77 protein-coding genes and 1 tRNA gene (1 of these 78 only partly in view) are annotated in these 87,538 nt (G+C 66.9%); 44 read left to right on the top strand and 34 right to left on the bottom strand.

The window, feature by feature from the left end:
- Positions 1-417 precede the first annotated feature (417 nt).
- Positions 418-630 (bottom strand): hypothetical protein, encoded by a 213-nt coding sequence (locus M2421_RS19145; protein ID WP_259209837.1) that lies wholly within the window; start codon positions 628-630, stop codon positions 418-420.
- Positions 631-803: 173 nt separating this feature from the next.
- Here M2421_RS19145 and M2421_RS19140 point away from each other — a divergent pair, with 173 nt between their 5' ends.
- Positions 804-1,580 carry an SDR family oxidoreductase gene (locus M2421_RS19140; protein ID WP_259209835.1) on the top strand — a complete coding sequence of 259 codons (777 nt, stop codon included), beginning with the start codon at positions 804-806 and terminating at the stop codon, positions 1,578-1,580.
- Positions 1,581-1,587: 7 nt separating this feature from the next.
- On the opposite strand, the gene M2421_RS19135 is transcribed toward M2421_RS19140, so the two are convergent.
- The 9 genes from M2421_RS19135 to M2421_RS19095 all read right to left on the bottom strand — a co-directional run bounded on the left by M2421_RS19135 (position 1,588) and on the right by M2421_RS19095 (position 11,406).
- Positions 1,588-2,433 (bottom strand): hypothetical protein, encoded by an 846-nt coding sequence (locus M2421_RS19135; protein ID WP_310440349.1) that lies wholly within the window; start codon positions 2,431-2,433, stop codon positions 1,588-1,590.
- 62 nt (positions 2,434-2,495) lie between these two features.
- Positions 2,496-3,314: a DUF4124 domain-containing protein gene (locus M2421_RS19130; protein WP_259209834.1), complete on the bottom strand. Its 819-nt coding sequence runs from the start codon at positions 3,312-3,314 to the stop codon at positions 2,496-2,498.
- Between the two features lie 44 nt (positions 3,315-3,358).
- On the bottom strand, positions 3,359-3,919 hold the full coding sequence (locus M2421_RS19125; protein WP_259209832.1) for a Sua5/YciO/YrdC/YwlC family protein: 561 nt from the start codon (positions 3,917-3,919) through the stop codon (positions 3,359-3,361).
- A gap of 106 nt (positions 3,920-4,025) precedes the next feature.
- Complete coding sequence (locus tag M2421_RS19120) at positions 4,026-6,524, bottom strand: DNA topoisomerase I (RefSeq protein WP_259209830.1); 2,499 nt, start codon at positions 6,522-6,524, stop codon at positions 4,026-4,028.
- A gap of 221 nt (positions 6,525-6,745) precedes the next feature.
- Positions 6,746-7,702, bottom strand: coding sequence for an RDD family protein (locus M2421_RS19115; RefSeq protein WP_259209828.1), 957 nt, complete (start codon positions 7,700-7,702; stop codon positions 6,746-6,748).
- 45 nt (positions 7,703-7,747) lie between these two features.
- Positions 7,748-8,509, bottom strand: a complete 762-nt coding sequence (locus M2421_RS19110) for a pilin (protein WP_259209827.1) — start codon at positions 8,507-8,509, stop codon at positions 7,748-7,750.
- 37 nt (positions 8,510-8,546) lie between these two features.
- Positions 8,547-9,020, bottom strand: coding sequence for a DUF494 family protein (locus tag M2421_RS19105; RefSeq protein WP_259209824.1), 474 nt, complete (start codon positions 9,018-9,020; stop codon positions 8,547-8,549).
- 42 nt (positions 9,021-9,062) lie between these two features.
- Complete coding sequence (gene dprA, locus M2421_RS19100) at positions 9,063-10,202, bottom strand: DNA-processing protein DprA (protein ID WP_259209821.1); 1,140 nt, start codon at positions 10,200-10,202, stop codon at positions 9,063-9,065.
- Between the two features lie 73 nt (positions 10,203-10,275).
- Positions 10,276-11,406, bottom strand: coding sequence for a LysM peptidoglycan-binding domain-containing protein (locus tag M2421_RS19095; RefSeq protein ID WP_259209819.1), 1,131 nt, complete (start codon positions 11,404-11,406; stop codon positions 10,276-10,278).
- Between the two features lie 126 nt (positions 11,407-11,532).
- Between M2421_RS19095 and def the strand changes: the two genes are divergently transcribed.
- The 5 genes from def (at position 11,533) to M2421_RS19070 (ending at position 17,567) form a co-directional block, all read left to right on the top strand.
- Positions 11,533-12,045 carry a peptide deformylase gene (gene def / locus M2421_RS19090; RefSeq protein WP_259209815.1) on the top strand — a complete coding sequence of 171 codons (513 nt, stop codon included), beginning with the start codon at positions 11,533-11,535 and terminating at the stop codon, positions 12,043-12,045.
- Positions 12,046-12,144: 99 nt separating this feature from the next.
- On the top strand, positions 12,145-13,068 hold the full coding sequence (gene fmt, locus M2421_RS19085; RefSeq protein WP_259209814.1) for a methionyl-tRNA formyltransferase: 924 nt from the start codon (positions 12,145-12,147) through the stop codon (positions 13,066-13,068).
- A gap of 1 nt (position 13,069) precedes the next feature.
- Complete coding sequence (gene rsmB, locus M2421_RS19080) at positions 13,070-14,410, top strand: 16S rRNA (cytosine(967)-C(5))-methyltransferase RsmB (protein WP_259209813.1); 1,341 nt, start codon at positions 13,070-13,072, stop codon at positions 14,408-14,410.
- 25 nt (positions 14,411-14,435) lie between these two features.
- The gene (locus M2421_RS19075; protein WP_259209811.1) at positions 14,436-16,160 is read left to right on the top strand and encodes a glycosyltransferase family 39 protein; all 1,725 of its coding nucleotides are present in this window, start codon (positions 14,436-14,438) and stop codon (positions 16,158-16,160) included.
- A 141-nt stretch (positions 16,161-16,301) separates the two neighbouring features.
- Entirely contained in the window at positions 16,302-17,567 is a 1,266-nt protein-coding gene (locus tag M2421_RS19070; RefSeq protein ID WP_259209853.1) for an O-antigen ligase, read from the top strand.
- On the opposite strand, the gene M2421_RS19065 is transcribed toward M2421_RS19070, so the two are convergent.
- On the bottom strand, positions 17,552-18,370 hold the full coding sequence (locus M2421_RS19065) for a glycosyltransferase family 2 protein (RefSeq protein ID WP_259209808.1): 819 nt from the start codon (positions 18,368-18,370) through the stop codon (positions 17,552-17,554). The genes M2421_RS19070 and M2421_RS19065 overlap by 16 nt on opposite strands.
- On the opposite strand from M2421_RS19065, the gene M2421_RS19060 reads away from it, so the two are divergent.
- On the top strand, positions 18,369-19,427 hold the full coding sequence (locus tag M2421_RS19060; protein WP_259209850.1) for a CDP-glycerol glycerophosphotransferase family protein: 1,059 nt from the start codon (positions 18,369-18,371) through the stop codon (positions 19,425-19,427). The two genes, M2421_RS19065 and M2421_RS19060, sit on opposite strands and share 2 nt — an antisense overlap.
- Positions 19,428-19,666: 239 nt before the next feature.
- On the opposite strand, the gene M2421_RS19055 is transcribed toward M2421_RS19060, so the two are convergent.
- From M2421_RS19055 to M2421_RS19040, 4 genes are all read right to left on the bottom strand, one after another.
- On the bottom strand, positions 19,667-21,214 hold the full coding sequence (locus tag M2421_RS19055; RefSeq protein ID WP_259209806.1) for a PH domain-containing protein: 1,548 nt from the start codon (positions 21,212-21,214) through the stop codon (positions 19,667-19,669).
- Positions 21,211-21,702: a PH domain-containing protein gene (locus M2421_RS19050; RefSeq protein ID WP_259209848.1), complete on the bottom strand. Its 492-nt coding sequence runs from the start codon at positions 21,700-21,702 to the stop codon at positions 21,211-21,213. The genes M2421_RS19055 and M2421_RS19050 overlap by 4 nt, the downstream gene beginning before the upstream one ends.
- Positions 21,703-21,834: 132 nt before the next feature.
- Entirely contained in the window at positions 21,835-22,971 is a 1,137-nt protein-coding gene (gene ribA / locus M2421_RS19045) for a GTP cyclohydrolase II RibA (RefSeq protein WP_259209802.1), read from the bottom strand.
- 68 nt (positions 22,972-23,039) lie between these two features.
- Complete coding sequence (locus M2421_RS19040; protein ID WP_259209800.1) at positions 23,040-23,957, bottom strand: lauroyl acyltransferase; 918 nt, start codon at positions 23,955-23,957, stop codon at positions 23,040-23,042.
- Between the two features lie 85 nt (positions 23,958-24,042).
- On the opposite strand from M2421_RS19040, the gene dtd reads away from it, so the two are divergent.
- The 17 genes from dtd to M2421_RS18955 all read left to right on the top strand — a co-directional run bounded on the left by dtd (position 24,043) and on the right by M2421_RS18955 (position 45,498).
- Positions 24,043-24,483, top strand: a complete 441-nt coding sequence (gene dtd, locus M2421_RS19035; RefSeq protein WP_259209799.1) for a D-aminoacyl-tRNA deacylase — start codon at positions 24,043-24,045, stop codon at positions 24,481-24,483.
- Between the two features lie 88 nt (positions 24,484-24,571).
- Positions 24,572-26,419, top strand: coding sequence for an RNA polymerase sigma factor RpoD (gene rpoD / locus M2421_RS19030; protein WP_259209798.1), 1,848 nt, complete (start codon positions 24,572-24,574; stop codon positions 26,417-26,419).
- A 490-nt stretch (positions 26,420-26,909) separates the two neighbouring features.
- A complete protein-coding gene (yjjJ, locus tag M2421_RS19025; protein ID WP_259209797.1) occupies positions 26,910-28,310 on the top strand; it encodes a type II toxin-antitoxin system HipA family toxin YjjJ in 1,401 nt (466 codons plus the stop codon).
- Between the two features lie 78 nt (positions 28,311-28,388).
- Positions 28,389-28,464, top strand: a tRNA-Ile gene (locus M2421_RS19020).
- 177 nt (positions 28,465-28,641) lie between these two features.
- Positions 28,642-29,856, top strand: a complete 1,215-nt coding sequence (locus M2421_RS19015) for an integrase arm-type DNA-binding domain-containing protein (RefSeq protein ID WP_259209796.1) — start codon at positions 28,642-28,644, stop codon at positions 29,854-29,856.
- Positions 29,857-30,935: 1,079 nt separating this feature from the next.
- Entirely contained in the window at positions 30,936-31,646 is a 711-nt protein-coding gene (locus M2421_RS19010) for a hypothetical protein (protein ID WP_259209795.1), read from the top strand.
- Between the two features lie 347 nt (positions 31,647-31,993).
- Positions 31,994-32,272, top strand: a complete 279-nt coding sequence (locus M2421_RS19005) for a hypothetical protein (protein ID WP_259209793.1) — start codon at positions 31,994-31,996, stop codon at positions 32,270-32,272.
- Between the two features lie 1,475 nt (positions 32,273-33,747).
- On the top strand, positions 33,748-34,461 hold the full coding sequence (locus M2421_RS19000; RefSeq protein WP_259209791.1) for a hypothetical protein: 714 nt from the start codon (positions 33,748-33,750) through the stop codon (positions 34,459-34,461).
- A gap of 229 nt (positions 34,462-34,690) precedes the next feature.
- Positions 34,691-36,385: a lytic transglycosylase domain-containing protein gene (locus tag M2421_RS18995; protein WP_259209790.1), complete on the top strand. Its 1,695-nt coding sequence runs from the start codon at positions 34,691-34,693 to the stop codon at positions 36,383-36,385.
- Positions 36,385-38,805, top strand: coding sequence for a hypothetical protein (locus tag M2421_RS18990; RefSeq protein ID WP_259209788.1), 2,421 nt, complete (start codon positions 36,385-36,387; stop codon positions 38,803-38,805). The genes M2421_RS18995 and M2421_RS18990 overlap by 1 nt, the downstream gene beginning before the upstream one ends.
- A gap of 954 nt (positions 38,806-39,759) precedes the next feature.
- Positions 39,760-40,002: a hypothetical protein gene (locus M2421_RS18985; protein ID WP_259209786.1), complete on the top strand. Its 243-nt coding sequence runs from the start codon at positions 39,760-39,762 to the stop codon at positions 40,000-40,002.
- 5 nt (positions 40,003-40,007) lie between these two features.
- Positions 40,008-40,301 carry a DUF5681 domain-containing protein gene (locus tag M2421_RS18980; protein WP_259209784.1) on the top strand — a complete coding sequence of 98 codons (294 nt, stop codon included), beginning with the start codon at positions 40,008-40,010 and terminating at the stop codon, positions 40,299-40,301.
- Positions 40,302-40,695: 394 nt separating this feature from the next.
- On the top strand, positions 40,696-41,127 hold the full coding sequence (locus M2421_RS18975) for a hypothetical protein (protein WP_259209783.1): 432 nt from the start codon (positions 40,696-40,698) through the stop codon (positions 41,125-41,127).
- The gene (locus M2421_RS18970) at positions 41,124-42,173 is read left to right on the top strand and encodes a hypothetical protein (protein WP_259209781.1); all 1,050 of its coding nucleotides are present in this window, start codon (positions 41,124-41,126) and stop codon (positions 42,171-42,173) included. Before M2421_RS18975 ends, M2421_RS18970 begins: the two co-directional genes overlap by 4 nt.
- A 69-nt stretch (positions 42,174-42,242) precedes the next feature.
- Positions 42,243-42,809, top strand: a complete 567-nt coding sequence (locus tag M2421_RS18965; protein ID WP_259209779.1) for a DUF3251 domain-containing protein — start codon at positions 42,243-42,245, stop codon at positions 42,807-42,809.
- A 1,229-nt stretch (positions 42,810-44,038) separates the two neighbouring features.
- On the top strand, positions 44,039-44,404 hold the full coding sequence (locus M2421_RS18960; RefSeq protein ID WP_259209777.1) for a hypothetical protein: 366 nt from the start codon (positions 44,039-44,041) through the stop codon (positions 44,402-44,404).
- A gap of 479 nt (positions 44,405-44,883) precedes the next feature.
- Positions 44,884-45,498, top strand: coding sequence for a hypothetical protein (locus M2421_RS18955; RefSeq protein WP_259209775.1), 615 nt, complete (start codon positions 44,884-44,886; stop codon positions 45,496-45,498).
- A 39-nt stretch (positions 45,499-45,537) separates the two neighbouring features.
- Here the strand turns inward: M2421_RS18955 and M2421_RS18950 are convergent, their stop codons facing one another.
- From M2421_RS18950 to M2421_RS18930, 5 genes are all read right to left on the bottom strand, one after another.
- Positions 45,538-45,954, bottom strand: a complete 417-nt coding sequence (locus M2421_RS18950; protein WP_259209773.1) for a site-specific integrase — start codon at positions 45,952-45,954, stop codon at positions 45,538-45,540.
- A 712-nt stretch (positions 45,955-46,666) separates the two neighbouring features.
- A complete protein-coding gene (locus M2421_RS18945) occupies positions 46,667-47,038 on the bottom strand; it encodes a hypothetical protein (RefSeq protein WP_259209771.1) in 372 nt (123 codons plus the stop codon).
- Between the two features lie 604 nt (positions 47,039-47,642).
- Positions 47,643-50,990: an autotransporter outer membrane beta-barrel domain-containing protein gene (locus tag M2421_RS18940; protein ID WP_259209769.1), complete on the bottom strand. Its 3,348-nt coding sequence runs from the start codon at positions 50,988-50,990 to the stop codon at positions 47,643-47,645.
- Between the two features lie 677 nt (positions 50,991-51,667).
- Positions 51,668-52,645, bottom strand: a complete 978-nt coding sequence (locus M2421_RS18935; RefSeq protein WP_259209767.1) for a DUF2268 domain-containing protein — start codon at positions 52,643-52,645, stop codon at positions 51,668-51,670.
- 55 nt (positions 52,646-52,700) lie between these two features.
- Complete coding sequence (locus tag M2421_RS18930; protein ID WP_259209766.1) at positions 52,701-53,045, bottom strand: winged helix-turn-helix transcriptional regulator; 345 nt, start codon at positions 53,043-53,045, stop codon at positions 52,701-52,703.
- An 88-nt stretch (positions 53,046-53,133) separates the two neighbouring features.
- On the opposite strand from M2421_RS18930, the gene M2421_RS18925 reads away from it, so the two are divergent.
- The 3 genes from M2421_RS18925 (at position 53,134) to M2421_RS18915 (ending at position 55,727) form a co-directional block, all read left to right on the top strand.
- Positions 53,134-53,460, top strand: a complete 327-nt coding sequence (locus M2421_RS18925) for a nuclear transport factor 2 family protein (protein ID WP_259209763.1) — start codon at positions 53,134-53,136, stop codon at positions 53,458-53,460.
- A gap of 145 nt (positions 53,461-53,605) precedes the next feature.
- Positions 53,606-54,679: a hypothetical protein gene (locus M2421_RS18920; RefSeq protein WP_259209761.1), complete on the top strand. Its 1,074-nt coding sequence runs from the start codon at positions 53,606-53,608 to the stop codon at positions 54,677-54,679.
- A 397-nt stretch (positions 54,680-55,076) separates the two neighbouring features.
- Positions 55,077-55,727, top strand: coding sequence for a hypothetical protein (locus tag M2421_RS18915; protein WP_259209760.1), 651 nt, complete (start codon positions 55,077-55,079; stop codon positions 55,725-55,727).
- Between the two features lie 6 nt (positions 55,728-55,733).
- On the opposite strand, the gene M2421_RS18910 is transcribed toward M2421_RS18915, so the two are convergent.
- The 3 genes from M2421_RS18910 to M2421_RS18900 form a co-directional block, all read right to left on the bottom strand.
- A complete protein-coding gene (locus tag M2421_RS18910) occupies positions 55,734-56,087 on the bottom strand; it encodes a hypothetical protein (RefSeq protein WP_259209758.1) in 354 nt (117 codons plus the stop codon).
- Positions 56,088-56,188: 101 nt separating this feature from the next.
- Positions 56,189-57,976 (bottom strand): sensor domain-containing phosphodiesterase, encoded by a 1,788-nt coding sequence (locus M2421_RS18905; protein ID WP_259209757.1) that lies wholly within the window; start codon positions 57,974-57,976, stop codon positions 56,189-56,191.
- Between the two features lie 142 nt (positions 57,977-58,118).
- Positions 58,119-59,507, bottom strand: a complete 1,389-nt coding sequence (locus M2421_RS18900) for a PLP-dependent aminotransferase family protein (protein WP_259209754.1) — start codon at positions 59,505-59,507, stop codon at positions 58,119-58,121.
- Between the two features lie 116 nt (positions 59,508-59,623).
- Here M2421_RS18900 and M2421_RS18895 point away from each other — a divergent pair, with 116 nt between their 5' ends.
- On the top strand, positions 59,624-60,487 hold the full coding sequence (locus M2421_RS18895) for a DMT family transporter (RefSeq protein WP_259209752.1): 864 nt from the start codon (positions 59,624-59,626) through the stop codon (positions 60,485-60,487).
- A gap of 10 nt (positions 60,488-60,497) precedes the next feature.
- Here the strand turns inward: M2421_RS18895 and M2421_RS18890 are convergent, their stop codons facing one another.
- Positions 60,498-60,788, bottom strand: coding sequence for a putative quinol monooxygenase (locus M2421_RS18890; protein ID WP_259209750.1), 291 nt, complete (start codon positions 60,786-60,788; stop codon positions 60,498-60,500).
- A 248-nt stretch (positions 60,789-61,036) separates the two neighbouring features.
- On the opposite strand from M2421_RS18890, the gene M2421_RS18885 reads away from it, so the two are divergent.
- Both M2421_RS18885 and M2421_RS21005 read left to right on the top strand, forming a co-directional pair.
- Positions 61,037-62,515 carry a SulP family inorganic anion transporter gene (locus M2421_RS18885; RefSeq protein WP_259209748.1) on the top strand — a complete coding sequence of 493 codons (1,479 nt, stop codon included), beginning with the start codon at positions 61,037-61,039 and terminating at the stop codon, positions 62,513-62,515.
- A gap of 264 nt (positions 62,516-62,779) precedes the next feature.
- Positions 62,780-65,386, top strand: coding sequence for a methyl-accepting chemotaxis protein (locus M2421_RS21005; protein WP_310440331.1), 2,607 nt, complete (start codon positions 62,780-62,782; stop codon positions 65,384-65,386).
- Positions 65,387-65,466: 80 nt separating this feature from the next.
- Here the strand turns inward: M2421_RS21005 and M2421_RS18870 are convergent, their stop codons facing one another.
- The 4 genes from M2421_RS18870 to M2421_RS18855 form a co-directional block, all read right to left on the bottom strand.
- Positions 65,467-66,585 carry an acyltransferase gene (locus M2421_RS18870; protein WP_259209745.1) on the bottom strand — a complete coding sequence of 373 codons (1,119 nt, stop codon included), beginning with the start codon at positions 66,583-66,585 and terminating at the stop codon, positions 65,467-65,469.
- A 214-nt stretch (positions 66,586-66,799) separates the two neighbouring features.
- Positions 66,800-67,360: a DUF1003 domain-containing protein gene (locus tag M2421_RS18865; RefSeq protein WP_259209743.1), complete on the bottom strand. Its 561-nt coding sequence runs from the start codon at positions 67,358-67,360 to the stop codon at positions 66,800-66,802.
- A 62-nt stretch (positions 67,361-67,422) separates the two neighbouring features.
- Positions 67,423-68,514, bottom strand: a complete 1,092-nt coding sequence (gene arsB / locus M2421_RS18860) for an ACR3 family arsenite efflux transporter (protein WP_259209742.1) — start codon at positions 68,512-68,514, stop codon at positions 67,423-67,425.
- On the bottom strand, positions 68,511-68,837 hold the full coding sequence (locus M2421_RS18855) for a metalloregulator ArsR/SmtB family transcription factor (protein ID WP_259209842.1): 327 nt from the start codon (positions 68,835-68,837) through the stop codon (positions 68,511-68,513). The genes arsB and M2421_RS18855 overlap by 4 nt, the downstream gene beginning before the upstream one ends.
- A gap of 39 nt (positions 68,838-68,876) precedes the next feature.
- Here M2421_RS18855 and M2421_RS18850 point away from each other — a divergent pair, with 39 nt between their 5' ends.
- Both M2421_RS18850 and arsC read left to right on the top strand, forming a co-directional pair.
- The gene (locus tag M2421_RS18850) at positions 68,877-69,293 is read left to right on the top strand and encodes an NAD(P)H-dependent oxidoreductase (RefSeq protein ID WP_310440328.1); all 417 of its coding nucleotides are present in this window, start codon (positions 68,877-68,879) and stop codon (positions 69,291-69,293) included.
- Positions 69,290-69,700 carry an arsenate reductase (glutaredoxin) gene (gene arsC / locus M2421_RS18845; RefSeq protein ID WP_259209740.1) on the top strand — a complete coding sequence of 137 codons (411 nt, stop codon included), beginning with the start codon at positions 69,290-69,292 and terminating at the stop codon, positions 69,698-69,700. Before M2421_RS18850 ends, arsC begins: the two co-directional genes overlap by 4 nt.
- Before the next feature lie 72 nt (positions 69,701-69,772).
- On the opposite strand, the gene M2421_RS18840 is transcribed toward arsC, so the two are convergent.
- Positions 69,773-70,162, bottom strand: coding sequence for a DUF2628 domain-containing protein (locus M2421_RS18840; RefSeq protein WP_259209737.1), 390 nt, complete (start codon positions 70,160-70,162; stop codon positions 69,773-69,775).
- Between the two features lie 197 nt (positions 70,163-70,359).
- Between M2421_RS18840 and M2421_RS18835 the strand changes: the two genes are divergently transcribed.
- The 6 genes from M2421_RS18835 to hemC all read left to right on the top strand — a co-directional run bounded on the left by M2421_RS18835 (position 70,360) and on the right by hemC (position 76,441).
- On the top strand, positions 70,360-70,539 hold the full coding sequence (locus M2421_RS18835; RefSeq protein ID WP_259209734.1) for a hypothetical protein: 180 nt from the start codon (positions 70,360-70,362) through the stop codon (positions 70,537-70,539).
- A 565-nt stretch (positions 70,540-71,104) separates the two neighbouring features.
- Positions 71,105-73,012, top strand: a complete 1,908-nt coding sequence (gene mdoH, locus M2421_RS18830) for a glucans biosynthesis glucosyltransferase MdoH (RefSeq protein WP_259209732.1) — start codon at positions 71,105-71,107, stop codon at positions 73,010-73,012.
- Between the two features lie 53 nt (positions 73,013-73,065).
- The gene (locus tag M2421_RS18825; RefSeq protein WP_259209730.1) at positions 73,066-73,731 is read left to right on the top strand and encodes an alpha/beta hydrolase; all 666 of its coding nucleotides are present in this window, start codon (positions 73,066-73,068) and stop codon (positions 73,729-73,731) included.
- Positions 73,732-73,734: 3 nt separating this feature from the next.
- On the top strand, positions 73,735-74,781 hold the full coding sequence (locus M2421_RS18820; RefSeq protein ID WP_259209728.1) for a sensor histidine kinase: 1,047 nt from the start codon (positions 73,735-73,737) through the stop codon (positions 74,779-74,781).
- 10 nt (positions 74,782-74,791) lie between these two features.
- Positions 74,792-75,520, top strand: a complete 729-nt coding sequence (locus M2421_RS18815) for a LytTR family DNA-binding domain-containing protein (RefSeq protein ID WP_259209727.1) — start codon at positions 74,792-74,794, stop codon at positions 75,518-75,520.
- 9 nt (positions 75,521-75,529) lie between these two features.
- The gene (hemC, locus tag M2421_RS18810; RefSeq protein ID WP_259209722.1) at positions 75,530-76,441 is read left to right on the top strand and encodes a hydroxymethylbilane synthase; all 912 of its coding nucleotides are present in this window, start codon (positions 75,530-75,532) and stop codon (positions 76,439-76,441) included.
- A gap of 230 nt (positions 76,442-76,671) precedes the next feature.
- On the opposite strand, the gene M2421_RS18805 is transcribed toward hemC, so the two are convergent.
- Both M2421_RS18805 and M2421_RS18800 read right to left on the bottom strand, forming a co-directional pair.
- On the bottom strand, positions 76,672-77,448 hold the full coding sequence (locus M2421_RS18805) for a DUF481 domain-containing protein (protein ID WP_259209720.1): 777 nt from the start codon (positions 77,446-77,448) through the stop codon (positions 76,672-76,674).
- A 118-nt stretch (positions 77,449-77,566) separates the two neighbouring features.
- Complete coding sequence (locus M2421_RS18800) at positions 77,567-78,184, bottom strand: hypothetical protein (RefSeq protein WP_259209718.1); 618 nt, start codon at positions 78,182-78,184, stop codon at positions 77,567-77,569.
- 92 nt (positions 78,185-78,276) lie between these two features.
- On the opposite strand from M2421_RS18800, the gene M2421_RS18795 reads away from it, so the two are divergent.
- Both M2421_RS18795 and M2421_RS18790 read left to right on the top strand, forming a co-directional pair.
- Positions 78,277-79,242, top strand: coding sequence for a YafY family protein (locus M2421_RS18795; protein ID WP_259209716.1), 966 nt, complete (start codon positions 78,277-78,279; stop codon positions 79,240-79,242).
- Between the two features lie 122 nt (positions 79,243-79,364).
- Positions 79,365-80,159, top strand: coding sequence for a MetQ/NlpA family ABC transporter substrate-binding protein (locus tag M2421_RS18790; RefSeq protein ID WP_259209711.1), 795 nt, complete (start codon positions 79,365-79,367; stop codon positions 80,157-80,159).
- A 430-nt stretch (positions 80,160-80,589) separates the two neighbouring features.
- Here the strand turns inward: M2421_RS18790 and glpK are convergent, their stop codons facing one another.
- The 3 genes from glpK to M2421_RS18775 all read right to left on the bottom strand — a co-directional run bounded on the left by glpK (position 80,590) and on the right by M2421_RS18775 (position 84,412).
- Entirely contained in the window at positions 80,590-82,089 is a 1,500-nt protein-coding gene (glpK, locus tag M2421_RS18785) for a glycerol kinase GlpK (RefSeq protein ID WP_259209708.1), read from the bottom strand.
- Positions 82,090-82,127: 38 nt separating this feature from the next.
- Positions 82,128-83,639, bottom strand: a complete 1,512-nt coding sequence (glpD, locus tag M2421_RS18780) for a glycerol-3-phosphate dehydrogenase (RefSeq protein ID WP_259209705.1) — start codon at positions 83,637-83,639, stop codon at positions 82,128-82,130.
- A gap of 140 nt (positions 83,640-83,779) precedes the next feature.
- Positions 83,780-84,412 carry an OmpW family outer membrane protein gene (locus tag M2421_RS18775; RefSeq protein WP_259209702.1) on the bottom strand — a complete coding sequence of 211 codons (633 nt, stop codon included), beginning with the start codon at positions 84,410-84,412 and terminating at the stop codon, positions 83,780-83,782.
- A 194-nt stretch (positions 84,413-84,606) separates the two neighbouring features.
- On the opposite strand from M2421_RS18775, the gene M2421_RS18770 reads away from it, so the two are divergent.
- From M2421_RS18770 to lpdA, 4 genes are all read left to right on the top strand, one after another.
- Positions 84,607-85,125 (top strand): DNA-deoxyinosine glycosylase, encoded by a 519-nt coding sequence (locus M2421_RS18770; protein WP_259209700.1) that lies wholly within the window; start codon positions 84,607-84,609, stop codon positions 85,123-85,125.
- Between the two features lie 207 nt (positions 85,126-85,332).
- Entirely contained in the window at positions 85,333-86,736 is a 1,404-nt protein-coding gene (aceF, locus tag M2421_RS18765) for a dihydrolipoyllysine-residue acetyltransferase (RefSeq protein WP_259209698.1), read from the top strand.
- A 23-nt stretch (positions 86,737-86,759) separates the two neighbouring features.
- The gene (locus M2421_RS18760; RefSeq protein WP_259209840.1) at positions 86,760-87,380 is read left to right on the top strand and encodes a hypothetical protein; all 621 of its coding nucleotides are present in this window, start codon (positions 86,760-86,762) and stop codon (positions 87,378-87,380) included.
- A gap of 17 nt (positions 87,381-87,397) precedes the next feature.
- Positions 87,398-87,538: the start of a dihydrolipoyl dehydrogenase gene (lpdA, locus tag M2421_RS18755; protein ID WP_259209696.1), read on the top strand. Its footprint extends 1,713 nt past the window's final position; only the first 141 of its 1,854 coding nucleotides appear in the window; it begins with the start codon at positions 87,398-87,400; the stop codon falls past the right edge of the window.

Genomic DNA, 87,538 nt, shown 5'->3' with positions numbered 1-87,538 from the left:
ATGACCCGTAGAGCCACGCCATGCGTGGCTGCGCCTGGATCCGGCACCGCGCGCAGCCACCCATGGGGTGGCTCTACGTGATCACGCGGCGCGTTTTTGCCGATGGGCCGGCATTGGGATCATGCGGTGCGCTGGCGCCGATGCGATGGGATGACCCGTAGAGCCACGCCATGCGTGGCTGCGCCTGGATCCGGCACCGCGCGCAGCCACCCATGGGGTGGCTCTACGTGATCACGCGGCGCGTTGTTGCCGATGGATGGGCATTGGGATCATGCGGTGCGTTGTCGCCGATGCGATGGGATAACTCGTAGAGCCACGCCATGCGTGGCTGCGCCTGTATCCGGCACTGCGCGCAGCCACCCATGGGGTGGCTCTACGTTTGATCCGGCATTGCGCGCAGCCACCCATGGGGTGGCTCTACCTGCCTTCGGCTTCGTCGGCGGCGCGGGTGTCGGGGGCTTTTTCGAGCGACTCGCGCGCGGCGTTGGCCTTGTCCAGCGGCTGCTGCATTGCATCGCGGAGCGCGCTTGCCTGCGGCTCCGGTGGCTTGTCCGGGGCCGGGGGCACCGGGCGATTGCAGCCGGCCAGGGCCAGCAGCGCGGTGAGTGGCAGGACGGCACGGATGTTCATGGCGGGCTCCTCGCGATGGGCCGGGGAGCGCAGTGTCGCACCGCTGCGCCAGCGCGTGTGTGATGGCAGGGGGTGGCGGACCGCGTGCGGGGGCTGCGCTATCCTGAGCACAGCGCACGGCACGGTGCCGCGCGCACGCAACACGGGGCCCGGCCCCGACGCAGGAGATGCATGTGAGCGCGCAACGTTGGCGACTGGACGGACAGACCGCATTGATCACCGGCGCCAGTGCCGGTATCGGCCTGGCCATTGCGCGGGAACTGCTCGGCTTCGGCGCCGATGTGCTGATCGTCGGCCGCGATGCCGACGCGTTGGAAATGGCGCGCGATGAACTGCTCGATGCCTTCCCCGACCGCGAGATCCACGGCCTGGCCGCCGACGTCTCCGACGACGAAGACCGTCGCGAGATCCTGGACTGGGTCGAAGACCACAGCGATGGCCTGCACCTGCTGATCAACAACGCCGGGGGCAACATCACCAAGCCGGCCACCGAGTACACCGAGGACGAGTGGCGCGGCATCTTCGAGACCAACCTGTTCTCGGCCTTCGAACTGTCGCGCTACGCCCACCCGCTGCTGGCCCGCCACGCGGCATCGGCGATCGTCAATGTCGGCAGCGTGTCCGGGCTCACCCACGTGCGCAGCGGCGCGGTGTATGGCATGACCAAGGCGGCGATGCACCAGATGACCCGCAACCTGGCGGTGGAATGGGCCGAGGACGGCATCCGCGTCAACGCCGTGGCGCCGTGGTACATCCGTACCCGCCGCACGTCCGGCCCGTTGTCCGACCCGGACTACTACGAAGAAGTGATCGATCGCACCCCGATGCGCCGCATCGGCGAGCCGGAGGAAGTGGCCGCCGCCGTGGGCTTCCTGTGCCTGCCGGCCGCCAGCTACGTCACCGGCGAATGCATCGCCGTGGACGGTGGCTTCCTGCGGTACGGCTTCTGACCGCGCCTCAGTCGGGAATGGGGCAATCGCTGCCCGCCAGCACCGCCTGCAGCCGTTCGCGCTCGGCGCTGGCGCCGGCCTGGTTTTCCGGCGTGGCAAAGCGTTCGCTGCCACGGGCATCGCGGAACCGCTGTTGCCAGGCGTTGCAGCGCTGCTCGCTGGGGACGGCCACGCAGGCATCGCGGATCACTTCGCAGCCGGCGGCGTTGACCGGCGTCGTGCCGCCCAGCCCGGTAACGGTCATCAGCACGCAATGCGGCGGCGCCGGTTCGCGCTCGTGCAGGTAGCCGTTGCCATCGCTGCCCAGGCAGCGGTAGATCTCCGGCAGCGGCGCCTTGGCCACGTCGGCGTCGACCGCGGCGGCGGCCTTTTCGCGCGCCTCGCGGCGTAGCACGTCGCTGTCGAGGATCTCGGTGCCTTCGGCCTCCACCGAGGTCTGCACGCCGCCCTGCAGCACCGGCAGCGGGGCGTGCTGCAACATCGCGCTGCTGGCGGGTGCCACGCCGGCAGCGGGAGACGCAGCAGGTGCGGCAGCAGGTGGCGCTGCAGGTGCCGTTGCCGGCGGCAGTGCCTGCGCCGACGGCGTACCGCTCGTGGACGCCGCCACGGAGGGCGCCGGCGACCCGGCAGCGGGCGTGGCGAAACGCTGGATGCGCTGCGTGCTGCCGGCCGGGCAGGGCGCGTTCTGGACGGTCAGTGCGCCCTCGGCGTCGGTGCAGCGGAACAGCACCACCTCGCCGGCGTGCGCGGCGTGGGGCAGCCCGGCCGGCCATGCGGCGACGGCCAGCGCCGCGGCAAGCAGCATGCGGCGCAAGGGCTGCAGCGGTGAGGAGGGGAGGCAGGCGGGCGGCATCAAGGCGGTTCGACAAAAATCAGGCGAGGGCGCATTGAAGCACGCGCCGGTCGGTGCTGCCGCTAGCGGCAATCACGCTGCAACCGTGCATCGACGCTGCGTTGTTCGCGGTTGAGCGCATCGCGTTCGCCCTGCAGGGCGCTGTTGTACTGGCGCACCAGCTCCCAGCGACGGTCCTGCAGGCGCGCGCATACCTCCTGCTGCGGCAGCACGCTGCACTGGTCGCGCACCATCACGTTGCCGGCCGGCACCACCGTGTCGGTGTAGGTGCCCGGGTAGGCCTGGCGACTGCCTTCCCACTGCGTGGTGCTGCTGCCGATACTGACGCTGGCGCCACCACGCCGGCCACCGCCGGAGACGGCAAGCCCGCCGCCGCTGGAGGTGATCGAACCGGCGCCCATCGGCGCGATCGGGGGTAGCGGCTGCGGGGTGGGGTAGTGCCCGCCCCCGCCCCCGCCGCCCGGCGGGCGATGCCCGCGGCCATAGGGCAGGTAAACGCTGGTCCATACGGGCACCCAGCGCGGATTGCCGTCGCCGTTGTCGCTGGTGTAGCGGGTGCCGTCATCGCGCACGCACTCGAACAGCGGTTGCGGCGGCTGCACGTAGACGTGGCGTACCTCGCGCTGTGGCGGTGCGTTCGGCGTGGCGGTGGGGTCGACGTCGCTGCGCACCACGCGCGGCGCGGGATCGCGCGGGCGCTGCATGTCGCGCACTTCCTGGCGTCCATCGCGACACGGGGCATCCTGCAGCGACACCGCGCCATTGCTGCCGACGCAGCGATACACGCGCAGGTTGTTGCCGGTGCCGCCAGCGTCCTGCGCGGCGAGCGGCAGGCTGACGGCAAGCAGCACGGACAGGCTCAGGGCGGTCGGAAGGCGCATGGCCACAGTGTGCCGCTTTGCCGGCAGCGGCGCAAAAGCCCGGTTCAGGTGCGCAGGACCTGGCCGCTGAGGGCATCGCGGATCGGGGTCGGCTGGGCCAGTCCGCCGGTGTCGCCGTCGATCAGGCCAGCCAGCAAGGGCAGCAGCGCCGGGTCCAGCGCGGCACGGGTGCGGGCGGGCGGATGACCGGCCAGGTTGGCGCTGGTCGACACCAGCGGGCCGCCCCAGGCCCGGCACAGCGCAGCCACCAGCGGGTGCGCGCTGACCCGCACCGCGATGCCGCTGTGGTCGCCGGTGATCCAGCGCGGGGCGCGGTTGCCGGCCGGCAGGACCCAGGTGTTGGCGCCGGGCCAGCTGGCCAGCACCGTGTCCCGGCACTCGGCGGGCAGGGCGTCCATCCGCACCCAGCCCTCCAGTTGGGCGAGGTCGGCGGCCACCAGGATCATGCCCTTCTCGACCGGGCGCTGCTTGATCTGCAGCAGCGTCATCACCGCGGCCTCGTGGCTGGGATCGCAGCCCAGGCCCCAGACCGCTTCGGTGGGATAGGCGATCACCCCGCCAGCGCGCAGCACGGGCGGGGCGGTGTCCACAGTGAGTTCGTTCATGACTGGCAGGCCGGATGCATGGCCGGCATTATCCTCCCGCCGTAGCGGGAGGGGTCAACCCTGGCCGCCCGCGCCGACCGACTTGGGGCGTGGCCGCCCGCGGCGGTCAGGACGCTTTCTTGACCGCCTTCTTGACGGCCTTCTTGGCTACTTTCTTGGTGGCTTTCTTCGCCGTGGCTTTCTTGGCGACCTTCTTCACCGCGGCCTTCTTGGTGGCGGTCTTCTTGGTCGGTTCGCCCGCCGCCTTCTTGGCCGGCGCCTTCTTGGCCACGACCTTCTTGGCGGCCTTCTTGCCGAAGCCCTTGCGCACCGGCTTGCCGGTTTCTTCCATCAGCTGCTGCACCTCGGCCAGGGTCAGCGACGCCGGCTCGCGATCCTTGGGGATCTTGCCGTTCATCTTGCCGTCGCTGATGTACGGGCCGAAGCGACCGTTCAGCACCTGGATCTCGCTGCCCTCAAATTCCTTGATGATCCGGTTGCGCGCGATCTCTTCCTTCTCTTCGATCAGGAAGACCGCCCGGGCCAGGTCGATGGTGTAGGGGTCGTCTTCCTTCTTCAGCGAGGCATAGGTGCTGCCGCGCTTGGCGAACGGTCCGAAGCGGCCGATGCCGACGCTGACGTCCTCGTCCTTGTCCTGGCCCAGCGCGCGCGGCATCAGGAACAGCTCCAGCGCGTCTTCCAGGGCAATGGTGTGCATCGACTGGCCCGGACGCAGCGAGGCGAACTTGGGCTTGTCCTCGGCGTCCTCGGCGGTGCTGCCGATGGCTGCATACGGCCCGAAGCGACCCAGGCGCACGCTGACCGGCTTGCCGGTCTTGGGGTCGGTGCCGAGCTCGCGCGCGCCACTGGCCTCGGCGCGGTCGACCGATTCGTTCTTTTCCACCACCAGCTTGTTGAACGGGTCCCAGAAGCGGGCCATCAACGGGATCCAGTCTTCCTCGCCACGCGAGACGGCATCGAGTTCGTCTTCGAGCTTGGCGGTGAAGTCGTAGTCCACGTACTGGGTGAAGTGGCTGGACAGGAACTTGGACACCGCACGGCCGACGTCGGACGGGCGGAAGCTGCGGCCTTCCATTTCCACGTACTTGCGGAACAGCAGGGTCTGGATGATCGAGGCGTAGGTCGACGGACGGCCGATGCCATATTCTTCCAGCGCCTTGACCAGGGCCGCTTCGGTGAAGCGCGGCGGCGGCTGGGTGAAGTGCTGGTCGGCCACGATGCGCTCGAGCGGCACGCGGTCGCCCGGCTTCATCGCCGGCAGCTTGCGGCCTTCGTCGTCGTCCTCGGCGCTCTTGTTGTCCTTGCCTTCTTCGTACACGGCCAGGAAGCCGGGCACCACCACGGTGGTGCCGCTGGCGCGGAACACGTGCTCGCTGCCCGCCGACAGATCGACGCTGACGGTGTTGAGCGTGGCCGGAATCATCTGGCAGGCCACCGCACGCTTCCAGATCAGCTCGTACAGCTTGCGCTCGTCGTCGGTGAGGAAGCGGGCGACCTGGGCCGGCGTGCGCAGGGCCGAGGTCGGGCGCACCGCTTCGTGCGCTTCCTGGGCGTTCTTGGACTTGGTCTGGTAGGTGTTGGGCTGGTCCGGCAGCGAGGCGATGCCGTAATCACGGGCGATCACGTCGCGGATCTCGGCCAGCGCATCCTGGGACAGGTTGACCGAGTCGGTACGCATGTACGAGATCAGGCCGACGGTGCCTTCTTCCTCGCCGATCGCCACGCCTTCGTACAGCTTCTGCGCGACCTGCATGGTCTTGCGCGTGGTGAAACCGAGCTTGCGCGAGGCTTCCTGCTGCAGCGTGGAGGTGGTGAACGGCGGGGCCGGGCGGCGCTTGCGCTCCTTGCTGGCCACGTCGGTGACGTGCAGGGCGCCCTGGGCGGCCTGCTGGATGCGCATGCGCGCCGCCTCGGCGGTGTCGCCGTCGGTCACGGTGAACTGTTCGAACTTCTGCCCGTCCAGCTTGACCAGGCGCGCGTTGAAGTGCTGGGACGGATGCGCACAGGCGGCATCGATGCTCCAGTACTCGCGCGCGATGAAGGCTTCGATCTCTTCCTCGCGCTCGACGATCATGCGCAGCGCCGGGCTCTGCACGCGGCCGGCGGACAGGCCGCGCTGTACCTTGCGCCACAGCACCGGGGACAGGTTGAAGCCGACCAGGTAGTCCAGCGCGCGGCGCGCCTGCTGGGCATCGACCAGGTCGCCGGCGATCTCACGCGGATGGCCCATCGCTTCCTTGATGGCGCGCGGGGTGATCTCGGTGAAGACCACGCGCTGCATCGGCTTGTCCTTGACCAGCCCGCGTTCCTTCAGGATTTCGGCGATGTGCCAGCTGATCGCTTCACCCTCGCGATCCGGATCGGTTGCCAGGAAGATGTCGTCGGCGCTCTTGGCGGCCTTGACGATGGCATCGACGTGCTTTTCGTTCTTCTCGATGAGGTCGTAGCGCATCGCGAAGTTGTTGTCCGGGTCGACCGCGCCTTCCTTCGGCACCAGGTCGCGCACATGCCCATACGAGGCCAGGACGGTGAAGTCCTTGCCGAGGTATTTGTTGATCGTCTTGGCCTTGGCGGGCGATTCGACGATGAGCAGGTGCTTGGGCATGTCTGATTATTTCTGTGGGCAGCAGCCCGGGAGAGGGCGCTAGGGTGGAGCAAATGGCCGCATTAGTGAAGGGCAGCGGGCGATATCCATACGCTGAACGCCCGGGTATGCGCCGGGCGTTCAGCTTTAGTGCTTATTAGAGGAATCACGTCCGAGCCATCCGTGTCAAGCGGCCCGGTGTGAGGAAGATCGCCGCCGTACGGCGATCTGCCCGGGTTTCCTTACGATTGTGCGGCGGCCATCACAATGGTCATCACGATCAGGCCGGCATAGGCCAGCACGGCCAGCACCGTCAGCGCGATGACCACCAGGGTGACCGTGCCCAGCTCGCGGCGCTGCCGCTCGGGCTGGTCGGTGAAGGCCCATTTGTCCACCACCAGCGTGTCGGCCACCATGTCGTGCAGGCCCTGCTTGCGCTGGGTCACGCCGGCCATGATGCCCGAGGCCAGGTAGGCGATACCGCAGCTGATCAGGTAGGAGAAGAACAGCGCCGCCCATCGGCCGAGGCTGCGCGCCTTGGTCAGGCGCTGGCCGTCGCCGCGCACCACCTTGATGCCCACCGCCAGCTTGCCCAGCGAGGCCTGGCGCGTGGAGGCGTGCATCAGGGTGAAGTAGAGGGCCTGGATGATCATCGGCAGCACGTACACGCCCAGCACGATGAAGATCGCCATGCCGGGGGAGGTTTCCGGCGAATTGAGGCCCCCCATGAAGCTGGCCATGCCGCCGAACAGCAGCATGCCCACCAGGAACACCAGCACCAGCACGCTGGACATCACCAGGCCATCGATCATGGCCGCGGCAAAGCGCTTCCAGAAACCGGCATACACCACCTCGCCCCCCCCGACCACCATGGCCTCGGCATGGCTGCCGCCCGAGGTGGGCGCGGTGTACGGCGAGAACGTGCCGCCGCCGGTGCCGGGCAATGGCGCGGTGCCGTTGTCGATGGCGGTGTAATCCCCGCGCAGGTCGATGCCGGTGCCGACGTTGTCGGCGGCGCTGGCCAGGTTCTGCAGCTGCAGCTCATCGACTGCCTCGGACAGCGGCTTCCACTGCGGGAAGCCCTCCCGCCAGACCAGCGTGGCCAGCGTGATCTGTGCGCGCTGGAAACGCAGGCGCAGTTCGTCGGCGCTCAACGGGCCCTGGCGATCCTGGCCATCGGCGTAATACCACTCAGTCATTGCTTCGATCCCCATGTGTGTTCATCCGTGGACATCCGTCCGATTTCAGCCGCGGCATTCCAGCGGCAGGTACTTGTCATCGACTTCCGACGTGCATTCCCATTGCTGTTGCTCCGGGTCGTAATCCAGCCACACCAGCTTGCCGTCCAGCGCAGCGTGGCTGCTGGCCTCCAGCTCGGCCTCGATGCCGCAATGGCCGTTGTCGAAACGTCCGATATGCACCGCCGCCAGCATGCTGCTGGCGTAGCCGTCGGCGGCCTGGAAGCCGTCGTCGTCGTTGACCGGGCAGCGGCCGTTGGCGCTGGCGAACTGGCTGACCTGCGCCTTGACCGCGCCCAGTTCGGCCAGGGCCAGCGTGGTCTTGGTCCGCATCACGTACTCCTGGTAGGCGGGCAGCGCGATCGCGGCCAGGATGGCCACCACCGCGATCCCGACCACCAGGCAGGCGCCGCCGATCAGGGCCGCGATCGCGCAGCCGGACATGCCGGTGCGCGGGGCGACCGCGGTGCCGGTGGCGGGCGTCGTCGGTGGCACGGGAATCTGCGGCGGCACCGCAACCCGGGGCGCCGGGGCAGGGCCGGGCGTGGCATCGAGTGGGGGGGCGGGCGTGCTGGCTGCCGGCGGCGGTGCCAGCACCAGGCCGATTTCATCGGCGACGTCGCGCAGCGGCAGCCACTGCGCCATGCCGTCGCGCCAGACCAGCGTATCGGCGGCGATACGGCTGGACTGATACAACGCGATCAGCTCGTCAGACGCCAGCGGCCCACGCTGCTGGCGATTTCCTTCTGCATAGAACCACTGGCCCACGGCACGCTCCTGAATGCGCAAGGCGCCCAGTGTACGGTCAGTGGAGCGGTTCCGGTTCGTCAACGAACATCTGGGTTTCCATCCAGGCGTACGCCGCCTCGGAACCCGGCTGGTTGAACAGCACCATCAGCACGACCCACTTGAGGTCGTCCAGGTCCAGTTCGTCCTGGTCCAGGGCCATGGCGCGGTCCAGCACCAGCTCGCGCTGGTTGGCGTCGAGGATCCCGTGCTGTTCCAGGAACATCAGGAAGCCCCGTCCTTCGACGTCGAGCTTGTCCAGTTCCGGGCCATGGTAGATGCGCACCGGGCCATCGACCCGGGCCAGGGTCACGGCGGGGCGCTGGTCGGCCAGGGCATCGAGCCAGTCGAACGCTTTCTTGATTTCGGTGGGGCTGAAGCCGGCCTGTATCAGGCTGTTCTGGAGGGTGTCGCGGTCACGGACGAGGTCCGGATCCTCGCTGAAGTAATGTTCAAACAGGTACAGCAGGACATCCAGAATGCTCTCTTTCATTGCCCCTCGGCCTGCGTCAACGACGCTGTGGAGGTGAAGAAACTAGGGTTTTCGACAGTAGCGCCCATATGCGGCAACCACCTTTCCATCCAGTTCCATGACCAGCAGCATGGCCGACAGCTGAGCCGTCGTCAATCCGCTGCGCTGGATCAATGAATCCATACTGGTTGGGTTGTCATCCAGTGCCTGCCACAAGCGCTGGTAGTTCGGGTCGGCATGGGCAGGGGCGCTTGGCGGCGCCGGTCGTGCCTGTTCAGTGGGGGCGCCCAGCCGGCTTCGCAAGGCCTGGCCCAGGCTGCCGGCCAGGGCAGTCAGCCCCGCGATCACCTCGTCGGGATGCTCGACCAGTTGGGCCCCGTCGCGGATCAGGCGGTGGCAGCCGCGGGCGCGGGCGTTGCGCACCGAGCCAGGCACGGCAAACACCTCGCGCCCGGCCTCGCTGGCCAGGCGGGCGGTGATCAGGGCGCCGGAGCGCGCCGCCGCTTCGATCACCAGGGTGCCCAGCGACAGCCCGGCGATGATCCGGTTGCGGGCCGGGAACTGGTGCGCCGCCGGGCCCATGCCGGGCGGGTACTCGCTCACCACGGCCGCGCGTGCGGCGATCCGGGCGTGCAGACCGGCGTTGGCAGGCGGGTAGGTCCGATCCAGGCCGGTGGCCACCACCGCCACGGTGCGGCCCCCGGCCACCTTCAATGCCGCGTCGTGGGCCCGCGCGTCGACGCCGGCGGCCAGCCCGCTGACCACCGACAGCCCGCTGCGCGCCAACGCCCCGGCGAACTCGGCGGCCAGTTCGGCCCCGCTCGGCGTCGGGGTACGGCTGCCGACCACGGCCACCCCGGGGTGCCAGAGCGCGTCCGGGTCGCCCTGCACGAACAGGGCCGGCGGCGCCTCGGGCTGGTGCCGCAGCAGGATCGGGTAGTCCGGGTCGTCGATGCCGACCAGGTGGTGATCGGGCTGGGCCAGCCAGGCCGTTGCACAGGCCAGCCAGGCGGGGTCGGGCTGGGCCAGCCGGGCGCATTGGGCCGGGCCGCAGCCGGCGCCACGCCAGGCGGCCGGGCCGGCGCGCAGCGCCTGCAGGGCATCGCCGTGGCGCTCGATCAGCCGCCGTCGCGGCGGCACGCTTCCGCCGGCCAAGACCAGGCGCAGCAGCGCCTCGGTGTCATCGGTAAAGAAAGGGCACATCCGCTCAGGCTAGGCCGGATACAGCGACGGCGCCCTGGGGCGCCGTCGGAGTGTTGCGTAGGGCAATGCCGCGTTACTGCGCGTCCGGATGCTTGGCCGCGTAACCCACCTGGACCGGCTTGAGCCCCTGCATGACCAGCGCGTAGCTGACCTTGTCGAAGGTGCGGAACACCATCGCGTGGGCGGCGTACTCGTCGGGCAGGGTGATGCGGCCGGCGCCGTCGGTCAGCGAATCGTCCATCCGCGACGAGTTGCCGTACTTCATGGTGTTGGCCACGTGGCGCCCCTGGCGCCACAGCGACACCACGGTGCCGTTGTCGATGCCATTGGCGCTGCCGGCCGAAATGGCGATCACATCGCGCGGGCCACCGGCCAGGAACATGTCCGTCACCGCCAGCACGCGGATGTCCAGGCCTTCGGTCTGGGCGGCCGGGACGTGCGGGAAGAACTGCAGGTCGTAGGGGTTGGCCTCGACCGGAACCAGGCGGTCGCCCTTGCGCACTTCGCGCCCGCCGACCTGGGTCTGCAGGGCGATGGTGGTCACATCCACGTCGCCAGCGGCGACCTTGGTGACCGTGCCCACGTTGACCTGGACCAGCTCGTAGCCGAGCGTCTGGTTGCGCTTGCTGGGAACGATGTAGTTCTTCCAGAGGTTGCCGCTGCCCGGGGTGACGTCACCGCGGTAGGTGAGGTCCTCGGTCGGCTTGGGCAGTGCGTACTGCACGCTCGGCCGGACCACCGCCCAGCGCTGGCCCACTTCGGCCCCGTCCAGGCCGCGGACATAGGCGACCTGGCCACTGGTGGCGCGCAGGCGGTTGTCTTCCAGCCCGGCCACGAACGGCAGGGACTTGATCTCGTCGACCACGCTGAGCTGCTTCAGGAACGGCTCGACCTGGTCCAGCGGGATGCCGTTGATCGGCGCTTCCTGGCGCGGGCCGGGCTGGGCCACGACGCGGTCCAGGTAGGCCAGGCTCAGTACGTCGCCGGGGTAGATGAGATGCGGGTTCTTGACCTGCGGATTGGCTTGCCAGATCTCCGGCCACAACCACGGCTTTTTAAGGAAGCGCGCGGAAATGTCCCACAAGGTATCGCCCTTGCGGACGACGTAGGTATCCGGGTGCCCGCCATTCACTTCAACGGCGGTAGCATAGGTGGCGACGGTCAACATCGCCACGGCGACGACCGTACGAGTACGTTCAAACATAGGTGTGGTGCCTGATTCCCCAACAGGTTCGCGCACTATAGTCCAGAAACCGGGGCGCAGGGCAAGCGTTGGCGATAGAATTGCGACGTACGCCGCTTCGACCGGCGCCCCCTACCGGTATTTGCCATGGCTATCCTGCCTATTCTTGAGTTTCCCGATCCGCGCCTGCGCACCAAGGCTGCGTTGATGGAGGCCGCCGAGGTCACCACCCCGGCCTTCCAGGAACTGATCGACAACATGTTCCACACCATGTACGAGGCCCCCGGCATCGGCCTGGCCGCCAGCCAGGTGGACGTGCACAAGCGCTTCATGGTCATCGACGTCAGCGAGGAGAAGGACACCCCGCAGGTGTTCATCAACCCGGAGATCGTCGCCAACGAGGGCGGCCAGGTCTACCAGGAAGGCTGCCTGTCGGTGCCGGGCATCTTTGCCGACGTCACCCGCGCCAACCAGATCACCGTGCGCTTCCTGGACCGTCAGGGCCAGCCGCAGGAACTGACCACCGACGGCGTGCTGGCGGTGTGCATCCAGCATGAGATGGACCACCTGGACGGCAAGCTGTTCATCGATTACCTCTCGCCGCTCAAGCGCGAGATGGTGCGCAAGAAGCTGGCCAAGCAGCGCAAGCACGTTGCCTGAGATGGCCACGGGCACGGCCGCGCGGGCTGACCGCGCGCCGCACCCGGTTGTTCGGCGCCGGCCACCGGCGCCGTTTTTCTTTCTGCAAGTGGGGTCGCCATGAAAATCGTCTTTGCCGGTACGCCGGAGTTCGCCGTGTCCTCGCTGCGCGCGGCGGCGCGCCACCATGAAGTGGTGGCCGTCTACACCCAGCCGGACCGTCCGGCCGGACGCGGGCGCGGGCTGATGCCCTCGCCGGTGAAGCTTGAGGCGATCGCGCGCGGCATCCCGGTGTTCCAGCCGGAAAACCTCAAGACCCCCGAGGCACAGCAGCAGCTGCGCGACCTGCAGCCGGACCTGATGGTGGTGGTGGCCTATGGCCTGATCCTGCCCAAGGCGGTGCTGGCCATCCCGACCCACGGCTGCTGGAACGTGCACGCCTCGCTGCTGCCGCGCTGGCGCGGCGCCGCGCCGATCCAGCGTGCCATCCAGGCCGGCGACAGCGAGAGCGGGGTCTGCCTGATGCAGATGGAGGCCGGCCTGGATACCGGCCCGGTCCTGCTCAAGCAGCACGTCGCGATCGGCGCCAGCGATACCGGCGGCCACCTGCATGACCGCCTCGCCGAGCTGGGCGCGCAGGTGCTCTCCGATGGCCTCGGCCTGCTGCGCGCGGGGATCAAGCCGATCGCCCAGCCCCAGCCGGAGGCCGGGGTGACCTATGCGCACAAGCTGGACAAGGCCGAGGCGCGGCTGGACTGGGCGCAGGACGCGCAGGCGCTGGAGCGCACCGTGCGTGCCTTCAACCCGTGGCCGATCGCCGAGGCCCAGCTGGCCGGCGAACGCGTGCGCATCCACGGGGCGGTGGCGCTGCCGGACAACCAGGGCAAGGCCCCGGGGACCCTGCTGGCGGCCGCGCGCGAAGGCATCGACATCGCCTGCGGGCAGGGCGCGCTGCGCCTGCGCGTGCTGCAACGCGAAGGCGGCAAGGCGATCACCGCCGCCGACTACCTCAACGCGCGCCGCGACCTGAGCGTGGGCGCCTGAGATGACCCGTATCCAGCAGGACAAGCAGGCCCCGCAGCGCGTGGCAATGGCCCCCGGCGTGCCCACCCGCGTGCTGGCCGCCAAGGTGCTGGCCCAGGTGATCGGCCGTGGCCGCTCGCTCAAGGCCGAGCTGGCCAAGGCATTGCCCGAGTTGGACGACAGTCGCGACCGCGCGCTGCTGGAGGCACTGTGTTTTGCGGTGCTGCGCCGGCGCGGCGCCTATGACGCCGCCCTGGCGCAGTGGATGCAGCGTCCGCTGAGCGTGCGCGAGGATGAGTTGCGCGCGCTGCTGCTGGTTGGTTTCGCCCAGCTCGACGCACTGGAACTGCCGGCGCACGCGGCGCTCTCGGCCACGGTCGATGCGGCACGGGCGATGGGCCGCGACCGCCAGGCCGGCATGGTCAACGCGCTGTTGCGCCGCGCCCAGCGCGAAGGCATCCCGCAGCGCCCGGCGCGCGAGGCCTTCCCGGACTGGATGGCCGACAAGATCGAACAGGACTGGCCCGAGCAGGCCGACGCGGTGTTCAGTGCCAGCCTGGTGGCCGCGCCGCTGTGGCTGCGGGTCAACCGCCAGCACGGCAGCCGCGAGGCGGTGTTGGCGCAACTGGCCGACGGCGGCATCGCTGCCGAGGGCTCCACGCTGGGCAGCGACGCGGTCCGCCTGCCGGTGCCGGTGGCGGTGTCGGCGCTGCCCGGTTTCGCCGCCGGCGCATTGTCGGTGCAGGACCTGTCGGCCCAGCTGGTGGCCGACGCCCTGGCGCCGCGCCCCGGCGCGCGGGTGCTGGATGCCTGTGCCGCCCCGGGCGGCAAGTCCGCGCACCTGCTGGAGCGCGACCCGACCCTGCAGTTGCTGGCGCTGGACATCGATCCGCGCCGGCTGAAGCGGATCAGCGAGACCTTCGCGCGGACCGGCGTGGGCGCGCAGGCGCGGGTGCTGGCCGCCGATGCCACCGACCCGGACAGCTGGTGGGACGGGCAGCCGTTCGACGCCATCCTGCTCGATGCACCCTGTTCGGCCACCGGCATCATCCGCCGCCAGCCGGACGTGCTGTTGCACCGCCGCCCCGCCGACATCGAGGCGCTGGTGGCCCTGCAGGGGCGTCTGCTGGATGCCTGCTTCCGGATGCTCGCCCCCGGCGGCACCCTGCTGTATGCGACATGCTCGATCCTGCGCGAAGAGAACCAGTTCCAGGTCGAAGACTTCCTCCAGCGCACCCCCCGCGCAGGCTTCCTGCCATTGGATGAACGCTTCGGCCACGACTCCTGGGCCGGGCGCCAGCGCCTGCCGGGTGAAGAAGGTGCTGACGGTTTCTTCTACGCGCGTCTGCTAAAAAAGGGCTGATCCACTGCTGCCCTCCATGCGTCCCATGCTCAATTCCCGCGCGTCCCGAGAGTTCTGGTTGCTTGCGTTGATGGCCTTGCTGGTCCTCGGCGCCGGGCTGGGCATGCGCGATCCCTGGCCGTCCGACGAGCCCCGCTTCGCCCTCGTGGCCAAGCAGATGGTGCTCGGCGGCGACTGGCTGTTCCCGCATCGCGGCACCGAGCTGTACTCGGACAAGCCGCCGATGCTGATGTGGGCGCAGGCGGCCTTCTACAGCGTGTTCGGCAACTGGCGGGTGGCCTTCCTGCTGCCGTCGCTGCTGGCCGCGCTGGGCACGCTGGCCTGCGTCTACGACCTGGGCCGGCGGCTGTGGACGCGCCAGGTCGGGCTGTATGCGGCTTGGGCGCTGCTGTTTGCGGTGCACTTCACCTTCCAGGCGAAGAAGGCCCAGATCGACCCGTTGGTGGTGTTCTTCATCACCCTGGCCAACTACGGCCTGCTGCGCCACCTGCTGTGCGGGCCGGCGTGGCGTTGGTGGTGGCTGGGCTGGTTCGCCGCCGGCCTGGGGGTGATCACCAAGGGCGTGGGCGTGCTCGCGCTGCTGATGATCCTGCCGGCGGCGGTGGCCTCGATACTCGGCTGGCCGCGGGTGCGCCTGCACGTGCGCGACTGGCGATTCTGGCTGGGGCCGCTGGCCTTCGTGCTGGCGGTGCTGTTGTGGCTGCTGCCGATGGTGCTGGCCGCCACCGCCAGCGGCTCGGTCGAGTACCGCGCCTACATGGACGACATCCTGTTCCGCCAGACCGCCAAGCGCTACGCGCAGTCCTGGGACCACCACCAGCCGTGGTGGTATTTCCTCGGCACCATGCCGTCGATGTGGGTGCCGGCGATCCTGGCCCTGCCGTGGGCCATCCCGGCCTGGTGGCGGCGTCTGCGCCGGCGCGATCCGCGCTACCTGCTGCTGCTCGGCTGGTGGCTGCTGATCGTGCTGTTCTTCTCGATTCCGCACGGCAAGCGCGACGTCTACATCCTGCCGTCGCTGCCGATGTTCTGCCTGGCGTTGGCGCCGCTGCTGCCGGGGCTGCTGCGCCGGCGCGATGTGCAGTGGGTGCTGGCCGGCTTCGTCGGCCTGCTGGCCTTGGGCCTGCTCGGCGCGGGCATCGCCATGCTGACCGGCCAGCCCGGGTTTGAAAGCCGGCTGATCATCGAGCGCGGCATCAATACCAGGCTGACCTCGGCGCTGGGCTGGGTGGGCGTGGCGCTGGGCTGCTGGGCGGTGTTCAGCCTGTGCGCGGCCGGCGCGCGGCGCTTCCACCTGGCGGCCGCAGCCACGCTGACCATGGCCTGGGTGGCCTACGGCCTGGTCGGCTACCCGTTGTTCAATGATTCCAGTTCCGCCCGCGGCCTCATGCAGCAGATCGGCCAGCGCATCGGCCCGGACGGCGAACTGGGGCTGGTGGCCTGGAAGGAACAGAACCTGCTGATGGCCGACCGTCCTGCCACCACCTTCGGTTTCAACCGTCGCTGGGACCGGCAGCTGCGCGATGGCGTGGCCTGGCAGGCCGCGCAACCGACGCGACGCTGGCTGGTGGTGCAGGAAGACGCGCTGCTTGGCTGCGTGGACCGCGATACCGCGACCCTGGCCGGGGTCGCCAACCGTCGCCGTTGGTGGCTGGTGACGGCCAGCGACATCCATGGGCCCTGCGTGGCCACCGCGGCCGAGGCCGAGCGCGAGCGCACCCTGCACAAGATCGATGGCGATGAAGATTGAGCCGAATGACAGGGCGCGCGCCGCAGGGCACGTCGTTCATGCCCGCGGGCGCCGGTTGCGTCCGAGCAGTGCAAGGGCATGCATGCCTGTGTGTGGTCGAGAGTGGCAATGAAGCACACCAACCCCCGTCCGCTGCCCGAGATGTCCCTGCCGCCGCTGCAGGGCCGGGGACGGATCGCCCACCAGCTGGCCAATCTCGGCTTGTTCTGCCTGCCGGCGCTGATCCTCACGGTGCCGCAGAACCTGCTGCCCTACGGCATCGTGCTGCTGCTCAGCACGTTGCTGGCGCCGGAACTGCTGTGGCGTGCGCGCCACCTCGCCGGCCGGCCGGTGGCCATGCTCACCTGGATGATGCTGGCGGCGATCGGCCTGGCGCTGCTGTCGATGTATCTGTTCGACCAGGGCCTGCGCGACATCGACAACCGATCGCGGTTCGCGGTGATTCCCTGGCTGGCGCTGTGGGTGTGCGCGTTCCGGCCGGAGCTGCGCTGGCTGTGGACCGGTTCGCTGGTGGGCCTGCTGGGCACCATGCTGCTGGCGATCCTGCAGGTGGCCGGCGGCGCGCCGCGCGCCGACCTGAGCACCAACGCGATCGTGCTGGCCGACATCGTGCTGGTGCTGATGGTGCTGCTGGTGTTCTGCCGCCCCCACCGGCGCTGGAGCTGGGTGATCGTGGGCATGGTGGCCGGCTGCGTGACCATCGTGCTCAGCGGCAGCCGCGGCGTCTGGCTGGCGTTGCTGGCGCTGCTGGCGGTGATGGCCATGAGCCTGCGCTGGCGTACCGGGCCTGCCCGGTTCGGGGTTCTGCTGACGGTGCTGGCGATCGCCATCGCGCTGGCGCTGACCATTCCCAGCCTGCGCGAGCAGGTGCGCCTGACCGAACTCAAGCACGACGTGGTGCGCATGGAGCGCGGCGACAGCGACTCCTCGGCCGGGGCGCGCGTGGAGCGCCTGCAGGTGGCCTATGAGACCTTCCTCGACCATCCGCTGACCGGCGTGGGCATCGGCCATTTCGACAGCGCCATGCAACGCCTGCCGGTATGCCGCGACGATCCCGGTGAGCTGCGCTGCCACCTTGGCCACGCGCACAACGACCTGGCCGAGTGGTCGGCCACGCAGGGCGTGCCGGGCGTGCTGCTGTTGCTGGCGGTGTATGGCGTGCCGCTGTGGGTGTTCGTGGGCCTGCACCGGCGCAGCGGTGAAACCACCTTCCGCGGGCCGGCCGCGGCCGGGATCATGATCGTGGTGGCCTACGTGCTGTGTGGCATCACCCAGTCGATGTTCGCCCACCAGATCACCGCCAGCTTCTACGTCACCATCGTGGCGCTGCTGGCGGGCCTGTCGGTGATGCAGGGTCACCAGCGCCGGCAGGCGCTGGCCCAGGCCCGGGCTCAAGCGCCGGGCTGATCGCGCGGCGGGTCGGTCACCGGCTGGCCGTGCTGCAGCATCCACAGCATGATGGTCTTCTGGCGCACGTAGTTGGCGCGCACATAGGCGTACACCAGCCCGTGCCAGCCGTCGCGGAAGCCGCCACGCAGCAGCAACCCGCGCCAGAACCGCCACGCCGGTGCCAGCACCAGCTTGGCCAGGGTGGCGCGCTTGCCGCGTGCGAACTCGTGCTCGGCCATCATCCGCGCGTAGCGCTGGGTCTTGATCAGCTGCTGCTCCAGCGAACGGTACGGATAGTGGATCAGGTCGCCGCGCAGCACCCCGACGCTGCCATCCACGCTGGCGGCCTCGTGGATCTCGCGCTTGCCGCGCCAGCCGCCGTGGCGGCGGTCGAACAGGCGCAGCACGCGATCCGGGTAGGCATTGCCGTGGCGGAGGAACTTGCCGAAGTACGCCGACAACCGCGCGAAGCGGTAGCCGTGGTGCCCGGCAAAGCCATCGGCCTGGGCCGCCAGGATGGCCGCGCGCAGCTCCTCGCTGATGCGCTCGTCGGCATCCAGGCACAGCACCCAGTCATGCACGGCCTGCTCCACGCAGAACGCCTTCTGGCTGCGGAAACCATCGAACGGGCGTTGCAGCACGCGGGCCCCGGCGGCTGTCGCGATCGCCACGGTGGCATCGGTGGACTGGGAGTCCACCACGACGATCTCGTCGCAGAAGGCCAGCGAGGCCAGGCAGTCGCCGATGCGGTCGGCTTCATTGAACGCGATAATGCAGGCCGAGATGCGAGGCCGTTCAGTGGGAGCGGTCGTGGAGGACATGATGGCCGAGTACCTGCTGTTTGCGACGGAGCGTTATGCGCTGCCCATTCTCGCCCCACTGGCCCAGGCGTTGCACGCGTCCGGTCAATCGGTGTCGGCCTGGTTTGCCGATGGGGCCGCCGGATCGCAGTTGCCGGGCGTGCCCAACGTGGACCTCCGGCAGGCGCTCGCGCTGCGCCCGCGGGCGGTGTTCAGTGCCGCCAACTGGGTGCCGCCGTTCATCGCCGGGGCCAAGGTGCAGGTGTTCCATGGCTTCAACGTGCAGAAGCGCGACAGCGCCCGCGGTCACTTCCGGGTGCGCGGCCTGTTCGACCTGTACTGCACGCAGGGCCCCGCCACCACCGATCCGTTCCGTGCGCTGGCCGAGCGCGAGGGGCACTTCGCCGTCGCGCAGACCGGGTGGCCGAAGCTGGACCCGCTGTTCCGCGAGGATGGCGGTGCCAGTGCCGCACTGCGGGCGCCGGCTGCCGGCCGCCCGGTGATCCTGTTCGGGTCCACCTTCACCGAGCGCCTCAGCGCGGCGCCGCACCTGTACGAGCAGATCGCGGCCGACATCGCGCGCGGCGAGCGCTACTGGCTCCTGACCCTGCACCCCAAGTGCAGCGAGGCGCTGTTCGCGCGGTATCGCGCGCTGGCCGGCGCCCATGCCGCCTTCATCGAGCCGGAGCAGGTGATGGCCGCGCAGCGCGCCGCCGACGTGCTGGTGTCGGACACCTCCTCGATCGTGTCCGAGTTCCTGGTGCAGCACAAACCGGTGGTGACCTTCCGCAACCGCGTGCCGCAGCCGCACATGATCGACTTCGATGAGGCAACGGCATTGCCGGCGATGCTGGACCGTGCGCTGGCCCCGGAACCGGCACTGATGGCCGAGATCCGGCGCTATGCCGAGACGATCCACCCCTATCGGGACGGCTGCTCCAGCGAGCGGGTGATCGCCGCCACCGAGGACTTCCTGGCCGGTGAGCTGGGCGTGCTCAAGCGCAAGCCGTTCGGCGCGTGGACGCGCGGGCTGCAGATCCGCAGGGAGCTGGGGTACTGGGGGCCGGCGAAGCGTTGAGGCGTTGCCACGCATGGCGTGGCACTCCAGGGCGGTGGGTCGGACGGCTGCCACGCATGGCGTGGCACTCCAGGGCGGTAGGTCGGACGGCTGCCACGCATGGCGTGGCACTACAGGGCGGTGGGTCGGACGGCTGCCACGCATGGCGTGGCACTACAGGGCGGTAGGTGGGACAGCTGCCACGCATGGCGTGGCACTCCAGGGCGGTGGGTTGGACGGCTGCCACGGATGGCGTGGCACTACCAGTGCAGGCGGCGCTTGGCCAGGGCCTGGCCCAGCTGCGCATACACCGCGCGGGCATCCGCTTCGGGCAGGTAGCGCAGGCACAGGGGAATGCTGCCGCCGGCCCCGGCGGTGTCCAGCCAGACGCTGGCGGTGCCCAGCCAGCGGTCCAGGGGGGAGCGGCTCAGGCGCAGCGACTGCAGCTTGTCCAGTTCGGCGAAGCGCCACCAGCGCTGCCACCAGCCGCCACGGGCGGCCACGTACTGCGCATCCAGGTGATAGCCCATGCGGGCCATCTGACGGTGCGCGCGGAACGCCGACCACGGCAGCCACAGCAGGATCAGGGCCCCCATCGGCAGCCCGTTCCACACGGCTGCGGCCGCCACCACCGGCAGCCACAGCAGGGCCGGCAGGCACAGTCGCCACCAGCCGCGTTGCTGCACCGGCTGCCAGCGTGCCGGCGGCCACTGCAGTTGCGGCAACAGATGCCGCACCAGCGCATCACAGGCCTCTGGCGTCGCCAGTGGGGCCAGCTCGCGCAGGTCGCGGCGCTCGTTCTCCACGGCGGCGCCCGCGGCGATGTCGATGCGCAGGTGGCGACGCCGGGCCCAGCGCTGCAGCGGGCTTTCGCGCAGCGTCCAGGCCTGGATGCGGCGCCGTGCAACGCTGCTGCGCAGGCGCGTGAGCAGGCCACTGACCACGGTCAGGCGCCGCTCGTGCTCGCTGAGCTGGAACCCGTAATAGCGCAGCAGCGCCAGGGCCACCGAGAACACCCGCAGCAGCACCCAGAAGCCCAGCACCGCCAGCAGCGCCAGCAGCGCCCAGACCCACGTCGCCGGATGCAGGTGGCTGGCGTAGCCGAATGCCTGGCGGCTGCCGTATTCGATCGCATCGGACATCGTGCCGCGCGGGAACAACTGCATCGTGGCGCCCAGCGCGGCCAGCACCACCACCCAACCGCGGTTGGAGAGCAGGCCGATCCGCACCACGTCCCAGGGACTCAGTCGCAGCAGCACCGCATCGTCGCCACGCGGCGGCGTGGCGGCGGCAACCTCCGCCGTCGCGGCGGTCGGCACGGCCGGCGCCTGGCCGCGGTGGCGGACCAACTGCTCCAGGGCCAATGCCTGGGACAGCTTGAGCACGCGCATCTCCGCTTCCGGGCGCGCGCCGCCGGCCGACTCCAGCCGCAGCTCGGCCACGCCGAACAGGCGGTGCAGGGGGTTCTGGTGGACCACCACGTTGTGGATGCGTGCGAACGGGATTTCGCGCCGGTTGCGCGACACCACCCCGCTGCGCACGCTGATCCCGTCGCGCCCGATCCGGTAGCGGTAGGTGAGGAACTGCAGGATCGAGACGCCGACCAGTACCGCGATGACGACCACCGCCGCCGCATAGGACCACATCTCGTCGCGGTCACCGCGATTGCCGAATACCAGCAACGCCACCAGCGGCAGCAGGAACTGGCGCATCTGCATCAGCAGCACGAACAGCCACGACCACGGATGCAGCCGCTGCTCCTGGGCGGGATCGACCGCGGCGTCGTCGATCGGTGGCACGCTGCTCACAGGGCGTCGTCGTCCCGGTCGAGCTGGTGGGCCAGCGTATCGCGCAGGTGTTCGGCGTCTGCGGCATCCAGCCCGCTCAGGGTCACCGCGCTGAAGCGGCTGCCGGCGGTGTGCACCACCAGCGTGGCCAGTCGCGCGCCACGCTCGATCGGGCCGCGGCGCAGGTCCAGGTGCTGCACGCGCGAGATCGGCACGTGCGTTTCCAGCTGCCACATCAGGTCGCGGCGCATGCCCAGCCCCGCCTCGTCCAACCGCCAATAGGTGCGGCGCTGGCGTCGGAAGCCGAAGGCGGCCCCGATCAGACCGCCGAGCACCAGCATGCCGGCCGCGCCATACCAGCGCAGCGGCAGGTCGAGCACGATCCAGCCGACCGCGCAGGCGCCGCCGATCAGCGCGGTGCCGCCGATGGCACCGGCGATGGCCGCGATGCCGGCGGCGCGCAACGGCAACGGCTGCCAGCGGGTTTCAGCCTGCAACGGCGGCGGCAGCGGGGGCGGGGCGGGAAGGACGGGGGTGTCGATGGCGTCGGGCAAGGCAGGGGGCTCGGCAGTGGGATGCGTGCCGGGCGTCGTTCCAGTGCTGCCGCGCCCGTCGCGCAGACGGTAGCAGGTTGCCGCGCGCTATTGCGCGGCCTGGATCAGTGCGTCCACATCGAGCAGGTGCCCGGCACGTTCGGCCTTGGTACGCAGGTACTGCTCGTTCTCGGTGGTGATGTCGCCGGTGACCGGCACACAGTCCACCACCTCGATGCCGGCATTGCGCAGGCGCTGCGCCTTGGTCGGGTTGTTGCTGAGCAGCTGGACGCGCTGCACGCCCAGGCCCTGCAGCATTGCCACCGCGCTGCCGTAGCGGCGCTCGTCGGCGCCGAAGCCCAGCTGCGCATCGGCGTCGATGGTGTCCAGGCCGTCGTGCTGGTAGCCGTAGGCACGCATCTTGGCGGCGATGCCGGTGCCGCGGCCTTCCTGGTCCAGGTACAGCAGCACGCCACCGCCCAGGTCCTTGAGCTTGCGCAGGCCACGCCGCAGCTGGTCGCCGCAGTCGCACTTGAGCGAGCCGAACAGGTCGCCGGTGAGGCACGAAGAATGCACCCGCACCGGCACCACGCCGGACAGGTCCGGGGTGCCGACGATGATCGCCACCTGGTCGCGTTGGGCCACGCCGCCGCGGAACACCGCGAACTCGGTCATGCCGACCTCGCGCAGCGGCACCGGCGAGCGCGCCACCAGCTCATAGGCGTGGGCGGCCTGTTCGGCGCCCTGGTGCAGGTCGCACAGCGAGACCTGCGCGCAACCGTCGAAACGGGTATCGGCCGGGTCCAGCAGTACGCCGACCATGGCCGGCAGCAGCAGGCCCAGCCGCGCCACTTCCACCGCACCGTCGTCCAGCGCCTGCCCGGCGCTCCAGCCCGCGGGCATCGCCCCCGGCTCGCGCAGGTAGCTCAGCGAGGGCAGGGCATCGAAATCGACGCCGGCCAACGGCACCCGTGCGCCGTGCTCGGCCGTCACCCCCAGCACCCGCGCGCGCGTAGCGGTGAGGAACAGGAAGTGGCGCGCATCGGCGGCCTGGGCAAACGCGCTGAAGCTGCTGCGGGTGCTGCTGTCCAGCGCGATGAAGGCCAGGCGCTGGCCGTGGCTGTCATCGATCACCACCGGGCGGCCGGCACGCAACTCGGCCACTGCCCGCTCGCAGCGGATCGCGGCCGGATCGCCGAACAGGAGAGAAGCAGCATCAGACATGGCAGGGGCCGTGGGGGACATCGTGGGTTCACAGTGGGGACGGAAGGCGCCGATTCCAATTGCGCAGACGGCGCGACACAGCGTCGCATTCAGTGCGGATGTTGCTCGGTAGCGTACGGGTCCACTTCACCACTTTCCGGGGGGCGCAGCGTGTAGCGCTTGTAGGTCCACTGGTACTGGCTGGGGTCGCGCCGCGCGATCCGCTCCAGCCCGGCGTTGAGCGCGGTGGCCGCCACCCGCGGGTCGGGATCGGCCACGGCCGGCGGGGCGGGCTCGATGTGCAGGGCGAACTGCATGTCCGGCCCGACCCGTTCGCACCAGCCGTACAGCACGGTGGCCCCGGTGCGCTCGGCCAGCCGGTTGACCAGGGTCATGGTCAACGCCTCGACACCGAAGAACGGCGCGAACACGCCGTCGCCGGCCTTGGGCTGCTGGTCGGGCAGGATGCCGGTGGCGCCGCCGTCCTTGAGCACCTTGAACAACTGGCGCACCGCCGGGCCTTCGGCGCGGACCTGGCGGACGTTGTCGCCGCCACGCACCAGTTGCAGGAATGCATCGCCGACCGCCTCGTCGGGGGCCTTGTAGACGATGGCGATCGGGCCGCGCGAGGCCAGCCACTGGTTGAGCAGCTCCCAGTTGCCATGGTGCGGGGCGGCCACGATCACGCCCTTGCCGGCGGCCAGCGCGGCGTCGTACAGCGCCTCGCCATGGCGCTCGACCAGGCAGGCCAGGTTGTCCTGGCGGGGGCGGGTCCACAGGCGCAGGGTTTCGATCGCCTGCATCGCGGTGGAGCGCAGCACCTGGCGATGCAGCACGGTGCGTTCGGCGGGCCCCATGTCCGGGAAGGCCAGTTCCAGGTTGCGCCGGGTGACCCGGCTTTCACGGGCGTTGAGACGGATCCATAGGCCGGCCAGCGCAGCCCCGATGCCGCGTAGCCAGGACCAGGGCAGGCGGGTGAACAGGGCGGCGGCGCGGTAGGCCAGGCGGGCAGTGGTATGCGGTTTCATCACCGTGAAGTCTAGCCGCTGGCCGCCATCCTCGCCGGCGGCCGGGCGCGTTAAGGTAGGCCGCCCCGTCCCAGGAAGCCCGCCCATGCTTGTTCTGATCCAGCGCGTCACCCAGGCCAGTGTCAGCGTGGAGGACGCGGTGGTGGGTCGGATCGGCCCGGGATTGCTGGCCTTGGTGGGCATGGAGCCGGGCGACAGCGAGGCCGGGATCGCACGCATGGCCGATCGGCTGCTCGGCTACCGTGTATTTGCCGATGAGGGCGGAAAAATGAACAGGTCGCTGGCCGATACGGGCGGCGGGCTGCTGCTGGTGAGCCAGTTCACCCTGGCAGCCGACACCTCCAGCGGGATGCGCCCGGGGTTCAGCACCGCCGCACCACCCGTGGAGGCTGAACGCGGATTCAACCGATTGGTGGAGATCTGCAGGCAAAAACACGTTCCGGGGGTGGAAACCGGCCAGTTCGGCGCCCATATGGTTGTCAGCCTGGTCAACGATGGTCCAGTGACCTTCCTGCTCAGACCCTGACCCCGGGACCACCGCCCGGGCCGGCAGGGCGCCGGGCTGGTATAATGCTAGGTTCTATTCCTCTCCCTGCCGGTGGCGCGAGCACTACATGGCCAACGAACGTCCTGCCCAGCAAAACGACATCAAGCTTCTGATCAGCAAGGGCCTGGAACAGGGCTACCTGACCTACGCCGAAGTCAATGACCACCTGCCCGACGACATCGTCGACCCGGAGCAGATCGAAGACATCATCGGCATGATCAACGGCATGGGCATTGATGTCCATGAAGTTGCGCCCGATGCAGAAACCCTCCTGCTCAACGACGGCAACACCGGCAACCGCGAAGTCGATGACACCGCGGCCGAAGAAGCTGCCGCCGCGCTGAGCGCGCTGGACACCGAAGGTGGTCGCACCACCGACCCGGTGCGCATGTACATGCGCGAAATGGGTACCGTCGAGCTGCTGACCCGCGAAGGCGAAATCGCCATCGCCAAGCGCATCGAAGAAGGCCTGGGCCAGGTCCAGGCCGCGCTCGGCACCTTCCCGGTGTCGGTCGAATCGCTGCTGGCCGACTACGACGCGCACAAGGAAGGCAAGAAGCGCCTGGCCGAAGTGATCGTCGGCTTCAACGACCTGGTCGAAGAAGTGCCGGCCCCGGTCGTGGCTGAAGACACCAGCGACGACGCCGACGAAGACGCCGATGAAGACGACGACGGCGACGACGTTGAGGAAGAAGCCGGCCCGACCGGTCCGGACCCGGAAGAAGTCGCCCGCCGCATGCAGGCGCTGGCCGATGCCTACGCCGCCTTCAAGAAGGCCGCCGCCAAGGGCGACCGCAAGCCGCTGGCCAAGCTGCGCGACGACATGGCTGCCGTGTTCGTCACCCTGAAGCTGCCGCTGCCGCTGACCGACGTGCTGGTCAAGCAGCTGCGCGACGTAATGGCCGACATCAAGTCCCACGAGCGCCGCGTGCTGAACCTGGCGACCGTGACCGCGCGCATGCCGCGCAAGGACTTCATCCGGTCCTGGGAAGGCAACCAGACCAACCTGGAGTGGGTGGAAGACGCACTGAAGCGCAAGCAGAAGTGGTCCTCGGCCCTGCGTGACGTCAAGGACCAGATCATTGCCGAGCAGCAGGCCACGCTCGACATCGAAAAGACCACTTGGCTGGAACTGGACGAGCTGAAGGAAATCAGCCGCGCCATGGCTTACGGCGAAGCGCGTGCGCGCAAGGCCAAGAAGGAAATGGTCGAGGCCAACCTGCGCCTGGTGATCTCCATCGCCAAGAAGTACACCAACCGCGGCCTGCAGTTCCTCGACCTCATCCAGGAAGGCAACATCGGCCTGATGAAGGCCGTGGACAAGTTCGAATACCGTCGTGGTTACAAGTTCTCCACGTATGCGACCTGGTGGATCCGCCAGGCCATCACCCGTTCGATCGCCGATCAGGCGCGCACCATCCGTATCCCGGTGCACATGATCGAAACGATCAACAAGTTGAACCGCATTTCCCGCCAGATGCTCCAGCAGTACGGCCGCGAGGCCACGCCGGAGGAGCTGGCCAAGGAAATGGACATGCCGGAAGACAAGATCCGCAAGGTGATGAAGATCGCCAAGGAGCCGATCTCGATGGAAACCCCGATCGGCGACGACGAGGATTCCCATCTGGGCGACTTCATCGAGGACACCAACGTGGAGTCCCCGATCGAGAACACCACCAACATCAACTTGTCTGAAACCGTGCGCGACGTGCTGGCTGGCCTCACCCCGAGGGAAGCCAAGGTGCTGCGCATGCGCTTCGGCATCGACATGAACACCGACCACACCCTCGAGGAAGTCGGCAAGCAGTTCGACGTCACCCGCGAGCGCATCCGCCAGATCGAAGCGAAGGCGCTGCGCAAGCTGCGTCACCCGAGCCGGTCCGAGCAGCTGCGCAGCTTCCTGGATATCGACTGATCCCAGGCGGCCGGTAAGGCGTTCAATAAGCCCCGCTTCGGCGGGGCTTTTTTGTGGGCGGCGGCGGGGCGGTGGGCGTTACCTCGCTGCGCGCTGGATCGGCTGCCCCGGGTCGTCATCTCGCCGCGCCGGATCGGCCGCCCAGTTGTCACCTCGCTGCGCGCCGGATCGGCCGCCCAACGGTCACCTCGCTGCGCGCCGAATCGACCATCCAGTCGTCACTTCGCTGCGCATCGGATCGGCCGCCCAGTCGTCACCTCGCTGTGCGTCGGATCGGCCGCCCACAATCGTAGAGCCAGCCCATGGCTGGCTGCTTTTTCGGCTCCGACACTCAACTTTTTACGTAAATAAATACGTAAATTAATTATCGAGTGAAAAAGCTGTTGCATCCAATAGACGCATTATGAATCAATGGGTTGAAATAACGCGATGTTGCTAACAGCCATCTTTTGCCGTATAGATTCGTAACTTAATTCCGTTGGTCCTCCCCATGGCGCGCCCTCGCACCCTCGAGCCCCAGGATCTGCTCAACAGCCTGCCCGCCGGCGACGCCGTGCCAGCAGGTGCCCTGGTCGCGCGTCTGGGGATCACCCGGCCCACGCTCGCACGCCTGGTCGCCGAGGCGGGCGACCGCGTCGTACGCCTGGGCCATACCCGCGCTACCGCCTACGCCGTCCGCCAGCCCACCGCGGCCGGCAGCGAGTGGCCGCTGTTCCGGCTGCGCGCCGATGCCACCCTGGAAGAGCTCGGGACCGTGGTGGCGCTCACCGGCGATACCTTCCACGTGCAACCCGATACCGCGCGCCCCAACCTCACCCGGCCACCGGACTCCGGCGTGGAAGGCCACTTCCCCGGCCTGCCGTGGTACCTGGACGACCTGCGCCCGCAGGGCTTTCTCGGCCGCACCTTCGCACACCGTCGTGGCCGTGAGCTGGGTGTTCCCGACGACCTCAACCGCTGGCAGCTCGGCGACACCCTGATGGCCCTGGTACGTGCAGGGGGTACTGAAACCGGCGATCTGCTGCTCGGAGGCGATGCGGTGGATGCGGAGCTGCGCGCGCTGGACGCGCCACCGGATCGGGTGCGGGCCGACGAGCGCGCCGTCCACTACCCGGCGCGCGCCGCCGCTGCGCTGGAAGGCGAAGACGTCGGTTCGTCTCCCGGTGGCGAGCAGCCGAAGTTCACCGCCACCGTCGACCATGCCAATGGCCGCTACGCCGCACTGGTGAAGTTCGCCCAGCCCGCCGCAGGAGACGCCGCGGAGCGCTGGGCCGATCTGCTGGCATGCGAGCACCTGGCACTGACGTGCCTGCGCGATGCAGGCGTGCCTGCTGCTGCATCGCAGTTGATCCAGACCGACAGCCACACCTTCCTCGAAGTAGAGCGCTTCGACCGCACGCCGGACGTACTGGGGCGACGCGGCTTCGTCTCGCTGCTGGCGCTGTCCTCGGCCTTCGTCGGCGAGGCGACCACGACCTGGGGCGTGGCTGCAGAGGCGCTGCTGGCGCAGCGCTGGGTGGATCGCGACACCGCCACGGCCATGGCGCGCCTGCACGCTTTCGGCCGGCTGATCGGCAACAGCGACATGCATCAGGGCAACCTCGGCTTCCATCTGGTGGATCGCGGCCCGCTGCCACTGGCACCGGTGTACGACATGCTGCCGATGTCGCTGGCCCCCTCCCGCACCGGCGTGCTGCGTGCGGCACGCCCGCTGGCGCAGGTGGCGCCGGAGCGCAGTGGCGACCTTGCGCACCTGCAATGGGCGGCGCCACTGGCGCTGGACTTCTGGCAGCGGGTGGCCGGGTCGCGGCTGTTGCGCTCGACGGCGCTGCGGGCGCTGGCGGCCGAGAACGCCGGCAGGGTGCAGGCAATGGGGCAGCGGTTTGGCTGAAAGGGGCGGCTGAGACGATTTCGGTGACGTTCGCAGTGGAAAGCAGCCGTTGGCGTCCACTACACTGTGCGGCCGCAAGGGCCTATAGCTCAACGGTTAGAGCAGAGGACTCATAATCCTTTGGTTCCAGGTTCGAATCCTGGTGGGCCCACCACATTGAAGTCCGACGACGTCCAGGGTTGTCCGAGCGAAGCATGGAAACGCGCTGAATTGAGCGATCTACCGTCCGTCGGCGTCCATCTGCGTCCACTTGCATCCGGCAAAAAAGTGAGTCAGGCTGTGAGCCAAGGGTCGGGAATTTCCTACCCCGACTCACTGGCGGATGACTCACATGCTCACCGACACCAAACTGCGCGCACTGAAGGCCAAGGACCGCCCCTACCGGGTTGCGGATTCCAATGGCCTTTGCATAGAGGTGCGACCGTCCGGATCCAAGGCATGGCGCTACCGCTACAGGTACGCCTCCAAGGCGAGCATCGTCACCATCGATGAGTACCCGTCGATGTCGCTGCAGCAGGCTCGGGCCGAGCGTGACAAGCTGCGAGCGTTGCTGCGAGGCGGGGCCAACCCGGCTCACGTCGCCAGGGCCGAGCGAGCGGCTCACGCTGACCGTGTTAACAGCACCTTTGGTGCCATCGGCCTGGAGCTGCTAGCCAAGCGGGCCAAAGAGGGGCTGTCCCCAGGCTCGGTAAAGCGCGAGCGGCGCCTGATTGAAAAGGATCTGGCGGCAATCGCTGCTATGCCTATCACCGACGTAACCGCCCCTATCCTTTTGGCGGCCCTGCGCAAGCTTGAACAGCGGGGTGTGGTCGAAACCGCCCATCGAGCGCGGTCCCATGCGGGCCGGGTCTTCCGCTATGCCCTGGCAACCGGCCGTGCCGAACGGAATCCTGCAGAGGACTTGGCCGGGGCGCTCGAACAGCCCAGGACTAAGCACTTCGCAAGCCTCACAGACCCCGAACAGATCGGCGAATTGCTGCGGGCCCTGCATTCCTACCAAGGCTCTCCAGTCACCCAAGCGGCCCTTAGGCTTGCCCCTTTGCTCTTTGTGCGCCCCGGCGAGCTTCGTGCCGCCAAGTGGGCTGACATTGACCTAGATGCCGGGGAGTGGCGGTACGTCACCAGCAAGACGAAGACCCCCCATATCGTCCCCCTGTCCGACCAGGCCGTGCAGGTGCTTGCGGAGCTGCAGCCGCTGACCCGGCGCAGTGAGTACGTGTTCCCGGGCGTCCGGAGTGCGTCTCGGCCCATGAGTGAGAACACGATCAATGCCGCCCTGCGGAACCTCGGCTTTGACGGAACAACCATCGTCGGCCACGGCTTCAGGGCAATGGCGCGGACGGTGCTGGACGAGGTGCTGGGGTTCCGTCCGGACTACATCGAACACCAGTTGGCGCATGCCGTACACGATCCACTGGGGCGGGCGTACAACCGCGCCACCCATCTGCCCGAGCGACGCAAGATGATGCAGGCATGGTCTGACTACCTGGACACCCTCCGTGAGAACGGCCGCAAGGTCGTCCCGCTGCGGAAAAACCGGGCCTAAGGCTCATCTACAAGGGAGGAACGAAAGAGTAGAGGCACAGAAACAAAGCGGCCGAGAAAGGGGCTGGAACCCCTAGCTCGGCCTACCAAAACCGACTATTAGGAGTCGATCATGGATCGCAGCATTATAGAACCTGCGCGTGAACGGGCGCGCGTGGCCTCGAATACCCCCCGCACCGTGGGACTCGCCGGCTGCAGCCTGCTCTTCAGCGCTTGGCGCGAACGCAAGCAAACGCAGCCGAACGCAACCCGTCGCCCCCGACGCCTGCAGCTCTGGCTGGCCAACCACGGGGATTCCAACCTCTACTGGGCCTGCACCCTTCTGTTTGCTACTGGTGTGCTACTGGCACTCCTTAGCGCACCCGTAGCAACCCCCTACTCGACCATGGGAGGGCAGTGCCATGCGAATCATTGACTTCGCCGCGTCTGCCGATCCGATTGACCGCCTTGTGGCGAAGGGCGCCCCTGTGCGGGCCCTTGTTGCCCTAGAGCCGGGCGGGGTTGAGTGGCTTGCCCTTCATCAGGACGAGCGCTTCCGCCTCTGCTACTACGACGAGAGCGGAGTTGTAGCCACCCAGGACGTGGATGCCGTGGGGCTTGTGCTGAGGGCTCAGGAATTGGGCTGGACGGCCATGCGAGATTTGGAGCCGAGCTCCAGTCCCTGGCTCTTCGACCAAGCCTCCTACCACCTCCGCCGTGGGGTGCACTGGTACGCATCGGCTACCGACAGAACCGACGAAATGCTTCCCCTTGGCTTTCCCGAAGTGGCGTTAAAAGCAGGCCTAGAGCGACAGCGACGGCGGGAAGCGGCTTCGGAGAGGCGCTGGTCGCGGGCACGGCAGGACGCTGCCAAGCGGGCGCGACAGGAGGCAAGGCGGGAGGCAAGTCGGGTTCTCGACGACCTTACCGAAGATCTGCTGCGCTCTCGGTCTGCTGATGGCCTTGGCTTTCAAACGAAGGCCCAAGCTAGACGCGCAGCCCGTGAACTCCTAAACGACATGATCGCCCACCTGAGAAGTACTAGGTAGGATGCGGGAAGCCAAGGGACTACCTTGGAAGGCGCCATAGAGAGAACCGCTGATGACTTCGACTCATCTATTTAAGGATCAGGAGGCAGAGGCTGCTTGGCGGAAGCTAAGGGCATCTGCAGAGTATGTGGTGTGTCTCGAATCGCTCAAGGGCAAGAATCGGAGGGGTAGGAGGCTGGGAGCGACGTTGGAAGATTGGATAAGTGGCGCAGTGATGCATGGTCTCGCAGAACTGGAGCCATTCGAGAAGATGACCTCAAAGCAAAGGCAGGCCGCATCGAAGAAGATGGTCGCCCACTGCGAGGCTCTACGCGAACTCCTCGTACCCTTCTATAACGAGAGAACCGGTCTTGATTGGCCATTCCAGCCCTATCTAGATCGCGCTGCGCTTGAGAGCGCGATCAACTACCAAGCGAACTGGCCGCAGAATTTCGAGGATCTGGACGAAGATGACAGAGAAGATTCCTTGTACCGCATTCGGTTCTCTATCTATCACGGCATAAGGAAGGACCTGGGGCTAGTCTTCGATGCAATCCATAACGGCGCGCTTCATCTGGCGGAGCTGCAGAGCGAAGTCAAGAAGCCGAACGACTCCAATGTAAGGCGGTTGCGCTTCATTCGGCGCTTAACGAACGAGTTCATGCGCGAGTTCGGCACCCCCCACAGAGCGCTTGTGCTTGCGCTGGCCTCAGTTTTCTTCGAGACCAGTGACATGGACGAGGCGGCAATTTCCAAGCTCGCACCTATTCCTAAGGGAGCATAGACGCGTCACCCTGAATCAGAATCAGAATTCCTGGTTCTGATTCAGCCTGAGTCAAATCCAGAATTGTTCAAGCAGATGGCATGTTGAACTCGCTCCCGTATCCCTAAATTTCGACTCACCCGCCGCATTGCGGCATACATGGTGCAGTCAGTGGATACACATGGACACAGGGAGTTCCGGCCCTTTATCCCGGAATGCACGAAGGTCGGTATCGGTCGATCCAAGGCCTACGAACTGGCAAACGCAGGTCTGCTCGAGACGATCAGCATCGGTCGGAGACGGTTCGTCTACCTCGATAGCCTGTACAGCCTGCCCACTCGGCTACAAAGCGGCGCGGGGACATCCCCATGACCGATCTCGACTTCAGCGGCCTCACCATAGATCAGCGGCGGCTGATGGATGCGGGCGGATGGACAGCTGACGGGACGCAAGCAGCTCCGTCCCGGCCCGCTGCCCAGCAGCTGGTAAGACGAGGACTACTTGAGGCCTATCCAGCAGTCCTTGAGGACGACCACGGCTCGTACGGAGTAACCGAATACTACGTGCCACTCAACGTGCGCGCCGCCTGGCTAGAGTTCAAATCACGCCTTCCGCAGCGGGCTGAGCCGGTGGAGGACGAGCCGTGAAGACCCAAGACACTTCGTCACTTGTGCCCCATACCCCTTCTGGCCTCTTGGTATGCCTAAGTACTGGCCGGGTCTTCAACCCAGATGGGCTGGAGGTAGGCGTACAGACCGCCGACACCTACGTCCGAGTACTCAAGCGGATGACCTCGGCGGATCGCCTTCGCACTTGGTACGCGCATCGCGTGGTTTGGGAGGCTGCTCACGGGCCCATCCCTGAGGGGATGCAGATCGATCACCTGGACGCCAATGCGGGAAATAACGCGCTTTCCAACCTCGATCTCGTGACTCCTCAGCAAAACCGAGCAAGGCAGGCTCAGCGAAACCTGCTGCGCTACGGCTGCCGCTCCACCTACTGCAAGTTGACCCCAGAGCAGGCACTGGCGATCCGCGACAGTGCAGAGGCCGTCCCCGCCAGAGTTTGGGCCCAGCGCTTGGGGATCTGCATACGGACGGTCAGAGATATCCGGCGTGGCCGTACGTGGGCGCATCTTTCAGGCGCTGCCAGAACCAAGAAGAAGCCGCGAAATAAGCCCTAACCGGCTCTCTACCTGTTGCCCTTGGGGGGTATATGAAACGAGCAGACAACTGCCGTCTGGAACGTCCTATTGGCCGAGGTAAGGGCGATGGGAGGTGACCATGTGCCACGAATTTCAGACAGGAAGCGATCCCAGATCAAAGGTCGCGGCAAGGGCCCGCCCTTCCTCTCCATCGAGCACCGCATTGCCGACTCAGATGAGTTTGGATGCCTCTCAGGGCACGCCGCAAAGCTCTTGCTTGAACTTGCACGGCAGTACCGGCCAGGCCGCAATGGGGACATCAGCATCCCTTGGTCACTTTTGCGGACCCGTGGCTGGAAGAGCCAAGGCACCGTCATGGGTGCAAAGCGCGAGCTTCTGGAGGCTGGGTGGATCATCGAAACCCGGAAGGGTGGGCGGAACCGGTGTGGGCTATATGCACTCACCTATTACCCCATTGATGAGTCCCACAAGCACCAAGAACCGGCAACCCACGTGGCACCGCATCTCTGGCAGCAACGGCGCGAAATGTAGTCGCTATGCGGAGCAAGTTGGTCGCTATGCGGAGCAGTGGCGCAAATCCTTGCTCCACATACAGACCAAGTTAGTCGCTATGCGGTGCAGTCAGCCACTTATCCACATCCCCTATTGGTCGCTATGTGCACACCTATCTAGATATCTACCAAGCGGAGCAGCCTGCGCACTGGGTGTGATGGGCTCCCCTGGGCATCGCTACCGGGAGGCGCACTCTTGGACCTGAGACCATCGCGAACAGAACCAGCCACTGCGGGCGGCTTGGATGCTACTAGCACTGCTACTAGCATCGATACAGCACTGCTAGCAGCATCGGAGAGCAAACTGCCGTCTCGGCCAAGGAAGGGAGGGCCTTGGCAGGAAGGTTCAACCAACGTGGACCGGGCGTCCCGAGCGGTGGCGGCTGCTTACGGCTGCGGAGCGTGCATGGCGATGGTCTGGCATGCAAGTTGGGTGGAGGTTCCCGTGGCCGAGGACGGAACAGTGGATCCTGCCGGTTTGGCCATCCACAGCCGTGGCGCGGTTGTCCACGACGCTCGAAAGTACCTTCCCAGAGGACGACATGCGCGTGCGGCCGCCCTGTCCGCTTTCAATGCGGACAAAAGGCGGACAGTGGAGGCGTTCGACAACGCGACAAACATGCGTGCCGACGCGTCAAATCCTGATATGCACGCGTCGAGGACGAGGCGCGTCCATGCTTGGAGCAACAAGGCGTCCCCTGGTGTTGTGGTGATCCCTGCGGTTCGTCCGGTTCGTCCGGTCCTGATGGCGCTCGCTGACGCCGGCTTGGACGGGCCGCTGGAGGACTGGCTGATGCTCTATGCCGCCCAGCAGCTTTGGCGGTGGCCGCAGGTTGAGCTGTACTTGGTCGCGCTTGGCCACGAACGTCACCACGCCCGAGAGGCGGCTGCGCGGCTTCTGGGTCTTGGGCGTAGCTACAGGGACGGGGCAGCGAGCGAGGGTGTTAGGGAGTCTGCGTACCGCAACAGAGTTCGCGCGATTGAGCGGGTCCTGTGGGACTGGCTGGAGCGTGCGAGCTACGCGCTTTTGGAAGAGCTGGGCGAGGCGGGGAACCGCGACTGGAACGCGGGCGACGGTCTGTTGAGCCCTGGCGCAGGCAGGCCAGTCGCCGAGGCTTAGCGAGATATCCGCTACGGCTGCCGCTGTCCGGGCTGGGAGCTATTTACACCCGCCAAACGGTGAAAGTAATAGGGGCTCCAACTACCCAAGGGCGGGCCCCGGCGGCGACCACTTCGGTGGCGCCGCCTTCCCTTCTTCGCGCATGTCACGCACCGCTCCGTGAGTACTCAGTGAGTCCTCGGTGAGTACTCGGTAAGCGATGCGCAACTTGAGCATAGGACAGCAATTCATGAATTTCAGCCCACGAAACTTTTTCGGCCGTATGACCCCCGGCTGGCAGGATATGAGCGAGCAGGATCAAGGCGCTCTTACGCGTCGCGGCCTGCTGGCAGCCGGGCTGGGGATGCTCAGCGCCAAGAATGGTGGCAACTTTGGCGCCTCTCTCAGCGACAGCATCCAGTCGGGGTTGCTCGCGGTCGATCAAAGCGTTCAGGGGATGGAGAACGCCCGATACAAGAAGGAAATCCTTGCCCGAACCCGGCAGGGCATGGAGCGCAACGCCGCCATTGAGCAGGCCCAGCAGGGCGTGCTGAATTCTGACGGCTCGATCAATAGCGAGAAGTGGGCGGAGCTGGCTCGGTACGACCCGGATGGCGCGCTGGACCTCCGCAACAAGGCGCAGCCCCAGGCTAAATGGGACCCGATGGAGATCGCCTACAAGAATCCGCGCACTGGAGAGCCCGGATATCTCAACGTGCTGCGCAACCTGGCAACCCAAGAACTGAGAGACCTGAAGGGCAACGTCATCAGTGAAGGTTTCCTATCTCAGGATCCACTCGGTACGCAGCCGCAGATGCCGACAAGCGGTTTCTTGTCGAAGGACATGGTTCCGACGCTGGAACAGGCCGTAATGCAGATCGAGTCGGGCGGTAACCCCGCTGCTGTGTCGCCTAAGGGTGCTATGGGCACGATGCAGACCATGCCCGGCACGCTGGTTGATCCGGGTTACGGGGTCGCCCCGGCACGGGACCGCTCGCCCGCTGAAATGGAGCGCGTGGGCAAGGATTACCTGCAGGCCATGTTGAAGCAGTACGGCGACCCGCAACTGGCGCTTGCCGCCTACAACTGGGGGCCGGGGAACGTGGATAGGGCCATGAAAACCCATGGCGGAAACGTCGATGCGGTCCTCGCCAACGCACCGGCAGAGACTCGGCACTATGTTCCCAAGGTCTTGGCACTCGCTCAGGGTGGGCAGGGCTCGCCCCAGATCGGATGGAAGCCTGCCAAGGCAGACAAGGAGCGCGAGAGCTACCGCACGCTCAAGGCCGACGAGATTGCATCCCTTGGCCTGCCGTCTGGAACCGTAGCCCAGATGGGGCCAACCGGCCAGATCCAGATTGTTAACAAGCCCCGCGACATGCCGGCAGGTGGTGCGGGACAGGTCATCGACAACGGCGACGGAACCACGACCTACATCCCGGCCGGTAAGACCAGCGAGGGCGAGCGCAACGCATCCGGCTTCTTCAATCGCATGGTCGAGGCGAACAGCGAGATGCAGCGCCTGGAGGGGGCGGGATACGACCCGACGAATCGTCGCGACTACTACACCGCTGGCGGCGAAGTCCTTAACCCGCTTGCCACTGACGAGGGGCAGCAATACCGCCAGGCTCAGAACAACTGGGTGCGTGCGAACCTCCGAAAGGAATCCGGCGCAGCGATCGGTAAGGATGAAATGGAGCAGGAACGGCGGACGTACTTCCCGATTCCCGGCGACTCGCCTGCGGTGATCGCACAGAAGGCCCGAGCCCGTCAGGTAACTGAGCGTGGCATGCGTTCTGCTGCGGGTAGCGCACTGCCGGCTCCCGCACCGCAAGGGGCGAATGCGGCGCGAGGTGTGAACAGCCCTGCGCCCGGCACCGTGGAGGGTGGCTATCGCTTTAAGGGGGGTAACCCCGCTGACAAGAAGAATTGGGAGCGCATCTGATGGCAGGTCCGTGGGAAAAGTACCAGCAGGAAGCGGAAGTTGCCGCGTCACCTCAAGGCCAGCCCGACCAAGGCACGAGCAAAGGCCCGTGGGCCAACTACGCGGCTCAGGCTGGCTCGGCTGACAGTGAGATGCCGATCACTGACCTTCCTGCCGTGCAGGCGCAGCGGCCTGACTTCAGCGGTGTAACGGCTACTGTTGACTCCACGGCGCAGAAGGTCGCGCCCGATGGCTGGACGTATGGCGTTGGCCGCGACGCGGCGTTCGGCGTGCGTTCGGCGATACAGGGCGCTGGAAGTCTAATCGGGGCCGCTGGCGGCGACGCCTTCAACAACTACATCGCCAATCCCATCGCGAGGGCCGTTGGGTTGCAGGAGGCGCGGCCGTATCGCGAGGAAGCGCAGGCATTTGCCAATACCCTCGGCCTCCCCCAGGCGCAGACGTCGGGCGACCGCGTTATGGGGGACGTCGGCGAGGGCCTGACCGGCACTGCCTTGACGTTGGGGGCGGGTGGCTTGGCGAGCGCAGGGCGTGGTCTTGTACAGCGGACCGGGCAGTTCTTCGCTGCAAACCCCATCCTCCAGACGGCAGCGACCACCACCGGGACGCTGGCAAGCTCGGGGGTTAAAGAGGCTGGCGGCGGACCTAGCGCTCAAGTGGCGGCTGGCCTTGCGGCCGGGTTCGCGCCTGGCACGCTCGCAGCACTCGTTCCGGGCATGCGCGGCGGCATCGTGCCGGCTGCTGTGGCCCAAGGGACGCGAGGAGCACTGAGGGGGAGGAACGCGGTTGGCGCGCCGGTCACCTCTGCAGACATTCAGCAGACCGTGGGGGACTTCGCAGCCGTTGGCGCAACTCCTAGCGTGGGGCAGGCTACTGGTGGTCGCTTCCCCCAGGCCGTCGAAACGATGCTGGGGAACGTCCCGGGCGGTGCGGGCCCCATTGCCCAGCTTGGTGCTAAGCAGTCCGCCGCAACAGGACAGGCGGTCGAACAGTACGCAGTGGGGCTGTCTCCGCGTGGCCGACCAATGAGCCCTGAGCAGGCGGGCCGCACCATCTTGGAAGGTGTTGAGGGCAAGTCTCCCGTAGCGTTCGTACCCAAGACCGCAAAGAAGGCGGAGGAGCTTTACGACCGGGTTTCGAAGCAGATCGCCCCTGGCGCGCGAGTGCCCGTAGAGAACACCAAGCAGGCGCTATCCGATCTTAACGCCTCCATCGAAGGTGCGCCCAATGTTGCAAAGCTCTTCCAGAACGCCAGGATCCAGGGCATTGAGGCTGCCTTGGGAAAGGATATCGGCGGTGCGGAGGCGGCTCTGCAGCGGCCTGAGGTGCGCCAGCAGGCAGATGAGCTCAGGCAGCAGTTGAATGCCCAAGCACAGCAGGCCAGGGCGGAGAACACGCGCCTCCAGACACTGGGGATGCGTGCCTCACAACCGGTCGCGAGTCCTCAGCAGATTGACGAACAGGTTAAGACCGCAATCGCAGGGATGGCGGACAACCAGATCCCGTATCAAGCCCTGACCAAGCTGCGGACGGTCGTGGGGAAGGAGCTAGACAACTACTCCCTGGCGGACAATGTGCCTCGGGACAAGTGGAAGGCGCTCTACGGTGCGCTGACACGCGATATGGAGGCCGCCGCGACCACCCCGGAAGCCCGGCAGGCTTGGAAGCGCGCAAACGCCTACTACGCTGCCCGAAGCAACCGCATCGACTCCATTGCCCACGTGGTGGACAAGAGCGGGGGGCCGGAAGCCGTTTACAAGGCGGCATTTGGCAACACGAAGGAAGGCGCCACCACGCTGCACGCGGTCATGCAGTCGCTTCCCAAGGAGGCGCAGCGGGAGGTGTCAGCGTCGTTTATCCGCCGAATGGGCCGGGCGACGGGCAGCCAGCAGAACGCCGACAACGACGTTTTCAGCATGGAGACGTTCTTGACCAACTGGGCAAACATGAGCCCGGAGGCCAAGCGGGTGTTGTTTGACCGCCACGGAATGGGCTTCCGCCAGGATATGGACAAGATCGCGCGGATGACAGAGAAAATCCGGCAGGGAAGCGCAGTGTTCCGCAACCCGTCTGGCACGGGTCGGCTCATCTCGCTCATCACCCAGTCGGCGGGTACGGCGAGTAGCGCGGCAACTGCAGCGATGTCCGGTAGTCCGCTCCTGGGGGCCGGAATCGTAGCTGGTTCGGCTTCATTGGCCGCGGCATTCAACGGTCTGGGCCGACTCATGACCAGCCCTGGCTTTGTGCGCTGGGTGGCGAAGAACGGGGAGAAGCCAGTCGGTGAATTGGTCGCTCAGACTAAGATGTTGCGGCATGTCGCCGAGTCAGAAGACAACGACGACGTAGCCGAGCTGGCAGATCAGCTCGAGGCTATGAAGCGACAGCAAACCCCGCGTAGACAAGCACTACCAATGCGATGAGCAGGACGGGAATAGCAACAACCAGCGACACGAAGGCGAACCCGTAACGGGCATCTTTGCGGTCGTCAGATGTAGCCCTCTCCTCCCACGACTGGGACAGGGGGTACTGGGTGTTCTTCCAAGCATCCATTGCAGTCGGTCCCAAGGGTTGGCGACGCCAGCATACACCCGCCCCGGGCGACGAAATCTCACCAATAAATGAATGGGCTAAACCAATAGCCCTAGGAGAGGCATGTGGCACAACGCAACTTTTTGGGCCGGACGACCGGCAGGGTCGGGGAGCGATTCCTGTCGGGCTCGAACAACTATGACCCACGGACGGGGCAATACCGGAACGTGATGCCGGGGCTTATTGGTCGCGCGGCGCAGACGGTGATTGGTGCCTTTGGCGGCCCGCTAATCGGAGCGATAGCGGGCAGGGGCATCAGCAAGATGGTTGATAGGTACGGGAAAGACCCCGGGTTTGTGCAGGCGGAGTCGATTCCAATCCCTATGGACTGGCGCGCCCCCCAAATCACTCGAGGCGAATTCGCTGCTCCTTCGGCCACGCCGCCCACTATCGCCAACCTCGGCCTCGGCGCTCAGTCCCCCGGTGGAGATTGGGCTGGCTACTTGCAAGGCGCTGGCTCGGCCAACAACTTTGGCAATCAGGGCTTCATGCGCCCGGGGTCGTTCACCAACTGGTCGCCCACGAGTGGGTGGGGCAAGCAGCTCATTGCCCAGCAGCCCACGCCCGGATCACTAGGCGGCTTTGGAAACAACGTAGGCGGCTTCCTGAGCGGCGGAGCGGGTGGGGCGAGATCTCCAGCTGCCTCGGCTGGCTCTAGGGCTGGCCTTACCCGTGCCGGTGGTTCCGCTGCCGGCTGGGTTAACGCACTGAACACCGGAGAGATCCTGGGCAAGTTCCAGGGCGATCCCGAGAAGTACACCCGGGCGACCTGAGGGGGTAGGGGCATGCAGGAGAAGTCGAAGGCTGCAGGATCTGGTGAGGCGCTGAGCCCTGCGGCAGTGCGAGGAATCGCTGCTGTGTTGCTTCAAGCCAATGCAGGAAGGCGGGTTCACTTCGGAGGGCTTGACCTCACCGAGATGGCGGGCAATTACCTCCAAAGGCACGTTCAAGCGGTTGGGTTCGACGCCGCATACAAGACGTTCCGCAAGCAGGGTTTTGCATTGGTAACAGATGAAAACAATAGGTGAGAGCTATGCCATTCGTTCCAGGGCAATCGGGCAACCCCAGCGGGCGACCCAAGGTGGATTTCGAGGTCCGGGAGCTGGCCCGGGGACACGGCCGAGAGGCTATTGAGCGCCTGGTGGAGATCATGCGGGGGGACAACCTTTCCCTCGCCCGGGCGGCCTGTGAGGCGCTGCTGGATCGCGGCTTCGGCAAGCCAGTGCAGTCGGTGGGGGTTGATCCTGATTCTGTGCCCATCCAGAAGATCACGGTGCAACTGGTGGCTATGACGGCGGATGCTGAACCGGAGGCCGACCGTGACTGACGACCAAGAGCCAATCTCTACTGTAGATACGGATAGCTCAGTGGAGCCCTGGGACGGGGTCACCTACGTGATCTATGCCGCCGAACGGCAGTGCCTGCCTGAGGACTTTGAAGGGCGCCTAGAGGTCGCGCGGCAGGCCATAGGACAACCCTGGCGGGCCTTCGACCTCCACGACCCTGCCTGCCCCAAGGCCGTAGGTCGGGACTGCGCCTGCGGGCTGGTGAGCGTCTTCACAAACGACCGGTGGGTGGCTCACGTGGACGCCTACCATTCATTACAGGCCGTCTACTCCATCCAGTGAACCCGATTTGGGGCATGGGCTTGCCGGCGCCGGGTGCTTGACAGCGTGGTGCAAGGATATGGAAGCTACGCCCACGTGAGGAATGGAGCTCCTATGTACCAGTATCAGAAGTCGCTGGATGAATGCTCGGCGCCCGGGGCTGCGTGCCCTCCAGTTTCCGCGCTAAGCAAGCAAGCGACTGCATGGCGTTGGGTGCGGAATCCAATGACGGACGACTGCTTCTTACCACTGGCAGAGCGAAACCCGAAGAGGTTGCACCAGCTCAACTCTTCGTCGCAGCTGTGCTTGTCTTGGGGGCTTTCAGTCTTCGACACGGAGGCACATGGGATCTCGGCATTCCATGCTCTAGAAAAAACGGTCAAGAAGGCCCGCTCGCTTATCGGCGACCATCTTGCGGTCGCGAATCTGATGCCGGCACATGGGGCCACGACGCTGCCATCAAGCCAAAATGGCCATTTCACATTTTTCTCAATGAAAGGGGTCAATGTGAAATCGGTCTTTCAGCTCCATGGACAAATCCCATGAGCAGATTACCGGTCCTTCCGGGGGTTCTCATTCCGAAGAATGAGAAGTTGAACTTCACTTGGAACGCCGATCTGGTGTTCTACGACGGCCCGCTCGTGAGTCTGTTTAAAAAGGACGACGACGACTTCATCTTCTTCTGGGTAGACGCTGATTCCCGTCACAACAGATGGGTGGTCACACCCGTAGGCCGGGGTGACCTCGCCCAGTATTTGGAGGCAAGGCTTTCTCTTAGAGCCATCATCGATAAGGCGGAACTGCTTCTAGTCTTCGAGGCAACAAAGCAGGCTCAAAGGAAGAACGCGAGAACGATAGTGCCATCCAAACTCTTGGCGGAGTACATGCCTGACCAAGACTCATTTCTTTACGAGAGTATTGCGACCGAAGCAGCGCTCCAGTTGGCGTCTGCCGACGTAGGAAAGTACAGAATTGCCCTCGATGGGGAGCTCTACATTGATGACATCGCCACAGTGCCTCGTGTTTATCAGCAGCTCTACTCCTTCCATTACGGGCTGGGGAACTTGGGCCGCCCGGCAGTGCGCACCACGCTCAATCGGTTCTTGACATCCTGGAAGGGTGGAATCAACGCTGTCAACATCTTCACTGGCCTCCGTGGGGTTACCCCATCTATTCATCGGGCGCGTGTGCTTGAGTTGCACTACGCCTCACCAGGTCATATCGAGTTGGAGCTGCTGAAGGAGTTCGCAGCTGATATTGCACGTACCTGTCAGCAAATTGTGCCCATCGAAAGCTATCGGAAATCCGAAAAGCTCTATTCGGATATCTACGTGTACTTCCGAAAGGAGCAACTGAGCGGATTCGATTCGGATGGGGGATCGGCCTCCCATCGCTTGACGCCGATGCAAAGCAAGGCCCTTTCAGGGTTCGTTGATGAGTATTTCGATATCGTTAATTGGGACCGCTACAAAAACGAGTTCCAAGGCTTAGGGCTTGATCCGTTGACGCAGTTGAGAATGCTGCTTGCCTATTACAGAAGGCTTAGAGTGCTGAGGCGCTACTCGGTGCAGGGTAAAATATCGCTTCTATAAGGCCTGTCGTGTGGGGGGGTGTTAAAAAGTAGGTTTTCTTAGCCTTTGCTGGCATCGCAGGAGAAGCGCGTGATCAGACATTGCCAAGCTTTGGGCGGAACGTTGCTGATACTGGGACTCGCTGGCTGCTTAAGTGGGGCTGGGGACAGCGCTGAGATTGAGGCTAAGCTCAGCGAAGCTGAAAGACGAATCACGGAGTTGGAGGGGCAGTCAAAAAGCTTCGAGACTCGCTTGGCCTCGCAGTTGCAGCGCGAGCGGGACGGGAAGGCGTATCTCGATCCATCCGGTGACGGTGGCTACGGTGTTGTGCACACCGAACTGGGAATCTTGCTTGTGTCAATGTCGAGCGTGTCGCCCAAGGCCGACGGTGCCGAAATTGTCTTGAAAATAGGAAATCTGTCGGCGGCCACCTTTGCCGGTGCCGAAGCGGAGATCGGTTACAACGTCAGATTCGATGGCTCTCCAGACTGGGCAGATAAGACGCGTACGATCAAAACAAAGATAGCAAACCCTATTCGCGCGGCTTCGTGGAACAAGATGTCAACAAGCCTGCCTGGCTTGAGGCCTGACCAACTAGGCTTCCTATCTGTCACGGTTACACCGAACGAAGTGAGGCTTGTTGAGTCGGGTGATTGAAGCCTGCCCTAAAGACTACACAACCTTGCTAGCCGTGACGTTCCAATGCCTATCGCCTAACGGAGCGACACGCTTTCGCAGAATCGCCACGCTTGCATGGCCACTCTGGGACGTATCCAGCTACGTCACTGCGACGCCGCCCGCTGTGTCTTTCAGGAAATTCCGTGCGCCCATCGATAGTCTTGATAGCTGGCCTTTTGCTAATCGCCACTGGGGCCGTCCAAGCGGCATCACAACCGCTGTCGGAGGAGCCCCCTCAGGGTGACGAGGTAAGCGCCGAAGAACTAGGCGCCATTGTCAGCGCAATCGCCTTCGTTGACGCTTGTCAGTCCATACGAGACGTGCCTACGGAGATGGTGGGTGCCAAACCGCTTGAGATCACGTTCGTCCAGGTAATAGGCGAGTTCTGTAGGGGGATGGTCGTCGCTGTGGCCAGCACCATGCGGGCGGGACAGCCATATCGAGTGAGAGGGGAAAGGGTCTGCGTAGATCCAGGGTTAAGTCCGGATAAGGTCATAGACCATATGAAGGGCCAGATCGATAAAGATCCCCAGCCTTTTATTGGCAGGCCCGTTCCTGAGGTCGATACCCCTGCTGCGATCCGCCGCTCGATCCAGGCCTTGTCGCCATGTGGGTGACAGGGGAACCGTTCGCAGACGGCTCTGAAACCGTTTCTCGCGTCGTAGCAGCGGCCTAACGTCACCGTTACGTCACGCGTTACGTCACTCGTAACCGGATTCAGCATCGCCTTGGCGTTGTTCCGCAAGGTGTACAAGTTCACCGCCGTGGAAGACGACGAATAGAGGCCCGGTCCGGCAGCCACCTAGAATCGGAAAGTGGTCAAGATAGCGGCTTTCCTTAGGGCGCATGCTCTCTGGGCCCCGGCCGTCGGGACGCAATCAAGCAGAAAAAGATGAACAAGAAAGGACTGAAATGCATCGGTGCGGTAGCGGTGCAAGGCCCCTATGGCACTCGCTGGGAGCCGATCCTAGCGCCGCTCAGGAAGCCAGAGAGTGACGGAAAAGGGGGAGGCGAGGTCCAGCTTGACCGTTCTGCGTTCGCGGGGTCGCCTAACAAGGGCGGCAGCCGTTCGAGGGGAGAGCCTGGCGCTTAGGAACCTGCGACTACCGGATCCGGGGCCTGACGTCCCGGATTCGGTAGAGCGGGATCGATTGCGGGAGACCAAGGCCAGTCGCGGAATCTGAGACCCCGGTCCGTATCCTGCGCACATGCTGCCGCCCTGCAACTTCACCGGATTCAAGACCGCCCCTCAGCGTCAAGGCTGGGTGCAGCACGGCGAGCGCTGGGGCTTGTGGCGGAACGGCCGGGAGATCGCCGCCGTTCAGCCAGATGCCAAAGGTGTCCGGGTCCGCCTGTCCTGCAGGAAGCTGTGGGAAGACAAGGAGGTCCGAGCAGCTAGCATCGCCCAGGGTAAGCGCTACGCCGAGCGGTGGTGTGCCGCCCGGGTACTGGAAGGCGTGCCAATGAAGGAAGCTGTAGCGCGGCTGGTGGCGCAGGATCGACCTCCCAAGCCCAGCCGCACGGAGATGCAGCAACAAAGACGATTGGACGCGATACCTAATCCGAGGCTGTAGGAGCGGCGCATAAGTGCGCACTCGTGGTGGCTACGTAGACCTTGGATTACGCCAAGCGGCGCCGATACGCTTGCGGCGCAAGGGGTTCGATTCCTTTTTTTGCGTTTTCACATCGTTGGGAATCCTCATAGCTAGTTTCAGTACCAAGTACTTTTCAGGGAGCCATGAGCATGTCCGACCAAAGCCAAGTGCCCTTTGAGCTTCGGGCCATCAACGCAGAGGCCGTAGGTGAGCTGCTGGGTCTTGCCGGGCGCACCGTCCTGGAAACGGTGGCGTGTAGGCCAGACTTCCCCGTGAGGGTGTCCATGCGGCCAGCCACATGGATCGCCGGCGAGGTCCTAGCATGGCGGGAATCTAACCGAGCCGGTCGGCGAGTTCGTCGGCGTCGGGTTGATGGCGAGTGAGTGGGTCTACCTAGGCGGCGCTAGACAGGGCGGCACAGCCCCGCGATAGTTCAGCTTCGCCAAGCGGGCTACTCAATGAGCATCCTCAACGTAATCCTTAGCCCGGACAAGCTGCTTGTCGCGGTCGATACCTTGGCCCAAGACGCGGCGACGGGGGAGCTTTCTACCGGCGCCAAGCTGCTGCTAATCCCCCAGCACAACTTGATTCTGGCGACCCGAGGCTCGGCCCAGTTCTTCTTGAGGCTTTACGAGCTAAGCCTCCAGGCTAGCTTCCGCGCGGACTTCACCATGGAACAACTCATGGCAGAGTTCGGCTTGGTCATCGAGAAGTTGTGGCCTGCTTATGAGACGGCGGCGATTCAAGCCGGCATCCCACGCGACGTTCTTCATAGCGAGCTGGTTCTCGGTGGATGGTCACCCAAGAGCGGCAGAATGGTTGCTACCGCCTACGCCAAGAGTGCTAACGCAAAACCGGTCGTCGTGCAGCCTCTAGAGGGCGGCTTAGCTTCGCCAGGAGACCCGCTGAGAGATAGGCCGGCCAACTTCGACCCCGCCTGGGTGCTGGATGCTGGGCGGCTGCAGGCCGCGCACGAGAATGCCCATGTTGGACGTGTGGTGTCGGGCGGCAAGCTGCTCTGTGCCACCCTCACGGCTAGCCAAGCAGTCATATCCGACCTTGGCGATTTGTAACACCGTTCCGTCCAGTGCTCAAAATCCCGCGTCGTAGCTTCAGGTCAGCTTATTTATGGCGTCGGCCAGATGTTCCGGCGCGAGGTGGGCGTAACGCCTTGTCATCGCCAGAGAGCTGTGCCCCAGCACCTCCGATACCGTATGCAGCGATACCCCGGCCTGCACCAGCCAGGACGCGCAGGTGTGGCGCAGATCATGCCACCGAACGTGTTCTAACCCGCAAGCCTCCCGGGCCGTCTTCCATGACGCCCGCACCCCATCATCCGAGATACCCAGCGGCAATCGCTGGGCCACGCTAAGCACTTTTGGGTGCAGCGGCACCAACTGCAGCGTCCGTGTCTTGCTGGTCCGATCCAGCCGGAGAAAGCCATCCTTCACGTCGTGATGGGTCAGTCGCAGCAGGTGTCCCCGCCGAATCCCCGTATACGCCGCCAGACGCACGTAGTCGCCCGCCATCGGGTTGGGGCATGCCCCTCGCCAGTGCCTCGACTTGCTCGGTCGTCAGGAACGTCTCGCGCGGCTTCTCGGGCAGTAGCGCAATCGCCGCTGGCCGCTCTAACCACCCCCACTCCCTCCATGCCATCCGCGTGACCTGCCTCAGAATCCGGCCCTTGTGGTTCACCGTGGCCGGAGCCTTGCCGATCTCCGCAGCTTTGATCTCCGCCCACACCTGCGGCGCCTCCGATAGCTTCCTGCCGCTGATGTACCGCTGCAGCTTGGCGGCGTGAGCCATGGTCTTCTTCGCTGAGCGAAGCCGGGGCACATGGTCAATCAGCCACTTCTCCAAGGCGTGGCCGATCAGGCGCTCAGGTTGCTTCCCGGCGGCCTTGTCCTTGTTCGCCGAGAGGAGCTTGACCTCGTAGGCTTTGGCTTCCTTGAACGTCCAGTGGCGAGAAGTCTTTCTAACCGTTCGTCCACCGAATCCAACGGTAACCTGATAGCTTCCATTGGGTCGCTTTGTGACTGGCATGTTTGCACCTTGCATTTGCCCCACCAGATGTTCAGGTCGGCAGGGTGAATTCGATCCGACTTTGCGCCCTGTCCGAGTCGGTAAGCGGTGAGCGCCCCCGCATCGATGGCTCGCCGCAGGGTTTTGGTCGAGCAGGCTGAGAGTTCCGCTGCCTGCGCCAAGGTCAATAGCTTTACCGTGATGCTCAAGCCCTTCTCCTCAAGTCCGGCTGCGTCGTTTCTCGTATCTGGCGAGCCTTGCAGCAGCTTCAGCTATGCGGGGTGATCCTGGCTCGGTAGCGTAGCCCCTGAGCGGCCCTCGTTTCCACTGGCTGGCTCCATGGATCGCCAGGTAGAGGGATGCTTTCTCGTACAGCTTCTTCCCCATGAAGTTGCGCGGCTCGAGCGAGTACTCGGTGGCTTTTGCGTTGAACTGTGAGGTGCTAACGCCGCAGTAGAAAGCGGCCTCCTCCACGGTCAGCCAGTCTTTGCCTGAGAGATCTGCGCGCGAGAGGCCTAATTGAAATCGGAGGGAAGCTAGTTCGACTTCGAGCGACTTTAATGTAGAAATGAGCCCCGGGCCTTCCGCCATGACTTCGCTCCCAATCTGAAAATTGAAACAAATTGCATTCTTAAGAATACGGCGTAGTGAGACTCTAGCTTATCTGGGGATGTCCCGCGATCAGATGACGCGTGCCCCCGCTTCTATGCAGCCATTAGAGGTTAGCCGTGAGAAGAATCGCGATACTCGAAGGTCATCCAGTTGCTGCCATAGGCCTTAAGGTGCTGATCGACGCGGCCCCGAGTTTGGTCTTATGTGGCGTCCATACCGACGGCAGATCATTTGTCTCGTTCGTGCGTGAGCAGTCTCTGGAAGTGGTCGCAATCGATCTCGAGCTGGGATGTGGACAGCTTCGCACTCTAAAGCTCGTCGCCCAGTTGAGGGCCGTCTGCCCGGGCATGGACATAGTTATTGTGTCCGGCGTGGATGCGGTGACCAGACGAGAGTGTTTCGAGGCCGGGGCTACCGCCGTACTTGATAAATCGGTAGATAGCGCTGAGATACTGGCTCACTTTTTAGGGAGTGGCGAGGTCCACTAGCCCACTCAGGCGCTTGGGTTTCTCCGGAAAATCCAAGGTGGTGATAAGCAAGAAGCCGGCCCGAAGCCGGCTTCCTCCGCAATGCAATTTGAGCCTTACCAACTGTAGCTCATGCCCAACTGCATCTGGACTTGGTGATAGCCGCCTGCCTGCTGCACGCCCAGGCTACCCCAAGCCCTTACTCCATTGGCGAACCTCAGCGACGCACCGCCGCTAAACTCACCACGGGCTCGCGGAATCCGTGCCTCCACCCGCTTCCCGTCCATGTGGACGCCCGGTGCCGTGTGTGCGTACAACCAATGAGCGGCAAGGAATGGCTGCACCTGTGCGGAGCCGCCCGTACCGCGGGTGGTGCCTGACACACGTACGCCGGTGCGGCCGAACAGACCGCTGGCATCGTCGGCGATCACCGATGTGCCGTTGGCTTCCACATGGCGCGCTTGATCCCAGCGGCTGTAGCCCAACTGCAACTGAGGTTCCACGAAGATGCCACCGCTGTCTGCGCCACCCACGCGCACGGCGTAGCCGGTTTCCAGCGCGCCCTGCCAAGCGCGGCTGCGGTAGTGCTCAGCTGCCAGGCCCACCCCCTCCACACGGTTGCGGAACTGGGCGCGTTGCACCGAACCATCTACGTAGAAGCCGGCGTACGGATCGACGGCACTTCCAGCTCGCCATGTACCGTACACACCCAGCGCCTCGCCCTTGACCTTGCCGCGGGCGTAATAGCCTGTCAGTGCACTAACCGAGGTGCTGCTGGCATCGCCGCTGGCCAGAGTGATGCCAATACTGCTGCCGTTTTCGGTTCGCAGCAGGTCGGTGCCCAAGGTCAGCGCCTGGCGGTTGCCGTTGATGGACAGCTGGTTGGCGCCGTCCTTGTATCCATCTCGCGCACCGTCCACCCGTACCCAGCTGCGTCCGCTATTCTGGCCGTCCAGACGGTAGTGGTAGCCCATGCGGAACATGTCCTGCGCGGCGCGCAGGTTGGCCAAGTAGGCCCCCGCTTCTGGGCGCACCACCTGCGGCGTGGGGCGGTCGCAGTTTTCGTCATGGCCGGCCTCACACGGGTCCGGCGGCGCCACGCACCCGGTGCCGTTGGGGTTCTCCAGGCACGGGTCCGGTGGGGTGATGCAGCCGGGGGCGTTCGGGTTAGCGCTGCATGGGTCCGGCGGGGGAGTGCAGCCAGGACCGTTGGGATCGGTATCGCACGGGTCCGGCGGCAGCGTGCCCAGTTCCGAACGCAGATACCAGTGGCCGTCGCTCGGAGTCAGCGTGCCGCCCTTGTGCAGGAAGTAGTCATAGCTCCCGGCCACGGCGCGGCCATTGAGGGTATATGCGGCGCCTGAGGTGCCGTCTACTTGGATCAGCAGGATGCCGTTGTCGGTCTGTGCACCCAGCCCATGCACGTTGTTGACCTGCACCGTGGCATTGCCACGGCTGTCGCCGCGCACATGGAGTCGGTCAATGAAGGAGTCATCGCCCGCCAGCGCACCGTTGAAGATCAGCAAGCCGTTGTCCGCCTCGAAGTCGCCGTTCACGGTCAGCAAGTTGAAGCGCGACGCGCCGGGGGCCGACAGCGCCAATGTGCTGTTATCCAACGTCAACTTGTCCACGCTGGAGTCTCCGGTGATGGTCCAGCGGCTGGCGTTCTGCAAGCTGACCTGTTTGACTAGGCTGCTGGCGCCCTGCCAATGCGAGCGGTTGTCCAGGCGCACGCGTACATCGGAGACCACTGGTACGCCGGCGGCGATGTCCTCGGGCGTTGTCACAATGTCGCCGTCCGCGAACACGTCGCCGTCCAAGCTCAGCTCGAATGGGTTGGCGAAGGCGGCATCCACTGCCATCAGCATGCCATTGCCGCCGATCAATCGCGCACCATTGCGTGCGCTCACATTGCGCGCGGTGCGCACCCACAGTGCGCCGTGCCGCTCGCTGATCAGCGAGCCGCCGTTGATGTCCAGGCTGCCATTGGCATTGACCACAGCGGCCCAGGCGTCGTTCCCGCGGGTCCGCACATCAGTTTCGGTCAGCGTCATCACACCGTTACCGCCGCTGAGCACGCCATAACCCTTGGCGCCGTGGGTGTTTATGACGCTATCACGCAGGTTGACGCTGCCCCCCAGCCTAGCCACTGCGCCGATGCTGCCAGCCCCGGTGGTGGTGACGGTCACGCCGCTGGCCTCAAAGATTGGCAGGCCGGTGCCGGCATCCTTAGAGGCATATAACCCGTGGGCAGAAGTGCCGGCGGTGGCGATGGCAACCCCCTCCAGCTCGACCGCGCCTGAGCGGCTGTCGATGGCCACGCCTTGGTTGGAAAGCGTGCTGATGCTGCCGCCGTGCATGATCAAGGACGAGGCGCCGGGCAACCAGATACCAGTACCGACGTTGGTAGCGGTGCTGATGTCCACATCAATCAAGGTGACAACGTTGCCCGTTCCGTTGATGTTGATGCCGTAGCCGCCTCCATTGATCTTGGTGTCAGTGAGGGTGGCCGTGGTGTTGTCCCACAGGAACACGCCTGTGTCGGCGGTAATGCTCCCGCGCTCCACGTTAAGCCTGCCGCCGTCATCCATCGTCACGCCGGTGGAGCTGGCTCCCAGCGCGTGGACTGTGGTGTCCAGCAGCGTGACCGTGCCACTCCCGCCGGCGCCGCGGCCATGTCGGCTGTCCGTGCTCTCAATGGTGCTGCTTCTAAGGGTGATGTTGCTCCCGCTGTCCGCAAAGGCGCCGTAACCGCCGTAGCCAGCAGTGACCAGAGAGACCCCATCTGCGTTGATGGTGCCGCCGGCCCGCGCCACCACTGCATTGCTACTGGAGCCGGATGTCTCCACCCGTGTGCCGGTCAGCGTGGCCGCGGCGTTGTCGATCACCACACCATCGGACTGCTGCCCTTCGGTACTCACACGCCCACCGGTCAGCGTGACCGTGGCGCCATTGCTGGCTTGGATGCCATTGGAGACGGCGCCTCTTGTCTGGAAGATCGCGTTAGTGGCCACCAGTTCCGCCCTATCTATCAGCGCGCCGCGCGCACTGCTACCTTCAGTGCTGACGGTAACCCCGCTCCCGCCGCTGCTGCCCAACGTGATGGTTGCGCCGTCAGTGGCCCACAAGCCCGCTGAACCGTTGCCGGTGGTGCCTACCGTACTGTCGTTGAGCAGCACCTGTCCGCCGCTTTCCGCGCGCACGGCTGCGGAATTGATGCCGGTAGCAGTCAGAGTCAGCGAACCGGTGTGGGTGATGCTGCCGTTGTTCAACGCGTGGAACACATATCCCGCCGCCCCATCGTCAGCGTTATCGTAAGCGCCAGATGCCGCGGTTTCCGCGCTGCCGTCGGCGATTACCGGTGCCAACGCCTGGGCGCTGGCGGAGAGCGCGGTGCAACCCAGGGCAGCAGCAATTGAGACCGACAGCAGGTGAGCATGTAGGGGGCGGGGATAGTGGGACATGTGTCGCGATCTACTCGGGAAAGACGGCGACTTTAGGAACTGTCCCAGCTCCGCGATATGCAATTAGTTGTAAATCACCACTGAAAGCTCTCCATTCATTTTCTCTCCGGTGCCGCCTCCTGCAGAAAGGGCGGCCCTGAAGCCTGAACATGCTCTCATTCACCCTGGGACGGGAATCCTGAGTGCTGCCTTTGTCATGGGGCGGCATCCACATAGTGAGTCGTTTAGTGTGTCATTCCGGACTTGGCAAGCGGATTTATCCTTATTAATCAGGAAGATGCGGGTATTATGCGGTTGCTGGTGGGCCACCAAGAAAACAGGCACTCAGGCGCGGCCCGGGTGCCTTTTTTATGCGATTGGGAAAATGGTTGGAAAAATTCAGCGCTTGCTCGATGGTTTCACGGCTGGCAGATCGTTGTCGTAGCGCCCGGTGGTGACCCAGTGAGGATTTAACTGGGGAAACGCCGGAGGACAAAGAGAGCGACGTTCCTGCGGAGGATAGGAAACACTCCCTGCCAACGCTTGGTCTGCAGCCTGAGAAGCTCAAGCGCTAGAACGTTTCAGCTGGCCGAAGCAGACTGAAGACAGGTCGGTAAGCGTTGCAATCGGTGATGTCGCGGCACTTCGTAGGTGATCAACGTGCATGGTCGGCGAGTGTCGCCGTGACGCCAGCCTGACTAGCCGGAAAAGTACCCGGAGCGCTCGATCAGCTCATCCACGGCCTCCCTGTCGTCATACCGAAGCTCGAGGAGGTCGGCGACCGCCTTGGCCTTGTCCGGGTGCGCGTCGTAGTAAGCACGGGCGATGCGGTACCCCACGTAATACCCCAGGTCACTGACCCCGAAGCGATTCGCGCTGCTGTTATACAGCCAGTCGCGGTACTCGTTGCCGTGGCGGTCGGCCTGGAACTGCGCCTTGAGTGCATCCTCATGCGCCGGCCCGTACACGTACAGCGGCAGGTCGGGCTTCTTCCCGGTGACCAGCTCCGCCACCAGCTCCGCCGCGCCTTCGCGCAACGCATATTGGGCCAGGGTGTCGCCGGCCTCCACCTGCTGGGTATGGATGTACTCGTGGATGTTGTTCTGGCGGTTGTTGTGGAACGGTTGCGAGGCGTAGAACGTGCGCAAGCGGGTCTGCAGGGGTTCGGGCAGCTCCGACACGTCGACACTGTCATCGCCCAGGGCAAGCTCGGCGCCGATCAGCACCTTGTCGTCCAGGGTGGTGCCGCCGGTGCGCAGCACGCCGATCGCGTAGGTGATGCTGGCCGGACGCAGCGCCGGGTACAGGCGCTTGAGTTTGGCCAGGTCGGCATCGAGGGCGGTGGTGGCGGCCAACGCGCGGCCGGTCAGCGGGCGTATCGAGGCCCAGTAGCGCGGCCAGGCATCGATGGCCGCCACGTACTGCTCGCCGCTGTAGTGGCGCGCCTGCATCAGCGCATGCAGCCCCGGCGTGCCCTTGTCGATATAGAGGGTCTTGATGAGCTGCTGCCTGCGCGCAGGATCGGCCTCGCCGCGGACCGCGTCGTAGGCGATCCAGAAGTTGTCGATGTCGCGGGTATGGACCTGTTGCGCCACGGGGTGACCCGCGTTGGCCAGGCTCAACGGCAACGTACCAGCGATGAGCAACACCAGGAGCAGCCGCTTCCATGCCTTCATGTCGTTCGCCTTGCGGTGGGTATCCCCCGTTGGATGCAGCAAACACGCGAAAGGTTTAAGCCGGCGCATCCGCCGCAGGGGGCTTCTGCTCCCGCCACAGCAACAGCGCATCCAGTGCCGGGCAGAGCGCCTGCCCCCATGCGGTGAGGCGGTACTCCACCCTGGGTGGCACCTGCGGGTAGACGGATCGTTCGACGATGCCATCGGCCTCCAGTGCACGCAGCTGCTGGGCGAGCATCTTCTGCGAGATGGCCGGGATGAGCCGCTCAAGGTCGGAGTAGCGCTGGATCTTTCCGTCGAACAGGTGGAACAGGATCAGCAGCTTCCAGCGGCCGTCCAGCACGTCCAGGGCGGCGGCCACGTCCGATGCGGCGGTGTCTGGTGTGTATGCCTTTCTCATGGCGACGGTTACTTACCTTTTCGTGCGTTCTTGTGGGCGGCCCGGGCCGCGTCGAGAATATCGCCAGACCCCTTGCGGAGCACGTGTGATGACGCTCGATCTGCCTTTGCCGCTTTCGCGCTACTTTGCGCTCAGTAATGGTGAACCCGGCGTTCGCATCGAGGATTGCTTTGCTGTCGACGCCACGGTCCACGACGAGCGCCAGGACCATCGGGGCGTGGCGGCGATTGCCGCGTGGATGGCGCACGCACGCGCACGCTATCAGCATCGTACCGAACCGCTGCAGTGGGAGCGCCGCGACGGCCAGGATGTGGTGACCTCACGGGTGAGTGGCACCTTCCCGGGCAGCCCGGTGGTGCTGACCCACCGGTTCGTCGTGGCCGACGCGCGCATCAGCGGGCTGAAGATCGGTTGACGCACGCACGCATGCATCGATGGCGGGCGTCGGCAATGTCGCGTAGGCGCGGTAACCCAGGCGCACGTGCGCCACGCCGAGGGTGACGAAACCGGGCAGGGTGGATAGACTCCGCCGCTGCCGTCGTACCTCAAGGAAGATCCGCGTGAAGTGTCTGTTCGGTTTCGCCCTGGCTGCCGCCCTCCTGTCCTGCGCGCCCGCACTGCACGCGGCCACGGCCGACGAGGTCGAAGATGCCACCTTCCCGGTGCTGAGTCCGGTGGTGAATGCGCTGATCAATGCCGATGACGCGCAGGATCTGGTCAAGCGCGCCGATGCCATGGAAGACAGCAACGAGCTGCAGGCCCTTGCGCTGTACCTGGCCGCCAGCCGCGAGGACCGCGCGCAACTGCGCGCGCCGTACCAGGTGGCCGCATTGCTGGCCCGGCGTGGCACCGATGAAATGCTGGCGCTGCGCTACCTGCGCGAAGCCGATGAGCGCGGTCTGTGGTTTGGTCCGATGCTGGCCGAGGATGCCGATTTCGCCGATCTTCGCCAGACCCCGGCCTTCCAGAGCGTGCTGGCCAATGCCCAGCGGCGCTACCGCGAGGTGGCGGCCGGCAGGGTGGGGGCGATCTCGGTACTTCCCCCCTCGCCGGGGGTGGTGGCCGCCGGTGCCTGCCCGCCGGTAGTGGTCTGGCTGCACGGCTATGGCATCAATGGCCACCTGGATGAAAGCGATCAGCCGCTCGCCGATGCCGGCGCGGTGCTGCTTGGCATCAACGGCACTGAAATGATCGATACGTTCGACAGCTTCCGCTGGATCGGCCCGGGCTTCGACGGCACCCATCGGGCGGTGCAGGACGGACTCGACGCGCTGGCCGCACGGCAATGCATCGACCGCAAGCGGATCTACCTGATGGGGTTCTCGCAGGGGTCACAGCACGCCGGTGCGTTGCTGGCCCAGCATCCGCAGGACTACGCCGGGGCACTGCTGGTGTCGCCCGGCGGCAGCCAGGCCACGCCGACGGAGAGCAAGGCGCGCGGCAAGCGCGTGGTGGTGGTCAATGGTCGCGAGGAAGGGCCGCGCAACCTGCGGATGAGTGAGGACTTCCGCAGGTTGTTTGGCGAGGGTAACCAGGTGCGCTCGCGGACCCACGACGGCGGCCACACCTACCCCGAGGACTGGCAGGTGTCGTTCCCGCAGGCGCTGCGCTGGCTGATGGGCGGCGACGGCTGAGCCGGGCCGCGCCGGCTCAGGTCGGTGCAAAACCCCGCGTGGTCTTCTTCTCGTTCTTCTCCGCCTTCTTTTCCTTGGCGGTCTTGGCGGGTTTCTTCTTCTGCTCTTTCTTGCTGTCCATGCCCTTGGCCATTGCGGTGTCTCCGTGGTGATTGCGCGCAGCATGGCACATCCGCAGCCGCCCGGCCGCCTGTCGTCGCATGGCGCCCCTGCGCCGCTGGAAGGGCGCGCCGCCGCCTGGGAAACCACACCGCATGCCGGCGGTCGGCGTGGCACGGGCCGACCTTCACCCGAACGTCTCACCTGAACACGGACGCTTCATGGCGCCGTTGGCCCGCGGGCAGCGCGGCACGTCACCACATCGCCCTGGGCGGGCGCCACCTTGCAGGGAGTAGACATGGGCTGGATGGATCGGATCAAGGCATCACTGGGATCGCGCAAGGAGGTTCCCCCGCAGCGGCTTGACCCGGCGGAGGTCCTGTACTCGATGCCGACCATCGCAGGCGATGCGCTGCAGTTCCGTGCACCCGATCCGGCCACGGCCGATGGGGCGCCGCAGTTCCACGAGGACGAGTGGTGCCAGCTGGAATTCTGGCCCGCCGCGGCCCTGCCGCAACTGCAGCGCGCGCTGACCGAGTACAAGGCGTTCGAGTTGGCGCATCGCCTGCCCAATGGTTGGTCGGCGCTGCATGTGCGGCACCTGGACCGACCCGTGCTGGTCCAGGCGCCCGGTGCGGTGCAGCGGCTGGCCGACCAGTTCGCGACGCTGCCGATCGCCGCGCCGATTCTCACCACCTCCGCGCAGGCACTGGGGCAGGTGGTGGGCGGCTTCGCGATCCAGCCGTCCTCGGACGTGCTGCTGCACGGACTGGCCGACGCAGGCGGGGTGCGCGCGCTGGGAGCCACGCTGGACGGCGACGACATGCAGCTCTCGGCGGTGTTCGCCACCCTGCACGCGGCGTTCGGGCTGGTATTGGTCGACTGGCGGCAGGAGTTCGTGCTGACGGCGGTGGAGGCCAACGGCGACTTCAGCGTGTGGCAGGCCTGACCGCCGCTAGCGCAGGGCAGGCTTGTGCGGCATGGGGTCGGCGACGATGAGGTCCGGTGGCGTCGGCGAGACCACCGGCAACACGTCTTCGCGCGGCGGGATCAGGCCGCGTTGCAGGCGCATGGCGAAGTCGGAGAAGCGTGCGCCGGAGATCGCCTGGCGGTTGCCGCAGTGGGCGCAGGTGAGCACGGCCGAGCCGTGCGCCACGTTGACCAGGCCCGGCGCGCTGGCGGCATTGAGCAGGGTGTGGCAGAGCAGGCATTCGGCGCGCACGAAGCACAGCCTGCGCAGTACGTGCGGGTCTTGCTTGTCGGCATCGCCGGCGACGTCCAGCAGGTAGAACAGTCCCGTGTTCGGCATTGCATGGCTCCCTGGCTACTGCACGCCGAGCGTAGTCCTGCGTGCGATCAAGGGGCGGTGAATTAATGCGCTGGCGGCGTGAGGAGCGCGCGCCGTGACGATCAGGCGGTGTCTTCGCCCGGGGAGCCGGCCCGGCACGCATCCACCAGCAGGGTGGCCGCGTCGGCCGTCATGGGCCGGGCGAGAAGGTAGCCTTGCGCCTCGTCGCAACCCCACAGGCGCAGCAGCGACAGTTCGGCGTCGGACTCCACGCCCTCGGCCACTGTGCGGTAGCCCAGTTGCCGGGCCAGTTTGATGATGGCCTCCACCTTCAGTCGCGAGGTGCGCGAGCGCGCCAGCCCGGTCACCAGGCTGCGGTCGATCTTGATCAGGGAGATCGGCACTTCGCTCAGGTAGCCGAAGTTGCTGTAGCCGCTGCCGAAATCATCGATGGCGATACGGATCCCGGCGGTGGCCATCGCGCGCAGTTGCGGCACCGCGCCGGGGTGGCCCTGCAACCATTCGCCCTCGGTGATTTCCACCTCCAGCAGCGACGCAGGCAGGCCATGCGCCTGCAGCCGGGTGGACAGCATCTGCCACAGGCCGGGATCATCGAAGTCGCGCGGCGACAGGTTCAGCGACAGGCCAAAACCGGGGAGCGCGTGCTGCCATAGCGCCAGCTGGGCCAGCGCGTGATCGACCACCCAGCGGCTCAACGCCGGCATCAATGCCGTGCGCTCCAGCACCGGAATGAACTCGCCGGGGCTGACCGGCCCGAGCATGGGATGGACCCAGCGCAGCAGCGCTTCGGCAGCCACCGGCATCCCATCGTGCAGGCTGAAACGCGGTTGGTAGACCAGGCTGAACTGGTGTTGGGCCAGGCCGCGCGCGGCATCGGAGGCGAGACGGTAGCGCCGGCGCAGGCGCGCGTCGCGCTCGTCGGAGTACCAGCACAGGCAGGCATCGGTCTGCACCGCATGCTGCATGGCGACCAGGCATTTGCGGATGAGGTCGTTGGTGTCGGCCGCGACTGCCTTGAAATGGCAGGCACCGGCATGGAACTGCGGCAACATCGGCACGCTGCCGGCCATCAGCGGTCGCCGCATGCGTTCGCGCAATCGATCCAGCAGCGCCTCCACCTGCGTGCGGTCCTGGTCGACCAGGAAGAACGCGAACCGGCTGACGCCAACGTGGTAGACCTGCGCCTGGTCCTGCAGCACGCTCTGCACGCGCAGCGAGGACTGCCGGAGCAGGGCCTCCACCGGTTTCATGCCCAGGGCCTGGCCGGCGTCGTTGGCGCTGTGGGCATCCAGGACGTCCAGCAGCACCGCAGTGAAGTGCCCGTCGCCGGCACGCCGCGCCAGCAGGTCGAGGTCCGCCTGGAACTGCTGGCGGTTGGGTAGGCCGGTGACCTGCTCGCGCCGGCCCATGGACATCTTCAGTTCCATCTGCGCCATCACCACGCGGGCAAGCGTCTGCATCTGTTGCACTTCCAGCGGCGACAGCACGCGCGGCGCGCGTCCCATCAGGCACAGGGTGCCCAGGGCCAGCCCGGACCTGGTGAGCAGGGGAGCGCCGGCATAGAAGCGCACCTGTTCGGGGCCGACCACCAGCGGATTCTGTGCGAAGCGCGGGTCCTCGCGCAGGTCGGCCACCTGCATCACCTGCGCCGAGCCGATGGCCCACGAGCAGATCGAGGCGTGCCGATCGGTGCCCTCCACGGCGAGGCCGACGCGCGAGATGAAGCGCTGGCTGTCGGCGTCGACGATTGAAATCAGCGCGATGGGCACGTCGAAGGTGAACGCAGCAAGCTCGGTAATCGGATCCAGCGCGCGCCCCAACGCCGGGTCCATCACGTTCAATGCGTCGATCAATGCAACCCGGTCACTATCGCTGCTGCTGTCCCACATGCGCCTTGCCTGCCACCGTTCCTTTCAGGCTACTCTCCCGCGCGGCCTGCGCAATGCCCGTGAAGGTGCGCGCGTGCGGCGAGGATGAAGCATTCACGAGGCGTGGCCGGACGGCCGTTGGTCGCGCAGACAGCGCGCCGCGTCAGCCGCGCATCGCGCGTGCCAGGACCTCGAACACGCGCCTGTCCTGGGCCTGCGCTGCATTGAAACGGAGAAAGCCCGCGGCAGCGAGCGAAGGGCTGAACGCGTTGCCCGGCGCCAGCACGACGCCCTCGGCCAGGCAGCGGCGCGCGATGTTGGCCGCGTCCACCCCATCGGGCAGTTGGCACCACAGCAGCATTCCCGCCTGCGGCACCACCCACGGCCGGATACCGAGCGGCGCCAGTCGTGCCAACGTGGTGTCGCGCGCGCTCGCCAGCCGGGTGCGCACCGCTTCGACGTGTCGCCGGTAGCCGCTGGCGGTCAGCGCGGTGAGCAGGATGTCCGCCGCCAGGCGTCCGCCGCCGAAGCTGGTGGCGATCTTCAGGTCGGCCAGCCCTTCGATCCAGTCGCCACGGGCAACGATGAAGCCACAGCGCACCGACGCGGACAGGGTCTTGGAAAAACTGCCCACCTGGATGACCCGCGACAAGCCGTCGAACGCGGCCAGGCGTGGCGCCGGGGCGTGCTCGAAATCGGCGAACAGGTCATCCTCGATGATCACCAGGTCCGAGCTGTCCGCGGCGCTCAGCAGGCGGTGCGCGGTAACCGGCGAGAGCGTGGCGCCGGTCGGGTTGTGGATGCCCGAGTTGGTGATGTACACCCGCGGCGAGTGGGCCTGCAGCGCGGCGCTGAAGGCCTCCACGTCGGGGCCGGTGGGCGTGTACGGAATGCCCACCACCTTGACCCGGTGCGCCTTGAGCAACGCCAGGAAGTTGAAGTAACACGGATCATCCACCAGGACCGTATCGCCGGGCGACAACAGGAAGCGGCAGATCAGATCGACCGCATGCGATCCCGATTCGGTGAGCATGATCTGTTCCGGTGCCGCATCGATGGCGTACCCGGCCAGGCGCCGGGCGAGCAGCTGGCGCAGCGCAGGCAGGCCGAGCGGGGTTGCGTAGTCGGCCAGTGCGGCGGCATCGGCACGCGCGGCGCTGCGCAGGCCACGGCGGATGCCCTCGACGTACATCCAGTCCTCGGGCAGCCAGCCGCAGCCCGGCTTGAGCATGCCTGGCTCATGCTCCAGGGATTGCCGTGCCAGCCACAGAGGATCGACCTGCCGGTCGCGCGGCGGATCCATGCCCGCCAGTGCCAGCGGTGCGACCGGACCAATCACGTGGAAGCCGGCACCCGGGCGCGGGCTGATGAGCCCCTCGGCGGTGAGGCGTGCATAGGCTTCGACAACCGTGGACACCGACACCTGCAGGGTCGCTGCCTGGGCGCGTACCGACGGCAGGCGCGTGCCTGGCACATAGCTGCGCGCGGTGATGCGCGCGCGTACCGCCTCCATGACCGTCTCGATGCGGGTGATGCGCTGGGGCCGTGGCATGGGGCGATCCGTGTTGCACAGGAGGGCATAACAGTTCGGCGGAAGTGTACTGGATTGTGTATGGGTGCCCTGCCGTCGTGCGTGGTCCACTGGCGGTCCATTCAAGGAACGCAGGCATGGACGACCGGACACAAGGCTGGATCAACGGATTCATTGGCGTGCTGATCTTCGCCGGCTCACTGCCGGCCACGCGCGTGGCGGTCGCCGACCTCGACCCCACGTTCCTGACCGCGGCGCGCGCCAGCATCGCCGCGCTGCTGGGCGCGGCCATGCTGGTGGGCTTGCGTCAGCGGCCGCCCTCGCGGTCCAGCCTGGCCCCGTTGCTGGTGGTGGCACTGGGGGTGGTGGTGGGATTCCCGCTGCTGACCGCGCTGGCGCTGCAGCACGTGTCCTCGGCACATTCGATCGTGTTTCTCGGCTTGCTGCCGCTGAGTACGGCAGTGTTCGGCGTGCTGCGCGGTGGCGAGCGCCTGCGTCCGGCGTTCTGGGTGTTCTCGCTGCTGGGCAGCGCGGCGGTGGCCGGCTATGCGCTGCTCGGCGCAGGCCGGGGCTCGCTGCAGGGCGACCTGCTGATGGTCGCCGCCGTGCTGGTCTGCGGGTTGGGCTACGCCGAAGGCGCGCGACTCACGCGGACGTTGGGAGGATGGCAGGTGATCAGCTGGGCATTGCTGCTGGCGTTGCCCTTGATGGCGCCGCTGCTGTGGTTGCGCTGGCCGCTTGACGTGGCACACGTGGGCACCCAGGCGTGGCTGGGGCTGGGCTATGTGTCGGTGTTCAGCATGCTGATCGGTTTCATGTTCTGGTATCGCGGGTTGGCACAGGGGGGGATCGCGGCGGTCGGCCAACTGCAGTTGCTGCAGCCCTTCTTCGGGCTGGCGCTGGCCGCCGTGCTGCTGCACGAGCGGGTGAGCATGGGCATGCTGGGGGTGACCCTGTGTGCGGTGGCGTGCGTGGCTGGCGCCAGGCATTTCGCGCGCTGAGCCGGCCCGCTCAGATCCCGTGCCCCCCCACCGGCACGGTTTCGAACCGTTCGCCGAAACCGGTGATATGCGGCCGGGCCTTGGCGATCGCGGCCTGCACCGCCGGCAATGCCAGCGAGCCGCGATGCGCCTCCTGGCTGTCCCAGACTTCGGTGATCCAGAGTGCGTCGGCGTGGGTGGGGTCGGTGGCCACCACGTAACTGCGGCAACCGGGCATGTCGCGCGTACCGTCCAGCAGGATCGCGAGCACGCTGTCGCGCTGGCCCGGGGCGATCAACATCTTTCCGATCAAACCGTACATGCAGGTACCTGTGGCGGGAGGCGTGAGCCGGCATCGTGCGCGTGCGGCGCCGATACGGTCAACCGGCGCGTTGAGCCAGGCCGGGGGCTGCGTTATCCTGCGCGCCGCCGCCGCCCGCCCTGCTGGATTGTGATGACCCCGCCCTGATATCGCGTTGATCACGCACCCGTGCCACTGCCGGGTCCAGGGAGTGTCGTGTCTTCATCACACAGCGCGCCGTGCGCATCGCCGGCGCGCGGAGTCTGCCCATGTCTGTTTCCTATCCGCTGCGCCAGCAATGGCTCGGCAATATCCGCGGTGACCTGCTGTCCGGCACGGTCGTCGCGCTGGCCCTGATTCCCGAAGCGATCGCTTTTTCGATCATCGCCGGGGTGGACCCCAAGGTGGGGCTGTACGCCTCGTTCTGCATCGCGGTGGTGACCGCGATCGCCGGCGGCCGCCCGGGCATGATCTCGGCCGCGACCGGGGCGATGGCGCTGGTCATGGTCGACCTGGTCAAGGACCACGGCCTGCAGTACCTGCTGGCCGCCACGATCCTGGCCGGCCTGCTGCAGGTACTCGCCGGCGTCCTGAAGCTGGGCGTGCTGATGCGCTTCGTGTCGCGCTCGGTCATCACCGGCTTCGTCAACGCGCTGGCGATCCTGATCTTCCTGGCGCAGATGCCCGAGTTGATCGGCCGGTCCTGGCAGGTGTGGGCGGTGTGCGCGGCCGGGCTGGCGATCATCTACCTGCTGCCGCGGCTCACCCGCGCGGTGCCTTCGCCGCTGGTGGCGATCGTGGTGCTCACCGCGCTGTCGATCGGCCTGCACTGGGACGTGCGCACGGTGGGCGACATGGGCGCGCTGCCGGACAGCCTGCCGGTGTTCCTGTTCCCGGACGTGCCGCTCACCTGGGACACCCTGCGCCTGCTGCTGCCGGTGTCGGCGACGTTGGCGGTGGTGGGCCTGCTGGAGTCGATGATGACCGCGCAGATCGTCGAGGACATGACCGACACCCCCAGCCAGCGCAACCGCGAGTGCGCCGGCCAGGGCCTGGCCAACATCACCGCCGGGCTGTTCGGCGGCATGGGCGGCTGCGCGATGATCGGCCAGTCGGTGATCAACGTGTCCTCCGGCGGGCGCGGGCGGCTGTCCTGCCTGGTGGCCGGGGTGCTGCTGCTGTTGCTGGTGGTCTATGGCGCCGAGTGGGTGCGGCAGATCCCGATGGCGGCGCTGGTGGCGGTGATGGTGATGGTCAGCATCGGCACCTTCCACTGGCGCTCGTTCCAGGAGCTGCGCCAGCACCCGAAGAGCTCTTCGATGGTGATGATCGCCACCGTGGTGGTCACCGTGGCCACGCATGACCTGGCCAAGGGGGTGCTGACCGGGGTCTTGCTGTCGGCGCTGTTCTTCGCGCGCAAGGTCGGGCGGATGCTGCAGGTCGACGATGTCATCGAGGCGGACGGTACCCGCGTTTACACCGTCAGCGGCCAGGTGTTCTTCGCCTCGGCCGGCCAGTTCGCGGCCAGCGTCGACCTGCAGCAGGTGCCGGCGCGGGTGGTGGTGGACCTGGCCCAGGCGCATTTCTGGGACCTCAGCGCGGTGGCGGCGCTGGAACGGGTGCTGGACAAACTGCGCGCGCATGGCGCGCAGGTGGAGGTGCGCGGGCTCAACGCGGCCAGCCGCACCCTGGTCGACCGCGTGGGGCGGCAGCCCGCGGATCCGGCCCCGGCACCCGGGCAACACTGAACAGGGTCAGGAAACGGGACTCAACATCGGCGCCGTGGCGCCGTTATCCAGCTCAATGCCCCGACGTGCGTGTCGGGGCGGTGCCGGGACGGCCATCGGCCGTGCCGGCAGGCGCGCTCGCCGCGCCGTGTCGAAGTGTTGCCGTTTTCCTGCCGGTTCGGGCGTGAGTCGCACCGCGCCGATCCGGACCGCAATGGACTGCGTGAAGCCGTAGTGGCGCTTGATGGCGTCCGCTGAACCGTACTCCTTCCCGGAACCGTCCCCATGTCCGCGTCCCGCACCGCCGCCTCCCCGCGCCCCGGCAGCATCGCCAACCGGCTGATGCTCGGTACCGCGCTGATTGCCATGCTCTGCTTTGGCGTCACCGCCGCCATCAGCTACCGCGAAGCCAGCCAGGCCCTGATAGGTGCCTCGCGGCAGACCATGCAGAGTGAAGCGGATGCCGAATCGCGCCGGGTCGGCGCCGAGCTGGCCACCGCCTTCGCCACCAGCCAGGCGCTCGCCGACAGCCTGGTGGTGCAGCACGCCGCCGGCACGTTGAACCGTGCCGTCGCCGCGCAGGTGGTGGAGCAGCAGCTGCGCTCGCACCCGGAGTGGGTGGGCTTTGGCACGTTGTGGGAACCGCAGGCATTCGATGGCAAGGACAGCGAGTTCGTCGATGCACCGGCGCACGATGCGACCGGCCGCTTCATGAGCTACTGGTCCTGGCAGGACGGCGGCCCCGCGCAGGATCCGCTCAAGGGCTACGACACCCCGGGCGATGGTGACTGGTACCTGCGCCCGCGTGCGCTCAAGCGCCAGACCGTGGCCGAGCCGTACCGCTACGAGATCGCCGGCAAGCCGGTGCTGATGACCACCCTGTCCACGCCGGTGCTGGACAAGGGCGAGTTCCTTGGCGCGGTGACCGTGGACTTCGGCCTGGCCGCGCTGCAGGACCGCCTGGCCGCCCTGCGCCCGATGGGCGAGGGCCGCGTCGAACTGATCTCGCCAGGTGGCATCGTGCTGGCCGCCGCCGATGCCAAGGAAATCGGCAAGCGCCGCGACGATGCGACCACGCGCCAGATCCTGGCCGCGGTGGGGGCGGACAAGCGGTTCGAGGATTTCCAGGTGGATGAGGCCGGCAACGTGAAGGCCTACGTGCCGCTGCGCATCGGTGGCAGCCAGGAGCGCTTCGCGCTGGGCGTGGTGGTGCCGTATGCGCTGATCACCGCGCAGGCACGCGCGCTGCTGTGGATCATCCTGGCCGTCGGCCTGGGCGCGGCGCTGGTGCTCAGTGCCAGTGTGTACGTGCTGCTGCGCCGCCAGGCGATCCGCCCGCTGGCCGATGCGGTACGCCTGTCGGTGGACGTGGCCGAAGGCCGCCTGGATACCGCGCTGCCGCCGCCGCGCAATGACGAAGTGGGGCGCCTGCTTGAATCGATGCAGCGCATGCGCAGCCAGCTCACCTCGGTGATGGCGGCGCAGGGCGAGATGGCCAAGCGGCACGAGGCCGGCGAGCTGAGCTACCGGATGGATGCGCAGGCCTTCCCCGGCGAGTACGGGCGCATGGTCGGCGACACCAACCAGCTGGTCGGCGCCAACATTGCCGTGACCCGCCGCCTGGTCGAGGTGATGCAGCGCTACGCGGTCGGCGACCTGTCCCAGGACATGGACCGCCTGCCGGGCGAACAGGCCGGCTTCACCGAAGCGATGGACACCACCAAGGCCAACCTGCGTGCGATCAACACGCAGATCCGCGACCTGGCCGGTGCCGCCGCGCTGGGCGACTTCACCCTGCGCGGCGACGTGGTGCGCTTCGACCACGACTTCCGCGGCATGGTGGAAAACCTCAACACCATGATGCAGGTCAGTGACGACAACCTGCAGCAGATCTCTGCGCTGCTGCGCGCGATCGCCGCCGGCGACCTCACCGCGCGCATGCAGGGTGAGTTCCACGGCGTGTTCGCGCGGATGCGCGACGATGCCGATACCACCGTGACCCAGCTGACCGACATCGTCGGCCGCATCCAGCAGGCCACCGCCAGCATCAACCTGGCCGCCGGCGAAATCGCCTCGGGCAACAGCGACCTGTCGCGCCGCACCGAACAGCAGGCCGCCAGCCTGGAAGAAACCGCCGCCTCGATGGAGGAACTCACCTCCACCGTGCGCCAGAACGCCGACCACGCCGTGCAGGCCAACGCGCTGGCCGCCAACGCGGCTGACGTCGCCTCGCGCGGCGGTGACGTGGTGGGCCGGGTGGTGACCACCATGGCCGGCATCGAAGCTTCCTCCAAGCGCATCGCCGAAATCATCTCGGTGATCGACGGCATCGCGTTCCAGACCAACATCCTGGCCCTGAACGCCGCCGTGGAAGCGGCGCGTGCCGGCGAGCAGGGCCGCGGTTTTGCCGTGGTGGCCTCCGAAGTGCGTGCGCTGGCCCAGCGTTCGGCCGGTGCCGCCAAGGAGATCAAGACCCTGATCGACGACTCGGTCGGCCAGGTCACCGAAGGCTCGGCGCTGGTGCAGACCGCCGGCCGCACCATGGAGGACATCGTCAGCGGCGTGCGCCGGGTGAACGACATCATGGCCGAGATCTCGGCGGCGTCGAAGGAACAGTCGGCGGGCATCGAGCAGGTCAACCAGACCATCACCCAGATGGACGAGACCACCCAGCAGAACGCCGCGCTGGTCGAAGAGGCCACGGCCGCCGCGCGCGCGATGGAAGAGCAGGCGCAGCACCTGGGCACTGCGGTGGCGATTTTCCGCACCGAGACCGGTACCGCGTTCGCCGCCGCGCCCGCCGCGCGTGCGCCGGCAAGGCGGGCCAGCGCCGCGCCGCAGGCTGCCGCACGCGAGCCGGCCCTGGCCAGCGAGGACTGGCAGACGTTCTGATCCTGTTGCGCGTCGGATACCGCGACGCGCGCCGCGGCCGCGCGCGGCGGGTTATCGCATGACCGCCCGGGCGGCCGCGATCACCGCGCGCGTTCGGCGTCCGCCGCCGTGCGGCGGCCGTTGATGGCCGCCAGCAGGCGGTGCCCGGCGCGGATGCCGGGGACCTCGATCAGGCGATAGCCCAGATGGGCCAGCGGAATCGCAACGGCCAGGGTCAACACGGCACAGGCCAGGTAGGCCAGGTAGGCGTGCGGCACCTGCGCCTGGATGCGCCGGAACACCGGGATCAGCAACGCCACCACGATGGGGTGGGCCAGGTAGAGCGAATAACTGACCTGGCCCAGATACGCGGTCACCCGGTTGACCACCCACTTCAGCGGGAAGTGCGACATGCCAACCAGCAGCGCCGCGTAGCCTGCGCCGAAGAGGATCCAGCCCAGGCCCGGCACCACCCACGCGCGCGCGCTGCCCACGGTCAGCGCGACCAGCAGCAGCGCACCACCGAACAGGGAGGCCGCGCAGCAGCGGCGCGCCGTACCGGCCTGCAGCGTCGGCAGCGCGGCAAACAGGTGGTAGGCCAGGATCCCGTACAGGAACACCGGCAGGTGCCGCAGCAGCCCGTAGTCGCCTACCGCCGCCAGCCCCCCAGCACCGAACACGCCCGCGCCTGCCAGCAGGCTGGCCAGCGTGCCCGCGACCGCCACCCACCACGCACGCAGCGGACGGTCGATGACCCGGAACAGCAGCGGGAACACGGCGTAGAACAGCATCTCCACCCCGATCGCCCAACTGGCCCACACGATGCCCGCTTCCCAACCCGGGAACAGGTTGAAGGTGAAGCTGACGTTGGCCAGGATTTCCGGGAGCGAATGACCGGCATGGCTGCCGCGGCCATCGCGCCATATCGAGAATGCCAGCAGCACGAAGAACAGCGGCGCGATGCGGAACACGCGGTGCAGGTAGAAGCTCAGCAGCGGGCGCGGCGTGCGCGCGTGGCGCGGCATCGTGTAGGCCAGCGAGAACGCGCTGATGACGAAGAACAGTGCCACCCCGGTGCCGCCCATCGCCAGTACGGCGCCCATCACCGGCCCGGTGGCCAGTGCCGGTGCCGGCATCGCCATGACGTGGAACAGCACCACATAGACGGCGGCGAGGCCGCGCAGGGCATCCAGGAAGGCGAGTCGGTTGGGTTGGGCCATGCGGGCGGTGTCCGGGCGTTGGGCGAACGACGAAGACCGCGCATGCTATCACCCGATGCCAGCGCGGCCGGGCACGGCCTCACTGTTTCGCGGATCACCCACCGGCACGTCGTGAGGCGGTCGCCGTGCAGGAAGGACGTTACGGCCAGCGCCGCCTGGTCGCCGCCGCGGACGACGACGTCCTGCGTGGCGCCGGGGTTGGCACGCGCTTCGCTCAAGGCGCGGGCGGGGTGCTGCCGCGTGCCACCAGCTCGCTCAGCAGGTCGATCTGGCGTTGCTGCTGTTGCAGGATCTGCAGCAGCGTTTCGTGGCTCACCGTGTCCACTTTCTCGTGCAGCGACATGATTTCCAGTTCGGCCTTGAGGTTCACTTCATAGTCGTAGCTGGCCATCTGCCGGTCCTTCATCGCCTGCCGGTTCTGGCTCATCATGATCACCGGCGCCTGGATCGCGGCCAGCATCGACAGCATGAGGTTGAGGAAGATGTAGGGGTAGGGATCGAACGCCGTCCGGCCCAGGATCTCGGTGTTGAGGACGACCCACACCAGTAGCGCGGCGGCAAACAGCAGGATGAATGTCCACGAGCCGCCGAAGCTGGCCACCCGGTCGGCCAGCCGCTCGCCAAAGGTGGATTGTTCTTCCAGGCGGCGGTTGGGGTCGTCGATGACCGCACGCCGCCCGATCACGCGGCGCGCGACGGCATCCAGGTCATGGCTCTGGCGGCCAAGCCAGCGGGCGGCCCGTTCGAGGCGGTCGGGGGTGGATGCATTGGACATGTGCGGCTCCGGAAGGCGGTCGCCGGCAGCGTGATCGGAGGCAGGGAAAGGGCCGGTGAGGATCAGGGCGCCGGGCGCTGCGACGCGGCAGGCGTGGCCTGTACGCTTCCAGCCGCACGGCCACGACGGCGTAGACGCACTGCCACGTGCACGAGCAGGATCAGCACCGGTACCTCGACCAGCGGCCCAATCACTGCGGCGAACGCTACCGGCGACGCCAGACCGAAGCTGGCGATGGCGACGGCGATGGCCAGTTCGAAGTTGTTGCCTGCCGCAGTGAAGGCGATTGCGGTACTGCGGGGATAATCGCGAGCCACCCAGCGGCCCATCGCAAAGCTGACAAGGAACTGCACGACAAAGTAGATCGTCAGCGGAAGGGCGATACTCAGTGCATCGAACGGCAGGCGCAGCACCTCACTGCCTTTCAGGCTGAACATGGCCACGATGGTGAACAGCAATGCCAGCAGCGTGATCGGGCTGATGGCCGGCAGGAAACGCGTTGCGTACCACTGCGCCCCGCGCCGGCGCAGCAGCACATGCCGGGTGAGCCAGCCTGCCGCGAACGGCACGCCCAGATAGAACAGCACGGCGCCGGCCATGGACCACGTGCTGATGTGCACCACGCTGCCCTGCAGCCCGACCCAGGATGGCAGCACGCGCAGGAAGAACCAGGCGTACGCGCTGAAGAACGCGATCTGGAAGAGCGCGTTGAACGCCACCAGTCCCGCCACGTACTGGTTGTCTCCGCCGGCCAGCTGATTCCACACCAGCACCATGGCGATGCAGCGCGCCAATCCGATCAGTATCACGCCCGTCATGTAGTCGGGATGGTCGTGCAGGAACACGGCGGCCAGCACGAACATCAGCAGCGGCCCCACCACCCAGTTCTGCACGAGCGAGACCGCCAGCACGCGCTTGTCTGCGAAGACTGCCGGCAACGCGGTGTAATCCACCTTGGCCAGGGGCGGGTACATCATCAGGATCAGCCCCAGGGCAATGGGCACGTTCGTTCCCCCCAGCGTCAAGGTGTCCAGCGCCAAAGGCAGGCCATCGAACACCGTCCCAAGACCCAGGCCCAGCGCCATGGCGGCGAAGATCCACACGGTCAGCCAGCGGTCGAGGAACGCCAGCCGCGGAACGCCAGGCGATGTCACTGCGCTGGACCGCAGCGGGAGGCTGGCGCGCAGCTGGCATCGCCGGCGCAGCAGTTCTCGGTGAGGTATCCGACCAGGCTGTCCATCGCCTTGAAGTCGGCGCGATAGCAGATGCTGCGGCCTCGTGCTTCGGCGCTGACCAGACCGGCCGCCGCCAGCTCCTTGAGATGGAAGGACAGGGTGGCGCCCGGCAGACCAAGGTCTGCCGCGATTTCACCGGCGAGGCGGCCGCCGTGCCCGGCCTGCACGAGCAGGCGGAAGACGCTCAGGCGGGTGGCATGGCCGAGCGCGGCCAGCGCATGGGTTGCGGTTTTGTGTTCCATGTTTCTAGAATAGTCGAACAATGACGTGTGGAGCAATCCGTGGCCTCCTTGCCCGACCTGATCGTCGAAGCCGCCGATATCCCTGACCCGGCCCGCCTGGCAGGCCAGATCGGCCACCACCGGCCGAAGATCCTCATCCTGTATGGCTCCCTGCAGCCCCAGTCGTATAGCCCGGCGTTGGCCTCCGAGGGGGAGCGCCTGCCGCTGCACTACGGGGCGGAGGTGCGCCTGTTCAACCCGCACGGCTTGCCGATGGCCGGCTCGGAGGGCCCGGACCATCCCAAGGTCCAGCAACTGCGCGCGTGGCCGGCGTGGTCCGGGGGCCAGGCCTGGATCAGGCCCGAGCGGCACGGCAGCCCCAGCGCCGTGTTCAAGAACCAGGTCGACTGGCTGCCCCTCGGCGAGGGCAGCCTACGCGAGGGTGGTAGCGTGCCGACGCAGGAGATGCGCGCATGAAAGCGGTGATCTACCACAATCCGGCCTGCGCGACCTCGCGCAATGTCCTGGCGTTGCTGCGCCATGCCGGGGTCGAGGCGCAGGTCATCGAGTATCTGCAGGCACCACCGGACCGTACGCGGCTGCGGGAACTGATCGCCGGCGCCGGCCTGTGCGTACGCGATGCACTGCGGGAAAAGGGTACGCCGTATGCCGAGCTTGGCCTGGGCGATCCACGGTTGGGCGAGGACACACTGCTCGACGCGATGCAGCGGCATCCGATCCTGATCAATCGCCCCTTCGTGCAGACCGCGCTGGGCGTGCGCCTGGCGCGACCCTCGGAGCGGGTGCTTGAGATCCTGCCGGTGCTGCAGACGCCTTTCGTCAAGGAAGACGGCGAGGTGGTCATCGACCCGCGTCGCCGCTGACGCGAACCGCACAAAAAAAAGCCCGGTCTTTCGACCGGGCCCTGTATCAACATCACCCACGCAAGGTAGCGCTTACCAGCGCATGCCGGCAAAGGGGTTCCAGCCGGTGTCGCCCTTCACCTTCTCCAGGTAATAGGCGTAATTGGTGGTCAGCGCGACGAGCAGCGACCAGCCGATGCCGACGCCGCGGCCGACGACGGCCGGCATGAACGACACCAGGATCATCAGCACGATGGTGATGCCCAGGATGGTCAGTGCCTTGCGCCACATGCCCAGGATGAACAGGTAGATCCAGCTGAAAAACAGCGCGAAGAAGTTGAAGTTCACCTTGATCTTCTGGCCGAACGGCAGCGCCTTGTAGGCCGCCTTGAACGCCGGGGTATTCGGCGCGCCGTAGGTGTCGAAGAAGTTGAAGCGGAACTGCCACTTGGGGCTGAACTGGGAGGTAGAAGTGGAATCCATATCCGTCTTGGTTGGGTTGTAAACGTTTACATGATAGCCGCTGCCTATGCGTAGCCGCCAGTTTTCTGTCGCCTGGGGCAGGGTCCCCGGCACAATGCAGGCCCCGTCACACAATGGCCTTCGTTTTGATATAGGGTTCGCATTCCGCGCGGCAGGGGGCCCCGCGGCGAATTGGAATGCAACGAGATAACCAGACAATGTCCAGTGTTGTGATCACCACTGAGCGACCGCCGGCAGGGCCGCGGATCGCACCGTGCCCGCAAGCCACCCAGGCCCAGCATCTGCTGGCGCACCTGCAGTTTTCCCAGATCGGCTCGCGCGCGCTGACCCAGCCGCTGCTGGACGCCGATATCGCCGTGGCCGTCACGCCGGCCTGAGGCACGCGTCCCCCGCAGACCCCGCTGCACCGATGACGTCGCTGCCACGCCTAGGCGGGGCGGCGATGCTGCATCGGCGGCGCGTGTGACCCCAGGTTGACGCATCCCGGGACGACGTTGGCGCGATCGCCCGGCCTGCGCGCGGCCTGCGCATCGCGCTGCCGACGGTGCCTGCGGGACGGGGCGGCCGCCACGGCCGGCCGGGCGGCTCCCGGAACCGGACCTGCGTTCAACATGAATGGGGAAAGCCCCGTGCCACAAGGCCTGCGGCGTTTTGCCGCACCCCGCCTGAGGCGGCACGCGTCACAGATTTGCTGAATGGGGAGAAATCACGCGGGCCCCCTTCGCATCCGGCTTACATTTGGCCCCCTATGCTGAGCCGCATTTTTCGCCTCAGATCCGTTGGAGAGTTCGTGGGTTCCGGTAGTGACAGACAACAGCTGCGTGCCGGCCACGGCCCCGCGCAGGCAGGACACACGCACGCCGCTGGGCGTGCCAGGATCTGGATGACCCTCTCCGCGCCGGGCCAGCCCGGGATGGCACCACTCACGCAGGGTAATCGCCGATGAGTGTGCAGACAGTCAACGTCCTCCCCGATGCCGGCCAGGCCATCCTGCCCGCCGAGGTGCCGATGGCCATGCCCGAGCAGTCGTTCCGCGAGGGTCGCCTGCAGGTGCCGCGCCAGCGCACCGCGCCGCGGCTGATGGCGCTGCGCCGCTTCTACATCCTCGGTGGCACCGCGGCGATGACCATCGCGGCCACGGTGATGATGTGGAAGGTGCTGGCCGTCAACGGCGTCACCGTGCTGGAGGCCTGCCTGCTGGTGCTGTTCGTGGCGCTGTTCGCCTGGATCGCGCTCTCCTTCGCCGGCGCGGTGGCTGGCTTCCTCACCGCGGTGTTCGATCGCGGCTACAAGCTGGGCATCGACCCCGACCAGCCGCTGCCGGTGGTGCACACCCGCACCGCGCTGCTGATGCCCACCTACAACGAAGACCCGCGCCGGCTGCTGGCCGGCCTGCAGGCCATCTACGAGTCCGTGGCCGAGACCGGCCAGCTGGACAAGTTCGACTTCTTCGTCCTCAGCGACACCCGGCGCGAGGATATCGGTGCGGCCGAAGAACAGGCCTTCGCCGACCTCTGCGACGCGGTGGATGGGCACGCACGCCTGTTCTACCGGCGTCGTGGCGACAACAGCGGGCGCAAGGCCGGCAACATCGCCGACTGGGTGCGGCGCTGGGGCGGCGGTTATCCGCAGATGCTGATCCTGGATGCCGACAGCCTGATGACCGGCGACACCATCGTGCGCCTGGTCGCCGGCATGGAGCACAACCCGGACGTCGGCCTGATCCAGACCCTGCCGGCGGTGATCGGCGGGCGCACGCTGTTTGCCCGCATGCAGCAGTTCGGTGGCCGCGTGTATGGCCCGGTGATCGGCCGCGGCGTGGCCTGGTGGCATGGTGCGGAAAGCAACTACTGGGGCCACAACGCGATCATCCGCACCCAGGCGTTCGCCGACAACGCCGGCCTGCCCGCGCTGCCGGGCAAGCAGCCGTTCGGTGGCCACGTGCTCAGCCACGATTTCGTCGAGGCCGCGCTGATGCGCCGCGGTGGCTGGGCCACGCACATGGTGCCGTACCTGAAAGGCAGCTACGAGGAAGGCCCGCCGACCCTCACCGACATGCTGGTGCGTGATCGCCGCTGGTGCCAGGGCAACCTGCAGCACGCCAAGGTGGTGCGGTCCAAGGGCCTGCACTGGGTGAGCCGCATGCACATGATGATCGGCATCGGCCACTACTTCACCGCGCCGATGTGGGGGATGCTGATGCTGGTCGGCATCGCCATTCCGCTGTTCCAGGGCGGCATCGATTTCAACGAAGTGCTGCATCTCTCGCCCAGCCTGTACTGGCGCCACCAGGACGAAGAAAAGGTCATCCGCATGTTCGCCATCACCATGGTGGTGCTGCTGACCCCCAAGGTGCTGGGGTACATCGCGATGCTGCTCGACCCGGTCGAGCGGCGCGGCTGCGGCGGTGGCATCCGCGCGCTGCTGTCGATGCTGCTGGAAACCCTGCTGGCCGCGCTGATGGCGCCGGTGGTGATGTACGTGCAGTCGCGCGGCGTGGCCGAAGTGCTGGCCGGCAAGGATTCGGGCTGGGATGCGCAGCAGCGCGACGACGGTGGCATTTCCTGGCCGGCCTTGATCCGCGGCTATGGTGGCTTGAGCGTGTTCGGGCTGTTCATGGGCGCGCTGGCGTATGCCGTGTCGCCGTCGCTGGCGGCGTGGATGGCCCCGGTGGTGATCGGCATGGTGCTGGCCATCCCGGTGGTGGCGCTCACCTCCGCCCGCGGACCGGGCACCCTGATGCACCGCCTGCGGCTGATGGAAATTCCCGAGGAAACCGCGCCGCCGCCCGTGCTGGTGCGCGCCGCGCAGCTGCGCAAGGCCGCGGCCGAGCACACGGCGCCGGGCTGACCCGGCACCGCGGCGACCCGGCATAATGCGGTTCGACCGTAGGGGAGCCGCACATGCTGGACACCGTCATCAATGAAACCGGCACCGACCCGCAATGGGCGGTGCTGTGGCTGCACGGCCTGGGCGCCGATGGCCACGACTTCGCCCCGATCGTGCCCGAGCTGCTGCGCCCGCACTGGCCGGCGATCCGCTTCGTGTTCCCGCATGCGCCGGTGCAGCCGATCACCATCAACAACGGCCTGCCGATGCGGGCCTGGTACGACATCGTCAGCATGGACTTCCGTTCGCGCGCCGATGCCGCCGGCGTGGACGCCTCGGTGCAGCTGCTGGATGCGCTGATCGAGCAGCAGGTCGCCGCCGGCATTCCGGCCGAGCGCATCCTGCTGGCCGGTTTCTCGCAGGGCGGGGCGGTGATCCTGAGTGCCATGCTTCGCCGGACCCGTCCGCTGGCCGGGGTGATCGCGCTGTCGACCTACCTGCCGGACCCGGAAAATGCCGTGGCCCGGCGTGCGCCCGAGGGTATCCAGCCGCCGGTGTTCATGGCCCACGGCACCCAGGACCCGGTGATTCCGCAGGCGATCGGCGCGCACAGCGCGCAGACCCTCAAGGACCTGGGCATCGCCGTGGAGTGGCATTCCTATCCGATGGCCCACCAGGTCTGCAGCGAAGAACTGCAGGCCCTGGGCGACTGGCTGGACCGGCGCTTCCAGGCCGCCTGAGCCATGAACGACCCCCGCCAGCAACCCTGGTTGCCCGAGCTGTGCCGCCTGCCGCGGCTGGCGGCGATGCTCGGCCTGGCCGAGCTGGTGGTGGTCGTGGTCGCCCTGGCCCCGGACGGCAGCCGGCACTGGTCGATCTCCGATTTCTTCTCGGCCAGCGGCTTCGCGTTGTGGCTGGCGTTGGCGGTGACCATTTGCCTCTGCCTGGCGCGTGGCGCGTTGTCGCGCCTGCCCGAGCTGGCCGGCACCCTGCTGGCGGTGGCGATGACCGCGCTGATCGCTGCGCTCTGCGCCGGCGTGGTGCACGGCCTTTACGGGGTGCTGCAGGCCGACGGCTTCGCCAAACAGGTCGGGTTCTGGCGCTTCACCCTGGGCAGCGCCACCATGACCGCGTTGATCGTGGCGCTGGCGTTGCGCTACTTCTACGTCAGCGATCGCTGGACCGCGCAGACCGTGGCCAATGCGCGTGCCCAGGCAGATGCGCTGCAGGCGCGGATCCGGCCGCACTTCCTGTTCAACAGCATGAACCTCATCGCCAGCCTGGTACGCCGCGACCCGGTGGTGGCCGAGCGCGCGGTGCTGGACCTGTCCGACCTGTTCCGCGCCGCACTGGGCGCCGGCGAGGGCGATTCCACGCTCCGCGACGAGTGCGAACTGGCCGAGCGCTACCTGTCCATCGAATCGCTGCGCCTGGGCGAGCGCCTGCAGGTGCAGTGGCAACGCGAGGAACCGCTGCCGTGGGCGCTGCCGATGCCGCGCCTGGTGCTGCAGCCGCTGGTGGAAAACGCGGTGCTGCACGGCATCTCGCGGCTGCCCGGGGGCGGCACCATCGTCATCGCGCTGGCCTGCCAGGGCAACCAGCTGCATATCCGCGTGCACAACCCGGCGCCGGACCCGCAGGCGCGTGCCTTGCCGCTGGCACACGGGGCCGGCCACGCACAGCGCAGCATCGCCCATCGCCTGGCCTGGCGCTTCGGCCCGGCCGCGCGGATGACGGGGGCGTGGAGCGACGGCTACTATGCCTGCGACATCACCGTCCCGGTGCCGTGAGGAAACAGCCTTGAAGGTGGTCATTGCCGATGACGAGCCGCTCGCCCGCGAGCGCCTGCGCAGCCTGCTGGCCGAACTCGCCGGGGTCGAGGTGGTGGCCGAGGCCGAGAATGGCGAACAGGCGCTGCATGCCTGCGCCGAGCTGCAGCCGGACCTGGTCCTGCTGGACATCGCAATGCCGGGCCTGGACGGGCTGGAAGCGGCACGCCACCTGGCCACGTTCGACCCGCGCCCGGCGGTGGTGTTCTGCACCGCCTACGACGCGCACGCGTTGTCGGCCTTCGAGGCCGCCGCGATCGATTACCTGATGAAGCCGGTGCGCCCCGAACGCCTGGCCGCCGCGCTGGAACGCGCCCGCACCTTCCTGGCCGGCCGCAGCGGGCAGCCCAGCACGCCCAGCCAGCAGGCGCGCACCCTGCTGTGCGCGCGCCTGCGTGGCAGCCTGCGGCTGATCCCGATCGAAGACATCCACTACCTGCAGGCCGAAGAGAAGTACGTCGTCGTACACCACGCGCGCGGCGAGGACCTCCTCGAGGAATCGCTGAAGTCGCTGGAAGAGGAATTCGGCAACCGCTTCGTGCGCATCCACCGCAACTGCCTGGTCGCCCGCCACGAGCTGATCGAGCTGCGACGAAATGGCGCAGGCCAGGTCCAGGCCGTGCTGCGCCATGGCAAGGCGCCGCTGGAGGTGAGCCGGCGCTGCGTGGCCAGCATCAAGCAGGACCTCAAGCACCTGTAAAATGGCGGCATGACAACCCTGCGCATCGCCACCCGAAAGAGCCCGCTTGCCCTCTGGCAGAGCGAACACGTCGCCGACCGCCTGCGCCAGGCGCATCCGGGGCTGGAGGTGGTGCTGGTGCCGATGAGCACGCGCGGCGACGAGGTGCTGGACCGCTCGCTGGCCGCGATCGGCGGCAAGGGCCTGTTCCTGAAGGAGCTGGAGCTGGCGATGCTGCGGGGCGACGCCGACTGCGCGGTGCACTCGCTCAAGGACGTGCCGATGGAGCTTGACGCGCCGTTCGCGCTGCCGGCCATGCTGGCCCGGCACGATCCGGCCGATGGCTTCATCTCCAACCTTTACGCCTCACTGGACGCATTGCCGATCGGCGCGCGCGTGGGTACCTCCTCGCTGCGCCGCCAATCCCAGCTGCGCGCGCTGCGCCCGGACCTGGAGCTGCTGGACCTGCGCGGCAACGTCAACACCCGCCTGGCCAAGCTGGACAACGGCGGCTACGACGCGATCGTGCTGGCCGTGGCCGGGCTGGAGCGGTTGGGCCTGGGCGAGCGGATCGTGTCACGGCTGACCGCACCGGCCTGGCTGCCGGCACCGGCGCAGGGCGCGGTGACGGTGGAATGCAATGGCGAGGACGCGCAGGTGATGGCGCTGCTGGCAACGCTGGACGATCCCCGCACCCGCGCCTGCGTGGAGGCCGAGCGCGCGATGAACCGCGCGCTGCACGGCAGCTGCCATGTGCCGGTGGCGGGCCTGGCGCAGTGGGAGGGCGAGGATCTGTTCCTGCAGGGGCTGGTCGGCGGCGTGGCCGATGGCCGTACCGTGCGCGCCGAAGCGCGCGGGCCGGGCAGCGATCCGGACGCGCTGGGGCAGTTGGTGGCGCGTGGCTTGCTGGAGGGCGGCGCGGGCGAACTGCTCGCGGTGTGAGACGCCCCTGAGGGGGGTGCCGGCCGGCGGCCGGCAGTGCCTTGCCGCGCATGCTGCGGTGGGGCGACGCGACGTGGGCGCCGCGGTATCCGGTGTTTCCGCGCTCAGTCGAGCAACGGTGGCTCAGCTGAGCAATGGTCGCTCAGCCGACCAACGGTCGGCTCAACCGAGTCGCTCAGCCGACCAACGGTCGGCTCTACGGTGCCGGGGCGCGGGTGCGCCCACGGGCCTCACTTGAACTTGTACACCACGTTCATCGTGGTCAGGGTGTCGGTCTTGCGCTTGTCTTCGGCCACGTCGCTGTTGTAACGCGCCTGCCAGCCGGCCTTCAGCGCCAGGTGTTCGTTCATGCTCACCGACACGCCGAAGTCGTTCTGGCCGAAGGTGTTGTACGAGCCCGATTCCACCAGCAGGGTGTTGACCAGGTCGGTGTTGGGGGTAAGCGAATACTTCACGTCGAACAGGCCGCGGCCGATCAGGCCGGTACGGGTCGAGTCGTCTTCGGTGTTGTGCGTGCGGCGCACACCGGGGCCGATCTGCGCGTCCATGTAGAACTTGTCGCCCTCCACCAACCGGGTGCCGTAACCCAGACCGAACGAGCTCTGGCGGTCGTAGGTGGCAAAGTCATCGCGCTCGTAACGCACCGTGGCCGTGAGCTGGCGGTGCTCGCCCAGCTGCAGCGCGCTGCCGGCACTGCCGGTGTAGCGGTTGGCCGTGGTGTTGCTGCGCTTGGTGGTGGTGCCGTCGTCGTTGGTCTCGATGTAGTCCGAACGCGAGCGCAGGCCGAACAGGTCCATGCTGTGCACCCAGTCATCGTCGGTGTAGCGCAGCCGCAGCCGACCGTTCGCGCTTTCGGTACTGCTGTTGCCACGGGCCGAGGCGAAGCCGAGCTCACCACCACTGCCACTCCAGGGCGAGGTCATCGCGGCCGGGTCGGTGGTGTCCTGGGCGAAGGCCACCGGGGCGCACAGCAGCAGGGGAACAAGCAACGAGACGCGCAGGGACATCAACGGTTCTCCGGATCGAACGGTGGGGGAAATGCAACGGGGGATGATACTGGATGCATATGGCGGCGATTCCCGCCAGCGCGTGGCGCTTTAGCAGGGGTTCGGGCTACAGCCCTGTTCAGGGTAGCGCGATCTGCAGCGTCGGGTCATTGAACCGCGTGTAGCGCAGCGTGATCCGGAAGCGCTGGCCCTGGGTCTGGCCCTCGCGTTCGATCTGCGCCGGCAGGCCCTGCGCGTTGATCCAGTACAGCATGCCGTCCGGCGCGGCATTGGCATGGCGCACGCGATACTTGCGCGTGGCGACGCCGTCGATCGTATCGGCGCCCAGGTCGTCCACGGTCAGATCGGTTGCCGCCAGGTCGGCCGGCAACGGGCTGCGCCATTGCGCGAGCAGGCCGGGCGGGACCGGCACCTGACGCACTTCACCGGCACGCTGCAGGAAGAAGGTGTCGCCGATGATCAGTTGCGGGCCATCGTCGGTCTGCAGCCGGTAGCGGTCCGGGGCGACGAACTCCATCGTGGTGTCCACCGTACGCGGGCCCTGCATGCGCAGGCTGGCGTGGAAGCTGCGCAGCTGCCCGAAGCGCTGGCTGGCCGCAAGCACTGCCTGCACCGGGTCGGCTGCGGCCGGCACGCTCGGCGCGGCCGGCACGGCGGCCGGAGCGGCCGGATCGGGGCTGCCACCGCAGCCGGACAACAGCGCGGACAGGAGGAGGGCGGCGGGCAACAGGCGCATGACAGGGGGCAACGGCAGGAATCGGGCCTTCACGATAGCCGAAGATGCGGTCCGGGCCGCCACAACGGCGGCGACTCGGACATAATCGGGTCATGGACCGATATGAACGCATCAACGCCCTGCATCGTCTGCTGAAGTCCGCCCGCTATCCGGTGACGGTGGCGACCCTACAGGAAAAACTGGAGTGTTCCCGCGCCACCGTCTACCGCGACCTGGCCTTCCTGCGCGATGCGCTGATGGCGCCGGTGGAGGGCGACGGCGAGGCCGGCTTCCGCTACCAGGACGACGAGAGCGACCGCTTCGAACTGCCCGGGCTGTGGCTCAGCTCCGAAGAGCTGCATGCGCTGCTGGCCTCGCAGCATCTGCTGGCGCGGACCGGCGGCGGCGTGCTGTCCTCGGTGCTGGCGCCGCTGCAGCAGCGCATCGAAGGTCTGCTCGCGGCCCAGGCCGGGGTCTCCACCTGGCCGGTCGATCGGGTCCGGGTGATCCCGCACCGCGGCCGCAAGTTCGACGAAGCCAGCTTCCGTGCGGTGGCCTCGGCGGTGCTGGAGCGCAAGCAACTGGCCTTCGAGTACCGCGCCCGCTCCACCGATGAGGCGACCAAGCGCACGGTCTCGCCGCAGCGCATGACCCACTACCGCGACAACTGGTACCTCGACGCCTGGGACCACGGGCGCGAGGGCCTGCGCAGCTTCGCGGTGGACCGCATCTACAAGGCGCGGGTGGTGGACACCGTGGCCCGCGACGTGGACGACACCGAGCTGGACGAACAGCTGGGCGCCAGCTACGGCATCTTCTCCGGCCCGCCCAAGGGCTGGGCCACGATCGTGTTCAGTGCCAAGGCCGCGCGCTGGGTGGCCGACGAACACTGGCATTCCAAGCAGCAGGGGCGCTTCCTGGCCGATGGTCGCTACGAGTTGAAGGTGCCTTACAGCGTCTCGCGCGAGCTGCTGATGGACGTGCTGCACTACGGCTCGGATGCGGAGATCATCGAGCCGGTGATGCTGCGCGAACAGGCCAAGGCGCTGCTGGCGCTGGCGTTGACCAACTACGAGTAACGGCGGGGCGCGCGCTGGCCCGTGCGCCTGGCTCATGCCCGCCGGTCATATGGCCCCGGATACCGCAAGGACGGGGCGTACGGTATGGTTGGGCGCTATCGTTGCCCCGGATACCGCCCCCCATGAAGAAGATCCTGCTGCTCCCGCTGCTTGCCGCCGCGCTGGCCCTGGCCGCCTGCGGCAAGCCCAACGCCGATTCCCAGAAGCTGGTCGTGGCCGCCACGGCCGTGCCGCACGCCGAGATCCTGGCGGTGGTCAAGCCGCTGCTGCAGAAGGAAGGGCTCGAGCTGGACGTGCGCGTGTTCAACGACTACGTGCAGCCCAACGACCAGCTGGTGCAGAAGCAGGTGGACGTGAACTATTTCCAGACCGAGCCGTACCTGGACGCCTACAACCGCGACCGCAAGACCGACCTCGTCAAGGTCATCGGCGTGCACATCGAACCCTTCGGCGCGTACTCGCGCCGCTTCAAGTCGCTCGATGAGCTCCCGGTCGGCGCCGACGTGGTGATCCCCAACGACCCCAGCAACAACAGCCGCGCGCTGATCCTGCTGCACAAGGCCGGCGTGATCACGCTGAAGGACCCGAGCAACGCCCTGGCCACCCAGCGCGACATCATCGCCAACCCCAAGCAGCTCAAGTTCCGCGAGCTGGATTCGGCGATGCTGCCGCGTGTGCTCGACCAGGTCGACCTGGCCCTGATCAACACCAACTACGCGCTGGATGCCGGGCTCAACCCGACCCAGGACGCGCTGGCGATCGAAAGCAAGGATTCGCCGTACGTGAACTTCCTGGTGGCGCGCCCGGACAACAAGGACGATGCTCGCGTGCAGAAGCTGGCCAAGGCCCTGACCGGCCCGGAAGTGAAGGCCTTCATCGCCGAGAAGTACAAGGGCGCGGTGCTGCCGGCGTTCTGATCGGCACCCCGATCCTCACAGCGACGCCAACCGCCGCAACCGACGCGCATCCACGCCCTGCGTGGATGCTGCAATCCGATGTAGATCCACGCCATGCGTGGATGCTGCAATCCGGCGTAGATCCACGCCATGCGTGGATGCTGCAATCCGACGTAGATCCACGCCATGCGTGGATGCTGCAATCCGACGTAGATCCACGCCATGCGTGGATGCTGCAATCCGGCGTAGATCCACGCCATGCGTGGATGCTGCAATCCGGCGTAGATCCACGCCATGCGTGGATGCTGCAATCCGGCGTAGATCCACGCCCTGCGCGGATGCTGCAATCCGATGTAGATCCACGCCATGCGTGGATGCTGCAGTCCGACGTAGATCCACGCCATGCGTGGATGCGCTCCCCGCCCGGGATCCCTGGGCCGGGCCGCCCACGTCAGCTCACCCGGAACCCCATCGTCGCGTCCACCGCCTGCTGCCAGCCGGCATACAGCGCCTCGCGGCGGTCCACGGCCATCTGCGGCACGAAGCGCCGGTCCACCGCCCACTGCTCGGCGATCTCCGCGCGGCTGGACCAGAACCCGGTGGCCAGCCCGGCCAGGTAGGCCGCCCCCAGCGCGGTGGTTTCGGCCACCTGCGGGCGCAGCACCGGCACGCCCAGAATGTCGCTCTGGAACTGGGCCATGAAGTCGTTGCCGATCGCACCGCCATCGGCGCGCAGCTCTTTCAGCTCGATACCGGCATCGGCCTGCATCGCCGCCAGCACGTCGCGGGTCTGGTAAGCCATCGACTCCACCGCCGCGCGGATGAAGTGCTCCTTGGTGGTGCCGCGGGTCAGGCCGAACATCGCCCCGCGCACGTCGCTGCGCCAGTAAGGCGCCCCCAACCCGACGAAGGCCGGCACCAGGTAGACCCCGTCGGTGTCGGCCACGCGCTCGGCATAGGCCTGGCACTCGCTGGACGCGCCGAACATGCGCAACCCGTCGCGCAGCCACTGCACTACCGAGCCGGCGACGAAGATCGAGCCCTCCAGCGCGTACTCGACGGTGCCGTCGATGCCCCAGGCCAGGGTGGTGAGCAACCCGTTGCGCGAGGCCACCGCCTTGTCGCCGGTGTTCATCAGCATGAAACAGCCGGTGCCGTAGGTGTTCTTGGCCATGCCCGGCTCGAAGCAGGCCTGGCCGAACAGCGCGGCCTGCTGGTCGCCGGCGATGCCGGCGATCGGGATCTGCTGGTCGAAGAAGAACTGCGCCCGGGTGTGGGCATACACCTCGCTGGAACTGCGCACCTGCGGCAGCATCGCGCGCGGGATATCCAGCAGTCGCAGCAGCTCCTCGTCCCAGGCCAGCGTATGGATGTTGAACAGCAGCGTGCGCGCGGCATTGCTGTAGTCGGTGACGTGCGCGGCGCCGCCGCTGAGGTTCCATACCAGCCAGCTGTCGATCGTGCCGAACAGCAGCTCGCCGCGCTCGGCACGGGCCTGCGCGCCGTCCACGTGGTCGAGGATCCAGCGGATCTTGGTCGCGGAAAAATACGCGTCGATCAACAGGCCAGTGCGCGCACGGATGAGTGCCTCGTGGCCCTCGGCCTTGAGCCGCTCGCAGATGGCATGGCTCTGCCGCGACTGCCAGACGATCGCATTGTGGATCGGCTGGCCGGTGGCCTTGTCCCAGACCACGGTGGTCTCGCGCTGGTTGGTGATGCCGATCGCGGCGATCCGGCGTGGATCGACCTGCTCGCGGTTGAGCAGCTCGGTCAGGGTGGTATAGACGCTGGTGAGGATCTCGCGCGGGTCATGTTCGACCCAGCCCGGCTGCGGGAACACCTGGGCGAACTCGCGCTGCGCGCTGCCCAGCATGCGCCCGCCGCGGTCGAACAGGATCGCGCGGGAACTGGTCGTGCCCTGGTCGATGGCGAGCACGTACTGCTTGTCCATGCCTTGCTCCATGCAACGAATCGAAGGGATGCCGCAGCCTACGCGATCGCTGCCACGCGGTCCCGCAGGTACTGCGCCAGCGTATCGCGCTGGGCCGGGTCCAGGCGCAGCCCCAGGCGGGTGCGACGCCACAGCAGGTCCTCCGGCGTGCGCACCCACTCCTGCGCGACGAGGTAGTCCACCTCGCGCTGGTACAGCCCGGCGCCGAAATGCGTGCCCAGGTGCGTCGGCGTGCTGGCTGCGCCCAGCACGGCGCTCGCACGGGTGCCGTAACGGCGCGCCAGCGTTGCCAGCAGGGCAGGGGGCTGCTGCGGGTAGGCTGCCTGCAGGCGCTCCTGCACGTGCTGCGCATCGCCGCCGTCGCCGCCCGGCAGCACCGGCCCCGCGCCGGTCCAGGCCGGTTCGGTACGGCCCAGCAGTGGGCCGAGCTGGTCCACCGCTTCTTCCGCGAGGGTGCGGTACGTGGTCAGCTTGCCGCCCAGCACGCTCAGCAGCGGCGCCTGGGTGGCATCGAGCTGCAGGCGGTAGTCGCGGGTGACCTTGGCCGCGTCATGGTGGTGGTCGGCCAGCAGCGGGCGTACCCCGCTGTAGCGCCAGACAACGTCACCGGCGTGTACCGCCGTGCGCAGCCAGCGGTTGGCCGCCGCGCACAGATACTCCACTTCGTCGTCGCTGGCCCGTACCCGGGCGGGGTCACCGTCGTAGTCCACGTCGGTGGTGCCGATCAGGGTGAAGTCCTGCTCGAAGGGCAGCACGAACACGATCCGCTGGTCGGGCTGCTGCAGCAGGTAGGCGCTGTCGTGGGCATACAGGCGCGGCACCACGATGTGGCTGCCCTGGACCAGCCGCAGCCCGATCGGCGCATCCATGCCCGCACGCTCGAGCAGGTCGCCGGCCCAGGGGCCGGTGGCATTGATCACCGCGCGGGCGCGCAGGCGCACGATGCTGCCATCGGCGTCGCGCAGCACCGCCCACCAGTGATCGCGATGGCGGATCAGCTGTTCGCAGCGCGTGCGCACGCGGATCCGGGCGCCGCGCTCATGCGCGTCCAGCACATTGAGCAACACCAGGCGGGCATCGTCCACGCGCGCGTCGGCATAGCTGAAACCACGGCGGACGCCCGCGTGCAGCAGCGCCCCGCGTGGATCGCGGCGCAGGTCCAGGCGCTGCGAACGCGGGAAGGCCGGGTCGGCATGGCCGAGGTGGTCGTACAGCCAGAGGCCGGCGTGCAGCATCCAGCCCGGGCGCAGGTGCGCGGCCTGCGGCAGCACGAACTCGGTGGGCACCACCAGGTGCGGGGCCAGCCGCTGCAGCACGCTGCGCTCGCGCAGCGCCTTGCGGACCAGGCCGAATTGGCCGTACTGCAGGTAGCGCAGGCCGCCGTGGATCAGCTTGGTGCTGGCGCTGGACGTATGCGCGGCCAGGTCGTCCTGTTCGCACAGGCACACCGACCAGCCGCGCCCGGCAGCGTCCCGGGCGATGCCGGCGCCGTTGATGCCGCCGCCGATCACCAGCACGTCCAGCATCGGCTCCGTTCCGGCTGCTTCCATCCCCATTCCCGCTGATGCGATGCAGGCAGTATCGGCGGGCCCGGGGCAAGGCCGAATGAAAGCACGCGACCGGCACCGGGCCTGAAAACGACAACGGGCCCGCGAGGGGCCCGTTGGTACAGCAGTGACGCGGACGGCGCTTAGAAGCGGGCGCCGATGCCGAAGCCCACGGTCCACGGATCCAGCTTGGCCTTGTCGCCGGTCTTGTCGCCGTTGACGGTCAGCTCCGGACGCGAATGCATGTAACGGGCATCGGCGCGGGCGAACCAGGTGCTGTTGATGTTCATGTCCACGCCGACGGTGCCGATGGCGCCCTTGGCGGTCTTCAGGCCGATGTGGCCGATGTCGCTGGCCAGGTCTTCATTGCTGAAGTTGGACTCGTAGTAGCCGGCGCCCACGAACGGACGGAACACGTTGTCGGCCTGGCCGAAGTGGTACTGGCCGCTCAGCGCGATCGGCTGCTGCTCGACCGTGCCCAGGCGCGCGCCATCGGTGCCACGCACGCGGTGGTCGAACTTGTCCGCCGCGCCCCACAGCTCAACTGCCCAGTTGTCGTTGATGTAGTAGCTGAAGCTCAGGGTCGGGGCCGGGCCGCCGTCCACCTTGCGCACGCCGTCGAGCGGATCGTTCTTCGGCTGCAGCAGCGAGACGCCGCCAACCACGGCAAAATGCTTGCCCGAGGCGGTGTCGGTGGTGGAATCCTGCGCGAAAGCGGCCGGTGCGAAGGCCAGGGCAGTCAGGGTAGCCAGGGTCAGAGTGCGGATGGAGCGCATGGGGGAATCTCCTCAGAATTTTTTTTGTTCTTGACCCCGTTGGTTCCGGGGCGAGGCAAACGTAGTCCCCGCAACATGAATCGAATCCGACGCGCGTTAAAATTTGGTTTGTTCTGTTCAGCGAACAGCAGAAAATCCCTGCAAACATGCGCATTACGGCGTTTGCCGATGTTCATGCACCTGGTGGAGATGTGATGGAAGAAACAACCTGCATCGGGTTTCCCGCGCAGCTCACGCCGGGGTGTCGGGTGCTGGTCCTCGGCTCGATGCCCGGCCTGGCATCGCTGCAGGCCGCGCAGTATTACGCCCATCCACGCAATCGCTTCTGGCCGTTGATGCAGGCGTTGTGCGCGGTTGACGCCACGCTTCCCTACGCCGCGCGCATGCGCGCGTTGAACGCAGCGGGGGTCGGCGTGTGGGATGTGATCGGGCAATGCCGGCGGCGTGGCAGCCTGGATGCGGCGATCGTGCGCGGCAGTGAAGTGCCCAATGCACTGGATGCCGTGATCCCGACGCTGGCGCAGCTGCGTGCGGTGGCCTGCAACGGTAGTGCCGCCTACCAGGCGTTCCTGCGTTTCATCGTGCCCGCACTGCCGGCGCGTACCCCCGCACTGGCGATCTGGTCGCTGCCATCGACCAGCCCGGCCAACGCAGCCTGGCCGCTGCCCCGTCTGCAGGCGGCCTGGCAGCCGCTGGCCGATGCGCTCGCCTGAGCCGGCCAGGCACGCTGTGCCGCGGACAATACGGTACCGACTGGAAAATCCTGCTTTGCGCTGTACCAAGCGCAAGCCGGCCAAGCCAGGCCACTGCAACGGCTTGTCCCGGGACAGGCGCCGCAAAAAATCGCGCAGCCGGTTGGCGCTGCCGCCTCCTGCCCTACAATAGGCGATTCCCTACACCAGATTGCCGGAGTTATCCCCATGGCCGAAATCAAGGAAGCACGTGTCCCCGATATCGGTGACTACAGCGATATCCCGGTAATCGAGGTGCTGGTCGCCGTTGGAGACACCGTCAAGAAGGACCAGGGCCTGGTCACGCTGGAATCGGACAAGGCCACGATGGAAGTGCCGTCCTCGGTGGCTGGCGTGGTCAAGGAGATCAAGGTCAAGATCGGCGACAACCTGTCCGAGGGCAAGGTCGTGGCCCTGATCGAGGTCAGCGAAGGCGAGGCCCAGCCGGCCGCTGCCGCCGCACCGGCCCCGGCCGCCAAGAGCGAAGCGGCCGAGACCGCGACCAAGGTCGAGCCGGTCGCCGCCCCGGCCCAGCCGGACAAGCTGGCCGCCCGCGAGATCGAGCAGGCCGCGGCCAAGCCGACCCAGCCGGCCCCGGCCGCCGCTGCCCCGTCGGCCGGCGCGCCGAGCAGCCCGCCGGTGCAGTTCAACGCCGACAGCGTGCTGCCGCAGAAGGTTCCCTATGCCTCCCCGGCGGTGCGCGTGTTCGCCCGCGAGCTGGGCGTGGACCTCAACCAGCTCAGCGGCACCGAGAAGGGCGGCCGCATCACCAAGGGCGACGTGCAGAAGTTCGTCAAGTCGGCCCTGACCGGCGGTGGCGCCGCCACGGGCGGCAGCGTGGCCGCCGGTGGTGGCCTGAACCTGCTGGCCTGGCCGAAGGTGGACTTCAGCAAGTTCGGTGAGGTCGAGGTCCAGCCGCTGTCGCGGATCAAGAAGATCTCCGGCGCCAACCTGGCCCGCAACTGGGCCATGATCCCGCACGTCACCCAGTTCGAGCAGGCCGACATCACCGAGCTGGAGGCCCTGCGCGTGGCGCTCAACAAGGAAAACGAGAAGGCCGGCATCAAGCTGACCATGCTCGCCTTCCTGGTCAAGGCCAGCGCCGCGGCGCTGAAGAAGTTCCCGGAGTTCAACGCGTCGCTGGATGCCAGCGGCGAGAACCTCACCCTGAAGAAGTACTTCAACATCGGGTTCGCCGCCGATACGCCGAGCGGCCTGGTGGTCCCGGTGATCCGCGACGTCGACAAGAAGGGCGTGGTGCAGATCGCGCAGGAATCGGGCGAACTGGCCAAGAAGGCGCGCGACGGCAAGCTGGGCCCGGCCGACATGAGCGGCGGCTGCTTCTCGATCAGCTCGCTGGGCGGCATCGGCGGCACCGCGTTCACCCCGATCGTCAATGCACCGGAAGTGGCCATCCTGGGCGTGTCCAAGTCGTCGATCCAGCCGGTCTGGAACGGCAAGGAATTCGCCCCGAAGCTGATGCTGCCGCTGTCGCTGAGCTACGACCACCGCGTCATCGACGGCGCGCTGGCCGCACGCTTCACCACCTACCTCTCGCAGGTGCTGGCCGACATGCGGCGCGTCCTGCTGTGAGGCATGGCCTGGCATGGGCGCTGATGCTGGCGGTGCTGCCGGCGTCGCAGGCGGGCGCGGCGGAATGCGCGTCCGGCCTGGGACGGGGCTGGCCGCCGGCGGTGGGCAACTACGGCCAGGCGGTGGAGACCCTGTTCGAGGGCAAGGCGCAGCCGGCGTTGTCGCTGGTCACCCTGCCCAAGAGCGGGGTCGAGACCGGTGTGGCGCTGCTGCCGGGCACCCAGGAACAGGAATGGACGCTGCGTTACAGCCGTGCCGACAAGCGCGTCTACAACTGGAGCAGCAACGCCCGTGGCGGTGGCCTGGAACTGCGCGTGGCGCAGGAGCCGGACCAGTACCAGGTGAGCATTCCGGCCGCATTGGCGCAGCGCCTGCTGCGCAGCTGGCAGGCCGCACTCGATGCGGCCGTGCCGGCCGACCGCAAGGCCGCGGCGCTGGACGGTGAGGTGCTGTCCTTCCAGGTGGATGGGCAGCGTTTCAGCGGTCCGCGCCCGGAGTGCGGCAGCGGCAAGCTGATGATGAAACAGGTGGCGCTGCTGATCGAAGCCAGCGACACCAAGGAAAAGAAGCTCGACCGTCGCTGGAAAGATCTGGACGAGTCGCTCGACGAACTGCAGCAACTGCTCGCCGGCAAGGCCGGCTGAGCACCAGGAGAACAACGATGGCCGCAATTGAAATCAAGGTTCCCGACATCGGCGATTACAGCGGTGTACCGGTGATCGAACTGCTGGTTGCCGTGGGCGACACGGTGAAGAAGGACCAGGGTCTGGTCACGCTGGAATCGGACAAGGCAACGCTGGAA

The sequence above is a fragment of the Stenotrophomonas sp. BIGb0135 genome (assembly GCF_024810105.1).
GTDB lineage: Bacteria > Pseudomonadota > Gammaproteobacteria > Xanthomonadales > Xanthomonadaceae > Stenotrophomonas > Stenotrophomonas maltophilia_AB.
Note: the sequence above shows the minus strand (reverse complement) of the source record. Positions and strands in the feature narration are given on the sequence as shown.

Coding starts and splice junctions, on each gene's coding strand:
- M2421_RS19115 (WP_259209828.1), bottom strand. CDS start 7,702: ATGACTGAGTGGTATTACGCCGATGGCCAGGATCGCCAGGGCCCGTTG.
- yjjJ (WP_259209797.1), top strand. CDS start 26,910: ATGGCGCGCCCTCGCACCCTCGAGCCCCAGGATCTGCTCAACAGCCTG.
- M2421_RS19065 (WP_259209808.1), bottom strand. CDS start 18,370: ATGTCCTCCACGACCGCTCCCACTGAACGGCCTCGCATCTCGGCCTGC.
- fmt (WP_259209814.1), top strand. CDS start 12,145: ATGAAAATCGTCTTTGCCGGTACGCCGGAGTTCGCCGTGTCCTCGCTG.
- ribA (WP_259209802.1), bottom strand. CDS start 22,971: ATGTCCCCCACGGCCCCTGCCATGTCTGATGCTGCTTCTCTCCTGTTC.
- M2421_RS18800 (WP_259209718.1), bottom strand. CDS start 78,184: ATGCGCCTGTTGCCCGCCGCCCTCCTCCTGTCCGCGCTGTTGTCCGGC.
- M2421_RS18995 (WP_259209790.1), top strand. CDS start 34,691: ATGAATTTCAGCCCACGAAACTTTTTCGGCCGTATGACCCCCGGCTGG.
- M2421_RS18990 (WP_259209788.1), top strand. CDS start 36,385: ATGGCAGGTCCGTGGGAAAAGTACCAGCAGGAAGCGGAAGTTGCCGCG.
- M2421_RS18820 (WP_259209728.1), top strand. CDS start 73,735: ATGAACGACCCCCGCCAGCAACCCTGGTTGCCCGAGCTGTGCCGCCTG.
- M2421_RS18870 (WP_259209745.1), bottom strand. CDS start 66,585: ATGGCCCAACCCAACCGACTCGCCTTCCTGGATGCCCTGCGCGGCCTC.
- M2421_RS19130 (WP_259209834.1), bottom strand. CDS start 3,314: ATGCGCCTTCCGACCGCCCTGAGCCTGTCCGTGCTGCTTGCCGTCAGC.
- glpD (WP_259209705.1), bottom strand. CDS start 83,639: ATGGAAGCAGCCGGAACGGAGCCGATGCTGGACGTGCTGGTGATCGGC.
- M2421_RS18940 (WP_259209769.1), bottom strand. CDS start 50,990: ATGTCCCACTATCCCCGCCCCCTACATGCTCACCTGCTGTCGGTCTCA.
- glpK (WP_259209708.1), bottom strand. CDS start 82,089: ATGGACAAGCAGTACGTGCTCGCCATCGACCAGGGCACGACCAGTTCC.
- M2421_RS19070 (WP_259209853.1), top strand. CDS start 16,302: ATGTCCCTGCCGCCGCTGCAGGGCCGGGGACGGATCGCCCACCAGCTG.
- M2421_RS19015 (WP_259209796.1), top strand. CDS start 28,642: ATGCTCACCGACACCAAACTGCGCGCACTGAAGGCCAAGGACCGCCCC.
- M2421_RS18885 (WP_259209748.1), top strand. CDS start 61,037: ATGTCTGTTTCCTATCCGCTGCGCCAGCAATGGCTCGGCAATATCCGC.
- M2421_RS18915 (WP_259209760.1), top strand. CDS start 55,077: ATGGGCTGGATGGATCGGATCAAGGCATCACTGGGATCGCGCAAGGAG.
- M2421_RS19105 (WP_259209824.1), bottom strand. CDS start 9,020: ATGAAAGAGAGCATTCTGGATGTCCTGCTGTACCTGTTTGAACATTAC.
- M2421_RS19120 (WP_259209830.1), bottom strand. CDS start 6,524: ATGCCCAAGCACCTGCTCATCGTCGAATCGCCCGCCAAGGCCAAGACG.
- M2421_RS18935 (WP_259209767.1), bottom strand. CDS start 52,645: ATGAAGGCATGGAAGCGGCTGCTCCTGGTGTTGCTCATCGCTGGTACG.
- M2421_RS18890 (WP_259209750.1), bottom strand. CDS start 60,788: ATGTACGGTTTGATCGGAAAGATGTTGATCGCCCCGGGCCAGCGCGAC.
- M2421_RS19095 (WP_259209819.1), bottom strand. CDS start 11,406: ATGTTTGAACGTACTCGTACGGTCGTCGCCGTGGCGATGTTGACCGTC.
- rsmB (WP_259209813.1), top strand. CDS start 13,070: ATGACCCGTATCCAGCAGGACAAGCAGGCCCCGCAGCGCGTGGCAATG.
- M2421_RS21005 (WP_310440331.1), top strand. CDS start 62,780: ATGTCCGCGTCCCGCACCGCCGCCTCCCCGCGCCCCGGCAGCATCGCC.
- M2421_RS19040 (WP_259209800.1), bottom strand. CDS start 23,957: ATGAAACCGCATACCACTGCCCGCCTGGCCTACCGCGCCGCCGCCCTG.
- M2421_RS18895 (WP_259209752.1), top strand. CDS start 59,624: ATGGACGACCGGACACAAGGCTGGATCAACGGATTCATTGGCGTGCTG.
- M2421_RS18795 (WP_259209716.1), top strand. CDS start 78,277: ATGGACCGATATGAACGCATCAACGCCCTGCATCGTCTGCTGAAGTCC.
- dprA (WP_259209821.1), bottom strand. CDS start 10,202: ATGTGCCCTTTCTTTACCGATGACACCGAGGCGCTGCTGCGCCTGGTC.
- M2421_RS19000 (WP_259209791.1), top strand. CDS start 33,748: ATGGCGATGGTCTGGCATGCAAGTTGGGTGGAGGTTCCCGTGGCCGAG.
- def (WP_259209815.1), top strand. CDS start 11,533: ATGGCTATCCTGCCTATTCTTGAGTTTCCCGATCCGCGCCTGCGCACC.
- M2421_RS18865 (WP_259209743.1), bottom strand. CDS start 67,360: ATGTCCAATGCATCCACCCCCGACCGCCTCGAACGGGCCGCCCGCTGG.
- M2421_RS18900 (WP_259209754.1), bottom strand. CDS start 59,507: ATGCCACGGCCCCAGCGCATCACCCGCATCGAGACGGTCATGGAGGCG.
- M2421_RS18925 (WP_259209763.1), top strand. CDS start 53,134: ATGACGCTCGATCTGCCTTTGCCGCTTTCGCGCTACTTTGCGCTCAGT.
- M2421_RS19075 (WP_259209811.1), top strand. CDS start 14,436: ATGCTCAATTCCCGCGCGTCCCGAGAGTTCTGGTTGCTTGCGTTGATG.
- M2421_RS18955 (WP_259209775.1), top strand. CDS start 44,884: ATGAGCATCCTCAACGTAATCCTTAGCCCGGACAAGCTGCTTGTCGCG.
- M2421_RS18775 (WP_259209702.1), bottom strand. CDS start 84,412: ATGCGCTCCATCCGCACTCTGACCCTGGCTACCCTGACTGCCCTGGCC.
- M2421_RS19060 (WP_259209850.1), top strand. CDS start 18,369: ATGATGGCCGAGTACCTGCTGTTTGCGACGGAGCGTTATGCGCTGCCC.
- M2421_RS18905 (WP_259209757.1), bottom strand. CDS start 57,976: ATGTGGGACAGCAGCAGCGATAGTGACCGGGTTGCATTGATCGACGCA.
- M2421_RS18825 (WP_259209730.1), top strand. CDS start 73,066: ATGCTGGACACCGTCATCAATGAAACCGGCACCGACCCGCAATGGGCG.
- M2421_RS18770 (WP_259209700.1), top strand. CDS start 84,607: ATGGAAGAAACAACCTGCATCGGGTTTCCCGCGCAGCTCACGCCGGGG.
- M2421_RS18840 (WP_259209737.1), bottom strand. CDS start 70,162: ATGGATTCCACTTCTACCTCCCAGTTCAGCCCCAAGTGGCAGTTCCGC.
- M2421_RS18790 (WP_259209711.1), top strand. CDS start 79,365: ATGAAGAAGATCCTGCTGCTCCCGCTGCTTGCCGCCGCGCTGGCCCTG.
- arsC (WP_259209740.1), top strand. CDS start 69,290: ATGAAAGCGGTGATCTACCACAATCCGGCCTGCGCGACCTCGCGCAAT.
- M2421_RS19145 (WP_259209837.1), bottom strand. CDS start 630: ATGAACATCCGTGCCGTCCTGCCACTCACCGCGCTGCTGGCCCTGGCC.
- M2421_RS18855 (WP_259209842.1), bottom strand. CDS start 68,837: ATGGAACACAAAACCGCAACCCATGCGCTGGCCGCGCTCGGCCATGCC.
- M2421_RS18930 (WP_259209766.1), bottom strand. CDS start 53,045: ATGAGAAAGGCATACACACCAGACACCGCCGCATCGGACGTGGCCGCC.
- M2421_RS19135 (WP_310440349.1), bottom strand. CDS start 2,433: ATGCCGCCCGCCTGCCTCCCCTCCTCACCGCTGCAGCCCTTGCGCCGC.
- M2421_RS18960 (WP_259209777.1), top strand. CDS start 44,039: ATGCTGCCGCCCTGCAACTTCACCGGATTCAAGACCGCCCCTCAGCGT.
- mdoH (WP_259209732.1), top strand. CDS start 71,105: ATGAGTGTGCAGACAGTCAACGTCCTCCCCGATGCCGGCCAGGCCATC.
- M2421_RS18910 (WP_259209758.1), bottom strand. CDS start 56,087: ATGCCGAACACGGGACTGTTCTACCTGCTGGACGTCGCCGGCGATGCC.
- dtd (WP_259209799.1), top strand. CDS start 24,043: ATGCTTGTTCTGATCCAGCGCGTCACCCAGGCCAGTGTCAGCGTGGAG.
- M2421_RS18805 (WP_259209720.1), bottom strand. CDS start 77,448: ATGTCCCTGCGCGTCTCGTTGCTTGTTCCCCTGCTGCTGTGCGCCCCG.
- M2421_RS18985 (WP_259209786.1), top strand. CDS start 39,760: ATGCAGGAGAAGTCGAAGGCTGCAGGATCTGGTGAGGCGCTGAGCCCT.
- M2421_RS18945 (WP_259209771.1), bottom strand. CDS start 47,038: ATGGCGGAAGGCCCGGGGCTCATTTCTACATTAAAGTCGCTCGAAGTC.
- rpoD (WP_259209798.1), top strand. CDS start 24,572: ATGGCCAACGAACGTCCTGCCCAGCAAAACGACATCAAGCTTCTGATC.
- M2421_RS18980 (WP_259209784.1), top strand. CDS start 40,008: ATGCCATTCGTTCCAGGGCAATCGGGCAACCCCAGCGGGCGACCCAAG.
- M2421_RS19005 (WP_259209793.1), top strand. CDS start 31,994: ATGACCGATCTCGACTTCAGCGGCCTCACCATAGATCAGCGGCGGCTG.
- aceF (WP_259209698.1), top strand. CDS start 85,333: ATGGCCGAAATCAAGGAAGCACGTGTCCCCGATATCGGTGACTACAGC.
- M2421_RS19010 (WP_259209795.1), top strand. CDS start 30,936: ATGACTTCGACTCATCTATTTAAGGATCAGGAGGCAGAGGCTGCTTGG.
- M2421_RS18975 (WP_259209783.1), top strand. CDS start 40,696: ATGTACCAGTATCAGAAGTCGCTGGATGAATGCTCGGCGCCCGGGGCT.
- M2421_RS18950 (WP_259209773.1), bottom strand. CDS start 45,954: ATGGCGGGCGACTACGTGCGTCTGGCGGCGTATACGGGGATTCGGCGG.
- hemC (WP_259209722.1), top strand. CDS start 75,530: ATGACAACCCTGCGCATCGCCACCCGAAAGAGCCCGCTTGCCCTCTGG.
- M2421_RS18970 (WP_259209781.1), top strand. CDS start 41,124: ATGAGCAGATTACCGGTCCTTCCGGGGGTTCTCATTCCGAAGAATGAG.
- M2421_RS19125 (WP_259209832.1), bottom strand. CDS start 3,919: ATGAACGAACTCACTGTGGACACCGCCCCGCCCGTGCTGCGCGCTGGC.
- M2421_RS18835 (WP_259209734.1), top strand. CDS start 70,360: ATGTCCAGTGTTGTGATCACCACTGAGCGACCGCCGGCAGGGCCGCGG.
- M2421_RS18760 (WP_259209840.1), top strand. CDS start 86,760: ATGCTGGCGGTGCTGCCGGCGTCGCAGGCGGGCGCGGCGGAATGCGCG.